The organism is Paraburkholderia sp. WC7.3g (genome assembly GCF_050436345.1).
Lineage (GTDB): Bacteria > Pseudomonadota > Gammaproteobacteria > Burkholderiales > Burkholderiaceae > Paraburkholderia > Paraburkholderia podalyriae.
On the sequence record NZ_JBNDMA010000001.1, the window covers coordinates 171,246 to 284,846 of the forward strand.

99 protein-coding genes, 1 tRNA gene and 5 pseudogenes (2 of these 105 running past the window's edge) are annotated in these 113,601 nt (G+C 64.4%); 53 read left to right on the forward strand and 52 right to left on the reverse strand.

The genetic code is table 11. The features are described from left to right. Positions 1 to 1,916, forward strand: partial view of an adenosylcobalamin-dependent ribonucleoside-diphosphate reductase gene (locus tag OKW43_RS00855; protein ID WP_429444602.1) — the 3' portion only. The gene continues 670 nt to the left of window position 1, outside the view; only the last 1,916 of its 2,586 coding nucleotides appear in the window; its start codon lies beyond the left edge, outside the window; it ends in the stop codon at positions 1,914 to 1,916. 8 nt (positions 1,917 to 1,924) lie between these two features. On the opposite strand, the gene OKW43_RS00860 is transcribed toward OKW43_RS00855, so the two are convergent. From OKW43_RS00860 to OKW43_RS00870, 3 genes are all read right to left on the reverse strand, one after another. Beyond that, entirely contained in the window at positions 1,925 to 2,227 is a 303-nt protein-coding gene (locus OKW43_RS00860; RefSeq protein WP_187637855.1) for a putative quinol monooxygenase, read from the reverse strand. A 104-nt stretch (positions 2,228 to 2,331) separates the two neighbouring features. Further along, a complete protein-coding gene (locus tag OKW43_RS00865; RefSeq protein WP_429444604.1) occupies positions 2,332 to 3,732 on the reverse strand; it encodes a heavy metal sensor histidine kinase in 1,401 nt (466 codons plus the stop codon). After that, positions 3,729 to 4,400, reverse strand: a complete 672-nt coding sequence (locus OKW43_RS00870; protein ID WP_429444606.1) for a heavy metal response regulator transcription factor — start codon at positions 4,398 to 4,400, stop codon at positions 3,729 to 3,731. The genes OKW43_RS00865 and OKW43_RS00870 overlap by 4 nt, the downstream gene beginning before the upstream one ends. Positions 4,401 to 4,634: 234 nt before the next feature. Here OKW43_RS00870 and OKW43_RS00875 point away from each other — a divergent pair, with 234 nt between their 5' ends. Genes OKW43_RS00875 through OKW43_RS00885 form a run of 3 tightly spaced genes read left to right on the forward strand, consistent with a single transcriptional unit; the run spans position 4,635 to position 6,773 of the window. Then, complete coding sequence (locus OKW43_RS00875) at positions 4,635 to 5,276, forward strand: DUF5666 domain-containing protein (RefSeq protein WP_246530305.1); 642 nt, start codon at positions 4,635 to 4,637, stop codon at positions 5,274 to 5,276. A 43-nt stretch (positions 5,277 to 5,319) separates the two neighbouring features. Continuing rightward, the gene (locus OKW43_RS00880) at positions 5,320 to 5,970 is read left to right on the forward strand and encodes a cytochrome b/b6 domain-containing protein (protein WP_187637858.1); all 651 of its coding nucleotides are present in this window, start codon (positions 5,320 to 5,322) and stop codon (positions 5,968 to 5,970) included. Beyond that, on the forward strand, positions 5,967 to 6,773 hold the full coding sequence (locus tag OKW43_RS00885) for a molybdopterin-dependent oxidoreductase (RefSeq protein WP_429444609.1): 807 nt from the start codon (positions 5,967 to 5,969) through the stop codon (positions 6,771 to 6,773). Before OKW43_RS00880 ends, OKW43_RS00885 begins: the two co-directional genes overlap by 4 nt. Here OKW43_RS00885 and OKW43_RS00890 read toward each other — a convergent pair. Beyond that, positions 6,770 to 7,738, reverse strand: coding sequence for an AraC family transcriptional regulator (locus OKW43_RS00890; RefSeq protein WP_429444611.1), 969 nt, complete (start codon positions 7,736 to 7,738; stop codon positions 6,770 to 6,772). The genes OKW43_RS00885 and OKW43_RS00890 overlap by 4 nt on opposite strands. A 335-nt stretch (positions 7,739 to 8,073) precedes the next feature. Here OKW43_RS00890 and OKW43_RS00895 point away from each other — a divergent pair, with 335 nt between their 5' ends. After that, on the forward strand, positions 8,074 to 9,126 hold the full coding sequence (locus OKW43_RS00895) for an NAD(P)-dependent alcohol dehydrogenase (protein WP_429444613.1): 1,053 nt from the start codon (positions 8,074 to 8,076) through the stop codon (positions 9,124 to 9,126). 472 nt (positions 9,127 to 9,598) lie between these two features. Here the strand turns inward: OKW43_RS00895 and OKW43_RS00900 are convergent, their stop codons facing one another. Then, the gene (locus tag OKW43_RS00900) at positions 9,599 to 9,892 is read right to left on the reverse strand and encodes a hypothetical protein (protein WP_429447407.1); all 294 of its coding nucleotides are present in this window, start codon (positions 9,890 to 9,892) and stop codon (positions 9,599 to 9,601) included. Between OKW43_RS00900 and OKW43_RS00905 the strand changes: the two genes are divergently transcribed. After that, complete coding sequence (locus OKW43_RS00905) at positions 9,807 to 10,763, forward strand: LysR family transcriptional regulator (protein ID WP_187636900.1); 957 nt, start codon at positions 9,807 to 9,809, stop codon at positions 10,761 to 10,763. The two genes, OKW43_RS00900 and OKW43_RS00905, sit on opposite strands and share 86 nt — an antisense overlap. Before the next feature lie 19 nt (positions 10,764 to 10,782). Here OKW43_RS00905 and OKW43_RS00910 read toward each other — a convergent pair whose 3' ends face one another. The 5 genes from OKW43_RS00910 to OKW43_RS00930 form a co-directional block, all read right to left on the reverse strand. After that, complete coding sequence (locus OKW43_RS00910; RefSeq protein ID WP_429444615.1) at positions 10,783 to 11,931, reverse strand: nucleoside hydrolase; 1,149 nt, start codon at positions 11,929 to 11,931, stop codon at positions 10,783 to 10,785. Between the two features lie 139 nt (positions 11,932 to 12,070). Beyond that, on the reverse strand, positions 12,071 to 13,552 hold the full coding sequence (gene zwf, locus OKW43_RS00915; protein ID WP_187636898.1) for a glucose-6-phosphate dehydrogenase: 1,482 nt from the start codon (positions 13,550 to 13,552) through the stop codon (positions 12,071 to 12,073). Between the two features lie 234 nt (positions 13,553 to 13,786). Beyond that, positions 13,787 to 14,719 (reverse strand): bifunctional Delta(1)-pyrroline-2-carboxylate/Delta(1)-piperideine-2-carboxylate reductase, encoded by a 933-nt coding sequence (gene lhpI / locus OKW43_RS00920; RefSeq protein WP_429444618.1) that lies wholly within the window; start codon positions 14,717 to 14,719, stop codon positions 13,787 to 13,789. Positions 14,720 to 14,830: 111 nt separating this feature from the next. Beyond that, a complete protein-coding gene (locus OKW43_RS00925) occupies positions 14,831 to 15,469 on the reverse strand; it encodes a C39 family peptidase (protein ID WP_429444620.1) in 639 nt (212 codons plus the stop codon). 32 nt (positions 15,470 to 15,501) lie between these two features. Further along, a complete protein-coding gene (locus OKW43_RS00930) occupies positions 15,502 to 16,842 on the reverse strand; it encodes an NAD(P)/FAD-dependent oxidoreductase (protein ID WP_429444622.1) in 1,341 nt (446 codons plus the stop codon). Positions 16,843 to 17,308: 466 nt separating this feature from the next. Between OKW43_RS00930 and OKW43_RS00935 the strand changes: the two genes are divergently transcribed. After that, a complete protein-coding gene (locus OKW43_RS00935) occupies positions 17,309 to 18,163 on the forward strand; it encodes a helix-turn-helix domain-containing protein (protein WP_187636894.1) in 855 nt (284 codons plus the stop codon). 54 nt (positions 18,164 to 18,217) lie between these two features. Here OKW43_RS00935 and OKW43_RS00940 read toward each other — a convergent pair whose 3' ends face one another. Next, positions 18,218 to 20,065: an ATP-binding response regulator gene (locus OKW43_RS00940; RefSeq protein ID WP_429444624.1), complete on the reverse strand. Its 1,848-nt coding sequence runs from the start codon at positions 20,063 to 20,065 to the stop codon at positions 18,218 to 18,220. Continuing rightward, a complete protein-coding gene (locus tag OKW43_RS00945) occupies positions 20,035 to 20,604 on the reverse strand; it encodes a molybdopterin-dependent oxidoreductase (RefSeq protein WP_429444626.1) in 570 nt (189 codons plus the stop codon). The genes OKW43_RS00940 and OKW43_RS00945 overlap by 31 nt, the downstream gene beginning before the upstream one ends. A gap of 272 nt (positions 20,605 to 20,876) precedes the next feature. Here OKW43_RS00945 and OKW43_RS00950 point away from each other — a divergent pair, with 272 nt between their 5' ends. After that, positions 20,877 to 21,824 carry a phosphoribosyltransferase gene (locus OKW43_RS00950; RefSeq protein ID WP_429444628.1) on the forward strand — a complete coding sequence of 316 codons (948 nt, stop codon included), beginning with the start codon at positions 20,877 to 20,879 and terminating at the stop codon, positions 21,822 to 21,824. Positions 21,825 to 21,874: 50 nt separating this feature from the next. Here OKW43_RS00950 and OKW43_RS00955 read toward each other — a convergent pair whose 3' ends face one another. After that, the gene (locus tag OKW43_RS00955; RefSeq protein ID WP_429444630.1) at positions 21,875 to 23,542 is read right to left on the reverse strand and encodes an ATP-binding domain-containing protein; all 1,668 of its coding nucleotides are present in this window, start codon (positions 23,540 to 23,542) and stop codon (positions 21,875 to 21,877) included. A gap of 230 nt (positions 23,543 to 23,772) precedes the next feature. On the opposite strand from OKW43_RS00955, the gene OKW43_RS00960 reads away from it, so the two are divergent. Further along, entirely contained in the window at positions 23,773 to 24,399 is a 627-nt protein-coding gene (locus OKW43_RS00960; RefSeq protein WP_429444632.1) for a glutathione S-transferase family protein, read from the forward strand. A 26-nt stretch (positions 24,400 to 24,425) separates the two neighbouring features. Here OKW43_RS00960 and OKW43_RS00965 read toward each other — a convergent pair whose 3' ends face one another. Beyond that, on the reverse strand, positions 24,426 to 25,121 hold the full coding sequence (locus tag OKW43_RS00965) for a potassium channel family protein (RefSeq protein ID WP_246530216.1): 696 nt from the start codon (positions 25,119 to 25,121) through the stop codon (positions 24,426 to 24,428). After that, a complete protein-coding gene (locus OKW43_RS00970) occupies positions 25,111 to 26,439 on the reverse strand; it encodes a TrkH family potassium uptake protein (RefSeq protein ID WP_429444635.1) in 1,329 nt (442 codons plus the stop codon). The genes OKW43_RS00965 and OKW43_RS00970 overlap by 11 nt, the downstream gene beginning before the upstream one ends. Positions 26,440 to 26,667: 228 nt before the next feature. Between OKW43_RS00970 and OKW43_RS00975 the strand changes: the two genes are divergently transcribed. Then, entirely contained in the window at positions 26,668 to 27,267 is a 600-nt protein-coding gene (locus OKW43_RS00975) for a Fur family transcriptional regulator (RefSeq protein ID WP_187636887.1), read from the forward strand. 150 nt (positions 27,268 to 27,417) lie between these two features. On the opposite strand, the gene OKW43_RS00980 is transcribed toward OKW43_RS00975, so the two are convergent. Next, positions 27,418 to 27,942: a response regulator gene (locus OKW43_RS00980; RefSeq protein ID WP_187636886.1), complete on the reverse strand. Its 525-nt coding sequence runs from the start codon at positions 27,940 to 27,942 to the stop codon at positions 27,418 to 27,420. Between the two features lie 545 nt (positions 27,943 to 28,487). On the opposite strand from OKW43_RS00980, the gene OKW43_RS00985 reads away from it, so the two are divergent. After that, positions 28,488 to 29,231 carry a ribonuclease activity regulator RraA gene (locus OKW43_RS00985; protein ID WP_429444638.1) on the forward strand — a complete coding sequence of 248 codons (744 nt, stop codon included), beginning with the start codon at positions 28,488 to 28,490 and terminating at the stop codon, positions 29,229 to 29,231. Between the two features lie 37 nt (positions 29,232 to 29,268). Here the strand turns inward: OKW43_RS00985 and OKW43_RS00990 are convergent, their stop codons facing one another. Further along, the gene (locus OKW43_RS00990; RefSeq protein ID WP_429444640.1) at positions 29,269 to 30,087 is read right to left on the reverse strand and encodes a TetR/AcrR family transcriptional regulator; all 819 of its coding nucleotides are present in this window, start codon (positions 30,085 to 30,087) and stop codon (positions 29,269 to 29,271) included. Positions 30,088 to 30,162: 75 nt separating this feature from the next. On the opposite strand from OKW43_RS00990, the gene OKW43_RS00995 reads away from it, so the two are divergent. From OKW43_RS00995 to OKW43_RS01005, 3 genes are all read left to right on the forward strand, one after another. Further along, the gene (locus OKW43_RS00995) at positions 30,163 to 31,698 is read left to right on the forward strand and encodes an MDR family MFS transporter (RefSeq protein ID WP_429444642.1); all 1,536 of its coding nucleotides are present in this window, start codon (positions 30,163 to 30,165) and stop codon (positions 31,696 to 31,698) included. A gap of 429 nt (positions 31,699 to 32,127) precedes the next feature. Next, positions 32,128 to 33,312 (forward strand): hypothetical protein, encoded by a 1,185-nt coding sequence (locus tag OKW43_RS01000; RefSeq protein WP_429444644.1) that lies wholly within the window; start codon positions 32,128 to 32,130, stop codon positions 33,310 to 33,312. 258 nt (positions 33,313 to 33,570) lie between these two features. Then, on the forward strand, positions 33,571 to 34,644 hold the full coding sequence (locus tag OKW43_RS01005) for a TAXI family TRAP transporter solute-binding subunit (protein WP_187636881.1): 1,074 nt from the start codon (positions 33,571 to 33,573) through the stop codon (positions 34,642 to 34,644). A gap of 44 nt (positions 34,645 to 34,688) precedes the next feature. Here OKW43_RS01005 and OKW43_RS01010 read toward each other — a convergent pair whose 3' ends face one another. Next, positions 34,689 to 36,128: a PLP-dependent aminotransferase family protein gene (locus OKW43_RS01010; protein ID WP_429444647.1), complete on the reverse strand. Its 1,440-nt coding sequence runs from the start codon at positions 36,126 to 36,128 to the stop codon at positions 34,689 to 34,691. Between the two features lie 111 nt (positions 36,129 to 36,239). On the opposite strand from OKW43_RS01010, the gene OKW43_RS01015 reads away from it, so the two are divergent. After that, entirely contained in the window at positions 36,240 to 37,127 is an 888-nt protein-coding gene (locus OKW43_RS01015) for a DMT family transporter (protein WP_187636879.1), read from the forward strand. Between the two features lie 118 nt (positions 37,128 to 37,245). Continuing rightward, positions 37,246 to 38,151 (forward strand): sap1 transcriptional regulator SapR, encoded by a 906-nt coding sequence (gene sapR / locus OKW43_RS01020; protein WP_429444649.1) that lies wholly within the window; start codon positions 37,246 to 37,248, stop codon positions 38,149 to 38,151. 44 nt (positions 38,152 to 38,195) lie between these two features. On the opposite strand, the gene OKW43_RS01025 is transcribed toward sapR, so the two are convergent. After that, entirely contained in the window at positions 38,196 to 40,409 is a 2,214-nt protein-coding gene (locus OKW43_RS01025; RefSeq protein WP_429444651.1) for a LamG-like jellyroll fold domain-containing protein, read from the reverse strand. 403 nt (positions 40,410 to 40,812) lie between these two features. On the opposite strand from OKW43_RS01025, the gene OKW43_RS01030 reads away from it, so the two are divergent. Continuing rightward, positions 40,813 to 41,394, forward strand: a complete 582-nt coding sequence (locus OKW43_RS01030; RefSeq protein ID WP_429444653.1) for an N-acetyltransferase family protein — start codon at positions 40,813 to 40,815, stop codon at positions 41,392 to 41,394. Between the two features lie 121 nt (positions 41,395 to 41,515). Here OKW43_RS01030 and OKW43_RS01035 read toward each other — a convergent pair whose 3' ends face one another. Then, a complete protein-coding gene (locus OKW43_RS01035) occupies positions 41,516 to 42,070 on the reverse strand; it encodes a putative glycolipid-binding domain-containing protein (RefSeq protein WP_187636875.1) in 555 nt (184 codons plus the stop codon). A gap of 113 nt (positions 42,071 to 42,183) precedes the next feature. Between OKW43_RS01035 and OKW43_RS01040 the strand changes: the two are divergent. Then, positions 42,184 to 42,273: pseudogene (locus OKW43_RS01040) on the forward strand (4-oxalocrotonate tautomerase); the annotation flags it as partial. Positions 42,274 to 42,505: 232 nt separating this feature from the next. Here OKW43_RS01040 and OKW43_RS01045 read toward each other — a convergent pair. The 7 genes from OKW43_RS01045 to garD form a co-directional block, all read right to left on the reverse strand. Further along, complete coding sequence (locus tag OKW43_RS01045) at positions 42,506 to 43,717, reverse strand: porin (protein ID WP_429444657.1); 1,212 nt, start codon at positions 43,715 to 43,717, stop codon at positions 42,506 to 42,508. A gap of 77 nt (positions 43,718 to 43,794) precedes the next feature. Further along, positions 43,795 to 45,147 (reverse strand): TRAP transporter large permease, encoded by a 1,353-nt coding sequence (locus OKW43_RS01050; protein WP_187636873.1) that lies wholly within the window; start codon positions 45,145 to 45,147, stop codon positions 43,795 to 43,797. Between the two features lie 7 nt (positions 45,148 to 45,154). Beyond that, on the reverse strand, positions 45,155 to 45,670 hold the full coding sequence (locus OKW43_RS01055; RefSeq protein WP_187636872.1) for a TRAP transporter small permease: 516 nt from the start codon (positions 45,668 to 45,670) through the stop codon (positions 45,155 to 45,157). Between the two features lie 178 nt (positions 45,671 to 45,848). Next, positions 45,849 to 46,841 (reverse strand): TRAP transporter substrate-binding protein, encoded by a 993-nt coding sequence (locus OKW43_RS01060; protein WP_187636871.1) that lies wholly within the window; start codon positions 46,839 to 46,841, stop codon positions 45,849 to 45,851. A 609-nt stretch (positions 46,842 to 47,450) separates the two neighbouring features. Continuing rightward, a complete protein-coding gene (locus OKW43_RS01065; protein ID WP_187636870.1) occupies positions 47,451 to 48,380 on the reverse strand; it encodes an SMP-30/gluconolactonase/LRE family protein in 930 nt (309 codons plus the stop codon). Next, a complete protein-coding gene (locus OKW43_RS01070; protein ID WP_187636869.1) occupies positions 48,380 to 49,231 on the reverse strand; it encodes an NAD-dependent epimerase/dehydratase family protein in 852 nt (283 codons plus the stop codon). Before OKW43_RS01070 ends, OKW43_RS01065 begins: the two co-directional genes overlap by 1 nt. 100 nt (positions 49,232 to 49,331) lie before the next feature. Continuing rightward, entirely contained in the window at positions 49,332 to 50,921 is a 1,590-nt protein-coding gene (gene garD / locus OKW43_RS01075) for a galactarate dehydratase (protein ID WP_187636868.1), read from the reverse strand. A 269-nt stretch (positions 50,922 to 51,190) separates the two neighbouring features. On the opposite strand from garD, the pseudogene kdgD reads away from it, so the two are divergent. From kdgD to OKW43_RS01090, 3 genes and pseudogenes are all read left to right on the forward strand, one after another. Next, positions 51,191 to 52,109: pseudogene (gene kdgD, locus OKW43_RS01080) on the forward strand (5-dehydro-4-deoxyglucarate dehydratase). A 189-nt stretch (positions 52,110 to 52,298) separates the two neighbouring features. Then, positions 52,299 to 53,657, forward strand: a complete 1,359-nt coding sequence (locus OKW43_RS01085; RefSeq protein ID WP_187636866.1) for an MFS transporter — start codon at positions 52,299 to 52,301, stop codon at positions 53,655 to 53,657. Positions 53,658 to 53,878: 221 nt separating this feature from the next. Then, a complete protein-coding gene (locus OKW43_RS01090) occupies positions 53,879 to 54,622 on the forward strand; it encodes a FadR/GntR family transcriptional regulator (RefSeq protein WP_187636865.1) in 744 nt (247 codons plus the stop codon). A gap of 141 nt (positions 54,623 to 54,763) precedes the next feature. Here the strand turns inward: OKW43_RS01090 and OKW43_RS01095 are convergent, their stop codons facing one another. Then, positions 54,764 to 56,347, reverse strand: coding sequence for an aldehyde dehydrogenase (NADP(+)) (locus OKW43_RS01095; RefSeq protein WP_429444663.1), 1,584 nt, complete (start codon positions 56,345 to 56,347; stop codon positions 54,764 to 54,766). Positions 56,348 to 56,582: 235 nt separating this feature from the next. Between OKW43_RS01095 and garL the strand changes: the two genes are divergently transcribed. From garL to OKW43_RS01115, 4 genes are all read left to right on the forward strand, one after another. Beyond that, positions 56,583 to 57,383 (forward strand): 2-dehydro-3-deoxyglucarate aldolase, encoded by an 801-nt coding sequence (gene garL / locus OKW43_RS01100; protein WP_187636863.1) that lies wholly within the window; start codon positions 56,583 to 56,585, stop codon positions 57,381 to 57,383. 31 nt (positions 57,384 to 57,414) lie between these two features. Continuing rightward, on the forward strand, positions 57,415 to 58,308 hold the full coding sequence (locus OKW43_RS01105) for a 2-hydroxy-3-oxopropionate reductase (RefSeq protein ID WP_429444665.1): 894 nt from the start codon (positions 57,415 to 57,417) through the stop codon (positions 58,306 to 58,308). Between the two features lie 414 nt (positions 58,309 to 58,722). Next, complete coding sequence (locus OKW43_RS01110) at positions 58,723 to 59,589, forward strand: RNase A-like domain-containing protein (protein WP_429444667.1); 867 nt, start codon at positions 58,723 to 58,725, stop codon at positions 59,587 to 59,589. Continuing rightward, entirely contained in the window at positions 59,589 to 59,879 is a 291-nt protein-coding gene (locus tag OKW43_RS01115) for a contact-dependent growth inhibition system immunity protein (RefSeq protein ID WP_429444669.1), read from the forward strand. The genes OKW43_RS01110 and OKW43_RS01115 overlap by 1 nt, the downstream gene beginning before the upstream one ends. Positions 59,880 to 60,016: 137 nt before the next feature. On the opposite strand, the gene OKW43_RS01120 is transcribed toward OKW43_RS01115, so the two are convergent. From OKW43_RS01120 to OKW43_RS01130, 3 genes are all read right to left on the reverse strand, one after another. Continuing rightward, positions 60,017 to 61,315 carry an MFS transporter gene (locus OKW43_RS01120; protein WP_187636860.1) on the reverse strand — a complete coding sequence of 433 codons (1,299 nt, stop codon included), beginning with the start codon at positions 61,313 to 61,315 and terminating at the stop codon, positions 60,017 to 60,019. Positions 61,316 to 61,360: 45 nt separating this feature from the next. Then, positions 61,361 to 62,155: an NAD-dependent epimerase/dehydratase family protein gene (locus OKW43_RS01125; protein ID WP_429444671.1), complete on the reverse strand. Its 795-nt coding sequence runs from the start codon at positions 62,153 to 62,155 to the stop codon at positions 61,361 to 61,363. Positions 62,156 to 62,419: 264 nt separating this feature from the next. Then, positions 62,420 to 63,241: an alpha/beta fold hydrolase gene (locus OKW43_RS01130; RefSeq protein WP_187636858.1), complete on the reverse strand. Its 822-nt coding sequence runs from the start codon at positions 63,239 to 63,241 to the stop codon at positions 62,420 to 62,422. A 634-nt stretch (positions 63,242 to 63,875) separates the two neighbouring features. On the opposite strand from OKW43_RS01130, the gene OKW43_RS01135 reads away from it, so the two are divergent. The 4 genes from OKW43_RS01135 to OKW43_RS01150 all read left to right on the forward strand — a co-directional run bounded on the left by OKW43_RS01135 (position 63,876) and on the right by OKW43_RS01150 (position 67,494). Next, entirely contained in the window at positions 63,876 to 65,300 is a 1,425-nt protein-coding gene (locus tag OKW43_RS01135) for a cytochrome ubiquinol oxidase subunit I (protein ID WP_187636857.1), read from the forward strand. A gap of 22 nt (positions 65,301 to 65,322) precedes the next feature. Next, the gene (gene cydB / locus OKW43_RS01140; RefSeq protein WP_187636856.1) at positions 65,323 to 66,327 is read left to right on the forward strand and encodes a cytochrome d ubiquinol oxidase subunit II; all 1,005 of its coding nucleotides are present in this window, start codon (positions 65,323 to 65,325) and stop codon (positions 66,325 to 66,327) included. After that, the gene (locus tag OKW43_RS01145; RefSeq protein WP_187636905.1) at positions 66,302 to 66,499 is read left to right on the forward strand and encodes a hypothetical protein; all 198 of its coding nucleotides are present in this window, start codon (positions 66,302 to 66,304) and stop codon (positions 66,497 to 66,499) included. Before cydB ends, OKW43_RS01145 begins: the two co-directional genes overlap by 26 nt. Before the next feature lie 251 nt (positions 66,500 to 66,750). Then, positions 66,751 to 67,494 carry a response regulator transcription factor gene (locus tag OKW43_RS01150; protein WP_187636855.1) on the forward strand — a complete coding sequence of 248 codons (744 nt, stop codon included), beginning with the start codon at positions 66,751 to 66,753 and terminating at the stop codon, positions 67,492 to 67,494. Here the strand turns inward: OKW43_RS01150 and OKW43_RS01155 are convergent. Further along, positions 67,460 to 69,338: pseudogene (locus OKW43_RS01155) on the reverse strand (ATP-binding response regulator). The gene OKW43_RS01150 and the pseudogene OKW43_RS01155 overlap by 35 nt on opposite strands. Positions 69,339 to 69,615: 277 nt before the next feature. Here OKW43_RS01155 and OKW43_RS01160 point away from each other — a divergent pair. Beyond that, positions 69,616 to 70,407 carry a hypothetical protein gene (locus OKW43_RS01160; RefSeq protein ID WP_429444675.1) on the forward strand — a complete coding sequence of 264 codons (792 nt, stop codon included), beginning with the start codon at positions 69,616 to 69,618 and terminating at the stop codon, positions 70,405 to 70,407. 251 nt (positions 70,408 to 70,658) lie between these two features. After that, entirely contained in the window at positions 70,659 to 74,075 is a 3,417-nt protein-coding gene (locus tag OKW43_RS01165) for an alpha/beta fold hydrolase (protein WP_429444677.1), read from the forward strand. A 4-nt stretch (positions 74,076 to 74,079) separates the two neighbouring features. Here the strand turns inward: OKW43_RS01165 and OKW43_RS01170 are convergent, their stop codons facing one another. Further along, positions 74,080 to 75,516: an FAD-binding oxidoreductase gene (locus OKW43_RS01170; protein WP_429444679.1), complete on the reverse strand. Its 1,437-nt coding sequence runs from the start codon at positions 75,514 to 75,516 to the stop codon at positions 74,080 to 74,082. Next, positions 75,513 to 76,502: an isopenicillin N synthase family dioxygenase gene (locus OKW43_RS01175; protein ID WP_429444681.1), complete on the reverse strand. Its 990-nt coding sequence runs from the start codon at positions 76,500 to 76,502 to the stop codon at positions 75,513 to 75,515. Before OKW43_RS01175 ends, OKW43_RS01170 begins: the two co-directional genes overlap by 4 nt. 240 nt (positions 76,503 to 76,742) lie before the next feature. Here OKW43_RS01175 and OKW43_RS01180 point away from each other — a divergent pair, with 240 nt between their 5' ends. The 5 genes from OKW43_RS01180 to hutC (OKW43_RS01200) all read left to right on the forward strand — a co-directional run bounded on the left by OKW43_RS01180 (position 76,743) and on the right by hutC (OKW43_RS01200) (position 80,713). Then, positions 76,743 to 77,570, forward strand: coding sequence for a transporter substrate-binding domain-containing protein (locus OKW43_RS01180; RefSeq protein WP_429444683.1), 828 nt, complete (start codon positions 76,743 to 76,745; stop codon positions 77,568 to 77,570). Between the two features lie 88 nt (positions 77,571 to 77,658). Continuing rightward, entirely contained in the window at positions 77,659 to 78,312 is a 654-nt protein-coding gene (locus tag OKW43_RS01185; protein WP_429447285.1) for an amino acid ABC transporter permease, read from the forward strand. 28 nt (positions 78,313 to 78,340) lie between these two features. After that, entirely contained in the window at positions 78,341 to 79,003 is a 663-nt protein-coding gene (locus OKW43_RS01190; protein ID WP_429444685.1) for an amino acid ABC transporter permease, read from the forward strand. 13 nt (positions 79,004 to 79,016) lie between these two features. Then, positions 79,017 to 79,904: an amino acid ABC transporter ATP-binding protein gene (locus tag OKW43_RS01195; RefSeq protein WP_429444687.1), complete on the forward strand. Its 888-nt coding sequence runs from the start codon at positions 79,017 to 79,019 to the stop codon at positions 79,902 to 79,904. Beyond that, a complete protein-coding gene (gene hutC, locus OKW43_RS01200) occupies positions 79,901 to 80,713 on the forward strand; it encodes a histidine utilization repressor (RefSeq protein ID WP_429444689.1) in 813 nt (270 codons plus the stop codon). The genes OKW43_RS01195 and hutC (OKW43_RS01200) overlap by 4 nt, the downstream gene beginning before the upstream one ends. Positions 80,714 to 80,733: 20 nt before the next feature. Here the strand turns inward: hutC (OKW43_RS01200) and hutC (OKW43_RS01205) are convergent, their stop codons facing one another. The 4 genes from hutC (OKW43_RS01205) to OKW43_RS01220 all read right to left on the reverse strand — a co-directional run bounded on the left by hutC (OKW43_RS01205) (position 80,734) and on the right by OKW43_RS01220 (position 83,937). Further along, positions 80,734 to 81,519: a histidine utilization repressor gene (gene hutC, locus OKW43_RS01205; protein WP_187636845.1), complete on the reverse strand. Its 786-nt coding sequence runs from the start codon at positions 81,517 to 81,519 to the stop codon at positions 80,734 to 80,736. Between the two features lie 112 nt (positions 81,520 to 81,631). Next, complete coding sequence (locus OKW43_RS01210; protein ID WP_187636844.1) at positions 81,632 to 82,312, reverse strand: methyltransferase family protein; 681 nt, start codon at positions 82,310 to 82,312, stop codon at positions 81,632 to 81,634. Between the two features lie 24 nt (positions 82,313 to 82,336). Beyond that, positions 82,337 to 83,173: an arylamine N-acetyltransferase family protein gene (locus OKW43_RS01215; RefSeq protein WP_429444692.1), complete on the reverse strand. Its 837-nt coding sequence runs from the start codon at positions 83,171 to 83,173 to the stop codon at positions 82,337 to 82,339. A gap of 89 nt (positions 83,174 to 83,262) precedes the next feature. After that, on the reverse strand, positions 83,263 to 83,937 hold the full coding sequence (locus tag OKW43_RS01220) for a hypothetical protein (RefSeq protein ID WP_429444694.1): 675 nt from the start codon (positions 83,935 to 83,937) through the stop codon (positions 83,263 to 83,265). 328 nt (positions 83,938 to 84,265) lie between these two features. Between OKW43_RS01220 and OKW43_RS01225 the strand changes: the two genes are divergently transcribed. The 6 genes from OKW43_RS01225 to OKW43_RS01250 all read left to right on the forward strand — a co-directional run bounded on the left by OKW43_RS01225 (position 84,266) and on the right by OKW43_RS01250 (position 92,251). Beyond that, positions 84,266 to 85,789 carry a carbohydrate porin gene (locus OKW43_RS01225; protein ID WP_429444696.1) on the forward strand — a complete coding sequence of 508 codons (1,524 nt, stop codon included), beginning with the start codon at positions 84,266 to 84,268 and terminating at the stop codon, positions 85,787 to 85,789. Positions 85,790 to 85,970: 181 nt separating this feature from the next. Then, the gene (locus OKW43_RS01230) at positions 85,971 to 87,065 is read left to right on the forward strand and encodes a hypothetical protein (RefSeq protein WP_429447287.1); all 1,095 of its coding nucleotides are present in this window, start codon (positions 85,971 to 85,973) and stop codon (positions 87,063 to 87,065) included. Positions 87,066 to 87,098: 33 nt separating this feature from the next. Then, the gene (gene efeB, locus OKW43_RS01235; protein ID WP_429444697.1) at positions 87,099 to 88,433 is read left to right on the forward strand and encodes an iron uptake transporter deferrochelatase/peroxidase subunit; all 1,335 of its coding nucleotides are present in this window, start codon (positions 87,099 to 87,101) and stop codon (positions 88,431 to 88,433) included. A gap of 71 nt (positions 88,434 to 88,504) precedes the next feature. After that, on the forward strand, positions 88,505 to 89,539 hold the full coding sequence (locus OKW43_RS01240; RefSeq protein ID WP_429444699.1) for an iron ABC transporter substrate-binding protein: 1,035 nt from the start codon (positions 88,505 to 88,507) through the stop codon (positions 89,537 to 89,539). Beyond that, positions 89,540 to 91,144: an ABC transporter permease gene (locus tag OKW43_RS01245; RefSeq protein ID WP_429444701.1), complete on the forward strand. Its 1,605-nt coding sequence runs from the start codon at positions 89,540 to 89,542 to the stop codon at positions 91,142 to 91,144. It abuts the gene before it with no gap. 51 nt (positions 91,145 to 91,195) lie between these two features. Continuing rightward, the gene (locus OKW43_RS01250; protein ID WP_187636836.1) at positions 91,196 to 92,251 is read left to right on the forward strand and encodes an ABC transporter ATP-binding protein; all 1,056 of its coding nucleotides are present in this window, start codon (positions 91,196 to 91,198) and stop codon (positions 92,249 to 92,251) included. A gap of 23 nt (positions 92,252 to 92,274) precedes the next feature. Here OKW43_RS01250 and OKW43_RS01255 read toward each other — a convergent pair whose 3' ends face one another. Continuing rightward, on the reverse strand, positions 92,275 to 93,132 hold the full coding sequence (locus OKW43_RS01255; protein ID WP_187636835.1) for a LysR family transcriptional regulator: 858 nt from the start codon (positions 93,130 to 93,132) through the stop codon (positions 92,275 to 92,277). A gap of 102 nt (positions 93,133 to 93,234) precedes the next feature. Between OKW43_RS01255 and OKW43_RS01260 the strand changes: the two are divergent. Next, positions 93,235 to 94,149 (forward strand): annotated as a pseudogene (locus OKW43_RS01260) (DMT family transporter); the annotation flags it as partial. 49 nt (positions 94,150 to 94,198) lie between these two features. Here the strand turns inward: OKW43_RS01260 and OKW43_RS01265 are convergent. Further along, entirely contained in the window at positions 94,199 to 95,497 is a 1,299-nt protein-coding gene (locus tag OKW43_RS01265; RefSeq protein WP_429444705.1) for an MFS transporter, read from the reverse strand. Between the two features lie 208 nt (positions 95,498 to 95,705). Between OKW43_RS01265 and OKW43_RS01270 the strand changes: the two genes are divergently transcribed. From OKW43_RS01270 to mdcH, 8 genes are read left to right on the forward strand one after another with little or no spacing between them, the layout of a single operon-like run. Further along, entirely contained in the window at positions 95,706 to 96,479 is a 774-nt protein-coding gene (locus OKW43_RS01270; RefSeq protein WP_429444707.1) for a GntR family transcriptional regulator, read from the forward strand. A 20-nt stretch (positions 96,480 to 96,499) separates the two neighbouring features. Continuing rightward, positions 96,500 to 98,170, forward strand: a complete 1,671-nt coding sequence (mdcA, locus tag OKW43_RS01275) for a malonate decarboxylase subunit alpha (RefSeq protein WP_187636901.1) — start codon at positions 96,500 to 96,502, stop codon at positions 98,168 to 98,170. Between the two features lie 2 nt (positions 98,171 to 98,172). Next, positions 98,173 to 99,138 carry a triphosphoribosyl-dephospho-CoA synthase gene (locus tag OKW43_RS01280; protein WP_429444710.1) on the forward strand — a complete coding sequence of 322 codons (966 nt, stop codon included), beginning with the start codon at positions 98,173 to 98,175 and terminating at the stop codon, positions 99,136 to 99,138. A 5-nt stretch (positions 99,139 to 99,143) separates the two neighbouring features. Beyond that, positions 99,144 to 99,467, forward strand: coding sequence for a malonate decarboxylase subunit delta (locus OKW43_RS01285; RefSeq protein WP_187636830.1), 324 nt, complete (start codon positions 99,144 to 99,146; stop codon positions 99,465 to 99,467). Then, a complete protein-coding gene (locus OKW43_RS01290) occupies positions 99,464 to 100,348 on the forward strand; it encodes a biotin-independent malonate decarboxylase subunit beta (RefSeq protein WP_187636829.1) in 885 nt (294 codons plus the stop codon). The genes OKW43_RS01285 and OKW43_RS01290 overlap by 4 nt, the downstream gene beginning before the upstream one ends. Beyond that, positions 100,345 to 101,160 carry a biotin-independent malonate decarboxylase subunit gamma gene (gene mdcE, locus OKW43_RS01295; RefSeq protein ID WP_429444712.1) on the forward strand — a complete coding sequence of 272 codons (816 nt, stop codon included), beginning with the start codon at positions 100,345 to 100,347 and terminating at the stop codon, positions 101,158 to 101,160. The genes OKW43_RS01290 and mdcE overlap by 4 nt, the downstream gene beginning before the upstream one ends. Continuing rightward, positions 101,160 to 101,858: a malonate decarboxylase holo-ACP synthase gene (locus OKW43_RS01300; protein ID WP_429444714.1), complete on the forward strand. Its 699-nt coding sequence runs from the start codon at positions 101,160 to 101,162 to the stop codon at positions 101,856 to 101,858. The genes mdcE and OKW43_RS01300 overlap by 1 nt, the downstream gene beginning before the upstream one ends. Further along, entirely contained in the window at positions 101,858 to 102,790 is a 933-nt protein-coding gene (mdcH, locus tag OKW43_RS01305) for a malonate decarboxylase subunit epsilon (protein WP_429444716.1), read from the forward strand. The genes OKW43_RS01300 and mdcH overlap by 1 nt, the downstream gene beginning before the upstream one ends. 202 nt (positions 102,791 to 102,992) lie before the next feature. On the opposite strand, the gene OKW43_RS01310 is transcribed toward mdcH, so the two are convergent. The 7 genes and pseudogenes from OKW43_RS01310 to OKW43_RS01340 all read right to left on the reverse strand — a co-directional run bounded on the left by OKW43_RS01310 (position 102,993) and on the right by OKW43_RS01340 (position 107,660). Further along, positions 102,993 to 103,580, reverse strand: a complete 588-nt coding sequence (locus tag OKW43_RS01310; protein WP_187636825.1) for a hypothetical protein — start codon at positions 103,578 to 103,580, stop codon at positions 102,993 to 102,995. A gap of 360 nt (positions 103,581 to 103,940) precedes the next feature. Beyond that, positions 103,941 to 105,040: pseudogene (locus OKW43_RS01315) on the reverse strand (extracellular catalytic domain type 1 short-chain-length polyhydroxyalkanoate depolymerase). Positions 105,041 to 105,085: 45 nt separating this feature from the next. Next, entirely contained in the window at positions 105,086 to 105,511 is a 426-nt protein-coding gene (locus tag OKW43_RS01320; protein WP_187639471.1) for a CopG family transcriptional regulator, read from the reverse strand. 487 nt (positions 105,512 to 105,998) lie between these two features. Then, positions 105,999 to 106,071 (reverse strand) — tRNA-Lys (locus OKW43_RS01325). A 52-nt stretch (positions 106,072 to 106,123) separates the two neighbouring features. Beyond that, positions 106,124 to 106,687, reverse strand: coding sequence for an Hsp20/alpha crystallin family protein (locus OKW43_RS01330; protein ID WP_187639470.1), 564 nt, complete (start codon positions 106,685 to 106,687; stop codon positions 106,124 to 106,126). A gap of 93 nt (positions 106,688 to 106,780) precedes the next feature. Next, positions 106,781 to 107,188, reverse strand: coding sequence for an Hsp20/alpha crystallin family protein (locus OKW43_RS01335; RefSeq protein ID WP_429444719.1), 408 nt, complete (start codon positions 107,186 to 107,188; stop codon positions 106,781 to 106,783). A gap of 28 nt (positions 107,189 to 107,216) precedes the next feature. Beyond that, a complete protein-coding gene (locus tag OKW43_RS01340; protein WP_187639468.1) occupies positions 107,217 to 107,660 on the reverse strand; it encodes an Hsp20/alpha crystallin family protein in 444 nt (147 codons plus the stop codon). 245 nt (positions 107,661 to 107,905) lie between these two features. Between OKW43_RS01340 and OKW43_RS01345 the strand changes: the two genes are divergently transcribed. After that, positions 107,906 to 108,289 (forward strand): hypothetical protein, encoded by a 384-nt coding sequence (locus tag OKW43_RS01345; protein ID WP_429444721.1) that lies wholly within the window; start codon positions 107,906 to 107,908, stop codon positions 108,287 to 108,289. Between the two features lie 19 nt (positions 108,290 to 108,308). Here OKW43_RS01345 and OKW43_RS01350 read toward each other — a convergent pair whose 3' ends face one another. The 3 genes from OKW43_RS01350 to OKW43_RS01360 form a co-directional block, all read right to left on the reverse strand. After that, entirely contained in the window at positions 108,309 to 109,448 is a 1,140-nt protein-coding gene (locus OKW43_RS01350; protein ID WP_429444723.1) for an ATP-binding protein, read from the reverse strand. Positions 109,449 to 109,637: 189 nt separating this feature from the next. Then, on the reverse strand, positions 109,638 to 110,693 hold the full coding sequence (locus OKW43_RS01355) for an aldo/keto reductase (protein WP_429444725.1): 1,056 nt from the start codon (positions 110,691 to 110,693) through the stop codon (positions 109,638 to 109,640). A gap of 73 nt (positions 110,694 to 110,766) precedes the next feature. After that, positions 110,767 to 111,357 (reverse strand): flavodoxin family protein, encoded by a 591-nt coding sequence (locus tag OKW43_RS01360; protein ID WP_429444727.1) that lies wholly within the window; start codon positions 111,355 to 111,357, stop codon positions 110,767 to 110,769. A 116-nt stretch (positions 111,358 to 111,473) separates the two neighbouring features. Here OKW43_RS01360 and OKW43_RS01365 point away from each other — a divergent pair, with 116 nt between their 5' ends. Beyond that, positions 111,474 to 112,379: a LysR family transcriptional regulator gene (locus OKW43_RS01365; RefSeq protein ID WP_429444729.1), complete on the forward strand. Its 906-nt coding sequence runs from the start codon at positions 111,474 to 111,476 to the stop codon at positions 112,377 to 112,379. Between the two features lie 43 nt (positions 112,380 to 112,422). Here the strand turns inward: OKW43_RS01365 and OKW43_RS01370 are convergent, their stop codons facing one another. Further along, entirely contained in the window at positions 112,423 to 113,181 is a 759-nt protein-coding gene (locus OKW43_RS01370; protein ID WP_429444731.1) for an SDR family oxidoreductase, read from the reverse strand. 84 nt (positions 113,182 to 113,265) lie between these two features. Next, positions 113,266 to 113,601 carry the end of an SDR family oxidoreductase gene (locus OKW43_RS01375; protein ID WP_429444733.1) on the reverse strand. Its footprint extends 414 nt past the window's final position, so 336 of the gene's 750 nt are visible here — the last part of the coding sequence; its start codon lies beyond the right edge, outside the window; the stop codon is at positions 113,266 to 113,268.

Genomic DNA, 113,601 nt, shown 5'->3' on the forward strand with positions numbered 1-113,601 from the left:
TCACCGACGAATTCATGCGCGCGGTCGAAAACGACGAGCCGTGGCAACTGGTCCATCGCGCCGAGCCGTCGCCGGCGCTGCGCGCGGCCGGCGACGTGCGGCAGCGCGAGGACGGCCTGTGGGTCTACAGCGAGCACCCGGCAAGCGCGATCTGGGACCGCATCATGCGCTCGACGTACGACGTCGCCGAGCCCGGCATCGTGTTCATCTCGCGGATGAACGAGGACAACAATCTGCGCGCCGTCGAAACGATCCGCGCGACCAACCCGTGCGGCGAGCAGCCGCTGCCCGCATACGGCTGCTGCAACCTGGGGCCGCTCAATCTGACGCGCTTCGTCGTCGATCCGTTCGCGCAACTGCAGGGCCGCCAGCCGTCGTTCGACTGGGACGAACTCGCGCGCCGCACCCGCACGCAGGTGCGTTTTCTCGACGACGTGCTCGACGTCACACTGTGGCCGCTGCCGCAGCAATACGACGAATCGCGCGCGAAGCGGCGCATCGGCGTCGGCTTCACCGGCCTGGGCGATACGCTCGTGATGCTCGGCCTGCGCTACGACTCGCAGGAAGGCCGCGATTTCGCGGTGCGCATCGCGCGGCTGATGCGCGACGAGGCGTATCGCGCGTCGGTCGAACTCGCGAAGGAGCGCGGCGCGTTTGAGCTATTCGACGCCGCGCGCTATCTGGAAGCCGGCACGTTCGCGTCGCGCCTGCCCGACGACATCCAGCAGGCAATCCGCCGCGACGGCATCCGCAACAGCCATCTGCTGTCGATCGCGCCGACCGGCACCGTGAGCCTCGCGTTCGCGGACAACGCGTCGAACGGCATCGAGCCGGCGTTCTCGTGGACCTATACCCGCATGAAGGTGATGGCCGACGGCGGCCGCGAATCGTTCGACGTCGAGGACTATGCGTACCGGCTTTATCGCGAGCTCGGCGGCGACGTGAGCCGGCTGCCGGACTATTTCGTCAGCGCGCTGCAGATGTCGGCGCGCGACCATCTCGACATGATGGCGGCCGTGCAGCCGTACGTCGATACGTCGATCTCGAAGACCGTCAACGTGCCCGCCGACTATCCGTTCGACGCGTTCGAAAGCCTCTACTTCGATGCATGGAAGAGCGGGCTGAAGGGCCTTGCCACCTATCGCCCGAACGACACGCTCGGCGCGGTGCTGAGCGTGGCGCCGGCGCAGGCCGACGACACGCTCGCCGAGATGGACCAGGACCCGCTGCGTATCGCGATCGATCATCGGCCCAAGGGCGAATTGCCGGCGATCATCGAGAAGGTCGAATATCTGACCCAGGCGGGCAAGAAGTCGCTGTACGTCGCGGTGTCGTTCATCGAGGTGACGGGGCGGCTCGGCGGCGACGACGTGACGATCGAGCGGCCGATCGAGTTCTTCATTCCAACCGGTCAGCGCGACGAGTCGCAGCAGTGGATCACCGCGACGATGCGTTCGCTGTCGCTTGCCGCGCGCGGCGGCTTTGTCGCGCGCAATCTGCAGGATATGCGCAAGGTGTCGTGGGATCGCGGCCAGGTGCGGCTTGGCGACGTGCAGCGTCTCGACGGTCATCGCGCGCCGCGCTGGCACGATTCCGAAGTGGCCGCGCTCGCGTTCGCGATCCAGCAGATCCTGTACCGACGCGGCTTTCTCGACGCCGAGGGCAATCAGGTGTCGTCGCGGATGCTCGCGCGTTTGCCGCGCGGGCAAATGAAAACCGACACCGCGCTGGCCGCCGATTTCGGCATCCGTCCGAATCCCGACGATAACGCCGACACGTTGCTGCAGCCGAACGGCACGCAAGGGCTGCATACGATGCTCGGACGCAAATGCGGTTCGTGTGGCGCGAATGCGGTGATTCGCAAGGACGGGTGCGATTTCTGTACCGCGTGTGGAGAGGTGGGGGCGTGCGGCTAGTGTGACGCTCAGCCCGGCAGTTTGGCTGCCAGCACGTCCACCTTGACGATGCCCGGTGGCGACGCGAACAGCTCGCCGGCCTTCTCCATCAACGCGGCCGCGACCTTGCCGTTCAGATGCGCGTCGCGGCCGGCTTCGTCGTCGAACGCGTCGAAAATGCCGTACGTCGACGGACCGAGCTTCAGACCGAACCACGCGGCGGTGCCCGGTTCCTGTTCGACGAGCGGCAGGCCGCCGAGCAGAAACGCCTCGACTTCCTTTTCCTTGCCGGGCTTGGCTTCCAGACGGACATACAAAGCGAGCTTGACCATCATGCGACTCCTGGTGAGTGCGGCAGCGAGCGGTCCTTTCAAAGCGCTTTGAAAAGTATAGGCGGCGTCGGCCGAAGCGGCGCCGGACTTAACGCGCGGGCAAGTCACGCCCCCGGAAAGCGCAGCTCGAAACGCACGACGCCTGGCAGCGGACACACCACGCGCGCGCTGCCGCCATGCAGATACATGATCGCCTTGACGATCGCAAGCCCGAGTCCGTTCGATTCGGTGAATGCGCTGCGCGCCGCATCGCCGCGATAGAAGCGGTCGAACAGCCGCTCCAGCTGCGCGGCGGGAATCGGTTCGCCGTCGTTTTCGACCGTCACCAGCGCGCCCGCTGCGTCCTGCGCGCCGCGCAGGCGCACGATCGTGTCGCCCGCGCCGTAACGCACCGCGTTGACGACCAGATTGTTGATCGCGCGGCGGCACAGCAGCGGATTGGCCGACGCCACGCCCGCCGCGTCGACTTCGAAACGCATCCCGCGTTCGTCGGCCAGGCCTTCGAAATAGTCGGCGATTCTGACGAGCTCGCCATGCAGATCGACCGGCTGCCGCTCGATCGACAACGCCGCATGATCCGCATGCGCGAGAAACAGGATGTTCTCCGCGATATGACTCAGGCGATTCAACTCCTCGAGATTCGATTCGAGCAGTTGCTGATATTCGTCGGGTTCGCGCGGCTGCGCGAGCGCCACCTGGGTCTGGCCGACCAGCGCGCCGACCGGCGTGCGAATCTCATGCGCGAGATCGGCGGAAAACTGCTGCAGGCGTTGATAGCCGTCGGCGAGACGATCGAGCATCGCGTTGAACGCGTGGGTGAGTTGACGCAGTTCCACCGGCGCCGCCTCGTCGTCGAGCCGTACCGCCAGATTCGTCGGGCTGATTTGCGCGGCGCGGGTGGCGATTTCGCGCACCGGTCGCAGCGCGCGGCGCAGCACGCAGTAAGCGAGCAGCGTCGCGGCCAGCATGCCGGTCAGCGTCGCCAGCACAATGCGGTTGCGGTACTCGGCCAGCATGCGCATTTCATGCGTCATCGGATGGCCGGCGATCACCTCGACTTCGGCGCCATCCTCGCGCGCTGTCGCGCTCGCGATTGCCCAATGTACCGGCACGCCGTCGGGCAGGCGCGTTTGACGGATGTCGGCGGCGCGCGGCGGATTGCCGGCCGGGTCGGTTGGCAGATCAGGCACCGCGAGCCTGGCCGGATTCACGTCGACGAACGGCGCTTCGCCCGGCCGGCGAAACAGCAGCACGTCCTCTTCCGCGCCGAGCATCGTCTCGAACAGCAGCGGGCGCTTTTTCAGTTCGCTAACCGAATAGAGGTCGTGCACGATGCGGATGAAATGCTCGACGCGGCCGCTCAGCACGACGTCGGCGCGGCGTTGCAGCGAGACTTCGGCGGAATGATAGAAATAGGCGCCAAGCGAGCCGATCACCGCGCAGGCGATCAGCGCAAACAGCAAGGTGGTGCGCGCAATCAGCGAGCGTTCAGTCCACAGCTTCATGGACCGTCACCGAACGTGTAGCCGATGCTGCGTACCGTGTGGATCAGCTTCTTGTCGAACGGGTGATCGACCTTCGCGCGCAGGCGCTTGATCGCCACGTCGACCACGTTGGTGTCGCTATCGAAGTTCATGTCCCACACTTCCGACGCAATCTGCGAACGCGACAGCGCTTCGCCCTCGCGGCGCACCAGCAGATGCAGCAGCATGAACTCCTTGTTGGTCAGCGCAATGTCGACGCTCTCGCGCGTGACGCGGCGGCGCAACACGTCGAGCTTGAGGTCGGCGACTTCGAACACGTCGCTCTCGCGGGTCACGCCACGCCGCAACAACGTGCGAATGCGCAGCACTAGCTCGGTAAACGAGAACGGCTTGACGAGATAGTCGTCGGCGCCGAGTTCGAGACCACGAATGCGGTCGCTGACCTGATCGCGCGCGGTCAGAAAAATCACCCGCAGATCGCGTCGTGCGCGCAACGCCCGGATGATCTCCCAACCGTCGATGCCGGGCAGCATCACGTCGAGCACCACGAGTTCGTAGTCGTGCTCGAGCGCCAGGTGCAGGCCGTCCGTGCCGGTGCGCGCGAGGTCGACCGCGTAGCCATTCTCGCGTAGGCCCTTCTTCAGATAATCGCCGGTCTTCGGATCGTCTTCGATTACGAGAATGCTCATGATGCTCGTTGCTCCTGCGTGCGATTCGACCCGAAAGGCGCCGCCGCGCGTGCAAAAAAACGCCTGATGAAAGCGCCTGAAAAAACACGCGGCGCTCCCGGCGGCCATTCTACGTGGCCACCATAGGCCGTTGATGACGTTTTTGTCATCCTGCCGTCACTCTGAAGAGCCGATGCGGAGCCTACTCTGAGCGCGCCGTTCACCACGCTGCATCCCTTTTCCTGGAGTTGCCTCATGAAGACCCGCATGAAGATAGCCCGCGCACGAACGCTGCGCGCCCTCGCCGTCCCCGCACTCGCCGCCGCGCTGTTCGCGACGATGTCCGTGGCTTCGGCCCAGAACGCGACGCCGACCGGCGTGCGCGGCACGGTGACGTCGCTGTCGGGCGATCTGCTCAAAGTCCACACGCGCGACGGCCAGGACGTCGACGTGAAGCTCGCCGCCGACACCCCGATTCGCGGCGTCACGCTCGCCAACGTCAATGACATCAAGCCGGACAGCTACGTCGGCACCGCCGCGATTGCGCAGCCCGACGGCACGCTGAAGGCGCTCGAAGTGCATGTGTTCCCGGCGAGCATGCGCGGTTCGGGTGAAGGCCATCGGCCGTGGGATCTCGGCGCGAACAGCACGATGACCAACGGCACGGTCGGCTCGCTGGTGGTCAGCAACGGCCGCACGATCACCGTCAAGTACAAGGATGGCGAGAAGAAGATCGTGATTCCGCAGGACGTGCCGATCGTCAGTCTGGAGCCGGGCAGCCGCGCGTTGCTCACGCCCGGCACGAAGGTCGTGCTGTTCGCGCACAAGGATGCGGACGGTTCGATGGCGGCGAATTTCATTTCGGCCGGCGAGCATGGGGTGACACCGCCGATGTGAAGCGACGCGTCGTTCCCACTTTTCCACCTTGCCTTTCAAGCCAATGCCACAATCGCAAGCATTTCTGATCGTTCATCCTGTCGTCGTTCGCGTCACGCATTGGATCAACGCGTTCGCGATGGTCTGCATGGTGATGAGCGGCTGGGCGATCTATAACGCGTCGCCGATCTTTCCGTTCCGGTTCCCCGCATGGGCGACTGTCGGCGGATGGCTCGGCGGCTCGATCGCATGGCACTTCGCGGCGATGTGGCTGCTGTGCGCGAACGGGCTGCTGTATCTCGCGTATGGCGCGGCGAGCGGTCATTTGCGTCGCAAGCTGCTGCCGGTGCATCCGCGCGACGTGGCGCGCGATGCGGCGCTTGCGTTGCGCTTCAGACTGCCGCACCGGCCCGGCGCGTACAACGCCGTGCAGCGCGCGCTGTATTTGTTGGTGCTGCTGCTCGGCGTGCTGCTCGTCGCATCGGGACTGTCGATCTGGAAGCCGGTGCAATTCTGCTGGCTGACCGCGCTGTTCGGCGGCTTCGATCTTGCGCGGCGCGTGCACTTCGTCGCGATGGCCGGCGTAGTCGGTTTTGTCGTCGTGCATCTGCTGCTGGTGCTGCTGGTGCCGGGCACATTGCCGCCGATGTTCACCGGACGCGCGCGGCGCAGCGCGCCTCGCATCGATCCAGCACCCGACAGGACTCGCGCATGAGTACCCCGCAACCAACCGATACCGCGCACGATACGCACGCCGATGCAGAAGACGCGGGCCGCTCACGCATCGTGCTTGCTGAGCACCGGCCGCGGATCGAGCAATTGCAACGCCGTTTATTTCTGCGCTCATCGCTGTCGATCGGCGCGCTCGCGATGCTGTCCGGCTGCAACCTGCAGGACAACGATGCCGTCGACAAGGTGCTCTGGGCAATGTCGCGCTGGAACGATCGGGTGCAGGCGTGGCTGTTCGATCGCAACAAACTCGCGCCGACCTATTCGGCGCGCGAGATCACCGATCCGTTTCCGTTCAACGCGTTCTATCCCGAGTTCGATGCGCCGGATGTCGACGGCTCGACTTATCGCCTCGAAGTATCGGGGCTCGTCGCGGACAAACGCAGTTGGAGTCTCCAGCAGTTGCGCGCGTTGCCGCAGGCCTCGCAGATCACGCGTCACGTGTGCATCGAAGGTTGGAGCGCGATCGGACAATGGAGCGGCGTGCCGTTTCGCACGTTTCTCGAACGGATCGGCGCCGATCTGAGCGCGCGTTATGTGGGCTTCAAATGCGCGGACCGCTACTACTCCAGCCTCGACATGGCGACCGCGCTGCATCCGCAAACGCAATTGACGCTCGATTTCCGCAACGCGCCACTGCCGGCCAGATACGGTTATCCGCTGAAGCTGCGCGTGCCGACCAAGCTCGGCTTCAAGAACCCGAAGCATATCGCCGCGATCTTCGTGACCAACACGAATCCGGGCGGCTACTGGGAAGATCAGGGCTACAACTGGTTCAGCGGGCTTTAGACCGCGGTGACGTAACGCGGCACCGGCTTCGGCACGCGCGGCGGCGGCGCATCGTGCGCGACGCGCATGCGCTTGACCTCGTCGACGGGACTCAGGCCGAACAGCCGCTTGAACTCGCGGCTGAACTGCGACGCGCTCTCGTAACCGACCCGCGCGGCAGCCGCGCCCGCATTCAAGCCATCCTGCACCATCAACAGACGCGCGTGATGCAGACGCGTGGTCTTCACGTACTGCATCGGCGAGGTCGCAGTGACCGCCTTGAATTGCGCATGAAACACCGCGAGGCTCATGCCGGCTTCGGCCGCGAGCGTATCGACATCGAGCGACGCGTGGTAGTCCGCATGAATGCGCCGCAGCGCCTTCGCGATGCGGCCGAAGTGATTCTGATGCGTGAGCGCCGCGCGAATCGCGCCGCCCTGCTCGCCGGTCAACACGCGATAACAGATTTCTCGCACGATGCCAGGCGCAAGGATCTGCGCGTCGAGCGGCGACGCGAGCGCTTCCATCAGACGCTGTACGGCGTTGCTCAGCGTGGAATCGAGCGGCGTCGAGTAGATGCCGACCGGTTCGTGCTGCCCGATGCCCTGGGTTTCGTTGAGCGCCATCAGCAACTCGGCGACCATCGTCAGATCGACGCGCACGGACATGCCGAGAAACGGCTCCTGTTCGCTCGCCTCGGTCTCGCATTCGAACGGCAACGGCACCGACAGCACCAGGTACTGCTGCGCGTCATACTGGAACACCTGATCGCCGAGATAGCCACGCTTGCGTCCCTGACAGACGATCACGATGCTCGGCTCGTACATGACCGGCATACGCGGCATTGGACGATTCGCACGCAGGAAGCTGACGCCTTCGAGGCTCGAGCGCGTCATGCCGGCATTCGGCGCGAGCAGATTGAACAGTTCCAGCACGCGGCGTTGCGCGGGGTCGTCAGTAACGGAATCGACAGCTTGAGTGGACATGACGATAAGGTGACAGCCAAGAGAATAATGCTTTGAATTTAGCATCAAACAGCCTATCGCGGTGTCCCATCGGAGTTTTAGGCAAGCCTTCAAGACGATCAGGTATTCCCCCAGCGGCGCCGGGCTCCTAACATGGGAATCCTGCCGGATCGCCTTTTCGCCGCGCGCAGCGTGCGCGGTCATCGGCCGCCATGAGCCGACAGATTGCCAACGGCGGCCACGGCGCTTGCGCCCCGATCCCGGTTCATGCTGCGGCCCGCCGCATTCGCATCCTCGTGTTGCGGATCGCCGGCGCGTCGCAGGTTGCGCCATCACCCTTTTTGCTGGAGCTACCCATGAGCATGACGTATGCCTATGCAGCGACCGACGCCACCGCGCCGCTCGCCCCGTTCGAAATCCAGCGTCGCGCACCGCGCGCCCATGACGTGCAGATGGAAGTGCTGTACTGCGGCGTATGCCATTCCGACCTGCATCAGGCGCGCAACGAATGGAAGAACACGATGTACCCGGTGGTGCCGGGCCACGAGATCGTGGGCCGCGTGAGCGCGGTTGGTCCGAGCGTGACGAAGTACAAGGTCGGCGAGCTCGTCGCGGTCGGCTGTCTGGTCGATTCGTGCCGCACCTGTGCGAACTGCGCGGAAGGTCTCGAGCAATATTGCGAGAACGGTTGGGTGGGCACGTATAACGGTGTCGATCGCGTCGACGGACAGGTCACATACGGCGGCTATTCGACGCAACTGGTCGTCGATGAAGCATTCACGCTGCGCGTGCCGGAAAATCTCGACCCTGCGGGCGTCGCGCCGTTGCTGTGCGCGGGCATCACCACGTATTCGCCGCTGCGCACGTGGGGCGTGGGCCCGGGCAAGAAGGTCGGCATTGTCGGCCTCGGCGGTCTCGGCCATATGGGCGTGAAGCTGGCGCGGGCGATGGGCGCGCATGTCGTGCTGTTTACGACGTCGCCGTCGAAGATCGAGGATGCGAAGCGGCTTGGCGCGCATGAGGTGGTCATGTCGAAGAATCCGCAGGAAATGGAAGCGCATGTGAATAGCTTCGATTTCATTCTGAATACGGTGGCTGCGCAGCATGATCTCAATCCGTTTTTGAATCTGCTCAAGCGGGATGCGACGATGACGTTGGTGGGTGCTCCAGAGCACGATCATCCGTCGCCGCAGGTGTTCAACCTGATCTTCAAGCGGCGCCGGCTGGCGGGGTCTCTTATTGGGGGTATTGCCGAGACGCAGGAGATGCTCGATTTCTGCGGTGGGCATGGCATTACTTCTGATATTGAAATGATTCCGATGCAGAAGATTAATGAGGCTTATGAGCGCATTCTCAAGAGCGATGTGAAGTATCGGTTTGTGGTTGATATGGATTCGTTGAGGAAGTAATAGTGGTTTTATTGCCGCGCAGCGGGTGGGTTTTTGCGCCTGCGGCGCGGGTTCTGTTTGTTGTTGTGTTTTTTTGCCTTCGCTTTTTTCGCTGTTCTTTGGGTGTTGGCCTTTTCTTGATTTCTTGTCGGTCTATTAGCGTTGCCCCTGTGCGGGGCGGCACCTACTTTCTTTGCTGCTGCAAAGAAAGTAGGCAAAGAAGACAGCTTTAAACCGCAAACTCTTAAGCGGGTCCCCTGGCTTGGAAGGGGTAGTGGTGCATCTGGAATCCGTGCTCCCGCACATTCCGCGGTAGTGACAACGCAGTCATTCTTCCGGCGGCGCTGCGCGCGCCGAAACCCCGTTCCCAAACCATCGGTTGGTTCTCCTGGCAGACCCGTCCGCGACGCACGCAGTGCGGAGTGGGAGCGGATGACGGCTTTGTCACCGAGGTGGAATGCGCGAGGGCACCGACTCCAGATGCACCACTACCTCACGCAGACCGAGGGACCCGCTTATGAGCTGGCGGTGTAAAGCTGTCTTCTTTGCCTACTTTCTTTGCAGCAGCAAAGAAAGTAGGTGCCGCCCCGCACAGGGGCAACGCTAATAGACCGACAACAAAGCAAGGAAAGGCCAACACAGCAAAGAACAAAGACAAAAGAGCACAGGCAAAAAAAAGAAAACCCATTTGGAGCAAACCAGTGATCGACAGAATAACTGCAATGCGCACATTCATCCGAATCGTGGACACCAACAGCTTCACCCGCGCAGCGGAGTCATTGAACATCCCACGCGCGACAGCGACGACAATCGTCCAGAACCTGGAAGCCCTGCTAGGCACAGCGCTATTAGTCCGCACGACCCGCCGTCTAAGCATCACGCCTGAAGGCGCCGCCTACTACGAACGCTGCGCGCAAATCCTCGCCGACATCGACGAAATGGAAGCCAGCATCCGCAATTCGACCGACAACCTGACCGGCCGCCTACGTATCGAAATGCCAGGCGCGGTCGCTAGCGCAATCGTGCTTCCGTCGCTAGACGACTTTCACACCCGCTATCCGAACCTCGACCTCGCGATCGGCGTCAGCAACCGCACCGTCGATATGGTTTCCGAAGCAATCGACTGCAGCATCCAGCTCGGTGAATTGCCCGATTCCAATCTCGTCGCGCGGCAACTCGGCACGCTCGATCAGGTGACCTGCGCGAGTCCGGCCTATCTGACCCGCCACGGCACGCCCGTCGATCTCGACGAGTTGCGCGCGCACGTCGCGGTCAACTGCGTGTCGCCGCATAGCGGCCGCGAATGCGACTTCGATTTCGAAGTGGATGGCGAAGCGCGCAAGGTCAAGCTCAACGGCTTCGTGCAGGTCAGCGACGAACAGGCGTACCTGACCTGCGGACTGCAAGGACTCGGCATGATCCAGCCCGCCCGCATCGCCGCGCAGCCCTACCTTGATTCGGGCTTGCTGCATGAAGTGCTACCGCAATGGAAACCCGTGCCGATGCCGGTCTCAGTCGCCTATGTGAAGAACCGCCGCGTGTCGCCGCGCGTGCGCGCGTTCGTCGATTGGCTCGCGGAGCTGTTCGAGAACGCCGGGCACGTCGAGCAGGATCTGTCGCGGGTGCGTCAGTTGCTGCGCGGCCTGCATCCCGCGTGAAGCGGGTGCGCTTGCGCGTTCACTGGTCCAACGGCCGCACCGGCACCGGCCGCGTCAACAGATCGACATAGAAATCAAAAAACGCCGGATTATCGAATCGCTTGACGACCGTCATCTTCTGCAATCCCGGCGGCGGTGAACTCGTGTAGCCCGTTGCCTTGCCATCGTTGGCGCCGAAGCTCGTGTCCACATCCACCCACGCCTCGACGGTCTGCGTCGCGAACGACGGATGCATCAGATACGCGAGCGTCAGCGTGTCCCAGATGTTCGTCGTGTAGTTCGGATTGGTCTCGAAGCCGTTCTTGCCGTCGGAACCGTAGCCGTTCAGCGTCTTGAACAGTTGCGTGACGATGGTCTGCTTCGCCGGATCGTGCGCGACGCGATCGTACAGCGCCTTGTCCATTTTCACGGTATCCGTCGCGTCGAGCGGGATCACCGTCTGTTTGATCGGCAGACGCAGGACCGCTTTCGCCGCTTCGGGATCGAACCACCAGTTGAACTCGGCGGTGCGGGTGGTATTGCCGGGTACGTCGATCGCGCCGCCCATGTAGATGATCCGCTTGATCTGCGGCACGATCTCTGGATGCTCGCGCGTGGCCAGCGCGATATTGGTCAGCGGGCCGATCGCAAGGATCGTCACTTCGCCCGGATAACGCTTGACCGATTCGACGATGAAGTCCACCGCGCTCTGGCTCTGCACCTTCGTGTGCGTCGCGAAGCCGTCCGGCGGCGCGACGAGGTCGCTAGCCGATTTTGGCTCGGGCTTGCTCCATGCGCCAATGTAACCGTCACCGCCGGGGAATTCCTCCAGTTCGCGCTGGATCGTCCCAAAGTCGTGCGACAGCGCGTAATTGGCGCCCGCATAGATGCCGATCTGTCGTTCGACGCCAAGCCGCTCGACCGATTTCAGCGCATCGGCAACACCCTGCTTTAGCCACTGATTGCCAGACACCACGGTAATGCCGAGCACTTTCAGCGAGCCCTGCGCCTGCAATTGCGCGGCCATCACGCCGAGCTGGCCGTCGTCGCCGAGCGTGTTGTAATCGCTGTCGATGATTACCTTCGGCGGATCGCTCCGGGCATCGAGACCGCTGCTGCCGCAAGCCGTGAGAGGGAATGTGGTTGCCACGCTTGCCGCCCAGATCAATGCCACGAGAATTCGCCTCATCGATGCCTCCTTCGGAATGCCTCCGGGTGACGCGGACTGACAATCAACGCGCAAGCGACAGCGACAGCGAAAACAAAAGCGGCTCGCGACGCCACTGCAACGTCACGAGCCGCCTCAATTACCGCGCTGTCGAATTCCGTTACTGCGATTCCTCCGCCCACACGGCGTTCTCCCGCGTCATCAGCGCGGTCGATGCCGCCGGTCCGAACGTGCCCGCCGAATACGAGCGCGGCCGCTCGCCCGACTTCGCCCAGCCCTCGAGAATCGGCTCGGCCCACGCCCATGCCGCTTCGAGTTCGTCGCGGCGCATGAAGTGCGTCAGACGTCCGCGGATCACGTCGATCAGCAGACGCTCATACGCTTCCGCGCGACGCTCGGTGAACGCCTGCTGCAGGTCCAGGTTCAGGCTCACCGGCAGCATGTGCATGCCGCTGCCCGGCTCTTTGGCGAGCACCTGCAGCTGGATCGACTCTTCGGGTTGCAACTGGATCACCAGACGGTTGCCGTAGGTGCGCCCACCGCTCGGGATGATCGAGAACGGCAGATCGGAGAATTCGATGACGATCTCCGACAGCTTCTTCTGCATCCGCTTGCCGGTGCGCAGGAAGAACGGCACGTTGGCCCAGCGCCAGTTGTTGATCCGCGCGCGCAACGCGACGAAGGTCTCGGCGCGGCTGCCCGCCGGCACGTTGTCTTCCTCGAGGTAGCCCTTGACCGCCTCGCCATCGACCGCGCCGGCGGTGTACTGGCCGCGCACCGTGTCGCGCGCGATGTCCTCGGGCGTCATCGGCCGCAGCGAGCGCAGCACCTTCAGCTTTTCGTCGCGCACCGCGTCGGGATCGAGCGACACCGGCGGCTCCATCGCGACGATGCACAACAGTTGCAGCAGGTGGTTCTGCACCATGTCGCGCAGCGCGCCGGTCTTGTCGTAGAATCCCGCGCGGCTGCCCACGCCGACCGTTTCGGCCACCGTGATCTGCACGCTCTTGATGTACGGCGCCTGCCACAGCGGCCCGAAAATCGGATTACCGAAGCGCAGCACCATCAGGTTCTGCACGGTTTCCTTGCCGAGGTAATGGTCGATCCGGTAGATCTGCGCTTCGTCGAAATGCTTGCCGACCGCATTGTTGATCTGCTGCGCGGACGCAAGGTCGTGGCCGAGCGGCTTTTCGAGCACGACGCGCGAATTGCCGTCGACGAGCCCGGCCGACGCCAGGTTATCGCAGATATGGGTGAACAGATCCGGCGACGTCGCCAGATAGAACACGCGGTTCACGCCGTCGCGCGACGCTTCCTTCAGGCGCAGGTAGTCCTCGGGCGCGTCGACGTCCATCCGCACGTATTCGAAAATCGCGAGAAATTTGTCCCACGCGGACGCGTCGAACGCCTTCTTTTCGATGAAGGGCTTCGCCTTCTGCTCCATGAATTCGCTGATGTATTCATCGCGCGACCAGGGCTTGCGGCCGATCGTCAGGATGCGGCTGTCCGGCGGCAGGTTGCAGTGCAGATGCGCCATGTACAGCGCGGGCAGCAGCTTGCGGAACGACAGGTCGCCGGTGCCGCCGAAGATGATCATGTCGAGCGGCAGGTCGGGTGTGGCGGAAGCTTGTTGGGTCGTCATGGCACGGTCGCAGCGTCTAGGGAGAAGGCGTCGATCAGAAATCGGCGGCTGGCGGACAGGCTACGGCTCACGTCCGCTATGGCGCTTATTCCGGCAAACATCTATGGTGCAACGTTTTGAGATAGTTTGCACGGCAACATCTGCCGCAGGGTAGCGCAAGTTGCCAACCTTGCACGCCAGACGGCTGTTTCTTCGGGATATTTTCGCGATTTTTTCTGCCTCGGCCGCTGGCCGTCAGCCCAGCGCCAGCGCGTCGCGCGCGACCCGGCACGCAGCCAGATCCCACGCCGCGCAGCCGACGCTCTTGAACACCACCGGCCCCACCGGCGCGGGCCGCGTCTGATCCAGCACCGCGGCGATCCCGCCCACCCGCGCCCAGTCGACGCCGGCCTGGATGAAATCGCCGGCCTCGTGCTGCGCGCCGGCCAGGTCGTCGACGAACAGCGCGCTGCCGGCAATCGTCGTGGCGCCGATCTCGACCATCTGCGGCGTGAAAGCGCCGACGCCGATCACGAGCCGCCCGGCACGCGCCGTCTCGTCATAGACCGGCTGTTTGCTGGTGGTCAAGGCGATCACGACGTCGACCGAAGCGGGAATCGCCGCGCCTGCTTGCGCGAGCGGCCGCAACTCGCGCACCTTGCCGCGCTGGGCCGCGCAGAACGCGTCGGCGCGCGCGGGCGCGCTGCCCTGGACCCATACGCGCGCGTCGGGAAACAGCTCGCCGATCGCCTCCAGATGATTGAGCGCCTGCGTGCCGGTGCCGATCAGCAGGAATTCGCGCGGCGTGCTCCCGGCGAACGTCGCGATGCCGAGCATCGACATCGCCGCGGTCCGGCGGCCCGTCACGGTCGGACCGTCGAGGACGAACAGCGTCTCGCCGGTATCGGCATCGAAGACCATGACCTGACCGTGGATCGTCGGCAGATGGCGCGCGCCGTTGCTCGCGCACACGTTGACGAGCTTGTGGATCGCGAGATCAGGCGCGGTGGCGGGCATCGACAGCATGATGCCGCCGGCGTTCAGCGGCACCACGAGCCGCTCGGGGCTCGCGATGCGCGCTTGCGCGTAGTCGATGCTTGCGCGCCTCAACGCGTCGACAAGCGCTGCGTAGGGCATCAGCCGAGCGGTGGCGGCGGCGTCGAAGATCTGCGTGGTCGGGCGGGTCATGGGCGGGACGGTCCAGTGCTGGATGGAGTGGACATGACGTCACCGTAACCGAGCGCAAAAAAATTCGCCAGTCGTGAGCCCGTTCTGCTGCCCGCCGTCTTTGCCGTGGTTTTAGTCGCCGTTCTTGCCGCGGCCGAGCGTCATCCCGCGCTGCGCATAGAAACGCGACATCGTCGCGAACGACAGGTACACGTCGGCCTGATGCGGCGCGACGCCCGACGGGTTGTGAAACCACACGCCGTCGCGATCGCGGCCGTGCAGCAGGATCAGATGACCGCCCCGCTGCCGGTTCGACCGCTCCGGATAGCGGATCTCGGGGCTCACCGACACGATCGCGAGCGTATCGGCGTCGAGCCGCGCCGCGATCTCCTCGAGCGACGCCTGCGGCAGCACGTCGATCTCCAGGCCGAACGCGGCGCCCGCCCAGTCGGCGAACGGCCGGTAGATCAGACCGTCGACGCCGCCATCGTCGCGCAGCCGGTACACGCCGTGGCGTAGCGCGTCGTCGAGCAACGCGGCGCGCGGCGCGTGATCGATGCCCCAGTAGTCGAGCGCCGATTCGAGGCAGGTCAGCCCGCACAGGCGTTGCGCCCAGAAGCGATAGCGCTCGGGGTCGGCGAAACCGCTGCGCTGCCAGTGCGGGTCTTCGCACGGGTCGCGCCGCTGTTCGACGATGTCGCGCACCCACTCGGGGCTGCCCCATTGCGAGTAGTACGGGACGTCGGCGTGGCGGAGGGCGGGTTCGGTCATCAGGGGTATCGGTCGGGTCGGGTTGCGGGGGGTTACAGCATGCTGCGCGGCCGCTTCATCGTGCCGTCGAAGAAACGCTGCAAACGGAACGCCGATAGATCCAGCGACGCCTCGCCGCCATCGTTGAGTTCAGCGAGCAGCTTGCCGACGATCGGCCCCATCGCGAAACCATGACCGCAGAAGCCGGTCGCGACGGTCAGGCCGGGGACCTGCGGCGGCGCATCGATCACTGGAATGCCGTCGGGCAGCACGTCGATGAGCCCCGCCCACGCCTCGACCACCTGCGCGTCGCGCAACGCCGGAAACAGCGCGCGCAGCTTCTTCAGCGCGCGCGGCGCATGGCGCGTGTTCGGCTGCGGATGCGGGTCGCGCGGATATAGCACGCGTTCGGCGTCGGGCACGCCGCCCGGCAAACGCTCGCGCAGATCCCGCAGACAGGCGCCGTTCAGATGGAAGCTGAACTTCTCGCGCTGTGTCCACAGTTCCGGCAAAAACCATTTGAGCGCGCGCAAATGACCGAGCGTCATGTCGACGTCGACCTGCATGTCGTCGGCGAGATTGATCGCGCCGTTCGCGCGCTGCCGGATGCCGAGGCCGTGGCCCCAGAACGTCGACGCCGTGACCGGCGGCAGCGGATTGGTGCGCATGCAGGTGCCGCGCACCGCCTGCTGCGGCAGTTCGAGACCCAGCGTCCTGAGCAGGCGCCAGCTACTGGCGCCGGCCACGCAGACGAAACGCGCTGTGCGAATCGTGCCGCGCTCAGTGACCACACCCGCGATCGCGCCGCCCCCGCGTTCGACGCCGAGCACGCCGCAGCCCTCGAAAAACCGTGCGCCGGCTTCGGCGGCGCGTGCCGCGAAGGCAGCGGCGACACGGCGCGGTTCAGCCTGACCATCGCTCGGCGTGTACAGGCCGCCGAGCGCGGGACCCTGCATGCCGGTCACGACGGCGTCGATCTGCCCGCGGTCGAGCGTGCGGGTGTCGAGGCCGTACTGACGCGCGACATCGATCCATTGCCGGAAGGAAGCCCAGTCTTCGTCATGGGTGGCGACATACAGGCAACCGCCCTGACGCCATTCGAGATCGAAGTTCAGCTCACGCTCGAGTTCTTTCCACAATGGAATGCTCGCCATCATCAGCGGTACCTCGGCGGCTTCGCGACCTTGCTGACGCACGAAGCCCCACGCGCGCGACGACTGCTGCCCGGCGATCCGCGACTTGTCGAGCACCGCCACCGACAGGCCGCGCCGCGCCAGGTAATAAGCGGCCGCGCAGCCCATGATGCCGGCACCGGCGATCACGACGTCGGCGTGGGTGGGGAACGGTTGGTCGGCGCAAGTGAAGGTCGAGTGCAGCGGGTAAGTCGTGGTCATTGGGTGGGCAGGTCGCAGAGGTGGGCGTCATCTTCGCAGCGGGCGCCATTGTCCGCAATGCGAAGGCGGCCCGGGCATGCTCGACCTCGCGCGGATTCTGCAACAATCGGTCGGCTCGACACGATGCCGGCGCGCTGAACGCGCCCCGCCCGGGGGCGTCGCGGCTAGCAGCCGGTTCCGTCGCCTTCGGCACGGCTCATGCGTGGATTCCCCAACCGTTTCGTCATCGATTCAACGGTAGAATACTTTTTGATGCCTAACGCATCAAAGTCACCGGCACGGCCGTTGCGTCGCTTGCATCAGCGACCTCGGCGGGCGGTCTGACAAAATCATAATTTGTGAATTTATTTACGGTACATTTGCCTTCCCGCGTGGCCTATTCATGCGCATTGCATGCGCAAGCTCGGCCTGCGCCTGTCAAAAGCGCTCCACCTGTACCTATTAACCCGGCGGATTTTCACGCAGCATGGCCAACGAAACACACTCACCCGACTCCATCGCGGTTGCCGAGCGCGTGCGCGAGTTGATGAGCCGGCATGGAATCGGCAAGCGTCAGCAAACCACGGAGCTATGCCGCATCCTCGATCTGAGTTTTTCTCAGGGGCACCGCAAATTGCGCGGCAATAGTCCGTGGACCCTGTCGCAGATCAAGAAAGTCGCCGAGGTATTCGACGAACCCGCGGCGCAGCTGTTCGGCGCGCAGTCGCTCGATCCGGGCGTCGTCGGCGCGGTCGCCCAGGAGGCCGTGTTCTGCATCGGCGCGACCGAAATCGCCTGCACCGCGTGGGTCGGCGCCGCGCTCGAGCCGGGCAGCCGTCCGGAGTTCGTCGCGTATTCGCGGCTCGGTCAATGGCGCGTCGCGCGTCATGATGGCGCGCTGTATCAAACCGCGTACGAGGTTCACAAAATCGAGATCTATCCGCGCCGCGCCGAAACCGACAAGCCGACCATCGCGGTCGTCGACGACGACCGCTCGAGCGCCGACAACCTGCGCGACTATCTGGAGCGCAGCGGCTTCACGGCGGTCGCGATCTATGGGCTCGCGGCGTTCGGCGAGCAGTTGCAAACGCAGGTGTTCGACGGCGTGATCATCGACTGGCTGTTCGGCGCGCAGACCTCGGCGGCCGCGATTCGCGCGGTGCGCGCGTCGGAGAACCCGGACGCGCCGATCTTCGTGCTGACCGGCGAGCTGCTGACCGGCAAGGCCAGCGAATCGGAGATCAGCGAGGTGATCCGCGACTACGACGTCGCGTGCTACGAGAAGCCCGCGCGCATGGCGATTCTCGTCGCCGATCTGTCGAAGCGGCTGAATCGGCCCTGAATCGGCCCTGAATCGCGGGCGCCGACGCGCGCCCTGTGCGCGGCACCACCGCCGTCACGACCGATGCCGCGCCGCCAGCGCCCGCTGCAGCGCGTGCTTCAGATCCTCGTAATGGACTGGCTTTGACAGCGCCTCGAACACCGACGGCGCGCCCGTCGCGCCAGTTTCGCCATCCCGCACGACCTCCGGCGCGTACGCGCTGACCACGATCACCGGCACGCCCGCCGACGGTCCGCCGCGCGTCGCGAAGTCCTCGAGAAACGTGTAACCGTCGCGCTCCGGCATGTGCAGATCGAGCAGCACCACTTCGCAGCGATGCGCGTCGAGCCACGCGAGCGCGTCGTTGGCATTGCCGAGTGCGACCGCGTCGTAGCCCATGTGCGCGACCATTTCGCTGAGCGACTCTCGGATCAGTCGGTTATCGTCGACGATCAGCACGCACGGCCGCGCGCCGCCCGGCTCGGCTTGCGCCGCGACGTCGGCCGGCTCGACCGTCGCGACCGGCACGACCGGAATGCTCACCGTAAATGTAGTGCCCTCGCCGAGCGCGCTCGCGACGTCGACCGTGCCGCCGAACAGCTTCACGAGCCCCTGCACGATCGTGAGGCCCATGCCCGCGCCCTCGAAGCGGCGCGTGCGCGACGCGTCGAGCTGCGTGAACTCCTCGAAGATCAGCGGGATCTGCGCAGACGGCACGCCCGGCCCGGTATCGCTGACGACGAAAACCAGCAGCGCCGGCTGCTGCCGCAGTTCGACGCGCACCGTGCCGGTCTCGGTGTAGCGGATCGCGTTGGTGACGAGGTTGTTGACGATCTGCCGGATCCGGTGCGGGTCCGACTCGACGAGCCCGCTCACGCCGCTCGCCTCGCTCTCGAGCTTGAGCCCGCGCGCCCTGGCGAACCTCGTGTGTTCATCGACAATCGACGCCAGCAGCTCGCGCGGCTCGAAATGCTGGTGCCGCAGTTCGAGCTTGCCGGCGCCGAGGCGCGCGTAATCGGTCAGATCCTTCATCTGCGCTTCGAGATGGCGCGCCGCGGTTTCGAGCCGCTGGATCACCTTGCGGTCGGCTTCCGAGTGATAGTTGAAGCCGAGCAGTTCGACCGACGACACGATCGCATGCAACGGCGTGCGCAGCTCATGGCTGATCATGCCGAGAAACGCGTCCTTCGCGAGGCTCGACTCGTGCGCCGCGCGGCTCGCCTGATGCTCGGCTTCCAGCGCCGCGCGCTGCTGACGCATCAGCCGCGTGCGGCGCCGGCCGTTGAGCGCGAGCAGCAGCGTCGCCGCCGCCGACAGCAACAGCAGCAACAGACCGCCCGCGAACAGCATGCGGCGCTTGTCGATGAAATCGCGGTTCATCGCCTCGCGGTCGGCGACATCGGCGAAACGGCGCGACAGCGCCAGATCGTTGACCTCGTCCCAGTGCTGGCGCAGTTGCGCGTCGATCCGCGCGGCACGGGCTCGGTCATGCGGCAGTACGTCGATCTCGGGCTGCAGTTCGTCGAGCACATTCTCGAGCGCGTTGATTTCGTCGAGCTGCCGGTGCAGCAGAGCGAGCTGCGCCGAGAGCCGCTGCGTCGAGCCGGCCATTACGCGCAGCTTCGATTGCAGCAGCTGGAAGCGCAGCAGCAGCCGCTGATAGTCGTCGTCGGCGCCGGACTGATACAGCAGCAGCTGGTTCTCGAAGCGCGCGTACGCAATCTGCAGTTGCGCGGCGTCCCAGTAGAAACCGTCGTAGGTGCCGGTCAACTGCTCGGTCGCGCGCGGATTCAACAGGTTCGCATACAGTAGATAGCCGATCGCGCCGACGGGTGCCGCGAGCGCCGTCAGCCAGATCAGCACGTACAACACGCGCCGCCACGGACGGCGCGCTATTTGACGATGAGGGCCTTGATCTGCCATACGAATTTCGAGTCGCCGAGCGCGCCAGTCAGTTCATCAGGAAAAGCGTCGCGCGGGTAGATCAGGAACAGCGGCCCGAAGTCGCTGAGTTTCAGGCGCTGGCCGTTCATGCTGTACGCGACGATGACGCCGTAGCGTTCGCAGTCCGCCATCGGCACGGTATATGTGTAGTCGTCGAACGTACGGAGCTCGATTTCGGTGCCGTGCGCGCCGACGACCTTCAGGATGTCGGCGAGCTTGGGGCCGGTGAACGTCGAGCGTGGCGTCCAGGTGGTCGAGGTCGTGATCGTATGCACAGGCAGCGCGAGCAGCTGGGCCTCGCTGAAGTGATAAGTGCGGTGCGCGGCGTCGTTGGTGTTGGCGATCTTGCCCTGCACGTCGAGCGACAGCGCCGGCGACTGCTGCGCGCCCGGCTGCGCATCCGCACAACCAATGGTCAGCCCGACGATCAGCCCCATCAGCCCCATCAGCGAGCGCATCCGCCAGGACACAGCCGTTGCGCCGGTCGCATTGCGCGGCGTTGCCATCACGTTGGCCATTTGCTTTTTTTATCCGTTTTCGTTGATTCGCCAGACTGCAGACGGCGACATGGTCAGCCGATCTCATCGCATGCGAGGTATTGCGCCGTGCCGTGCCGTGCCGTCAGACGCGCGCCACCCCGACACGCGACCTTTGACCCGCATGCATAATATCGCCAAATCCACTGTCTCAAAAGCGGGGGACTCGCGGTGTCGCGCCTGGGCGTCGGTCGCGACGCGCGCATCCCCGCGGACCATTGCCTTCCATCGCGCCATGCGGCGCCTCGATAGTCATGAACAAGCCGGTCCTGCCTCTGACGTACGAACAGCTCGATCACTGGATCGAATCGCTGCAGCCCACGTTGCTCGCCGAGCGTTTCACGATGGCGCTCGGGATTCTGCGCGGCGGCGCACCGCTCGCGTTGATGGTGTCGCACGCGGTCGGCGTGCCGGTCGCGTTCCTGCGCTACGACCGCCAGACGCGCGCGGTCGCATGGGATTCGACGCTGCCGATCCCGCCCGCGGGCTCGAAAGTGCTGTTGTGCGAGGACATCGCCGGGCGCGGTTTTACGCTTGTCGATTGCATCGCGTTTCTGCAGACACACGGGCTCGAAGTCAAAACGCTGACCGGCGCGGTCGATGATCTGAGCCGCGCGCAGCCTGACTACGCGATCGACGCGCGCGGCTACTTCGCCCTCTTTCCGTGGGAGCGCCAGGCGTACACCGAGCGCTACCGCGAGGACTGGGCACGCGTCGAAGCCGGCGCCGCGCCCGCGATGGCCAGCGACCACGAATACGCGACGTACGCAATCGACCTCGACGGCATCCTGCTGCCCGACGTACCGCTCGCGCGCTACGACGAGGACCTCGACGCCGCGCTCGCCGAGCGCGACGCGCTGCTGCCGTTCGAGGCGCTGCCCGGCATCGACCCGCGGCACGTGCGGACGATCATCACGGGCCGCCCGGAAATGGATCGCGCGCGCACCGCAGCGTGGCTCACGCGACACGGCTTCGCTCACCTGCAACTGGTGATGCGCGCGCCTGGCCTGCACGACGACAGCCCCGCCGGCGCGGCCGCGCACAAGGCGAGCGCGGCGCTGCGAGCGGGCGTCACGCACTTCGTCGAAAGCGATCCGGTGCAGGCGCTGCTGATCGCGCAACAGGCGCCGTTGCTACGCGTGATCTGGTGGGATGCGCTGACGCGCACGGGGATGCTGGTGAGCGCAAGGGCGTGGCGTTGAGCGCTACGTTCCGAGTGGGCGCTGCGCAATGCGGCGCCCGGCCGCCCCCGCTACTTCTCCTTCCGCTCGCGCAGTTGCAGATGCCGTGCGGCCCGCTGCGACGCGACGATGATCAGCTTCATCGTCGCGCGCGTCGCGCCGACGAACAGCTTGCGCGCGATGCGCTCGTCGAATCCGTCGAAGTCGATCTCGGTGAAGATCACGCACGGCGCGGCCTGCCCCTTGAAGCGGTAGATCGACTCGAACAGCACGTCGCCTTCGCGATATTCCGGGTTGCCGAACAGATCGTATTTGCCGGTAAAACTGCGCAGCCGATGCGGTCCGAGATGATCGAGCGCGCTCATTGCCGAACCCTCGCGGCCGCGGAACGACAGCACCGCGATGTCCTGCTTGCGAAAACCGAGCGATAGCGCGTGCGTGATTGCGCGCTTGGTTGCGTCGATACTGCTTTCGGCGCCCTGCGCTTCGTCGTAGACCGACACCGAAACCTCGGAGCCGTCGAACGGACTGCCCGCCGCGAGCGCCGCGGCGAGCGGCACCGACGCGCCCAGCACGTCGCGCAGATAGTCGAGGATGTCGCGAGGACTGCGGTAATTGGTGGTTTCCTTGAGTGTGGTCCAGCCCGGCAACGAGACCGGCTCGCGCATGTACAGATTCTGCAGCGGGTCTTCGAGCCACCACCACGCGCCGCCCGGCCGCAGCAGCCGCTCGAGCGCGGCAACCCACGGCTGCTGGAAATCCTGCCCTTCATCGACGATCAGCACATCGAACCGCCAGCGTGGTTCGATCGGCGTGTCGGCGAATACGGTCTCCAGTTGATCGAACACCTGCGCGGACTGGAAATCGGGCGCCCGGCCCGCGTCGCGCGCGATCCAGTCGCAAAGCTGGTGATAGTTCGCGACCTTGGCCTCCGGCGGCGCGACCCGCGCGATGTGATCGGCGAGCGGCCGGTTGAAGCACACGTACAACGGCCGCTCGCCGCGCGCGACCGCGTCCTTCATCACCTGCACCGCGAGTTGCGTCTTGCCGGAGCCCGCCGTGCCGATCACCCGCAAACGGAACGGCACGAATTCGAGCCGGCGCGCCCATGTCGCGAGTCCGCCCGCGAGGCGCGTGACGAGCGTGCCCGCCTGCCCCACGAGCGCGCTCGTGTCGAGCGTCAACGCGAGTTCGTCGGCGAGAAAGTGGTGAATTTTCGACGCGCACGGCAGGCGCGGTTCATTGGCCGGCAGCGCTTCGCGGATGATCGCCGCGAGCCGCTCGCGCCGCGTCGCGTCGACGATGCGAGCCGGATTCACGCCGGCGATCGCCGCATCCTTGACGATATGGTCGGGGCAGTACAGCAGTTCCTCGATGAAATACGTGCCCGCGCCGAACGCCGCGGTAAAACGCCGGTGCAGACTCTCGATCGTATGCGCGAGCGCGATCGCGACGTTGCGTTCCGTCTGCAGATACACCTTGACGAGCCCCTTCGGCGTTTCTCGCAGAAAGCCGGTCTTCTGCTCGATGATCATCAGGCGGCCGGCGGGACTCACGATCACGAAATCGGCCTCACCGAACACGGAGAAGTTCTGGTTCAGGCGCGTCCAATGCACGCCGTGATACACGGTGTAGTCGGCGGGCAGGGCCTTTTCGAGTAGCGCGAGTGTTTCACGTTCGCGCGCCGCCGCGCCGGTCGCTTCGAGGCTCTTCCAGTCGTCGGGAACAATGCGGGCCATGCGGTGCCTTAGTGGTTTGGATGCGCGAGTCCGCTCGCTTCGGCTCGGCGCGCAATTCGGGGTGTGGTTATTGTACGCAACGCGGTCGCGGCCTGGCGCGGTGGAGCGCCGACTCGCGCGGACGGTGCCTTTCGTACGTCGCGCAAAGCTACGCGCTTCGTGTATCGTTACTGGCTGAACGCCGCGCGCGAGGTGCGGCTTGCCAACCGTAACAAAAAAGGATTTACCGGATGATTACGATCTGGGGACGCACCAATTCGGTCAACGTCCAGAAAGTTTTGTGGTGCTGCGACGAACTCGTGCTGCCATTCGACCGCATCGACGCGGGGCTCCAATTCGGCCGCAACAACGAACCCGACTATCTCGCGATGAACCCGACCGGCAAGATCCCGACGCTGGTCGACGACGACTTCGTGCTGTGGGAATCCAACTCGATTCTGCGCTACCTGGCGATGCAATACGGCGAATCGAGCCTGCTGTATCCGGCCGAGCCGAAACTGCGTGCGAGCATCGACCGCTGGCTGGACTGGTCGCTATCGACGCTGCAAGCCGCGGAACGTCCCGTGTTCTGGACGCTCGTGCGCACGCCGCAGGCCGAGCGCGACACCGCGAAACTCGCTGCCGACGTAACAGCGGTCACCGTGCTGTGGCGCCTGCTCGACACGCATCTGCAAGGCCGCTTCTTTCTGGAAGCCGACAAGTTCACGCTCGCCGATATCGTGATCGGCGCGTACGCGAAGCGCTGGTTCGGCCTCGACGATTTGCAGCGGCCGCCGCTGCCGAATCTGGAGCGCTGGTATTCACGTCTCGCGACGCGCTCCGGGTTCAAGAAGTATGTGGATTTTCCGTTGACCTGAGCATGGCGCGAGTCGGCGGAAACGGTTCAGGTATTCGCGCGACCCGCAAACTCTTCAACCTTGCTCGCAGGGCCCGACACGATCAGCAGATCCCCCGGCACAACAACCGTGTCAGGCCCCGCGTGCTGGAACTCTTCGTCAGCGCGCCTGACGGCCACGACCATGACACCGAACGCCTCCAGAACGCCGCAATCTGCGAGCGGACGGTTGTGTGTCGGCGCCGGAGCATGAATCGTGGCGACGGCAAATCCTTCGCCGAATTCAATGTAGTCCACGATTCGACCTGTGATCAGGTGAGCGATCCGTTCACCCATTTCCGCTTCCGGATAAACCACGTGATGCGCGCCGATGCGCTGGGCAATCTGGCCGTGTTCCGTGGTCACCGCCTTCAGCCAGATGTCCTTGATCTGAAGTTCCGTTAGGGCCATCACGGTCATCAGGCTCGCCGAAAGGTCGCTTCCAATGCCCACGATCGCATGAGGGAAGTCGGCAACGCCCAATTGACGCAGGGTATTCACGTTGGTCGAATCGGCCCGGACGGCATGCGTCAGCCGGTCCGCCCATAGCTGCACCTGCTGCTCGTCCCGGTCGATTCCCATCACGTCATGGCCAAGCCGAAGCAGCGACTGGGCCACGGCACAGCCAAACCGCCCCAAACCGATGACGACCACACTGTCGCCTTTCGAAAAAGAGAGCGAGATCCTGAACAGGTCAGCCAACAATTGGATGCTCCTCGGGGTAGCTATATTGCGCACGCCGCTCAACCAGCATTAATGACGTCGCAAAGGTAATGGTTCCAACCCGGCCGACGTACATCAGCGCGATGATCACGAACTGGGCCGGCGCAGGCAGATCACCCGTGATACCCGTTGACAGACCGACCGTACCGAACGCCGAAATAACTTCGAAGATGACCTGATCGGTAGGGAAATCGGTGATGTGCAAAATGATGAGTGTGCCGGCCGTGATCATCACGGCACCCAGAGCCACCACGGTAATCGCTTGCCGCTGCGCCGACGCGCTGACACGGCGCCCAAACGCTTCGATATCGCCACGCCCGCGAATCTCTGCGATCACCAGCAAGGCCAGAATGGCGATGGTGCCGATCTTGACACCCCCTGCCGTTCCCGCGCTGCCCCCGCCAACGAACATCAGGAAGAAATGCAGGGCCCAGCTGTCATGACGCATTGCGCCAATGTCGAGCGAGTTGAAACCCGCCGTGCGCGCGGATACCGAGGCGAAAGCTGCCGAAAGGAGCTTCTCTCCGAACGGCATCGGACCCAGGGTTTTCGGATTGGTCCATTCGAACAGCAGCAACGCAAGAAATCCACCGAGCAGCAGCGCCCCCGTGACCACTAAAGTGAGCCTGGTGTGCAATGAAAGCCGACGGGCACCCCGAAGTTTTTCCCGCAGATCGTACAGAACCGGAAACCCGATTCCGCCGACGACAATCGCGATCATCACCGGTACCAGCATCGATGCGTCGGCGGCATAGCGCATCAGACTGTCCGAGTGAATTGAAAAGCCCGCGTTGTTGAACGCGGAGACCGCGTGGAACCATCCACTCCACGCGGCCTCGCCCCATTGGAAGCTGTACCCGAGATGAAGCCTGACCGTCAGCCAGAGTGCCGTGGTCAGTTCAGTGACGAGCGTCACGACGACCACCAGGCGCGCCACGCTGCCGATGTCCCCCAGACGGAGCGTGTGCGTTTCGACCTGGGTGATCAGCTTCGCTCGCAGCGGCAAGGACCGGTTGACCATGAGTCCCAGCAAGGTGGCTGCGGTCATCATGCCGAAACCGCCAATCTGAAACAGCCCCAGGATGACCCACTGTCCAAAGCTTGACCAGTAAGTGCCCGTATCGACAACGACGAGTCCAGTCACGCAGACTGCGGAGGTAGCGGTAAAAAAAGCGCTCAGCCACGGTGCTGCCACACCTTTGGCCTGCGACACGGGCAACCTCAAAAGGAGCGTCCCTGCGGCAATCGCAAAGAGAAAGGCTAAGGCTACTGCCCGGGATGGGTGCAGCAGTTGTCTCATGGATACCCCGTCAAACACATTCAGAGACTGACTGACAAAGAATAGGCATTTTTTGCCAGTAAGGCCCCCATTTTTGTTTGTTGTCAGTTGTAAGCCAACTCTGGGGAATGCCGTCGGCCCTGCGGAGCAAACCTGTTCGGGACGCTTTCCCGATGCCCGGGAATCCGATTCTCTCCACGCTTCGACCGGCGCGGCACTTGCATCCCCGCCTGCCTCTATAATCGACGCATGAAAACCGCCAAGTCCGCCGCGACCGGCCATCCGGTCACTCCCACACCTGCCGCCCCCACGGCCGATGCACACGATCATCATGCGCATCACGACGCGCATGAGCCGTCGCTCGCACACGGCTCGTCGCAGGAAGCGGCACTCGCGCTCGCCGAGGACTACTGCCGCGAACGCGGCGAAAAACTCACGCCGATCCGGCGCAAAGTGCTCGAACTGCTGCTGAACTCCGGACGCGCGACCAAGGCCTATTCGCTGCTCGACGAAATGCGCCAGATCCACCCCGGCTCGGCGCCTCCGACCGTCTATCGCGCGTTGGATTTTTTACTGTCGGCGGGGCTCGTGCATCGGATCGAATCGATCAATGCATTTACTGTCTGCCATGATCTGACGCAATGCCAGCACGGCATTCTCGTCGTCTGCCAGCAATGTGGCAGCGTCACCGAGTTGTATCAACCGAAGCTGCGCCAGGCCCTCGTCGCGCAGATCGAGGACGCGGGCTATCGGCTCGCGAGCGATGAAATCGAGTTGAAGGGATTGTGTGCGGCCTGTCAGGCGGCCCAGGCGGCCAGCGCGGCCGCGCCAGTAGCCGCGGCGAAATAGCGGCGCGCCACGTGTTGGCTGCGCAACGCCGTGAGACGCGCCGCGAAGCGTCGATGACCGCGCGCTGCTTTGAGAAACCACGTCCCCCGCCGCGCGCCGGCCTGCTCTATCGACAAATTCACTCCCACGAAAGCTGCTGCGAAGCGTCGATCATCCCGCCGCGCGGGCGTCGATCGCGTCGTGCAGCAGCGTCACGAGCGCTTCGGGTAACGCGGGTTTGGTCATGAAATGCTGGAAGCCTTCGCCGATGCTGCGCAGGCGGTATGCGTCGTCGGTATGGCCGGTGAGGGCCACCGCCACCGAGGGGGAATGACCGCCGCAAATCTCGTGATCACGCAGCCGCTGGATCAGATAGAAGCCATCCATGGCCGGCAAGTCGAGGTCGCAGACGACCGCGTCGGGAAGCAACCGCATCGCCGCCACGACGCCCTCTTCCGCATCCGCGACCGCGCAAACCTTCGCGCCTTCCGCCTCGAGTAACAAGGTCAACGATTCCCGGCTGTCCGGGTCGTCCTCCACCAGCACGATCGTGGCCTGATCGAGCCTCATTGCTGCGTTCATCGTATGTTGTTGCTCTGAAAAACCGGTTAGGCCGTCCGAGGTAGCCAAGGTTTCACTTCGTGTTTCATTTTGCTGATTGCCGCCGATTTGCGCGGCCAGGGTGTTGCTGTCCATGGTTCCGACTCGATTTCGCACGCCGAGTTGCAGACAGGTCCGCGATGGTAAGACATTGCTCCGCACCTTCCGAGTACAACGCGTGCGCACGGTAACGCGCGAAAATTGCACGCCGATGAAAAAACGGCGTTCGACGCACACCGCGATTTATCTGCTGACTGTCAGCAGTTTTCCGCGGCTCGCCGATCGCCGGCACCCGATGTTCCGGCGCGGTTCATACGAACCCCGTTCGCACGGCCTTCTCCGCCCGGTATCGATTCTGTCCTTCATATTGTTTGCGCGACGCGGCGCTGTGGTTTGTTTTGCGTCGTTCGCATCCGCTGATTCTGTAAGCATGTCGCGTGCCTCGTTGCAGCGGTTCGCTTGCCGCGAACAACGGCTGCGCGGTGCTTGCTACTGACCGGCGATGTATTGGCGCTGGCCCGCTAATGGTTGGCGCCGCGGCGCTATCATCGTGGGCGCGCATCTGCGGCATGCTTCGCTTCGTGACCACCCGCACGCGCCTATCGATGTCCCCGCATCCCGACCCGAGACCAGCCGACACCATGTCCGCCACATCACCCGCGCTTTGCGCCGCGACGCTCGACATCCTTCGTCACGTCAGCACCGCCACGCTAACCACGCAGCTATTCAAGCGCGGTCTGCGCAACACCTTCATGCAGGGCGTCGCGCCGCTCGGTCCGCAACGCGGTGCGAATCTGGTCGGGCCGGCGTTCACGCTGCGCAATATCCCGTCGCGCGAAGACATCGACGTGCTGGAGCTGTTCGCGGACCCCGAGTGCGCGCAGCGCAAATGCGTCGAGACCATACCGCCGGGCCATGTGCTCGTGCAGGATTGCCGCGGCGAGCGCGGCAGCGCGTCGTTCGGTTCGATTCTGTCGCTGCGTTTGCAGGTGCGTGGCGTTGCCGGCATGGTGTCAGACGGCCCGGTGCGCGACAGCGCGACGATCGCCGCGCTCGACATGCCGGTGTTCTGCTCGGGCGCGAGCGCGCCGCCCAATCTGATCCGCCATCACGCGGTCGATATCAACGTGCCGATCGGCTGCGGTGGAGTCGCGGTGTTTCCGGGCGACGTGATCGTCGGCGATGGGGATGGAGTCGTCGTGATTCCGCTGAAGATGGCCGACGACGTCGCGCAAGCCGCGGCCGAGCAGGAGCAACTCGAAGCGTTTCTAACCGAAAGGATTCGTGCCGGCGCCGTGCTGCCCGGCACCTATCCGCCGAACGACGAGACGAAGACCGCGTTCGACGAGTGGAAGAAAAAATCCAAAACCCAAGGGCCTTTTTAAAGGACCCGACGACCGGCGCGCCACACCGGCCGCCAGTTCAATCGCCGTTGCGGGGCCCAATGCCTTGCACCAGCAACGCCACCGCATGCCGTGCGATCTCCGCGCCGCCGATATTGCGGCGCAACGGATCGTTGCGCCACAGCTTCGAGGTGGCAAGCGGCAGAATCGTCATGCCGAGCAGCGTGACGAACACGAGCGCAGGCTCGATCGATGCATTCAGGCGCCCCTCCTTCTGCCAGCGCGCGATCGCCAGCAGCGACGCATTCTGATGCGCGAAACCGAAACGCTCATGCATGCGCTGGCGCAGCAGCCCGCCGTCGCTGATCACTTCGCGCACCCACAGCGACGCGAACCACGGGTTATCGCTCGCGATCTGCACGAGCCGCTCGGTGAGCTGCGTGATTGCCGCGACCGGATCGTCGGGATTCTCCTGAAACGGCAGGCCGAGGCTCGCGCGCAGCGGCGCGAAACACTCGTCGATCAACACGTCGAGCAATTGATCGCGCGTCTTGAAGTAGTAGTGCACCATCGCGGGCGTGAAACCGGCCTCGCGGGCGATCTCACCCAGCGACGTCTCGACGATGCCCTGCCTCGCGAACAGCGTGAGCGCAGCCCCGAGCAAACGCGCGCGCTGTTCGGGGCCGCGCGCCGCTCCCGTCGGCCGGCCAGGGCGACGACCGGCCGATACAGCCGGCGCGGCGCTTGCGACTTTCATGGTTTGAGCAACCGTTCGCGTTGCCTTGGGCTTGGGCTTGGGCTTCGACTCGCCGTGCTCTTTCGCGGCCTTCCGCGCGGGCGGTCCCGCATCGGTGACGGCGTTGTCCGTCGCGGCGTGGTCAGGGGAGATCCTTGTCATTGCATTGAATTTGACGTGGGAGGCGATGTCGCATATATTAATCTCTCCGTTAATTAATTTCAACGCGTTGCAGCCATGGAACAACCCGCCACGAACCCGTCCGCCGACTCCGCGCAGCCGGACCCGCGCTCGGCGTCGCCCAGCGCCGACCATCCGCCAATCCGGCTGCTGTTTCCGGCGCTGCTGCTGGTCATGCTGCTCGCCGCGCTCGACCAGACGATCGTCTCGACCGCGCTGCCCACTATCGTCGGTGAACTCGGCGGACTCAATAACCTGTCGTGGGTCGTGACCGCCTACCTGCTCTGCTCGACGATCGTCGTGCCGCTGTACGGCAAGTTCGGCGACCTGTTCGGCCGCAAGATCGTGTTGCAGACCGCAATCGTCATATTTCTCGTCGGCTCGGCGCTGTGTGGCATTGCGCAGAACATGAGTCAACTGATCATGCTGCGCGCGCTGCAAGGCCTCGGAGGCGGCGGCCTGCTCGTCGTGACGATGGCGGCGATCGCCGACGTGATTCCGCCCGCTGAACGTGGCCGCTACCAGGGCGTGTTCGGCGGCATCTTCGGTCTCGCCACCGTCATCGGTCCGCTGCTCGGCGGCTTTCTGGTCGAGCAATTGACGTGGCGCTGGATCTTCTACATCAACCTGCCGCTCGGCATCGTGTCGCTGATCGTAATCGGCGCGGTGTTCAAGCCGCACGTGCGCCACGTGAAACACACGATCGACTACATGGGCGCCGCGTTTCTCGCCGGCGCGCTGACCTGCGTCATCCTGTTCACGAGCCAGGGCGGCACCATCCTGCCGTGGTCGTCGCCGCAACTGTGGTTCACGCTCGGCATGGGCCTCGTATCGATCTGGGGCTTCATTCACGAAGAACGCAGTGCGGTTGAACCGATCATGCCGCTCGGCCTGTTCAAACAGCGTACCTTTCTGATCAGCAGCCTCGTGAGCTTCATCATCGGTGTGTCGCTGTTCGGTTCCGTGACGTTCATTCCGCTCTATCTGCAGGTCGTGAAGGGCTCCACGCCGTCGCAAGCCGGCATGCAGATGCTGCCGATGATGGGTGGCCTGTTCATCCTGTCGATGGTGACAGGTCGTGTGATCAGCAAGATCGGCAAGTACCGGCTGTTTCCGATCATGGGCACGTTCCTCGTGTCCGTGGCGATGCTGCTGCTCGCGCGCCTGCAGATCGACACGCCGATTCATGTGATGTATCTGTACATGGGCCTGCTCGGCTGCGGCCTCGGCATGGTGATGCAGGTGCTGGTCCTCGCGGTCCAGAACAGCGTCGAGTTCAAGCACATGGGGGTGGCCACATCGGGCGTCACGCTGTTTCGCTCGATCGGCGGCTCGATCGGCGTGGCCAGTTTCGGCGCGGTGTTCTCGAACGGCCTTGCCGGACGCCTCGAAAAGCTGATCCCGCCCGACACCGAACTTCCGCACGCGTTGGGTCCGGCCGCGATTCATCAGCTACCCGAAGCATTGCGCAACGACTATCTGCATGCGTTCGCGGGCGCGTTGCATACCGTGTATCTGTCGGCCGCATGCGTCGTGGTGCTCGCCTTCGTGCTCGCGTGGCTGCTGAAGGATCATCCATTGCGCAAGCACTGAGCGTGCTTCGACGCCCGATCCGGATGCTGATGCAAACGCTTACCGGCAAGCGCCAATAGCAGAATGATGACGAGGCCGGGCGCACGACGCGCCGGCCTCGTTGTTTTTTTGTCGCGCTCACTTCGCGCAGCGCAATGCTTCCGGTTGCCTTCATTTGTCGCGAAACAACAGCTACATACACTCGTTTCGAGCGCATGCCCAAGGTTTCTTCATACCTCCGAATGAGCGGTAGCGCACACAATCCAGGGGCCAACCGCGTTGACGTCCCCCGTGAAACACCACATATTGGAAACAGTGGAAACGCAGGCGCTGCCTACGTCTTCGCGACTTCCGGCGCATGTGGATCGTGGTTCCGCGGACAAGGCTCCAGCCTCAACACGATCCGGAGCATGCCATCACGGCATCGTTTTCCAAAGGTGGGTCCACGGCATGTCCACCCAGACCGCAACCGGCCAGACGTTTCCTACACCCTGCAAACGCTGCGGTGGCGCACTGTACCGACAAGTCGACGCCTGCCCTTACTGCGGCGCCGCGCATCCGTTCGATCAGGACGATCCGCACATCCGCACCGGTATTCCAGGCAGCCGCGCGAGCGCCACGCACAAGCCCCTGCCCCGCTTCGACGACGGACCCGGCACACGCGATGAAACCGCGATCGCCGCTGCCGCGATTGCGTCCGAACCGTTGTTGCCGAACCAGCCGGCCATGCAGACGGCGCTCGTGGCGACCGACACCACTATCCCGCCTTACGAAGACCCGATGTATGCGCCGCGCAGCACTGCGCAGACGATCTGGCGCGTGTTGTACGTGATCGGCGCGATTGTCGCGATCGGCCTGGCGTATGTCGCTTACACGCTATTCAGTGACGGTGGCGATTCGGAAGATAAAGGCGTGGAGCAGGTTACTCAGGGCACCAGAGCAACGACCGGCATGATCGCACCGCTTGCGTCCGCGCCGGTAGTCGCTCCAGCGCAGACCGCGCATGCGCAGGCCGCAGCCAGGCCGACGACACCACCCGTGACCGAAATGGCGGCCAAGCCCACGCCTGTCGTGCCCGCTGTTCCCGTCATTCCCGCGACACCGGCCGCGCCGCCGATGGCCGCGACACCGGTGCGACCCGCGGCGCAATTCCACGACGCCGGACAAGCCTTGCAGGTCGCGCGGACCGCGTTCCGCACGAACGATCTGTCCGCCGCGCAAGCCGCTCTTGCGGCCGCGCAAACGTTACAACCCGGCAACAGCGACGCGCAGGGTCTGGCCGATCAGATGCGACCGCTCGTCCAGCGTCGCGATACTGCGCTGCAAGCCGCGCAAGCCTGCGTCGCGCAGCAGACGTGGCCGTGCGCGCGTCAGCACGCGAACGAGGCGCTCGCGATCGACAGCGGCAACGACGCGGCGAAGGTGATCCTCGAACGCGTGATTCGCGAGACCGGCTGGGCGCCGCTGACTCCGCCGCATGCGGCGACGACGGACGCCGCGCCAGGCGCGCCGCTCGCGCAGGCGCTACCGTCACCATCGCTGTACGCCGGCGCGCAAGCGCAAGCGAACGGCGAGCCTGTCGCAGCCGCAACGGACGCCGACGTCGTGAGGACCGCGACGCCGCGGAGCAACTAGCGTTCACGCGCGACGCCGACCGTTCGAGTAGCGCCACGCAGACGCGAACGACTGGGCCGTCGCGCAAAGAATATTGATTCGCATACCGGATCAAATCGCCGCCGTCTGTGCCGAGTCGCACATTATCGTGCGTCCTCTGAGCGGAAACAGACGGAGCGACCCTCGCGGCAGCTTGAACATGACATCGCAGCCGGATCACTGGTGCTTCCACGCGCCACGCGTGAAGCGGGATCAAACTGACCGATAGGTAGAAAGATCATGCTGAAGAGTCTTTTCGCGGGCTGGCTGGGGCTGGTGTTACTGGTCGTCTGTGCGCTGGCCGGCGCCGAACCGGCGCACTACAAGATCGTCACCGGGCCGGAGCGCGGCACGTATATCCAGATCGGCAACGATCTGTCGAAATGGGTGGCCCAGCCGATCGGCATCGACCTCGAAGTCGTGGCGTCGAAAGGCTCGGCCGAAAACGTGCAGCGCATGCGTTTCGAGCCCGGTGTAAAGCTCGCGCTCGTGCAGTCCGACGTGTACCAGGCGTTCATCGACATGGCCAACTCCGGCAACCCCGATGCGGGCACGACGATCCGGCCGCTGCGGCTGATCATGCCGCTCTACGACGAGGAGATCAACGTCGTCGTGCGTGCGGATTCGCCGCTGAAAACGCTCGCCGACATCAAGGGCAAGACCATCAGCGTCGGCCTGCTAGGCAGTGGCACGGCGCAGTCGGCGACGACGCTCTATCGCCTGATGTTCGGTCAGCCGATTCCCGAGCAGAACGTCGTGCATCTGAGCAATGAGGACGCGCTCGCCGCGCTGATCGTGAAGAAGATCGATGTCGCGATCATCGTGGTCGGACAGCCGGCAAAGCTGTTCAACGACATGAAACCCGACCTGCTGTCACAGTTGCGTCTGTTGCCCGTCGATCCCAACGCGCCGGAGACGAACCGCGCGAAGCAGACCTACTTTCCGACTACGATCCACCAAAGCAGCTACCCAGGCTGGTTGAAGGAAGACGTGCCGGGTCTGACCGTCAAAGCGTTTCTGGTCACCTACGATTACGGCTTGCGCGACACAGTCAGCAATCTGAATCATTTCGCCGACTCGTTGTGCGCGAACTTCGACAATCTGCAGGAGCATGGCCATCCGAAATGGAAACAGGTGAAGCTGGAATTGCCGACGCTCGTGCACGGCTGGAAGTACTACGGTCCGGTCGAGAAGCATCTGCGCGCGTGTCTCGCGCACCGCAGCGCGGCAATGAGCGCAGCGGCCGCGCAACCCGCGCCGAAACCACACACGCCTTGCTCGGAAGAAGAGCGGATGCTGTTGCTATGCAAGTAACGCGGTAGCCAGGACCGCGAACGCAAGGTTCAATGCAGTTCGTCTCAGACACGCTCGCGCGCTGCGTCGGCCGATACGGCGCACGCTTCCATCGCCCGTTGCAATGCCTCATACACCTTCGGGCGATTGCATTGCGATACGTTGAAACGCAGAAAGGCCGCCGCCGCTTGCGACGCGCTGAACACGTTGCCCGGCGCGAACACGACGCCCGCCGTTAGCGCATGACGCGCGATGTCGGCGGCATCGAGCTCCCCGGGCAAGCGCGCCCATACGAACAGGCCCGCGCGCGGCCGTGTCCAGATAGCGAGGCCCGCATAGCCGAGACGCCTGACGGTCTCCCCCATCGCATCGGCGAGCTTCGCACGCATCGTCTCAAGATGACGCCGATACGTGCCGTCGACCAGCATCCGATGCACGACGCTCGCCGCGAGCTGACCATTGCCGAACGAGGTCGCGAGCTTCAGATCGATCAACGGTTCGATCCATTCGGCGCGCGTCGCGATATAGCCGCAGCGCACCGCAGCCGACAGCGTCTTCGAAAAGCTGCCGATCGACACGACGCGCGCGAGGCCGTCGAACGCGGCGAGGCGCGGCGCGGCTTCGTCTTCGAAGTCGGCGAAGATGTCGTCTTCGACGATCAGCAGATCGTGCTCGCCGGCGAGTTTCAGCAGCCGGTGGGCGACAGCCGGCGCGAGCGTCGCGCCGGTCGGATTGTGGATCGCCGAGTTCGTCACGTAGAGCCTCGGACGCTGCTCGATCAGCGCGCGCTCGAACGCCGCGAGATCCGGTCCTTGCGGCGTGTACGGCACGCTCGCGATGCGCACGCGATGCGCACGCAGCAACGCCTGAAAATTGAAATAGCACGGATCGTCGATCAGCACCGTGTCGCCGGGTTCGAGCAGGAAGCGGCACACGAGATCGAGCGCATGGGTGCCGCCGTCGGTCAGCACGATCTGCTCGGGCGGCGCATCGACGCCGTGCGCGCAGAGCCGCCACGCGAGTTGCTGACGCAGCGCGGGCAAGCCGGCCGGGCTCGCGTAATCGGCCAGCAGCGACTGCGGATCGCGCGCGACGGCGCGCAGCGCGCGGCGCACGCCATCTTCCGGCAGCCACGAAGCCGGCATCCAGCCGCAGCCGGGTTTCAGCGCTTTCGAGCCGGTCTCCAGCGACTGCCGCGTGAGCCACAGCGGATCGACCTCGCGATCGAGTCGCGGCCCGAGATCGGCGAGCGCGAGCGGCGGCGCATGGCCCGACACGAAGAAGCCGGAGCCGCGCCTCGCGACGATCACCCCTTCGGCGACCAGCCGGTCGTATGCTTCCACCACGGTCGACTTCGACACGCCGAGCGTATCGGTCATCGCGCGAATCGACGCCACGCGCGCGCCCGGCATCAGCGAGCGGCTCGCGATGCGCTCGCGCAGATTGTCCATCACGAGGCCCACGCGCGTGCCCGGCACCGTCTCGCTGCTCCCGTTTTCTGTCATCTGTACTGCTCCATGTTCGGTACAGTTTGTGCAAACTGTACTGATCTGTAGCTTACCGTTTACGGCCATGGCGCGCATCATGAGACTCTTTTCAGCGCACGGATGTATGCAATGGACAAGACAACCAACGGCTGGCTCAGCGGTTTCGCGGGCGTGCTGATTTTCAGCGGCTCGCTGCCGGCCACGCGGCTTGCCGTGCAGGGCCTCGATCCGGTGTTCCTGACGGTGGCGCGCGCGACGATCGCGGGCAGCCTCGGTCTGCTGCTGTTGCTGGTGTTCCGCGAGACGCGCCCCGAGCGACGGGATCTGCTGCCGCTGGTGGTGGTCGCGCTCGGCGTCGTGGTCGGCTTTCCGTTGCTGACCGCGCTCGCGCTGCGTCATGTGAGCGCCGCGCATGCGATTGTGTTCATCGGCCTGCTGCCGCTCGCCACCGCGATCTTCGGCGTGTTGCGCGGCGGCGAGCGGCCGCAACCGGCGTTCTGGCTGTTCTCGGCGCTCGGCAGCGCGGCGGTGGCAGCGTTCGCGCTGCGGCACGGCATCGACGCATCGCCGCTCGGCGACGCGCTGATGCTCGCCGCGATCGTCCTCTGTGGGCTGGGCTACGCGGAAGGTGCGCGGCTGTCGCGTCACCTCGGCGGCTGGCAGGTGATTTCGTGGGCGCTCGTGCTGTCGCTGCCGCTGATGGTGCCGCTCGCATGGTGGACGCGGCCCGCGTCGTTCGACGGCGTCGGCGCGGCCGCGCTGTGGGGGCTCGCGTATGTGTCGTTGTTCAGCATGCTGATCGGCTTCGTGTTCTGGTATCGCGGGCTCGCGCTCGGCGGGATCGCGGCGGTCGGCCAACTGCAGCTGCTGCAGCCGTTTTTCGGGCTGCTGCTCGCCGGCGTGCTGCTGCACGAGCAGGTACCGCCGTCGATGATTATCGTCACGGTGATCGTGGTCGCCTGCGTGGCGGGCGCACGGCATTTCTCGCGCGCGGCGCCGACGCGGCGGGCGGTCTGAGGCGGCTCGACCGTCGCACGGCAACCACCTTTTTTCAGGATCGAATCGCGCGAGCCGTGGATCGATATGTCATCATTTCGCAGATTGGCTCAACCAGCGCCCCGCACCGCGACTGACGATGACGACCGCCTTTGCCCAAACCGTCGAAGCCCGTTTTGCCGAACTCACGCCGACCTCGAAACGTGTCGCCAGCTACATGCTCGCGAATCTCGACCGGCTCGGCCTCGAAACCGCCGACCAGATCGCGCAGCAAGCCGGCACGAGCGGCATTTCGGTCGGCCGCTTTCTGCGTAGCGTCGGCTATCGCAATCTCGACGATCTGAAACGCGAACTACGCGGCACACAGCAGCGGCCCTGGCTGATCACGGACCGGCTCGACGCGTTCCGCCGCGGCGCGAGCGACGGCGCGCAGACCGGTGAACCCCCTCCGGGCGCCGCGGACGGCACCTCGCCGCGCGAGGCCGCGCTCGCCCAGTCGCTCGAACTCGAAATCAGCGCGATCCATCACGTGTACGAACTCGCACGCTCGCCGGCGTTTGCACGCGTCGCCGAGCGCATCGCGAATGCCGATGCGGTCTATATCCTCGGCATCCAATCGACGCGCGGCATCAGCAACGCGTTCTACAGCTACCTCGAATACATCCGTCCGCGCGTGTTCTATTCGGACGGCATGTCGGGCTCCTACGTCGATTCGCTGAACTCGGAATTCAGCGCGCCGTATCTGATCGTCACCGACACGCGCGCCTATTCGACGACCGCGCGACGCTTTTGCCAGGCCGCCTCGCGCCGCGGCCTGCCGTTCGCGCTCGTCACCGATATCTATTGTCCGTGGGCGCGCGATTTCGACGGCGACCTGCTGCAGGTGAAGACGGACGTCGGTCAGTTCTGGGATTCGCTCGCGCCGCTGACGTGCCTGTTCAATCTTCTGATCTCGGCGGTCGTCGAACGCCTTGGACCGGCTATCGACGAACGCGTGGCGCGCAACCGCGAGTTGCAGAGCGAGTTCGATCAGTTCGATCTTTGACCGGCGCGGTGGGGTGTCGTGCTCGCCACGCGCTCCTGCCAAGGCTACGTGCCCTGCGCCAGAGCCGTAATCTGATCGGCCGACATTGCACAGCGATAGATGCGAAACTCATCGATCGATCCATTGAAATACGGATCGGCGGCGTACTGCGAGCGTCCAATCCAGTTCTGGGCAGTCGGTCCGACGCGCCACGGCGCAAAAACAACATCGTTCGCGCCGCCGATCACAGTGCCGTTCAGATACAACGTAGCCACCGTGCCGGATAGCGTCACGGCAACGTGCGCCCATTGGCCTGTTGGCAGCGCGACGTTGGCGTTGATACCGCGCTCGCCGTGCCCGCCATTGGTGGTGATCGCAAAGCGCATGACGCCGGTGGAGTTCTTCGGCGTGAGGAACAGGTAGCGCCCCGTGCCCGCGCCGAAATCGAAGATGCGGGCCCATGCGTTGCCGCCGTTCCAGAAGACCCAGGCAGCGATGGTGAAGTCCGACAGATCGGCGACGACACTGTTGGGCAGACTGACGTAGCCGCTTGAGCCGTCGAGCGACACTGCGTTACCGACTCGGCCCGCCACATGAGTCGCGCCGCCGACGAGCGCGCCGGCATGACCGTTGCCCGTCGCGTCGGCGGCGCTCGCGCCGCTTGTTTCATCGAACTTCAGATACGTATGCGGTTGCACCACCGTCACGGCGACAGCCTCTGACGAGTCTGCGCTTTCGCCCGACGCCGTCTGCGCGCTTACGACGTAATACCATGTTCCCGCTGACGGACTGTCCGTGTACGTCAACGGATCGCCGATACCGCTGGCAATGATCGTATACGCTCCGCCTGAACTGGACGCACGCTTCACGCTATAGCTGATGCCGTTAGCAACGCCCCACCATGACAGCATCACCTGTCCCGCGCTCGCGAACGCCGTGAGACCGCTCGGCGCAGCGATGGGTGCGGCCGCATCGCGTGTACACGTAAGCGTGCCGTAGCCCAGTTGATCGTAGCCGCCGCTGGTCGTGCCGTAGTCGCCGCCGCCACCTTCGGGTTGGATCGCCAGCGCGAACCTGGTCGACCATGGTGCCGCAAGCCCTTTGCGATTCACGTAATGATTGTAGACGAGTGCCCAGCAGGGCCGGACCGTGCCCTGCGAGGCGGTCGAAAAGTCTGCTTGCGTCACGTCGACATTCGAATAGCTCGCATACGGCACCGTGAGGTACGTGCCGTCCGTCTGCACGAGATTCGCCTTCGCCACGTATTCCGCACCGGCGAGAAAGCGATTGTTGTCATAGCCGTACAGGTCGACACCCTGGTTCCACGCCATCTGGCAGAGTGCACCACCAAGCGCGATGCCAAGCGTGTTATGCCCCTGGTCGCGGCCCGTCTCCTGCCATTGACCCAGATAGCCGGGGTGCAGGTAATAAACCGCTTGTGCTATCGCCCCGTTACCGGCCCCATCGATGAAATAGTTGACCGCCTGATCGAACAACGTGTGGTCGTCGCACAGCACGCCGATCGCCATGATCGACGCCATGTTGCACAAGTCCCAGTTGGCCCAGTAGTGCGTCACGTCAGTGTTGTTGTGCCGGTTGAGAAAGTCGACGTTGATCGGATAGAAGACGTTGAGCATCATCGACTGAAACGCCGCAAAATCGCCTGCCGCCCAGCCCGCATAGCTGCGCATGATTTCGCCGGCGTTCGCGAACTCGTAGCCATAAATACCGGCTGCAAGATCGACGTTGCTATCGCCGCCAAGCCGCTGCAACGTCGAAGACCAGGCATTCATGATCTGCACAGCTTTGTCAGCGTAGGCCGTGTCGCCCGTCACTTTCCAGTACAGCGCGCATGCGTACGCCGCGGCGATGTCGTTGTACAGCACCGGATAGTTTTGCGCGCCGCTTCCCCCGCGATCGACTTCGACCTGAGGGCGCGGCGACCACGACAACCTTGTGTGGCCGTTAGCAATCAGCTTCTGCCAGCCCTCGTACCACGGCGACGCCTGTCCGGCGACCTTCTGCGCCATCCGTTCGAAGTCAGCCTGCGTATGCAACAGTCCGGGATGAACGAATGCGCCGCTTGTGGCGATGTCCGTCGCGCCATTAGCAACACGAGCGAGGGTCACGCTCGATGTCGAGGCCCGACTCGTCGTGCGGGTCATCGTCGTGGCTGCGGGGCTGATCTCGCCGTTGCAGCCCGACAGCGCGAGTGCACCCAGGCTATACAGAAAGGTTCGCCGCGAAATCCCTGTGCTTTGTTCGTTGCTGCTCTTCATATCGTTCCCGTGTTGTGAATGAACTTGCAGGCGAAAGTGCGATGCCAGCCGGGGACCGCATATCGTCGACGTCAGATACTTCTGGCAGGCATTCCTTCGCAAACGTTTGCTTTCGCGCCGCCATCGTTCTAGAAGTGCGAAGCGGCACTCCCCTGTTAACGGAAAGCGATGCCTATTCGCTTAGCGCGAATGGGGTAGGGAAATGCTGAATCTCGTGTAAGTTAAAGCTGATGAGGTAACGGAACGCGCTGATAGATAGCAGGTGACGGGTGTCACGCATCGCTCACCCATCCCCACGAAAATCCTCGAACGACCGATTTTTTGACCCGCTTCAAAACCGCCTCGACGACGGGCATAGTGGAGGCTCTCAGCCTGACTACGCCGGCCATCACAGGACCACTGCATGAGTTCAATCCGCTCACCGCTCGACGCCCCGCTCATCCGCGACGCCACCGAAGCCGACCTCCCGGCGATCCAGGCGATCTACGCGCATCACGTGCTGACCGGTGTCGCGTCGTTCGAAGAAACCCCGCCGTCCGTCGACGATCTGCGCGCCCGGCTCGCATCCGTGCGCAGCCACGGACTGCCGTATATGGTCGCGGAGATCGGCGGCGACGTCGCCGGCTATTGCTATGCCACGCCGTATCGCCCGCGCGCCGCGTATCGCAACACGATCGAAGACTCGATCTACGTCAACGACGCGTATCGCGGACGCGGCATCGGTCGCGTGCTGCTGCAAGCGCTGATCGAACGTTGCGAGAGCGGACCGTGGCGTCAGATGATCGCGGTGATCGCCGATGGCGGCAGCGGCGGCTCGCTGTCGTTGCACACGCAACTCGGCTTCGAGCTGACCGGCACGTTGAAGGCGGTCGGCTACAAGCACGGCCGCTGGCTCGACACGACGCTGATGCAACGCGCGCTCGGCCGCGGCGCATCGACCGGACCCGACGACGCTTCAGACCCGGCAGGCGGCACGCACAGCTAGGCCCGCGCTGGTGACTGGCCAGCGGCGAGCGCCATGCGTTTGGTCGACACGCATCGCGCGAATGACGGGGATAGCGGCGCCGGGACCGCTGCAACGAGCGGTCCGGCGCCGGATGCAAAACCTAACGTGCGCGCGGCAAACGCGTGAACAAGGTCGGATAGTCGATCACGAGGCCATCGCTATCCACACGCAGATTCGCCGTGAACTCGCGAAAAATGCCTTCATACCGATACTCGCCATTCAACTCGACGCACGTGTATGCCTGCTCGGCGCGCGTTACCTGCAAGTCCGGCGTCGAGATATACGCGACCTCGATCGGCTGACGCTCGCCCTCGGCCAGTTGCAGGCGGCGGATCGGCAGCGTGTTGGTGTACGGCGTCGCGGCGATGTCGATATCGATACAGCCTTCGATCGCGCTGAGCGCGAGGCCGTGCCCGTCGTGCCAGTGGCCGTCGCCATCGCCGTGCAATTCCAGCTCGCCACCGCCGACGATCTTCAGACGCGCGTAGCGCGTGCGCCAGTGCGCGTCGCAGCGCACCGCGTAGTGCAGTCCGTACGCCTTGCCATAGCGCTGCCCAACCACGACGCTTTCGACGGCGAAGCCGTCGTCGCGCGCATCGAACATCAGATGTTCGATGCCGTCGCCCTCTTCCGAGGCCCATCGCAATTCTCGCATCGACGTCTCCTGGCGAAACGGCGCAGCGGGCGCGCCGGGCTCTTATCGTAGCGCGAAAACCCGCGCGGCATGCCGCCCCAATCCAGGCGCTTGCGCTAGCCGACGCAGGTTTCGGTGTCGAGCCGAACTCGGTTGACATCATCGTCACCGACGTAAAGCGCGAAAATTGGGCAACGGGTGGGCGTCTGTGGTCGGAGGCCTGATCGGCCTGGAGAAAGCGATCTCGTGCTGACGTCGCGTGCTGCATGCTGAAGTCACAGGGATGCCGCGATGATCTGACAGCGCTGGCGAGACCGGCGCTTTCGATGCATCAAAACGGCGCACCGAAAAAAAAAGCTGCGCACTCGACATGCGCAGCTTTGCGAGACTGACGACGCAAAAAAACTGCGTCGATGTGGCGGCAAAACAACGCGCCGCCATGTATTCAGTAACTGTTTAGAACTTGTGGATGATACCCACGCCAACCGCCGTCTGGCTGCGCGACGAGGACGGCGCACCGTTCTGGCCGTCACCGATGCTTGCCACTGCGTTGATGATGGACTTGCCGTTGCCCGACAGCGTCTGGCCGCTAGCGCGCTGATACGCTTCGAGTGCGTACAGACCGGTGCGCTTGGACAGCGAGTAGTACTGCGACAGGTTGAACTGGCTGTAGCTAGCCGTGCTCTGAATGCCGTTCGACGACGTTGCACGGGTGTAGCTATATCCAGCGGCCACGTCCAGCACCGAGATCGGCTTCCAGTGCAGCACTGCGCCACCGGTATTCCAGATCTGCGTGTCGTGGAACAGCGAAGCCTGGCCCGCAGTGTATTTCACGTTCGAGTATGCGAACGAAACGTCCCACTGCGAGCTGAACGCGTAACCACCCGTCACCGCAATGCGCTGCTGCTTCGCTGCGGTCTGGAAGCCGTTGTTGATTGCCGAGACGGACGGCTGAGTGCCGTTGTTCGACGCCGTGGAATTCCAAGCGGGGGTGGCAACGGTTGCCGCGTTGTCAATGCGCTGGATACCTGCCGCGACACCGATCGGGCCGTTCAGGTACTGTGCCGCAACGCTCCAGGTTTGGCCGGCTGCGAAGCTGCCCGGGTTGCCGCCCAGTGCGTACGAACCGCTAACCGTCAGACCGGCAAAGCTCGGCGACGTATAAACCAGTTGGTTGTTCACCCGGAACGTCGTGTCCAGCGAGTCGATATCACCCGGATGCGCACCGTATGCACCGGTCAGCCACGTGGTCGGGCTATACGGCGAGAGCAGCGTGTAGTACGAGGTGTAGCCGCGGCCTGCCGTCAGCGTACCGAACTGCGCGTTCGTCAGACCGACCCATGCCTGGCGGTTGAAGGCCAGACCCGACACGCTTTGCGCGCCAGTTGCGCTGTTGAAGCCTTCTTCCAACTGGAAAATCGTCTTCGTGCCGCCACCCAGATCTTCCGAGCCCTTCAAACCGAAACGGCTGCCTGCCCAGATGCCGTTGATCATCTTGACTTGCGAGGCGCCAGGGACGGTCTGCGGTTTCGCCGCCGTGGTCAGCGACGCCGAGCTGTTCTGCCAACCCAGGCCCGTATCGACGATACCGTAAAGCGTCACGCTGCTTTGCGCATGTGCGCCCAGGGCGACCAACCCCAAGGCCGAGGCTAAGAGAGTCTTTTTCATTTTTACTCCTTTGTTAATAACTTTCTGACGCGGCCTATGCGAGCGCCGCTGAGTGTGGATAAGACGTTTTATTTGGATCAGAACACCGGATGGCCGTTGATGATGCTCGGTAACCAGGTCGAGAACCACGGGACATAGGTGACAATATTGATGGCCGAGAAGATAGCGAGGTAATACGGCCACGCCACCTTAGTGGTTTCACCTATGGACACATTGCCAATTGCGCAACCAATGAACTGCACCGAGCCAATCGGCGGATGCACCAGACCCAATGCGCAGTTCAGCAGAATCATGATGCCGAACTGGACCGGGCCCACGCCGTTGTGCATCGCCATCGGCAGGAACAGCGGGGTCGTGATCAGGATGTGCGCCGCCATGTCGACGAACGTACCGAGGAACACCTGAATCACGTTGATGTATAACAACATCAGCCACGGCAGCGAGGTCGCGCCGTCGAGCATGCGTTCGATCGCCTCCGGAATCTCCAGATACGCCATCTGGAAGCGCAACATGTTCGACACGCCGATCAGCAGCAGCACCACGCCGGTCGTTTTCGCGGCCTTGCCGAGCGCATGACCGAGCTTCTTCATCGTCAGCGAGCGATACACGACGATGGTCAGAATCAGCGAATAACCGACGGCGATCGCGGCCGCCTCGGTTGCGGTGGCGATACCGCGCGCCACGCAGAACAGAATGATCGCGATGACCATCAGACCCGGCACCGCGCCGATGAAGGTACGCAGCACGGCCATCCAGCCCGGAAAACGCTGCAGTTCGGTCGAACCGTCGGGACGGCGCGGATAGCCGAACTTGACGGCCTGCCAGTAAGCGGCGATCAGCACGAGGCCCATCACCCACAGCACCGGCAACAGACCCGAGAACAGCAGATCGCCGATCGACACGCCGCTCAGCTGCTTGCCGTTCAGCACGCCGCTCACGCCTTGCGCCGCGAACGCGTAGATGATCATGTTGGTCGACGTCGGCATCAGCGCGCCGGCCAGCGACGAGTGCGTGGTTACGTTGACCGCGTAGGCGGCGCTATAACCTTCGCGCTTCATCATCGGGATCACGACGCCGCCCATGGCCGACGTGTCCGCGGTCGGCGAACCCGACACGCCGCCGAACAGCGTACAGGCGACCACGTTGGCCATGCCGAGGCCGCCGCGGAAATGGCCGACCGTGGCCTGCGCGAAACGCAGGATGCGGTCGGCGATGCCGCCGTGGAGCATCAGCTCGCCGGAGAAGATGAAGAACGGGACCGCGAGGAACGAGAAACCGTTCATGCCCGAGATCATCGACTGCATCGCCGTCGCCGTCGGCAGGCCTTCGAACAGATACGTCAGAACGCAGGACAGGCCCAACGCAAATGAAACCGGAACCCCTAGAAAGAGGAAGACAAGAAAACTGGCGGTAAGAAGGGCAAGTTCCATGATGGTTCTATTTTTGTTCCGTGGCGGAGAGTTCGAGCGTATGCGCCTTCGGGGTGCTGGCGAACAGATCGAGCAGATGCTCGATCGAGAACAACGCGATGCACACACTCGCGAAGATCGGGATGCAGTAGCGCACGCCTTCCGGCACGCCGATGATCGGAATGCGGTCGCCCATCGTGGTTTCCGCCATCTCGAAGCAACCGACGAAAACCGCCACCGCGAAAGCGACCAGACACAGGTGCTGAATCCCTTTCGCGATCACCTGGCCCTTCTCGGGCAGTTTCTTGACGAGCGAGTCGAGTCCGATGTGACCGCCCTCGCGAACCTTCAGCGCGGCGCCGAACATCGCGATCAGGATCACCTGCAACAATGCGATGGGCTCAACGAAATCGGGCGCGTCGTTAAACACGTAGCGCAACACCACGCTATAAATCACGAGCAGGCAAAGCGCGGCGAGGCTAAACGACGCCACGACCAGCAGCACGCGAAAAAGAAAATCATTTGGGCGTTTCAGGAAACTCATGACCCTGTCCTTGCTTACGACCGACCTTGTGCTTGATGTTCCGCCGTCCCGGTGTGACGCGATCTGAACGCGCGCGCGACATCGCGCGGCGGAAGGTCTCGCGAGTTTCCTCGCGGGACCATTCACGCCGCTGTTGCGACAAGCGTTGCTATTGCTGATTGCGTCCGGGACGCGTGACTTACTTGATTGCTTCGATCTCGTCGACGATCTGCTTCATCTGCGGGGTCTTTTCGTACTTCGCCCACACAGGCTGCATCACCTTCACGAAAGCCGCGCGGTCGATCTGCGAAGCCGTGATGACCGTTGCGCCACCCTTCGTGACGGCCTTCTGTGCGTCGGCTTCGCGCGCGGTCCACAGCTTCTGGTAGTACGGCACCGAGTCGGCCGCGGCCTTCTTGATGATCTGCTGCTCTTGCGGCGACAGCGTGTCCCACACCTTCTTCGAGAACACCAGCACTTCCGGCGTCATCGAATGCTGGGTTTCCGAGTAGACCTGAGCGACTTCGAAGTGCTTGGTTTCTTCGTACGACGGCAGGTTGTTTTCGGCGCCGTCGACGAGGCCGGTCTTCAGGCCCGTATAGACTTCCGAGAACGGCATCGGGGTCGGCGTGCCGCCCATTGCCTTGATTTCGTCGACCATCAGGTCGGACGGCTGCACGCGGACCTTCAGGCCCTTCATGTCAGCCGGCGACTTGATCGCCTTCTTCGCGTACATCGAGCGTGCGCCGCTCTCGTAGAACGTCAGCGCGATCATGCCCTTCGCCGTGAACGCGTCGAGAATCTTCTGACCTTCCGGACCGTACATGACCTTGCGGAAATGGTCGACGTCGCGGAACAGGAACGGCAGCGACGGGATCATCGATTCCGGCACGATTTCGTTGAACGCAGCACCGTTGGCACGCGCCATGTCGAGTGCGCCGATACGAACCTGGTCGATCGTGTCGTTTTCCGAACCCAGCGCGCTGTTGCCGAACACCTTCACGGAGTCCTTGCCGCCGGTCGCCTTGCCGATCTCCTCGCCCATGTACTTCACCGCCATGTTGGTCGGGAAGGTGTCGCCGTGCACGTCGGCAACGCGGAACACGCGCGCTTCAGCCGACATCGTGCTGAACGCCAACGCCGCGGCTGCGACGATCATCGAAACACGGGAAGAGGCAAACTTCTTGTTCATCGTGACATTCCTTGAAAAATGGACCATCCCATCGATAGCGGATGTGACATGGTTTTGACGCGTCTCCGGCTTCGCGCTCACCCCTTCACAGGTGCGGGCGGTGGCCGTACTGGCTGTGCGACTTCCCCGGCACAGATAATCCAGCACTCCAGTGGACAACTCGACTACTTACTTCAATCACGCCGGCCGGCTTCGGATATGTACGCTGCATCGATCGCAGCCGCATTACGAACCTGAAACCCGCCGCATCGGGCTGCCGCACAAGCACAGAAAGCCATTTGTTTGGGCTCATATGTTGTACGACGACATATGAAGTCTATAAAAGGGGTTTTAACTTGTACAGACGGTATTTACCCGCATCAAGAAAAGCGCCGGTACGTATGACCGGCGTGGTCCGCCACCAAGGCGTCATGCCGGCTGGCATTGGATGGCGAGGGAATCGGCGAGGTCGCCGGGGGTGTTGTTTTTGTCGACGAAACGCGTGGGGTCGTGGCCTTCACACCACACGTTGTACGATGAGTGACAAATATAGGGCCACACGAACGGCATCAAGAAATGAAAACGCCGGGAGAAAAACTTCGTCCCGGCGCACGCTTTACGTAAGCAACATTACAATTTGCCCGCAAACTCGGGCTCAGGCAGCCCGCTCACGCCGGGCCGCAGCGCGAACACATGGCCGTCGTGCTCGCTCGCGCCGTTGGCCGGGCGAATCGACGTGACGAACAGCGTATCGAGATCCCGCCCGCCGAACGCGCACATCGCAGGCTTGATGGCCGGCACTGGAATCTGCCGGTCCAGCTTGCCCTGCGGCGTAAAACGCAGCAACAGACCGGCGTCGTTCGCGCAGATCCAGTAGCAGCCGTCGGCATCGACCGCCGCGCCGTCCGGGCGGCCCGAGTAGTGATGCAGATCGGCGAACACGCGGCGGTTGCGCGGCTCGGCGGTTTCGACGTCGTAGTCGAACGCCCAGATCAGCCGGCGCAGCGGATGCGAGTCGGACAGATACATCGTCGTGCCGTCCGGCGACCAGCCGAGGCCGTTCTGCGTGATCAGCGAAGCGACGACCGGCGCGGACAGCACGCCCTTCTCGTCGAAGCGGTATAGCGCGCCGCCCGGGATCGCCGCCGCCATGTCCATGACCATCGTGCCGGCCCAGAAGCGCCCTTGCCGATCGCATCGGCCGTCGTTGAAACGCATGCCGCCGTGCGGGAATTCAGGCGCCGCGAGCTTGCGCAGCGACGCTGTCAGCGGCTCGCCGCTCGCCGCTCGCGACGCGTCCGCGAGCGTGACCGCGAACAACCCGGTCTCGCAGCCGGCGAGCACGGTGCCGGCGCGATCGAATGCGATACAGGCGACCTGTTCCGGGAGCAGCCATTCGGTGCGCTGGCCGGTCGCGAGCGAGCCGCGCACGATTTTTTTCGCCGGAATGTCGACCCAGTACAGCGCCTGCCCGGCCGCGCGCCAGACCGGGCTTTCGCCCGTGGCAGCGGGCAACGGACCGGCCGCTTCGAGCCGCTCCACTTGCGGATTCGCGCTCATTATTTGGGCTCCCGCTTCGGCTCCATCGGCCCGGCGAGCACGAACGGGCCACCCTGGTACAACTGAGTCGGGTCGTCGAAGCGCGTGTCGGGGGCGCTCGGCGGGAACAGGTGCTCGAATTGCGCCGAGCTGTCTTGCGGACGGTAGCCGAGGAACGCCGCGTTCGTGTTGTCGACCCACGAGATGCGATTGTCCGATACGCCATAGACGATCGCGTGGCCGACGCGGTTCGTGAACAGCGAGCAGCGCACGAGTTCGATGAAGTCGCGGTAGCTCAGATACGTGACCAGCATGCGCGCGGTCTTCGGCTGCTCGAACGACGAGCCGATCCGCAGACATACGGTTTCGAGGCCGAAGCGGTCGAAGTAATAGCGCGACAGCGATTCGCCGAAGCACTTCGTCACGCCGTACAGGCCGTCCGGACGCAGCGGCGCTTCGGTATCGAGAACCGACGTCACCGGATGGAAACCCACCGCGTGATTCGAGCTCGCGTAGATGATGCGCTTCACGCCGTGCTTCTGAGCGGCCGAGTACAGGTTGTACAGGCCGCGGATGTTCGCTTCGAGCAGGTCTTCGAATGGCGCTTCGGCGGAAATTCCGCCGAGATGCACCGCCGCGTCCACGCCTTCGAGCAGCGCGTGCACGGCCGCTTCGTCGGCGAGATTGACGACGGCCGCTTCCTCGTGCGCGGCGACTTCGCCGAGCGGCGCGATATCGGACACGCGCACGATGTCGGCCCATTGCGCGAGCGCGGGACGCAGTTGCTTGCCGAGGTTGCCCGCGGCGCCGGTGAGCAGCAGACGGCGGAATGGTTTCTTTGCCGCGGAGCGGTCAACGTTCAAATCGGTCATGTCTCTTTGCTTTTGGAATGGCGATCGGGTCATCTGAACAGAAAGGCGAGCGCTGGTTGGACCGGCGCTCGCCTGAGGTTGGACGGGACAAGGTGCCTGATCAGGTCACCGGCGCCGGGTTGAACAGCGTCAACGCATTGTGCAGCCCGAGCTTCTCCGCGCAGGTTTGCTGGCGGCCGCTCGCGACTTCGAGCATCAGGCGGAACAGTTCCCAGCCCACCTCCTCGATGCTGGACTGGCCGGTCGCGATCGTGCCGGCGTTGATGTCCATCAGATCGTGCCAGCGGCGCGCGAGGTCCGAACGCGTCGCGACCTTGATGACCGGCACTTCGGCGAGGCTGTACGGCGTACCGCGGCCGGTCGTGAACACGTGCAGCGTGATGCCCGAGGCGACCTGCAGCGTGCCGCAGATGAAGTCGCTAGCCGGCGTCGCCGCATAGATGAGGCCTTTCTCGCTCACCTTCTCGCCCGGCGACAGCACGCCGGAGATCGCCGAGTTGCCCGACTTGATGATCGAGCCCATCGCCTTTTCGACGATGTTCGACAGGCCGCCCTTCTTGTTGCCGGGCGTCGTGTTCGCGCTGCGGTCGGCGCCGCCGCGCTTCAGGTAATCGTCGTACCACTGCATCTCGCGGATGATCGCCTGCGCGACATCCGCGTTGGCCGCGCGCGCGGTCAGCTGATCGACGCCGTCGCGCACTTCGGTGACTTCCGAGAACATCACGGTCGCGCCGGCTCGCACCAGCAGGTCGGTCGCGAAACCGACGGCCGGGTTCGCGGTCAGGCCCGAGAACGCGTCGCTGCCGCCGCACTGCACGCCGATTACCAGATCCGACGCCGGACAGGTCTCGCGACGGCGGTTGTTCAGGCGCTTCAGGTGGCCCTCGGCCATCTTCATGATCGACGTGATCATCGACTGGAAGCCGACGTGCGATTCGTCCTGCAGCACCACGACATCACCGTTCAGGTCCAGCGCGACATCGCCGATGTCGGCGACGTCGTCGACGACCGCGGCCGCCGCGATCGGAATCGTGCCCGGCGGCATCAGACGCTCGGGCTGCAGCTTCTCGCAGCCGAGGCTCACCATCATCACTTCGCCGCCGAAGTTCGGGTTCAGCGCGATGTTGCGCACGGTGCGGATCGGCACCATCGCGTCGGGCGCGTCGATCGCGACGCCGCAACCGTAGGTGTGGCCGAGGCTGACGACGTCGTCGACATTCGGATATTTCGGCAGCAGTTCGGACTTGATGCGCGTGACCGCGTGTTGCACGACGTCGGCCACGCACTGCACGGTGGTCGTGATCGCGAGGATGTTGCGCGTGCCTACCGAGCCGTCCGAGTTACGGTAACCCTCGAACGTGTAGCCTTCGAGCGGCGGCATCTCCGGCGCTTTGATGGTGGCGATCGGCAGGTCTTCGAGTCCCGGCGGGCTCGGCATGCGGATCACGTGCTCGTTGATCCAGCTGCCCTTCGGCAGCGACTTCAGCGCGTAGCCGATCACGACGTTATAGCGGATGACCTCGTCGCCCTCGGCGAGATCGGCCAGCGCGACCTTGTGGCCCTGCGGCACACGCTCGCGCAGCCTGAGGCCATCGGCAAATACCGCGCCTTCCCCCAGACCGCCGTCGTTGACGACGATCGCAACATTGTCATTGGGATGAACGCGGATGTAGAGCGGAGTTTGTTCCATTGATCGATCCTAAAGGCGTGATAAGCCTGCTTCGCCTGCAATCATACGTCATCCTACAACAACGAAGTTTGCCCGGATGTTCCGTATTTACCCTATAGCGGTCATTATGCCGTGAAAACATCGTTGAGTTACCGGATTCATTGTTGTACGATGACGTATAAGAAATCTGATTTTCAAAAGATTTTCTACTAGTACGACGTCCGTCGTACTGGTTGGATCCAACTAACGACTCACTCTAACGACTCAATCCGACGCCTGGATATTTGATCATGACGACACCGCAGGAACCTCAAGCAGATCGTTTCGGAAGGCCTCCTGTCCTTCCCCATCACCGACTTCGACGCTAACGGCGACTTCCGCGCCGACACTTACGCAGAGCGCCTCGAATGGCTCGCTCCGTACGGCGCTTCGGCGCTGTTCGTCGCCGGCGGCACGGGCGAATTCTTTTCGCTGACGCAAGACGATTACACGCAAGTCGTGCGCACCGCGGTCGAAGTTTGCAAGGGCAAGGTACCGATCCTCGCCGGCGCCGGCGGCCCGACCCGCGTGGCGGTCGCCTACGCGAAGGAAGCCCAGCGCCTCGGCGCGCACGGCATCCTGCTGATGCCGCACTACCTGACCGAAGCAAGCCAGGACGGTATCGCCGCGCACGCCGAAGAGGTCTGCAAGTCGGTGCCGAACATGGGCGTGATCATCTACAACCGCGCGAACTCCAAGCTCAACGCTGACATGCTCGAGCGTCTGGCCGACCGTTGCCCGAACCTGATCGGCTTCAAGGACGGCGTGGGCGAGATCGAAAACATGGTGACGATCCGCCGCCGCCTTGGCGAGCGCTTCTCGTACCTCGGCGGCCTGCCGACCGCGGAAGTCTATGCCGCCGCCTACAAGGCGCTGGGCGTGCCGGTGTACTCGTCGGCGGTGTTCAACTTCATCCCGAAGACCGCGATGGACTTCTACCGCGCGATCGCCGCTGACGACCACGCGACGGTCGGCAAGCTGATCGACGAATTCTTCCTGCCGTACCTGAAGATCCGCAACCGCCGCGCAGGCTACGCGGTCAGCATCGTCAAGGCTGGCGCGAAGCTGGTCGGCCACGACGCAGGTCCGGTGCGCGCACCGCTGACCGATCTGATGCCGGAAGAAATGGAACAGCTCGACGTGCTGATCAAAAAGCTCGGAGCGCAGTAAGGCACCGGCGCTGGGGCTTCGAGCGAACAAGCTCGCGAGCCTCATCGATGAGGGCCGCATAGACGGCCGCGTGGCGAACGCCCGGCACGACAACCTCGCCGGGCGTTCGTGTGTTTGCCCGACCGGCAGGTGGTCTGCGGCCGCCCGGCGTGCAGAGTACACCTCACCCGAAAATACAGGAGATGACCCATGGACTTGAGCCGCTCGGCCAGTTCCACCGACGCCGCTTCTAGCGCGGCACGCACCAAGGTCCGCTACGGGATCCTGCTGCTGATCTTTGTGATCACCACCCTCAACTACGCCGACCGCGCGACACTGTCCGTCACCGGTTCCGCAATGCGCACCGCGTTCAGCCTCGACGCGATCCGCATGGGCTATATCTTTTCCGCATTCAGCTGGGCTTACGTGCTGTCGCAACTGCCGGCCGGCTGGCTGCTCGACCGTTTCGGCGCGCGCCGCGTGTACGCGGCGAGCATCTTCTCGTGGTCGATATTCACGCTGCTGCAGAGCTCGGTCGGGCTGCTCGGCAGCGCCGGCGCGGCGATCACCGGCCTGTTCGTGCTGCGCTTCGTGATGGGCGCGGCCGAGTCGCCGGCGTTCCCGGCAAACGCGAAGGTCGTCGCGAGCTGGTTCCCGACCAATGAGCGCGGCACCGCGTCGGCGATCTTCAACGCCGCGCAATACTTCGCCGCGGTCGTGTTCACGCCGCTGATGGCGTGGCTCACGCACGCGTTCGGGTGGGAAATGGTCTACGTCGTGATGGGCGTGGCCGGGCTGCTGCTCGCTCTGACGTGGCTGAAGGTCATGAAGAATCCCGCCGACCACCCGCGCGTGTCGCGCGCCGAGCTCGAGTACATCGAGCAAGGCGGCGGCCTCGTCAGCGGTGCGCGCAAGACGGGCCCGGACGATGTTTCGAAGGCCGGCGGCTGGACGCTCGTGCGTCAGTTGCTCAGCAACCGCATGCTGCTCGGCGTCTATCTCGCGCAGTACTGCATCAACGTGCTGACCTACTTCTTCCTGACGTGGTTTCCGATCTACCTCGTGCAGGCGCGCGGCATGACGATCCTGCACGCGGGCCTCGTGGCCTCGCTGCCGGCGATCTGCGGCTTTCTCGGCGGGGTGCTCGGCGGCGTGCTGTCGGACGGAATGATCCGCCGCGGCTGTTCGCTGACCGTCGCGCGCAAGGTGCCGATCGTCGGCGGCATGCTGCTGTCGACCTGCATCATCGGCTGCAACTACGTGTCGACCGACTGGATCGTCGTCGCGCTGATGTCGCTCGCGTTCTTCGGCAAGGGCATCGGCGCGCTCGGCTGGGCCGTGGTCGCCGATACGTCGCCGAAGGAAGCGCTCGGCCTGTCCGGCGGGATCTTCAACATGTTCGGCAACATCGCCGGCATCGTGACGCCGATCGTGATCGGTTATCTCGTCGCGCGCACGGGCTCGTTCAATGGCGCGCTGGTATTCGTCGGCGCGAACGCGCTGATGACCGTGATCAGCTATCTGGTGATCGTCAAGGACATCCGGCGGGTCGAGTTGCGCCCGGCGTGAGCCGGTTATAGGCTCGGTTATCGTCGCGGTTATCGTACTTCCGGCCTACGGAGCCGGCGCCTCGCGCGATCTATTCGCGCCGAGGCGCCAAACTTCGGGCCTCCGCTGATATAGGTGACATTTGTGCCGGAAACGATCCGGCGCTTATATATTCAGTCGTCAGACGACGATATAATAAGAATGCAGGATTCCCAGCGGTCTTCAAACAAGGAGCGTTTTCGATGGCTACACCACTAGCATCCGCGGCACCGCCACGACGCGCTCGCAATCTTGCCGAGTTCGTCGTCGGCTACGTCACCGAGCAGATCGCGGCCAACGCGCTGAAGCCGGGCGACAAACTGCCGACCGAATCGCAGCTGATGAGCACACTCAGCGTGAGCCGCACGGTGATTCGCGAGGCGATCTCGCGCCTGCAGGCGGGCAAGGTCATCGAGACGCGGCACGGCATCGGCAGCTTCGTGCTCGAGCCGCAGCGCGAAAAACTCGGCATCGACATGGTGCCCGCCACCACGCTGCGCGACGTGCTGTCCATTCTGGAACTGCGCATCAGCCTCGAAACCGAATGCGCGGGTCTCGCCGCGCAACGCGCAAAACCGGACGACCTCGCGCGCATGCGGACCGCGCTCGACGCGATCGAGGCCACGCGTCACAACGGGCTCGACAGCGTCGACGCCGATCTGCAGTTCCATATTTCGGTCGCGCGTGCAACGGGCAACCGCTATTTCGTCGACATCCTGTCGCAGATGGGCAGCGCGCTGATTCCGCGCAACCGGCTCGACTCGGCTGGCATCGCGCGCGCCGATCCCGACGCGTATCTGTCGCTCGTGAACCTCGAGCATGAAAGCATCCTCGAGGCGATCAGCCGGCACGACGCCGAAGGCGCGCGCGCGGCGATGCGCATGCATCTGTCGAATAGCCGTGAGCGGCTGCGTCGCGCGAACGAAGTGAGCGAAGCGAACAGCTGATTCTCGCGAAGCTGGCGGGCAAAAAAATGGCCGGGAAAACTCCCGGCCATTTTTTTTATGTTGCGATTGCCGCCGCCCTTCCCTTCGATGCGCGCCCGGCCGATCGGCCCGGGCGCATCCGTTCAGGACGGCGTCACGCGATCAACCGCGCGTGAGTTCGCCGTCGCGACGACGCCACAATTCCAGCGGATTACCGTCGGCCAGCGTTTGCGGCAGCAGCTCGGCCGGGAAGTCCTGGTAGCACACCGGGCGCAGGAAGCGGTCGATCGACGTCGTGCCGACCGAGGTCGCGCGGCTGTCCGACGTTGCCGGGAACGGGCCGCCGTGGACCATCGCGTGGCACACTTCGACGCCGGTCGGGAAGCCATTGACCAGAATCCGGCCGGCCTTGCGCTCGAGAATCGGCACCAGCTTTTTCGCAGCCGCGACATCGGCGCTATCCATCAGCAGCGTCGCGGTCAGTTGGCCGGCGAAGTGCTCGGCGACCTTCAGCATTTCCTGCTCGTCCTTGCAGCGGATGATCGTCGACACCGGGCCGAACACTTCGTCTTCGAGCGCCGGGTTCGCGAGGAACGTCTGCGCGTCGGTCACGAACAGCGCCGCGCAAGCCTGGGTCGGGCCGGTCGCGGCGACGCCGCGTGCCACGACCTCGACGCCCCTGGTCGCGGCCAGCTTGCCTTCGCCGTCTTCATACGCGGCGTGGATGCCCGAGGTCAGCATGGTCTGCGCCGGCTTCGCGGCGAGCGCTTCCGATGCCGCCGCGACGAAGCCCTTCAGCGCGTCGCTGTCGATCGCGATGGCGAGGCCCGGGTTCGTGCAGAATTGGCCCGCGCCGAGCACGAGCGAGTCGACGAAACCGCGCGCGATGCTGTCGCCGCGTGCCGTCAGAGCGTTCGGCAGCAGGAACACCGGGTTGATGCTGCTCATTTCCGCGTAAACCGGGATCGGCTCCGGACGTGCCGCCGCGACACGCATCAGCGACGTGCCGCCCGCGCGCGAACCGGTGAAGCCGACCGCCTTGATGGCCGGGTGCGCCACCAGCGCCTCGCCGACCGAATTGCCCGCGCCGACGATCATCGAGAACACGCCTTCGGGCAAATCCATTTCCTGCGCGACGCGCTGGATCACACGACCGACCAGCTCCGACGTGCCCAGGTGCGCGCGGTGCGCCTTCACGACGACCGGGCAGCCCGCGGCCAGCGCCGCGGCCGTGTCGCCGCCCGCCACCGAGAACGCCAGCGGGAAGTTGCTCGCGCCGAACACGGCGACTGGGCCGAGCGCGATCTTTTGCATGCGCAGATCCGAGCGCGGCAGCGGCTTGCGCTCCGGCAGCGGCGAATCGAGCGTCGCGTTGAGCCACTGGCCCGCGCGCACGGTCTGCGCGAACAGCTTCAGCTGGCCGGTGGTGCGGCCGCGCTCGCCTTCCAGACGCGCCTTCGGCAGGCCCGATTCAGCCTGCGCGCGTTCGATCAGCTCGTCGCCGAGCGCGGTGATGCCGTCCGCGATACGATCCAGAAACTCGGCGCGCACTGAGAGCGGCAGTTGACGATAGGCGTCGAACGCCTGCTGCGCGAGCGCGCACGCCTGCTCGACGTTCTCGACGGTACCGCTGCCGAACACCGGCTCGGCAATCTCGGAACCCGTGGCAGGATTGAACGCGCGCAGCGGTTTTTCTTCGCCGCGCACGGCTTTGCGACCGATCAGCATTTCGCCGGTAATAGGCATTTTTTGGCTTTCCTTAATGAAGGCTAAAGATATAGGTCATCCTACAACATTGCGGGGGCTCCGTGCAACCGGGAACGCTTGTCGGACAGGGACATACGGGTATACGCGCCCGTTACAACCGAGGCGCGCGGTGCTAATCTGCGCTGGTCATACGACGACTTATAACCTCGCATTTCGCGCGGTTTTGGCATTGTCGCAGCTTTTCCCGATCCATCGCAGTTCGAGGAGACACCGCATGCTCGCCGTCACGCCATACGAATCCTTGCCCAACCGCTTCCGGCGCGCGGTGCGCGAGGGAAAAACCCAGATCGGCTGCTGGGCGTCGCTCGCCAGCCCGATCGCCACTGAACTGCTCGGCACGGTCGGCTTCGACTGGATGCTGCTGGACGCCGAACACGCGCCCAACGACGTGCTCACGCTGATCCCGCAGTTGATGGCGCTCAAGGATAGCGGCAGCGCTCCGGTCGTCCGACCACCGGCTAACGACAGCGTCGTGATCAAACGCTTTCTCGACAGCGGCTTCTCGAACTTCCTCGTGCCCTTCGTCGACAGCGCCGACGACGCCGCCCGCGCGGTGGCCTCGACGCGCTACCCGCCGCAGGGCATCCGCGGCGTGTCGGTCGGCCATCGCGGCAACCGCTATGGCACCGTGCCCGACTACTTCGCGATCGCCAACGACAACGTCTGCGTGATTTCGCAGATCGAAAGCCGCAAGGCGGTCGAGAATATCGACAGCATCCTCGCGGTGGACGGCATCGATGCGGTCTTCATCGGTCCGTCCGATCTCGCAGCCTCGTATGGCCACCTCGGCAACGCGAGCCATCCGGACGTGCAGCAGGCGATCGCGCATGTGTTCGAGCGCGCGCAGGCGGCCGGCAAGTCGAGTGGCATTCTCGCGCCGGTGCAGGCCGACGCGGAACGTTATCTGTCGATGGGCGCGCGCGTCGTCGCCGTCTGCGCGGATCTCGGGCTGCTCAAGGGCGCCGCGCAGGCGGCGCAGAAACACTTCATGCAGAAACAGGCGGGAGAGGCTTGACGCAGCCGCCACGACATCTTTGGAGCATTCCATGAAAAAAGCAGGCTTTATCGGACTCGGCATCATGGGCAAGCCCATGGCCGCCAACCTTCTGAAAAACGGCGTGCCGCTCGCCGCGTTCACGCGTAGCGGCGTGCCCGCCGAGCTCACGCAGGCTGGCGCGGTCGCATGCGAGAACCCCGCCGCGCTCGCCGCGCACGCGGATGTGATCTTCATCATGGTGCCGGACACGCCGGACGTCGAACGCGTGCTGTTCGGCGAGAACGGCCTCGCGAGCGCGCTGCGCGCCGGCCAGACCATCGTCGACATGAGCTCGATCTCGCCGATGGCGACTCGCGACTTCGCGGCGCGCGTGCGCGGAACCGGCGCCGACTATCTCGACGCGCCGGTGTCGGGCGGTGAAGTCGGCGCGAAGGCCGGCTCGCTGACCATCATGGTCGGCGGCGAACAGGCCACGTTCGACAGCGTGAAGCCCCTGTTCGACATGATGGGCAAGAACGTCACGCTGATCGGCGCGGTCGGCGCGGGCCAGGTGTGCAAGGTCGCCAACCAGGTAATCGTCGCAGCGACCATCGAGGCGGTCGGCGAAGCGCTGCTGCTCGCGTCGAAGGCCGGCGTCGATGCGGCGCGCGTGCGTGAGGCGCTGATGGGCGGCTTCGCATCGTCGCGCATTCTCGAAGTGCACGGCGAGCGCATGACCAGGCGCACGTTCGATCCGGGCTTCCGCATCGAACTGCACCAGAAGGACCTGAACCTCGCGCTGTCGACCGCGCAGGCGCTCGGCGTGTCGCTGCCGAACACCGCCACCTGCCAGGCGCTGTTCAACGCGTGCGTCGCGCACGGCGGCAAGGCATGGGACCACTCGGCGATGGTGCGCGCGCTCGAAGTGCTCGCGAATCACGAGATCGGTCAGAAGACCGCGTGATTTGACCTGGGTTCGAAATAGTTGCGATCGGGTTGTCCGTCGGTCTTCATGTGACTGATGGCCGACTCGATCGCAATTCGTCGCCTGATCAAGAGCGACGCTCTTTCCGCGGCATCGCTCTGAATTGCCGCCTGATCCAGCGCTTCCAACCAGCGTAGGACCATCAACGCGTGAGCATGGCTCGCGACCTTTAGTCTCCCCTCAGTAACGGCAGTTGCTTTCGCAATTCCATTGTGAGCTACTCGCCCAGCTTGCGCCTGTTCACAGCACACGACGTGGGTATGGCCGCGCTGCCATGGCATTCGCCTCCATGCCCTTGCGCCATCCAATCCGACCAACGTCCGTTCGAGCGAACCATCGGGGACGCAAGAATCATCCTTCGCCCATTCCCTCTCTCTGTACCCGGTTGTTAGCTTGATCGCCCCAACAACGACAGAGAAATCCAAAGTGTTCAATGACCCAAATCCGGACGGCGTGCGTGTCGTGCTCAGCGCGCCACAACTGGCGGCGGTGCTGACCCGCCAGTCGATCAGCTTCAGCGAAATGCTTTCCAACCGGCTATGGGGCGGGCTGCAACTCGTCGGCGGCCTTCTGGAAATGGTCGGAGCCGGAGCGCTGTGTGTGATGCCGGAACCGACCATGGCAAGCAAGGCCGGATGCGTTGTGTTCGGCGTACGCGGCTCGGACACAGCGGCCGCTGGCTTGCGTCAGATCTGGACGGCGCGAGATACGGCGACGCTGACCCAGCAGGGCACGACGAAACTCGCCGAAGCGATGAAGGCCAGTCCCGATATGGCGAACAATATCGGTCTGTGGCTCGATATGGTCGTGCCGTTTGGCTTCGCTAGTTCGGTCAAGGCTATACGGACTTCGCGGATCGTGATGGGCCGGATCAGTCTGGGCATGCACGAGGCGAAGGCGGGGAGCCGGATTGGCGGACATACGCTGCTGAAGCACGTCGGACGGACCGAAGCGCAGTTGCGGGAAAGGCTGCGCCTGGAACCGAAAAGAGACGTGGTATCGTCGTTTAGGGATTTAGCGGCGGCCGAATGGTCGATCTCTAGAGTGATGGAGTCCAACGCGTCTGAGATCAGGAATTGGGCTCAATCAAATCCGAGGCGATTTCTGACTTTATCTCAGGACGTCGGAAAAAAGGTAGGCTATGGAGTTATTCGGGAAACCGGAGAATTCAAGGACATGAGCACCGTTCATATCATCGTTAAATTTCAAGAATTCAACGGGATGCCATATTATATTTTTACGTCTTATCTACTGAAATGATGAACAAAGAGTCATATCCTCAGTTCTATGTCTTGTTTGGCGGATATCTCAACCAGGATAGTGATCTGTTAGGCGATAGCCTGGCGGAGGTTGTATCGTGCTTCAAGGGAGACAGTTCTACAGAAGAAATCGCAGAGACGCTGCGCGAAATAGATAAATATAAAAAAGAAGCAAGCGAGAATCTTGACCAAAAGTTTTACGAAGATTATGGATTTAATTTCTATCCGAAATTGTGGGGATACACGACCGCATCCTTTTTTGACGAATTAAAACGCCTGCTGGACGACTAATCTGCTTGCCGGCTGCAACGCTCGCGGCGCAACACCGCATCCCGCAAACGGCCGCAAAACCGACAAAAAACGGTGCCCACTCATGGGGCGCCGCTTCTTTCACCCGATCGGCCCACCGGAGCCGACCGCAGATCACATTACTTCGCCGTCACCGCATCCGGCAACGTCCACTTCGGCTCCGGCATCTTGTCCGAACTCCTGGCCATCAGGCAGACCACGGCCGCGGCAATCAGGTCGAATACCGCCAGCACGACGAACAGCGGGCTATAGCCGATCTGCGTAACGAGCACGCCGAACAGCGCGGTGAACGCAGCGGCGCCCAGATAGCCGGCCATGCCGCCCATGCCCGTCGCGGTCGCGACTTCGTGTTTACCGAACATGTCCGACGTGATCGCGTACAGCGCGCCCGACAGCGTCTGGTGCGCGAAGCCGCCGACGCACAGCAGCGCCACCGCCACGTACGGGCTCGCGACGAGACCCACGCACGCCGGCCCGATCATGAACAGCGCGCCGACCACGAACACCATCTTGCGCGACGTGAACAGCGACACCTTTGCATACTTGTGGAACAGCGGGCTCAGATAACCGCCGAGCACGCAGCCGATATCGGCGGCGAGGAACGGCATCCACGCGAACATCGCGACTTCCTTCAGGTTCATGTGACGCTCGGTCATCATGTACAGCGGAATCCACGCGTTGAAGGTTTGCCAGGCCGGCTCGGACAGAATCCGCGGAATACCGATCGCCCAGAAATCACGGCTCACCAGCATCGCGCGCCAGTTGCGTTTCGGCGTGCTGACGTCATCGTGATGCTTCGCTTCCTGGCCACTCAGAATGTAGTCACGCTCGGCGGCGCCCAGCAGCTTCTGGTTGCGCGGATGCTTGTAGGCGAGCATCCACAGCATGCTCCACACGATGCCCGCGACGCCGACGATCACGAACGCCAGTTCCCACCGGCCGTGAAACAGCGCCCACACGACGAGCGGCGGCGCAAGCAGCGCGCCGATCGACGAGCCGATATTGAACCAGCCGATCGCAACCGACCGCTCTTTCGCCGGGAACCACTCGCTGGTCGCCTTCACGCCAGCCGGAATACCGGCCGATTCGGCGAGACCCAGGATACCGCGGAACACCGCGAGGCTGCGCCAGCCCGTCGCCCACGCAGCCGCCGCGCAAGCCACCGACCACGCCAGCGCGAACACCGCGAAGCCGAGCTTGGTGCCGATCGTGTCGAGCACGAAACCGGCGACCGGCTGCATGAACGCATAGCAGAGCTGCCACGCCACGACCACGTGCGAATACTGCTCGGTCGTGATGTTGAGCTCCTTCATCATCGTCGGAGCCGCGACCGACAACGTGTTACGCGCCAGGTAATTGATGATCAGGCCGGCCGCGACCAGCGCGACCATCCACCAGCGAATACCCTTGATCTTCATTGCTGCTACTCCTCGTGATGCAATGCCCGTCAAACCGAACGGGACTTAAGCCTTGCGCGAATAGTCGATGCCGACGAAGCTGCCGCCCTGGTAGCGCTGGCACAGTTCATCGAGCGGATTCGGGCGCGACAGGACGTCTTGCGCGTAGTCCTCGGCGTTCTGCTTCGGCTCGTAGCCGAGGCACGCCGCGCCGCTGTTGTCCCACCAGCTGCGCGTGTTGGCCGACACGCCCCAGATGGTCAGGAAGCCGACGTCGTCCGCTTCGATGCAGCGCTCGAGGAAATGCATCAGGTCCTTGTGGCCGAACCAGGTGCTCAGGTGACGCTGCTCGGTCGGGCGCGCGAGGCAGCTGCCGATGCGCACGCACACGCTTTCGATGCCGTGCTTGTCCCAGTACATGCGCGCGAGCGCTTCGCCCCATACCTTCGACAGGCCATAGAAGCCGTCCGGGCGCAGTTCGCAGTCGAGGCTCAGATGCTCGGTGACCGGATACATGCCGATCGCGTGATTCGAGCTCGCGAACACGATGCGCTTCACGCCGTTGCGGCGCGCGCCTTCGTAGACTTCGACGAGGCCGCGCAGGTTGTTCTCGATGATCTCGGGCAGCGGACGCTCGACGCTCGTGCCGGCGAAATGGATCAGCACCTCCACGCCGTTCAGCAGACGGTCGACGACCGCCGGATCGCGCAAGTCGCCGTTCATGACGTCTTCGCCGTCGACGAGCGGCGTCAGCACTTTCGAGCCCGCGGCCGAGCGCAACGGCACGCCGCGCGCGACGAATTCAGCACGTACCACGGAGCCGAGCTGGCCGCCGGCGCCACTCAGGGCAATCTTCTTCATAGAGGTTCCTTTCACTGCGCCGCGCGCTAGTTGTACGATAACGTACTATCTGCGATGACCAAGCGGATTTCAACTCGGCATTTACCCTTAAATCGCAAAGGCCAGGTTCCGCATCCCATTTAAAAAACAAAGAGATGCGAACATCGTGTTCGTGTGACATCGTATAACTCGCCTACCCTCGCGGGCGCCGGGCGTTCGGCGCGAGCGGCGCGTCTGAACGCCGCCCGCACTTTCAACCGATCACATCATTGCGTTACCGATCGCTCAGGAGCCGATGAATTCAAGCAGGTCGGCATTGACCTTGTCGGCCTCCACCGTGCACATGCCGTGCTGGCCACCCGGATACACCTTTAGCGTCGCGTTCTCGACGATCTTCGCGGTCTGCCGGCCGGCTGCGTCGATCGGCACGATCTGGTCATCGTCACCGTGCAGCACAAGCGTCGGTACGTCGATCTTTTTCAGATCTTCGGTGTAGTCGACTTCGGAGAACTGCTTGATGCAGTCGTACAGCCCCTTGATCGAGCCGGCCATGCCCTGGCGCCAGAACGAATCGATGACGCCCTGCGACACCTTGGCGCCCTCGCGGTTGTAACCATAAAACGCCACGGCCAGGTCCTTGAAGAACTGCGAGCGATCGTCGACGACGCTCTTGCGAATGCCGTCGAACACGTCGATCGGCAAGCCGAGCGGATTGTCGGCGGTCTTCAGCATCAGCGGCGGCACCGCGCCGATCAGCACGGCCTTCGCGACGCGCCCCGTACCATGCCGGCCGATGTAATGCGCGACTTCGCCACCGCCCGTCGAATGGCCGACCAGTGTCGCGTCCTGCAGGTCGAGGTGTTCAATCAGCGCGGCGAGATCGTCGGCGTAGGTGTCCATCTCGTTGCCGTCCCACGGCTGCTCCGAGCGGCCATGACCGCGCCGGTCGTGCGCGATCACGCGAAAGCCCTTGCTGCCGAGAAACAGCATCTGTGCATCCCACGCATCGGCGGTCAGCGGCCAGCCATGCGAAAAAACCACCGGGCGACCCTTGCCCCAGTCCTTGTAGAAAATCGAGGTACCGTCTTTCGTCCTGATCGTGCTCATCTGCTGACTCCTTGTCGATGAAGTCTGCCGTCGCCGGCAGGTGGATGAAGCGAAGCTGCTCGCGAAGCATGCGCGCGACGCATGCGCGCGACGCATGACAGAACGCCATGCGGATACGGCAATGAGTAATGACCTATTGAGAAATTCCGCTGCGAAATAACATCAACACCAAATGAATGGCGAACGGATAATGCGCAACGAATACTGAAGAGAAATCGCTGAGACGGCGAGGCGGCAGCGTGCATCGTAGAAGTAAAAAAATGGCCCGGCTAGCACGCCAACCGACGAAGTCGGTTTGGATGGATCGATTGTCGGCTGGCGACGGATACGGCCCGCGAGCTTGCCGCGCAAGGCTGCGCGAAACGCATTGCTGCAGCGCGGTCGATTGACGCAGCGCACGCCACGACGCACATACGGCGATGCATCAGCCGCTAAAAGAAACCTGATAATCATCAATGGGTTGCCCCATTAACAAGCGCATTTCGCATAAAACAACGCGGTTCATTGACGCACCTCGCATCGCAGCAAATTTTGTTTCGATCCCCTACTCTTGCGCCATCTGCCCAGCGCAGTGCGCCCGACATCGGTCGACGCGCGTAAGTCCGCACATGCGGCTATCACGCACAACAGGATCATGAACTCCGCACTATCGGCATTCGATCTCGCTCGCATCCAATTCGCGTTCACCGTTTCTTTTCACATTGTTTTCCCCGCGCTCAGCATCGGTCTCGCCAGTTTCATCGCGGTTCTCGAATGGCGCTGGCTGAAGACCGGCAAGGCCTACTACAAAGATCTTTGTCTGTTCTGGTCGAAGATCTTCGCAGTGGCCTTCGGCATGGGCGTCGTCTCCGGCGTCGTGATGAGCTATCAGTTCGGCACCAACTGGTCGGGCTTTTCCCGTTTCGCTGGGCCCATCACCGGTCCGCTGCTGATGTACGAGGTGATGACCGCATTCTTTCTCGAAGCGGGTTTCCTCGGCATCATGCTGTTCGGCTGGCAGCGCGTGAGTCCGCGCGCGCACTTCGGCGCGACGCTGATGGTCGCGATCGGTACGCTGATCTCGACCTTCTGGATTCTCGCGTCCAACAGCTGGATGCAGACGCCGCAGGGCTTCGAAGTCGTCGACGGCCATGTCGTGCCGCTCGACTGGTTCAAGATCATCTTCAATCCGTCGTTCCCGTACCGGCTCGCGCATATGGCGCTCGCGGCGTTCATCGTCGCCGCGCTCGTGGTCGCGGCGGTCGGCGCATGGCATCTGCTGCGCGGCCGGCGCGATCCCGCCGTCAAGAAGATGTTCTCGATGGCGCTGTGGCTGCTGTTGATTCTGACGCCGATCCAGGCATTCGTGGGCGATCAGCACGGCCTCAATACGCGCAAGTATCAGCCGGCGAAAATCGCGGCGATCGAAGGCTTGTGGGATACCGAAAAAGGCGGCACCGCGCTGAACCTGTTCGGCATCCCCGACATGAAGGCGGAAACCACGCGCTACGCGGTGTCGGTGCCGCACCTCGGCAGCCTGATCCTCACGCATAGCTGGGACGGCGAAATCCGCGGCCTGAAGGAATTTCCGCCGCAGGACCGGCCGGATTCGACCGTCGTGTTCTGGAGCTTCCGCATTATGGCCGGCCTCGGCGTGCTGATGATCGCGATGTCGATCGCGGCCTGGGTGCTGCGCCGGCGCGGGCGCCTGTTCGAAGCGAAGTGGTTCCAGCGGCTGTGCGTCGCGATGGGGCCGAGCGGCTTCATCACGCTGCTGGCCGGCTGGGTCACCACCGAAGCGGGCCGTCAACCGTGGGTCGTGTACGGCGTGATGCGCACGTCGCAGGCGGTGTCGCCGCTGACCACGCAGCAGGTCGGTCTGTCGCTGATGACGTTCGTGGCCGTCTACTTCCTCGTGTTCGGCACCGGCATCTACTACATGCTGAAGCTGATGCGCTCCGGTCCCGCGCTGCCTGGCGGCATGTCGCACGACAGGCCGCCAGCCCTGCCGCAGCCGACGCCCGCGCAGACCGCGCGCCGCCCGCTGTCCGCCGCCGATCAGATGATCGACGCCGTCTAACCCACGCTTGAAGAGAAAGAACATGGACGTAACTGTCGTATGGGCCGCGATCATCGCGCTGGGCCTTTTCATGTACGTCGTGCTGGACGGCTTCGACCTCGGCATCGGCATCGTCTTTCCGTTCTTCCCCGACGAAAAGGAACGCGACCTGATGATGAACACGGTGGCGCCGGTGTGGGACGGCAACGAAACCTGGCTCGTACTCGGCGGCGCCGCGCTGTTCGCGGTGTTTCCGGTCGTCTACTCGACCGTGCTGTCGGCGCTCTATCTGCCGCTCGTGTTCATGCTCGTGTGCCTGATCTTTCGTGGCGTGTCGTTCGAGATCCGCGCGAAGTCGCGTCGCACGAGGCATCTGTGGGACCTCGCGTTCATCGGCGGCTCGGCGGGCGCGGCGTTCTTCCAGGGCATCGTGCTCGGCGCGTTTCTGCAGGGCATTCCGGTCGCCGATGGCGCCAATGCCGGCGACGGGTTCGGCTGGCTCACGCCGTTCAGTCTGCTGACGGGCCTCGGGCTCGTCGCGACCTACGCGCTGCTCGGCTGCTGCTGGCTGGTCGCGAAGACCGACGGCGATCTGCAGCGGCGGCTGCATCGCGTCGTCTGGCCGTTGACCGTGGTGCTGCTCGGCTTCATCGCGCTCGTGAGCCTATGGACGCCGCTGATGGATGCGGGCATCGCACAACGCTGGTTCCATGACGGGATCTTCTACCGTCTCCTACCGGTGCCGTTCCTCGTCGCGCTCTGCGCATTCTTCATGCATCGCGCGGTGCGCGCGCGCCATCACAACACGCCGTTCGCGCTCGCGCTGGCGCTAGTGCTGCTCGGCTATCTCGGTCTGCTCGTGAGCCTGTGGCCGTATGCGATTCCGTCGAGCATCACGCTATGGGAAGCCGCCGCGCCACGCACGAGCCAGACGTTCACGCTGGCCGGCGCGGCGGTGATCCTGCCGATCATCGTCGCGTACACGACGATGGGTTACTGGGTCTTTCGAGGCAAGGTGCGTCATGGCGACCAACATCACTATCATTGAAACGCAGCGTGCCCGCACATCGGCGCCCGCTGCCACTGCCGCGACGCCCAGCCGCAAACTGCCGGGCTGGCTGTGGTTCATCGCGCTATGGTGCCTCGGCGTTGCGGCGGCGATGTCGCTCGGTTTCGCCTTCAGGCTTCTGATGAATGCAACGTTGTTTGCGGTCAGATAGCGGCACGCGAACCCGTTTCGATCTGGCGAGCATAACCTGCTCGAGCGCGCAGAAGCGCTTCAAAAAAGGTACGCGCGGCTCGTCTACGTAGCAAGCCGGAACCTATGCGCGGGAGACCTGCCTTAACATCACGAAGCGCATCGAACGATGCCGGCAGCCGGCCACGCGCGTGGCGAAGTTAATCATGCTGCAACGGCGCATGCTGCAACGGCGGCAGCCCTCAACGGACAGGCTCGACTCGCGGAGACATCATGAAGTTTCTTGTAGCCGACGACCATGAACTGATCCGCCAAGGCGTCAAGGGCATGCTGCGCGGCTTCGATCCGGACGCCCAGTTCGACGAAGCCGACAGCTGGGAAACCCTCGCGAGCGCCGCGCGACCCGACGCGAATCACGATCTGGCGATCGTCGATCTGCACATGCCGGGCATGAGCGGCGCGATGTCGCTCGAAACGCTGCTGAAGGCGAACCCGGCGCTGCCGGTCGTGGTGCTGTCCGCGGAAGAATCGCCCGACGAGATGCGCGCGGTGCTCGCGGCCGGCGCGCTCGGCTTCGTGCCGAAGCGCCAGCCCGCCAGCGTGATGCTGAAGGCGATCGAGCTGGTGCTGTCCGGCGGTGCCTATGTGCCAATCGAGGCGCTCAGTCTGCTCGGTTCGCGCGAGACGCAGGCGGCCGGATGCGCGGGGGCCGATGCGAATGGACCGGCTGTCGTGCCGGTTCCGAGCGCCGCTCCGCAGAGCGAACCGCTCAGGCAGGCGCCGTCGCTGCAACCGCACCAGCAGCATCTGCTGGAGAACCTGTCACCCCGTCAGCAGGACATCATGCGGCTCGTGCATCGCGGCTGGACCAACAAGATGATCGCGCGCGAGCTCGGCGTCGCCGAAGGTACGGTGAAGGTGCATCTGTCGGTGATCTTCCGGGCGCTCGGCGTGCACAACCGGTCGACGGCGATCGCGGTGATCAATGGATGGCTGGAGGCGGGGAAGACGTTGTAGCGCCTGGCGCCGCGGGCGACGGCGCTGGGTCGGCCTCCGCCGCCCGTTGCCCCAACACCACCGCGCTCGCCAGCCGTCCCTGGTCCACCGCCTCCTGCCACAGCATGTCCAGCGTGCGCCGCAATCGTGCCGGCGTCACCGGCTTGTGCAGCACTGGAATTCCCTGCAGCGCGAGCGCCGCCAGTTCCGCCGACGCCATATCGCCAGTAATCAGCAGCGTCACCACATTGCCATGCCCCGCGTGCGCCAGCACGCCGCGCAATGCGCTGAGCGCCTGCGCGCCGGTGCGGTGATTCGCGAGCTGATAGTCGCACAGCACCGCGTCGGGCACGAAGCCATCCGCGAGCGCGGCGAGCGCCGCGGCTTCGTCACGCGCACCGCGCACGTTGCAGCCCCAGCGCTCGAGTAGACTCGCGAGGCCCTCGAGTATCGACGGATCGTCGTCGATGCACAGCACGCGCCGCCCTTGCGCGGTCGGGCCGCCCACGACCGAATCGTTCAGACTTGCGACGATGCCGCTCGCGTCGCCCGCCTGCACCGCAAAGCGGAACACCGAGCCGCGCCCCGGCGCCGAGCGCAGCTGCAACTCGCCGCCGAGCAGACCGACGAGCCGCCTGACGGTCGGCAGCCCGAGCCCGTGCCCTTGGCGCGCGTCGCGCTGCGGATTCTCGACCTGATAAAACTCCTCGAAGATGCGCTCGTGCTCTTGCGGCGCACATGCCGACGCCCGAATCGCGCACCTCGATATAGCCGCCCTTCTGTCGCCCCGCGCGCCGCAAGCCGAGCCAGATAGCGCCTTGCTCGGTGTAACGCACCGCGTTCGACAGCAGATTGCTCAGCACGCGTTCGAGCAGCACCGGATCGTCGTAGACGACCATCGAAGTCGGCGCGATGCGCAGCGCGAGCCCCTTCGCCGCGGCTTGGGGGCGATACTGGCTGCCCACCCGCTCGAACAGCTCGGAGAGCCGGAAGTGCAACCGGATCACCTGGGTCACGCCGCTTTCGAGCCGCGCAAGATCGAGCACCTGGTTGAACAGCTGATTGAGCGCCTCGACGTTATAGACGATGTGCCCGGCGGTCTTCGCGTGCTGCGCGGGCGTCGCCGCCGGGTCGTTCAGCGACGCCGCGAGCAGGCCGATCGCATGCAGCGGCTGACGCAGATCGTGGCTTGCCGCCGCGAAAAAGCGCGTTTTCGCGAGGCTCGCTTCTTCGGCGACGCACTTTTGCGCGGCAAGGGATTGCGCGAGGTATTGCTGATCGACACGCGCCTGCACGACCTGGCGAAACAGCTTGCGATAGCTCATCGCATAGACATTGATCGCGCAGAAGAAGAACGCCAGCACGATCGCCAGTATGGTGCGATCGAATGTGTGCGAGCCGAAATGCAGCACGATCGACGGCAGCAGCAGGAACGGAATCGACGTCGAAAAATTGAGGAGATCGAAGCCATTCGACATGAACACGCCCGCCGCGAGCGTCACCAGCATCACGGTATGCAATAGCGGCAGATCGGTCTGCGGACTCTGGAATGCGAACCACACCGCGAAGCCCGGCCCGCTGTAAAGAAGCACGCCGCGCAGCGCGTGCAGATAGATCCAGTCGCGCGGCGACACCAGTTGCGGATAGCGGCGATTGCAGATCCACAGCGCGAGGCCCGCGCAATTGGCGAGCGCATAAAAAACGAAGCATGCGATAAACAGCGGCGGCGACGGCACATGCGGCCAGTAGATCGCCACCAGCACCGCGATCGAAAACCAGTGCGAAAAGAACGCGATCGGGTCCTGCGCGTAGAGCACGCGCACGAGGTCTTCGTCAATGGCACGCCGGATCGGGTCGGCCCGCATGGGGCGTTCTCCTGTGTCGATCGGAACGGGAGCAAAGGCCAGGCACTGACGAGGCGGCGGTGCGAAAGCCCATCCTTCTGACGAATAGTCAGCAATCCGTCAGAAGGTTTACCCGGCAGTTTACCCATCAGCTAACACTTAATCCATATAGGCGAAGGCCTTGCGGCGAACCATACTGCATTCACGTTTCAACGCGGCATGTCATTCGTCTTCCCTCGCCTCGTGGCCTACGCGCCGCGGCCCGCCGCGCTCCCCGCCAACCGTGATGGAGGTTTCCATGGGCGCAGTCCCGAGCTACGAGTTCGCCCGCCAACTCGACGACGCGATCCTGCCCGAGCTGTGGCGCAGACGCACCCGGCTCTCCGCGGACGAAATGGTGTCGATGGTCGAACTGGTCAAGCGCGCGTTGCGGACCTACCACCCGCTCGAATTGCAGGCGCTCGGCGAGGACAAGGAAGAACTGGTCGCCCAGTTCATCTACGCGAAGGTGCTGCGCCTCGCGCCCGGCCACACCGAAACGAACGCGTGCGCAGACAGCGCGCCGTCCAACAGCTACGCGGTGTGCGCGTATTTCCGCCGCTATCTGATCGACTGCCTGCGCAGCGCGTGCCATCAGCGCAACGTGTCGATGGAAACCGAGGGCATCGCGCAGGAGATCGATCTGCACGCGCACGCGCTCGAAGACCCGGTGGCAAGCGTGCTGCTGCAATACGGCCTCGACGAACAGCACTTGCGGCGCGCGGCGCGCGAGTTCATCGAAGCGCTCGACGAACCGGAGCGGATCGTGTTGGCCGGCAGCCTCGGCTGGTGCTCGGAAGGCAAAGGCGGGCTCTCGGCGGTCGCGGCGCAGCATCGGGTGCCCTCTTATCACTATCGCGCGGTCAAACTCGGCGTCACCATGAAAAAGACGGCCGGCGCCGACGAATTTTCCAACACGAAGATCGGCCGCTGGCTCACCGATGTGCTCGGCATCGCGATCGACGTCGAGAATCGCGCGGCGATTCTGGTCACGCTGAATCTGCTCGCGGCGGAATCGAGCGATAGCGAATTCAATGAAGTGGCCGCGTAATAGTTCGGAGAACCAACAGGCCACATAAGAAGCGCGACAACAGCGCATGACCACCCGGCCGGGCACCACCGGCAACGGCCGGCCAGTCATGCCGCCCTGAGCGTCGCACGCTACGACTTCGGCGCGCCCTCCACGGCGCGCTTTTTTTCCCGCATATTCCGCCTACGATAAAAAAGCTGCCATCGCACGCCGTCTTTGTTGCGAAGTCGAGCTTCCGTTCCCCGCATCCGATTCCAGACGAGGTGGTCCTGATGAACCGCTTATCGAGCGCGCCGACGGCGCTGCAACGCCATTACGAAGTGGTCGTGATCGGGTCGGGCTACGGCGGAGCGATCGCCGCGAGCCGTATGGCGCGCGCCGGACGTCGCGTATGCGTGCTCGAGCGCGGACGCGAATTCATGGCCGGCGAGTATCCGCGCACGCCCGTGCAGGGCGCCGAGCAGATCCAGTACAACACGGCCGAGGCGCAGATCGGTTCGCCGCTCGCGCTGCTCGAAGTGCACGTGAACGAGGACGTCAACGCGGTGGTGGGCTGCGGACTCGGCGGCACCTCGCTGATCAATGCGAACGTCGCGCTCGAAGCCGATCCGCGCCTGTGGGACGACCCGCGCTGGCCGGCCGCGCTGCGCGGCGACCCGGCCGGGCGCGACGACGGCTATGCGCTCGCCTGGAAAATGCTGTCACCGTCGCCGGTGCCCGACGATTTCCCGCCGCTGCCGAAGCTGCAGGCGCTCGAAAAATCGGCGCGGGCGCTCGGCATGGCCGAGCGCTTCAGCCGTCCGCCGATCACGGTCACGTTCAAGGGCGGCCCGAACGCGGCGGGCGTCGAGCAGCAGCGCTGTGTCGGGTGCGGCGATTGCAACTCGGGTTGCAACTACGACGCGAAGAACTCGACGCACATGAACTATCTGCCCGACGCGGTCGCCCACGGCGCGCAGATTTTCACCGGCACGGCCGTGCATTCGGTGCTGCGCGATCCCGACACACAGCAATGGAAGGTCAACTTCCAGCTCGTGAAGCTCGGCCGCGAAAGCTACGACGCGCCCGATCTGTTCGTGCTGGCCGATATCGTCATCGTCGCGGCAGGCACGATCGGCTCGACGGCGCTGCTGCTGCGCTCGCGCAACGCGGGCTTGAGCACGTCAGAGATGCTCGGCCAGCATTTCACCGGCAACGGCGACGTGCTCGCCTTCGCGTACAACACCAGCGACACGATCAACGGCGTCGGCTGGGGCGAGCACCAGCAAGGGCAGATTGCGCCGGTCGGGCCGACCATCACCGGCCTGATCGACAATCGCGCCGGGCAGAACGACGTCAAGGATGGCTATGTGATCGAGGAAGGCTCGCTGGCCGGCCCGGTCGGCGAAGCGCTCGTCGGCATGCTCGGCGCGGTCGCGCCGCTCGAAGGCGTGGATGCGGCCGGGCCACCGTCGCTGCTCGAGCGCATGGCCTACGACGCGCGCGCGATCGAGAGCCTGCTCCGCGGCCCGTACCACGGCGCGCTCAATCACACCCAAAGCTACCTCGTGATGGCGCACGACGACGAAAGCGGCCGCATCACGGTCGGCGACCAAGGCCGCGCGCGCATCGAATGGAAAAACGCGGGGCGCCAACCGATCTTTCAGCGCATCGAGGACGTGCTGATCAAGGCGAGCGAGCCGCTCGGCGGCAAATATCTGCGCAACCCGATTTCGACGAAGATCGCCGGCCGGCGCACGGTGACCGTGCATCCGCTCGGCGGCTGCGGCATGGGCGAGGACGCCGGGCACGGCGTGGTCGATCATCTGGGCCGCGTATTCAGCGGCACGGCCGGCGCCGCGGTGCACGACGGCCTCTATGTGATGGACGGCGCGGTGATGCCGATGTCGCTCGGCGTCAATCCGCTGCTGACCATTTCCGCGCTCGCCGAACGCAATTGCAAGCTGCTTGCCAAAGCGCACGACTGGTCGATCGATTACACGTCGCAGGGCGCCGCCGCCGCGCCGCCCGCGCAGAAGATCGGCCTGCGCTTCACGGAGACGATGGTCGGCACCTATACGCCCAACGTGGCGGGACAAGCCGCAACGAGCCCGATCGAATTCACGCTGACGGTCGACTCCGACGATCTCGCCGATATGCTAGGCAACCCGGATCATCTCGCACGCACCGCCGGCACGCTGACCTGCCCCGCCCTCTCCGCGCAACCGCTGACGATCAGCGACGGCACGTTCAACCTGTTCGTCGTCGACCAGTCCGACGTCGACGAGCGCAACATGAACTACCGGATGACGCTCGACGCGGTCGAAGGCAACACCTGGTATCTGACCGGCAAGAAGATCATCACGCGCACGTCGCCGATCAACCTGTGGGAGCAGACCAACACGCTGTATGCGGAAATCCGCGCGTCGGCGCGGGACGATGCGCCCATCGTCGGCACCGCGACGCTGATCATCACGCCGGAAAACTTCCTGAAGCAGCAGCGCACGCTCGAAGTCACGCACGCGCCCGACCTGAAGACGCGCCTCGAATGGACGCTGAAGTTCGGCAAGTTTTTCGCGGGCGTGCTGTTCACCGAATACGGCGGCGTGGCCGCGCCGCTGCAGTTCTACGATCCGTACACGCCACCGCGCGCGAAACGCACGCTGCGCGCGCCGGCGCCGCAGGTCACGTACTTCGACACGCCCGACCGCACGAGACTCAAGCTCACGCGCTACTTCGATCCCGCCGCGGGCAAAGCCGCGAAGCCGATCCTGCTGATCCACGGCTCGGGCGTATCGAGCCGCATCTTCTCGACCGATCTGATACCGACCAACCTCGTCGAATATCTGTACGCGTCGGGCTACGACGTGTGGCTCGTCGATCTGCGCGTCAGCATCGAACTGCCGAGCGTGCTCGTGCCGACCAACGTCGACAAAGTCGCGCGCGAGGACATTCCCGCCGCCGTCGCGAAGATTCGCGAACTGACCGGCGCGCCGAACATTCAGGTACTCGGCCACTGCCTGGGCGGCCTCGCGCTCAGCATGTCCCTGCTGTATGGGCTCGACGGCGTGCGCTCGGCGGTGATTTCGCAGGTGTCCGCGCATCCGGTGCCGGGCACGTTGCAACGGATCAAGGCCGGCTTGCATATTCCCGACCTGATGCAGCATCTGCGCGTGCGCGATCTCACTGCCTATACGCAGGAAGATTCCTGGCCCGCAAACCTGTTCGACGAAGCGCTGCGTCTTTATCCGCTCGATCACGGCGAGGGCTGCGGCAATCCGATCTGTCATCGCGCGACGTTCCTGTACGGCCTGCTCTACGAGCACGACAAGCTGAACGAGACGCTGCATGCGAACCTGCAGGAACTGTTCGGCATTCACGACATGGCCGTGTTCCAGCATCTGGCCACGATGGTGCGCGCGGGCAAGCTCGTCGATGCGCGCGGCGACGATGTGTATCTGACCGGCGCGAACGGCATGAGAGGACTGGAGGGCCTGCGTCTGCCGATCGGCTTCATCCATGGCGAGAAGAACGAAACCTATTTGCCGGTCAGCACCGCGCGCACTTACGACCTGTTGCGCGAGCGCTTCCCCGACGAACCGTACGAGCGGCATCTGATTCCGGGCTATGGGCATATCGACTGCATCTTCGGCAAGAACGCGGCGGTCGATGTTTATCCGTTGATCGTCGGCTATCTGAACGCGCATTGACGGCTCAGAACAGCTTGCCCGGATTCAAAATGCCGTTCGGATCGAGCGCACGCTTGATCGCGACCATCGCCGCAAGCTCGGCCGGTGAGCGCGAAATCGGCAGGAACTCGCGCTTCAGCGAACCGATGCCATGTTCCGCCGACACCGACCCGCGCAACGGTCCGAGCATCTCGTAGACGAACGCATAAACCGCGTGATGATCGACGCCGGGAATCGAATGACCATCCACGGTCAAATGCAGATTCGAATCGCCGATATGCCCGAAAAAATACGATTGGTTGCCGGGCCAGCGCTGATCGAGCGCCGCGCGGCAACGGTCGACGAACGCGCCGATCTCGCCGATCGGCAGACTCACGTCGAAGTTGATCGGATCGAGCTTGAGCGGAAACTCCGCCGTGCATTCGCGGATCGCCCATAGCGCGCGCGCATCGGCGACCGACTGCGCGATCACCGCGTCGCGCAGCGTGCCCGCTTGCAGCGCATCGGTCAGCGCCTGGGCGAAGCGTTCGCCAGCGTCGTCCGCATCGAAGCCCGCGTGCTCGATCAATGCATAGAGCGGATGCGCGGCGTCGAACGGCGAGCGCGCGCCCGTCAGCTTCATGCCGAAGTCGTAGAAGTCCGGCCACATGATCTCGAACGCGCCGATGTCGTTGCCGAATCGCGTCGCGAGACGACGCAACAGGCTCACCGCGGCATCGTAATCGTCGAGCGCGACGAGTGCCGTGTGGCGTGCGGCGCGGCGCGGATGCAGCCGCAGCACCGCGCGCGTGATCACGCCGAGCGTGCCCTCCGAACCGATGAACCAGTGCTTCAAGTCGTAGCCGGTGTTGTTCTTGACCATCTTGCCGAGCGAACTGAGCACGTCGCCATTGGCGAGCACCACTTCGAGCCCGAGCACCTGGTCGCGCGCGGTACCCGACTGGATCACGCGATTGCCGCCCGCGTTGGTCGCGAGATTGCCGCCGATCTGGCACGAGCCGCGCGCGCCGAGATCGAGCGCGAGTTCGAAGCCGGCTGCTTCGGCAGCTTCCTGAGCGGTTTGCAACGTCGTGCCGGCACGAACGGTCAGCGTGGCCGACGCGGTGTCGAGTTCTTCGACGCCGGCCAGGCGGTCGAGCGACAACGCGATATCGGTGGCACGTGCGATCGCGCCGCCCGCGAGTCCGGTCATACCGCCTTGCGGCACCACCGGCTGACGCGCGCGGTCGCAGATCGCGAGCGCGCGCGACACTTCGTCGGTCGTGCGCGGCAACAGCAGCGCCGCCGGACGCGTCGGCTCGTGGCGCGTCCAGTCGGTCATCGCGTGTTCGCCGATCTGCTCGCCGACGCGCACCGCGTCGGCGCCGAGCGCGGCGCGCAAGGCCGCGAGTGTCGCGGCGAGCGGCGCGGTCGCGCTTGCGGTCGGTGTCGTCTTGTCGTCAGTGATGCTCTGCTCTGTCATGCAGGCGTTCCTTGCTGTGCCGTCGCGGCGAGTTTCTTGCGATAGCCCATCGAATCGTTGATGCGGCCGAGGATATAGTCGCCCGCGGCGACCGGCTGATATTTGCTTTGCGCGTCGCTCGCGCCGAGTTCGCGCGGATCGACGAGCGCGCCATAGGTCGGATCGTAGAACGTCGCGATCGAATAGCGCTCGCGCCCCGACGCATTGATCACGCGATGCAGCGTCGAGCGAAAGCGGTCGTTGGTCCAGCGCGCGAGCAGATCGCCGACGTTCACGACGAAGCTGCCATCGACGGGCGGCGCCTCGACCCACGTGTCGTTGGCGATTTCGCGCACCTGCAGGCCGCCGACCTGATCCTGCCACAGCAAGGTGATGCAGCCGTAGTCGGTATGCGGCGCGACGCCGAACTGATCTTCATCCGATTGCGGCGGCTGCGGCGGGTAATAGACCATCTGCGTGCGCTGCATGCGCTTGGTGTAGCGCGGCGCGAAGAAATCGGCTTCGATGCCGAGGCTCACCGCGACCGCGCGCAGCAGATCGGCGCCGCATGCGCCGACCGCCTCGTAATAGTCATACAGCACCGGCCGCAACTCGGGCATGAAGTCCGGCCAGTTGTTCGGCCCGCGCAGTGCTTGCCCCGCCAGCACGTCGGGATCGTCCTCCGGCAGTTCGAGGCCGATGCTGAAGAACTCCTTGTAATCGGGGCGCTTCGCCTGGTACATCGTCGCGTCGCCAAGCGCATTGAAACCGCGATGCCGATGATTGACCGCCGCGCGGCGCTTCGTGTCGACCGGAAACGCGAAGAACGTGCGCGCCGCCCGCGCGGCGGCATCGATGGTCGCCTGCGGTACGCCGTGATTGACGATGTAGAAAAAGCCGATCGTCGTACACGCCTGATGAATGTCCTTCGCGACACGTTGCAGCGCGTGCGCATCGCCCGCGCGCACGCCGGCGACATCAATGATCGGAATGCGAGTGACGGGCATCGCGCTGCTCCTTGATGGATCGTTATTGCAGTTGTATATACCGCCAAAAGCATCGCCGCAAGTTGCTTTGCGCGCCTCGATATCAGGGCTTTTCTCTACTCGCGCGAGCATTTATTTTTCGCTGGAAACGCGGTATATACTGCCCTGCAAGATCCGATATCGCGCTGGCGGCGCGGCGGGTCGAGAACGAAGACTTCAACACGCCGGCAACCCGACACCTATTCGCCCCCGGAGAACCCCATGCGTATCCTTGCAGGCTGGAAATGTCATTTGGTCATGCTGGCGCTGTGCGCGGCAAGCGTCACCGCGCACGCCGAAGACCAGCTCGCCAAAGTGAAGAAGGCCGGCGAACTGGTGGTCGGCACCGAAATGCAGTTCGCGCCTTTCGACTTCCTCGAAAACGGGCAACAGGCCGGCTTCAACAAAGACCTGTTCGCGGAGATCGGCAAGGACATCGGCGTGAAGGTGCGCTTCATCGATCTACCGTGGCCGAGTGTGCTGCCCGGTCTCGAAGCGGGCAAGTTCGATATGGTCGGCGGCCCGCTGACGGTCACGAAGGCGCGCATGGAACGCTATACGTACACGCTGCCCGTCGCCGATGCGACCGACGCGCTTCTCAAGCGCGCGAGCGATGCGTCGATCAAGCAGTCGTCGGATATCGCAGGCAAGACGGTCGGCGCGGGCAAAGGCAGCGCGCAGCTCGATCAGTTGAAGGGCTATGCGGCCACGCTGCCGAAGCAGCCTGAAGTCCGCGAGTACGTCGACAACAATCAGGCTTACGCGGACCTCGCGGCGGGCCGCATCGCCGCGGTGGCGAACTCGATGACCAACATCGCGTATGTCGCCAAGCAGCGTCCAGAGATGTTCGCGGTCGTGCAGCCGCCGTTCGGTGCGAAGGTGTACTTCGCGTACGCGTTGCGTAAGGACGCCGACAGCAAGCCGCTCGCCGACGCGTTCAACGCCGCGCTCGTGAAGATGCAGAAGGATGGCCGTCTCGCCGCGTTGCAGAAGAAGTGGTTCGGTGTCGCGATGGAAATGCCGGCCATGATGCCCACGCCGAATTACTGAGCGCCTTTTGCGTCGGCATCACGCGTTGCGCGATCGTTTCATCATCGCGCAGCGTGCGTCGCCCGCCGCGTTCCACCGGCTGCGATCCATGTTCAACACGACTGTCTTCGTTCAGGGCCTGCCGCTGCTGTTGCATGCGGCGCTCGCCACCGTCGGCATTTCGCTGACGGGGCTCGTGATCGGCTTCTTCGTCGGCATCGGCGTCTGCACCGCGCGGCTGTCGCAGCATCGCGCCGCGCGTCTGGCGGGCGGCGCGTACGTGTTCTTCTTTCGCGGCGTGCCGATGCTCGTGCAGTTGCTGCTCGTGTACTACCTGCTGCCGTTCGCCGGCATCAACGTGTCGCCGATCGTCGCCGCGATCAGCGCGGTGTCGTTGTGCTCGGCCTCGTACATCGCCGAAATTCTGCGCGGCGGTTTTCTGAGCATCCCGCCCGGACATCTCGAAGCCGCGCGCATGCTGGGGCTTTCCCCGCTGGATACGCTGCGCCGCATCCTGGTGCCGCAGGCATTCCGCTTGACGCTGCCGTCACTCGTCAACGAAATGGTGCTGCTGATCAAGGCTTCTTCGCTGATCTCGGTGGTCGGCGTCGCCGAGTTGACGCGCACCGCGCAGAACATCGCCGCGAGCACTTACCGGCCGCTCGAAGCGTATGTCGCGGCCGGCCTCATCTACTTCGTGATCTGCGGTTCGCTTGCGCTGGTCGCGCATGCGGCCGAACACCGGTTGCAGCAGCACGCCTGACCGATTCCACGCCTACCTTGACTGCGCCATGCAAACGTTCGACCCGACCGTCATCACGCACAACCTGCAGCCGATCGCCGCCGGCCTCGCGACGACGCTCGCCAGTTGGGCCGCGGGCGTCGCGATCGGTCTCGTGATCGGCTTTCTGATCGCGGTGCTGCAACTGTTCTGCGGACGCTGGCTGCGTGCCGCGCTGCGCGTCTATATCGAGCTGTTGCGCGGCACGCCGTTTCTGGTGCAACTGTTTCTGCTGTACTACGCCGGCCCGTCGATCGGCCTCACGCTCGAACCGATGACGGCCGGCATCGTCGGTCTCGGCCTCTACGGCAGTGCGTATTTCGCCGAGGCGTTCCGCTCCGGCTTCCAGTCGGTGCCGAAAGGTCATCTGGAAGCGGCGTCCTGTCTCGGGCTCACGCGCTGGCAGGCGATCGTGCGCATCCAGGCGCCGCAGATGCTAGTGCTGATCGTGCCCGCGCTGACCAATCTGATCATCGTGCTGAGCAAGGAAACCGCCGTGCTGTCGATCGTCACGGTGCCCGAACTGACCTTCGTGCTGACCGGCATCGGCTCGGCCACCTTCGCTTTCGTCGAAACCCTGCTGGTGCTGTGCGTGTGCTACCTCGCGCTGGTCGAGCTGACCTCGCGCGCGGGCATGTGGGCCGAAGCCCGCCTCGCACGCTTCATGGCATGATTCCGGGACACCTATGAACGCCATCGCCGACATGCCTTCCTCCGCGCAATCTGCCGCGTCGTCCGCCAGCGCAACGGCGAACGCGCCGAATGCCGCGCCGCTGATCGAAGTGCGCGATCTGCGCAAACGCTTCGGTGATGTCGAGGTGCTGCGCGGCATCGATCTCGACATCGCGCGTTCCGAAGTGGTCTGCATCATCGGGCCGTCGGGCTCAGGCAAGAGCACGCTGCTGCGCTGCCTCGCCGCGCTCGAAACCTACGATCACGGCGACGTGCGCATCGAAGGCGAACTGCTCGGCTATACCGAACGCAACGGCAAACGCGTGCGTGCGTCGCAGGGCGACATCAACCGCGTGCGCCGCAACGTCGGCATGGTGTTCCAGCAGTTCAACCTGTGGCCGCACATGAGCGCGCTCGGCAACGTGATGGAGGCGCTGCTGCGCGTGCGGCGCCTGTCGCACGACGAAGCGCGCCGCCGCGCGAACGTGATGCTGGAGACCGTCGGCCTCGCGCACAAGGGCGACGCATATCCGGCGAAACTGTCAGGCGGTCAGCAGCAGCGCGTCGCGATCGCGCGCGCGCTCGCGATGGAGCCGCACATCATGCTGTTCGACGAACCAACTTCGGCGCTCGATCCGGAGCTCGTCGGCGAAGTACTGCAGGTGATGAAGCAGCTCGCGCGCGACGGCATGACGATGGCCGTGGTCACGCACGAAATGGGCTTTGCCGCGCAGGTCGCCGACAAGGTCGTGTTCATCGATCAAGGTCGCATTGCCGTGCAGGGCAAACCGCGTGACGTGTTTCACGATGCCGCGCAGCCGCGCCTGCGGCAGTTTCTGCAAAACTATTTCGACCGCAATGCGTTCTGGACCCGCGGCCCCGACGACACCAGGCCGCTATGAGCGCCACCGTTCGCAACAAGCCTCACCGCAAATCCTCCGCTAACGCGGCCAGCGCCACGGCCAGAATCGCGCGCGGCAGCGACGAGGCGCCGGCCGCGCGCTACGAACAGGTCAAGCAGCATATCCGCCAGATCATCGAATCGGGCGAACGCCAGGCGGGCGACCGTCTGCCTTCTGAACTCGACCTCGTCGCGACGCTCGGCGTCTCGCGCATGACGGTCAACCGCGCGCTGCGCGAGCTCGCAGACGCGGGGCTCGTCACGCGCGTATCGGGCGTCGGTACTTTCGTCGCGCCGAACAAGCCGCAGTCCACGCTATTGATGATCGCCCATATCGGCGACGAGATCCGCTCGCGCGGCCACGCGTATCGTTGCGATATGGTGCTGTTGCAGCGCGAGACCGCGTCAGTCACGGTGTCGAACGCATTGGGGCTGGCGCCGGGTGCTTCGGTGTTTCATGTGATCTGCGTGCATCGCGAGAACGGCCTGCCGGTGCAGCTCGAAGATCGCTATGTGAATCCGGCCGTCGCGCCGGATTTTCTGCAGCACGATTTTTCGGCGCTCAAGCCGTCCGAGTATCTGCTGACGGTCGTGCCGATGCACGATCTCGAACACGTGGTCGACGCGGCGCTGCCGACGCCCGCCGAAGCCGAGCTGCTCGAAATTCACGCCGAGGAACCGTGCCTGACGCTGACGCGCCGCACGTGGACGGGCAGCGTCGCCGTGACGTTCGCGCGCTTCGTGCATCCGGGTTCACGCTACCGGCTCGGTTGCCGCTTTTCGCCGAGTACGTCGCAGCGCCAGGGGTAACGCGCGCTTCAGGCACCGTACTACACGGTCCCCGCCAGATGAAAACGCGACGCCGGATGCCATAGCCGCACCGACGTCGCGACGTTCTCGCCGACCCACGTACGCCGCCACAGCAGCAGACACGGCTCGCCGATATCCATCATCAGATGACGGCGCACATAGGCGTCCGGCTTCTGCGCATAGATGCGAAACTCGGCGCGCTGCACGGGCGCGAGCCGCACCATGTAGTGATTCGGGGTTTCGACCGAGAAGTCCTGGCGCAGATAATCAGGGAACACCTGCGGATTGACGAAGCGGTCCTCGTACTGGATCGGCTCGCCCTCCTCGCTGTGCACGATGCACGAATGAAACGCGGGGCCGCTCGCGAGACCGAGCGCTTGGAGCGCATCGGCATCGTCGCTCGGTTCGAGCGTCAGCACGCGCGCCGAATGACGATGACCGCGCGCGGCGATTTCATCGGCGATATTGCGGATCTCCAGCACCGTCGATTCATACCGCCGCGGCGCGACGAAGGTGCCCGAGCCTTGCACGCGCGTCAGCACACGCTCGGCCGTCAACTCGCGCAGCGCGCGCGACACCGTCATGCGCGCGACGCCGAACTCCTTGACCAGTTCCGTTTCGGAAGGAATCAGTCCGCCCGGCTTCCATGCGCCTTCACTGATGCGCTGAACCACGTAGCGTTTGATCTGCTCGTAGGCGGGCATTGCCTTGACCGGCGTGTCGCGGTCGTTATCGCGGATGGCGGACTCCTGGTTCCGCTCGGCCTGTGCGGCGGATGTTTTGTGCGCCTGCGTCGTTGTTTTCACTCCAAACCTCATCGGTGGTTCGCCGGTGGTACATGAGGTACACCGTGGCCGGTTCTCCGTCGGCCGGGCCCAATCTTACCCGGTTCGACAGCGGCGAGACCACTGGGACGCGCTACCAGATGAACGGCACGAAACGGTAACGCACACGAGCCATGTATTCGGTGTAGCCGTCGAGTTGCCCGGCGAGCAGCCGCTCCTCGCGCACCGCGCGCCAGCCCATGCCGTACGCCATTACGGGCAGCGCCGCGAGCCCCCACCACGAGCCGAGCTGCAGCGGGGTGCCGACGAAGAACACCAGCGCGGCCGCGTACATCGGATGACGGACGTACGCGTAAGGGCCAGTGTCGGCGACCTTGTGCCCGCGGCTCGCCTGAATCTTGACGACCGGCGCCGCATAGCTGTTCGCGCGAAACACGAAACGGCACATGAAGATGCACACGAACACGCACAGCGCGCCGAAGCCCATGAGCCACACCGGCAGCGGCGCGGACCAGCGAAAGCGCATCGCGTCGAAGCCCATCAGGATCAGCCAGCCGCACCACGCGGCCCCGACCGCGGCCATGAACACACGATCCCAGCGGCTCTGCTGCGCCTGCACGAGCGGCGCGAGCCGCTCCGCGAGCAGCGCGGGATCATGACGCGCGAGCCACAAGCCGAGCCACAGGCTCAATACCGCCAGTTCGAGCAGATACCACCACGCGGCCGGCCACGCGAGCGTGCCGGCCGCGCCGAACAGCAGCACGCCCATGAACGCCAGCCACGCCAGCGATTGCAGGATCAAACGCGTGAGCATTTGCGGCTGCCTCGTGCGGTCTGGTTACGCGCTGTCGTCGCGCGTGCGCACGCGCTCGAACACGTCGGCGATATCGATGTCCTCCAGATTCAAACCGAAGCGCTCACGCAGACAGTCGGCGAGTTCGGCGGCGCTCGCGAGGCGCCGTTCGTTGACGATCCGCCCTTGTGCGTCGCGCTCGTTGTACTGATCGTTCAATAGCGCGAGGCGCAGTTCGGGCAACACGCGGCACGCCAGCAGGTTCTGCACGAACTTCGAATCCGGCGACGTCGACGTGTACCAGTTCGAGATTTCATAATCGACCCACTCGACTGCGCGCAGATCGACGTGATAAACGCGGGTCCAGCTCTCGTCCGGCGCCAGCACCTCCAGATAGACGGTGTCGTGCCCGGCGTCGGCGAGACGGAACGTGCCGAGCGGAATCGGCTGCGCGAGGCCGGGGGTCAGCCGCAGCGGCGCGGTCAGCGTCACGGCGCCGAAGCCGACGTCGGCGATCCATTCGTCGCCGTCGATATCGACGCGCAACACCATATGCGTACGCGGCGCAATCGTGCCGGGCGCGCGGCCCCACACGACGCGCGCAAGCATCGGCGTGACCTTGAAGCCGAGTTGCATCAGCACGTTCGCGAACAGAATGTTCTGCTCGAAGCAGTAGCCACCGCGCTTGTCGGTCACGAGCTTGCGTTCGACGGCTTCGGGATCGAGCCTGACCGGTCGGCGCATCAACGGGTTCAGGTTCTCGAACGGGATCGCGGCGGGATGGAGCCGGTGAATCGCCCGCAGCACGTCGAGCGTGGCGGCGCGCGGGCCCTGATAGCCGATCCGGGCGAAGTAGTTTTCCAGATTGACGGAGTGGGACATCGGCGGAATTCCGGTTGGGTTGCGGGTTCGACGCGATCATAGCGGCTTTGGGCTCCGCAGCGACCGCGCGTGGCGAAGCGCAAATGCGCCTATAGCCCTTTCAACGCCGATGTCGCGATCGACGGCACGGTAATGCCGTGGCTCGACGCGAACTGCACGGCCGAGCTCAGCGTCGACATCAGCGACTGCAACTGCCCAGGCGCCGATTGCGCGATATACGAAGCGCTTTGCGCGGTCTGCGGATTGAGGCCCGATTGCAGCAGCGACGACGGACTCATCTGACCGAGGCTGCCGAGCCCCGACTGCAAGCTCGAATACTGGCTCACGCCCTTGCCGAGCGACGATAGCCCCTCGGTGAACGCTTCCTTGTTGACCGGCGTCGCAGACGCGCCGCCACTTGCATGACTGGCGAACGCTTCGGTCAGCTTCTGCGACAGCGACTGCTGCGTGCTACCGGCCTGCGTCAACTGACTGACCGACGGCGCGCCGCCGCTCAAGAGTCCCGCCGCCTGCTGCGCCTGGCCGGCCGCACTCGTCATGCCCATCGCCGACGCGAGACTCGATTGACCGCTCAGCACCTGCTGGTTCGCGCCCACGTAGCTCTGCAACAGCTGTGACATGCCGCCCGACGACACGCCGCCACCCGCCGGGTTATCACCGCCGCCGATGCCGAACTGCTTCAGATTCAACTGCGCGTGCGCCGCGCCGCCCAACAACAGACCGCCGCTCACCAGCAACGAAACCAGAAGACTGCGCTTGCTCATTTCTACCTCCTTACTTTGACTTTCGGGGTGACTCGTGCGCTTCGACATCTCGCGCTTTCGCACGTTCGGCCTGACCACATCAAAACGTTTCGATTACGTTTTAATTAATACCTGCTTACGCCCGCATAAAGTTTAAGAGCAGTCCGTAAATCCGGGAATTACATGCCAGCGATATTGTTGCGAATCGTTCTCATTTGTGTTGACTCCCGTAACGCGCCTGCGTACGATCACGCCATCAGCCGCTTTGGCAGCCTCGGACAACACGCGATGTCGCGCCAGGCAGTCGCAAATTGATCGCAACGGTCGAAACAACACTAAAAGGATTTCGATGAAGTTCGCCCAACTCAATGGACCGCGCGCCAAAGCGCGTCCTTTTTGCGACTCTTCCGCAGCTACAGGCGCAACTCATCGTACGCGTTTGCCTTCGATGCGGCACGTTGCACTGTGCACGGCTTTCGCGTGGGCCTCGTTGAGCGCCCACTCGGCGCTGGCCGAAGCCAATCCCGACGCGAATCCGGAAGCCGCTGAAGCCGACCTGAACATTCAGGCGACGCAGACCAACCAGTGGACGGGCCTCTGGAACCGCCAGCAATTGCTCGGCGACATGGGCGGCCTGCGTCCGTGGCTCGGCAAGTACGGCATGACCTTCACGCTGACCGAAACCAGCGAAGTGCTGGCCAATCTGCGCGGCGGTCTCGAACGCGGCGCCGATTACGACGGGCTGACCACCGCCACCTTGCAGATGGATACGCAAAAGGCGTTCGGCCTGCCGGGCGGCCTCTTCAACGTCAGCGCGCTGCAGATTCACGGCGCGAACCTGAGCGCGAACAAGCTCGGCACGCTGAACACGGCGAGCGGCATCGAGGCCGCCGACGCGACCCGCCTGTGGGAACTCTGGTATCAGCAGTCGTTCCTGAACAAGCGCGTCGACGTGAAGATCGGTCAGCAGAGTCTCGACCAGGAATTCATCACGAGCACGTATGCGGCCCTGTTCCTCAACACGATGTTCGGCTGGCCCGCACTGCCCTCGTACGACATGCCGTCGGGCGGTCCCGCCTATCCGCTCGCGGGTCTCGGCGTGCGCGTGCGCGGCCAGATCACGCCTTCGTTGACCGCGCTTGCCGGTGTGTATTCGGGCGACCCGCTCGGCAACGACCCGAACAACATGAGCGGCACGAACTTCAACCTGCATAACGGCGCGTTGTGGATCGGCGAGTTGCAGTATTCGATCAACCAGCCGGCCGAAGGCGAAATGGTCGGCAAGGGCGGCGGCGGTTTGCCGGGCACCTACAAACTAGGCGTCTGGTACAACACCAACAAGTTCGCCGATCAGCGTTACGACAACATGGGGCTGTCGCTCGCGAATCCGGGCTCGACCGCCATTCCCGCCAATCACCGCGGCAACTACAGCTTCTACGCGGTCGCCGACCAGATGGTGTGGCGCCCCGACCCCGACGCACCGCGCAGCCTCGGCGTGTTCGCGCGCGTGATGGGCGCGCCGGGTGATCGCAACCTCGTGAGCGTCGCGGCCAACCTCGGCGTGGTGCTGAAGGCGCCGTTCAAAGGCCGCGACAACGACAGCGCCGGCCTCGCGCTGACCTACATCAAGATCGGCAGTCACGTAAACGGACTCGATCAAGACTTCCTGGCATTCAACGGCAGCCCGTACGGCGTGCGCACCAGCGAAACCGCGCTCGAAGCGACCTACCAGTACCAGGTCAATCCGTGGTGGCAGCTGCAGGCCGACGCCCAATACACGTTCAATGCCGGCGCGGGCCAGAACCCGACCGACCCGACGCAGCCGCTGCGCAATACCTTCGTCGTCGGCGTACGGACCATCATCAACTTCTGAGGCTGCCCGCCGCGCGCTCTTAACCCAGCTAGCACACGCAACTCCACGTAACCGGACCAGCACTGTTCATGCTTTCGATCGTCACCGCCACTACCGCTTTGTGCGCCCGCACGGAGGCCCAATCGTGAACCAACTCACGCGCAAGTTTTCATCGCGCGCCGCGCGAGCCCTGCTCGCCGCGATGGCCGGCGCCGCCGCTCTCACGATGGCCGCCAGCGTGCAGGCTGAGCCGCAAGGTTTCCTTGAAACGATCAAGCGTCACACGACGCTGATCAACACCGTGCCGGATAACGGCGACCAGAATCCGTACGCGCTCGTGGTCGCGCCGGTCAGCGCGGGCACCGTGAAGAAAGGCGACGTGCTGGTCGGCAACTTCAACAACTCGACGAACCTGCAGGGCACCGGCAGCACGATCATCGACTATCACCCGGACACCAGACAGATGACGGTGTTCGCGACCGTGCCGCGCGATCTGAAGGAATGCCCGGGCGGCATCGGCTTGTCGACCGCGATGACGATGCTGAAGTCGGGCTGGGTGATCGTCGGCAGCACGCCGAGCAACGACGGCACGACCGGCACCAAGGGCGCTGGCTGCCTGATCGTGATCGACCCGGAAGGCAAGATCGCGTCGACGATCTCGACGCCGAACATCAACGATCCGTGGGGCAACATGGCGATCGTCGACAACGGCACGAGCGCGACGCTGTTCGTCAGCAACGCGGGCTTCGGCGTCGGCGGCGCGCAAGGCAATCCGCCCGTGTTCAAGCAGGCCACCGTGCTGCGCCTCGACCTCGACGTGCCGGAAGGCAAGCCGCCCGTCGTGAAGCAGGAAACCGTGATCGGCAGCGGCTTCGGCGCGCAGGCCGACAAGGGCGTGTTCCTCGTCGGGCCGACCGGCCTTGCGCTGTCGGCCGATCAGAAGCTGCTGTACGTGTCCGACGCGATCGGCAACCGCATCACCGAGATCGACGATCCGCTGACGCGCGACAGCAGCGCGGGCGTCGGCCGCCAGTTGACCGCCGACGGCCTGCTGCATCGTCCGCTCGCGATGGTCACCGCGCCCAACGGCCACCTGCTCGTGACCAACGCGTTGAACGGCCAGGTCGTCGAAATCGATCCGGCGACCGGCAAGCAGTTGTACGCACGCTGGATCGACACCGACAAGGCGCAGTCGCCCCCCGGCAACGGCGACCTGTTCGGTATCGCGATGACGCCGCAAGGCGACGGCTTCTACTACGTCGAGGACGACGTGAATACGCTGGTGCTCGCGAAGTGAGCAGCACCCAGGCTTCAGGAACATGAAGTGACCATGACAAACGATCAACCCCCGCGGCCGTCCCGACGCGGCTTCCTGAAAGCGGGCGGCGCCGCGGTCGCCGCCGGCGCGGGTCTCGGCGCAACTCTCGGCGCCGGGCTCGCGAGCTCGCAGGCAGCGCTCGCGAAAGCGCCCGCGCATAGCGCGCAGAACACCGATCCGCAGCTCGCGGTCGAGCCGTTCTACGGCCCGCATCAAGGCGGCATCGTCACGCCGCAGCAGAGTCACACCTACGTCGCCGCGCTCGATCTGACCACCGACAAGCGCGACGAAGTAATCACACTGTTGCGCACGTGGACCGAAGCGGCCGCGCGCCTGACGCGAGGCGGCACGGCCTTCGCGCTGTCGACCGGCGACGGCGGCGACGGCGGCGACAACCAGGCCGCCCCCGATTCCGGTGACGTGCTCGGCCTCGGCCCGAACGGTCTGACGATCACGTTCGGCTTCGGCCCCGGCCTGTTCGAGAAGGACGGTAAGGACCGCTACGGGCTCGCGTCGCGCCGCCCCGCCGCGCTCGTCGATCTGCCGCGCTTCAACGGCGATCAGCTGATCAAGGAGAAGACCGGCGGCGACCTGTTCATCCAGGCGTGCGCGAACGACGCGCAGGTCGCGTTTCACGCGGTGCGCCAACTGTCGCGCCGCGCCTACGGCGTCGCGGCGATGCGCTGGGGCCAGGCCGGTTTTCTGTCCGGTCCGCGCGGTCAGACGCCGCGCAACCTGATGGGCTTCAAGGACGGCACCAACAATCCGTCGACCGCGAAGCCTGAGCTGATGAACCAGTTCGTGTGGGCCCGCGCAACCGACGACGCGCCGTGGATGGAAGGCGGCACCTACACGGTCGTGCGCCGCATCCGCATCACGCTCGAGCACTGGGACAACACCGAGCTCGGCTTCCAGGAACAGGTATTCGGACGCCACAAGTACAGCGGCGCGCCGATCGGCGGGAACCACGAATTCGACGCCGTGGACCTGAAGGCCGAGGACAAGGACGGCAATCCGTTGATTCCGGAGAACTCGCACGTGCGTCTGTCGAATCAGGCGAGCAACAACGGCGCGCAGATTCTGCGCCGCTCGTATTCGTACAACGAAGGCACGAACTTCTATATCGAGCGCTGGCCGCCGTGGCGCCAGGAAACCGAGTACGACGCGGGGCTGATTTTCATCGCGCATCAGAGCGACCCGCGCACAGGCTTCATCCCGATCAACGACCGGCTCGCGAAGTTCGACATGATGAACCAGTTCACGACCCACGTCGGCAGCGCGATCTTCGTCGTGCCGCCGGGGGCGAAGCCGGGTTCGTATGTCGGCGCCGGGCTGTTCGACACGTGATGCAGCAAATGAAGAACGCCGGGCGCGCAGCGCCTGGCTCGCTCAACACAATCAAAATGGACTCCTGCAACATGGCTTATTCCTGGTTTGCCACCCGTCTGCGCGCGCTCGGCAGCGTCGCCGCGCTGTCGCTCACCGCGCTCGCGACGATGCCGTCGTCGGCGGCCCATGCGGCGTCGATCACGCTGTACAACGCGCAGCACGAGCAGGTCGTCAATCTGCTCGCGAAGGACTTCGAAAGGCAGTCGGGCATCACGGTCAAAGTCCGCAACGGCGAAGGCCCGGCGCTCGCCGCGCAGATCGTCGCGGAAGGCGCGGCCTCGCCTGCCGACGTGTACTTCACGGAGAACTCGCCGGAGCTGATGCTGCTCGAGGAAAGGGGTCTGCTCGCGAAGGTCGGTGAAACGACGCTCGGCGCTGTACCGGCGCGCTTCAATTCGCCGAGCGGCGCGTGGGTCGCGGTGACCGCGCGCGAGAGCGTGCTCGCGTACAACACGACGAAGCTGCAGGCGTCGCAGTTGCCCGCTTCGCTGTTCGACCTCGCGAAGCCGGAATGGAAAGGCAAGCTCGGCATCGCGCCGAGCGACGCCGATTTTCTGCCGCTCGTGAGCGCCGTGCTCGCGCTGAAGGGCGAACAGCAAACGCTCGTATGGCTGAAGGGCCTGAAGGCCAACTCGCAGATCTTCGACGATGACGAAGGCGTGGTCGCCGCGGTCAATCGCGGCGCCGTCGCGACCGGTCTGATCAACAACTACTACTGGTCGCGTCTGCACGCGGAAATCGGCGACGCGAAAACCCGCAGCGCGATCTATCACTTCGGCCACGGCGACGCCGGCGCGCTCGTCAACGTATCGGGCGCGGCCGTGCTGAAGTCCGCGCACAACGCGGACGGCGCGCAGAAGTTTCTCGCCTATCTGGTTGGTGAACGCGCACAGCAGTTGATGGCGAACAGCCACGTGATGTTCGAGTATCCGTTGCACGCGGGCGTCGCACCGGACCCGATCCTCAAACCGTTCGCCGAACTGACTCCGCCCACGCTGACGATCCAGCAGCTCGGCGACGATAGCCAGGCCGGCAAGCTGCTGCGTCAGGCAGGCCTACTGTAAATGAGCGAAGCACTGTCAGCCGGTCCGCCGGCTGTCCCTCCTGCCCCGGCTCGCGCACGCACGCGCGCGCCGCGCGGCCTGTTTGCGGCGGCGGCACTTAGCGCTTTGCTGGTGCTGCTGCCGATTGCGTTGACGTTCTGGCGCGCGGTGAACTTCGGTATCGGCGACGCGCTGGATCTGATCTGGCGGCCGCTCGTCGGCGAGCTGCTCGTCAACACGGTGTTGATTACCGTCACGACCACGCTGGTCTGCGCGGTGCTGGGCACGGCCGCCGCGTGGTTCGTCGAACGCACGCATCTGCCGGGACGCCGCGCGTGGGCCGTATTGTGCGCCGCGCCGCTCGCGATGCCCGCCTTCATTTCGAGCTATGCGTGGGTGTCGTTGAGCGAGGACTTGCAGGACTTCAACGGCGCGCTGCTCGTCTTGACCTGTGCGTATTTTCCGCTGGTCTATCTGCCCGTCGCCGCCGCGTTGCGCGGCATGGACCCGGCACTCGAGGAAAGCGCGCGCGCGCTCGGCTGCAACCGCTGGACCGGCTTCGTGCGCGTCGTGCTGCCGCAACTGCGGCCGGCATTGCTCGGCGGCATGCTGCTCGTCGCGCTCGGCGTGCTATCGGAGTTCGGCGCGTTCACGCTGCTGCGCTTTCGCACGTTCACCACGCAGATCTACGCGGAATTCCGCATCGGTTTCGACGGCGGCGGCGCATCGCTGCTTGCGTGTCTGCTGATCGTGATCTGCCTCGTCGTGCTCGCGTTCGAGTTTCGCGTGCGCGGCGCGGCGCGCTACGAGCGCGTCGATCGCGGCACGCGCCGCGCGGTACTGCGCTACCAGCTCGGCGCTTGGCGCTGGCTCGTCGTCGCGGGTTTTGCGCTGCTGACGCTCGCGACGCTCGGCGTGCCGCTCGGCATGATCGGCTTCTGGCTCACGCAGCCGGGCGCGGCCGCGGTGACGCCCGCCGATGTCTCGCCCGAACTGCTGTGGAACGCGACGGTGTCGTCGCTCGGTTTCGGCCTCGCCGCCGCCGCGCTGACCACGGTGCTCGTGGTGCCGCTCGCGTTTCTGCTGGTGCGTTATCCGACGCGTTTCGCGACGCTGTTCGAGCGCACCGTGTTTCTCGCGCAGGGCGTGCCGGGGCTCGTGATCGCGCTCGCGATCGTATCGCTCGCGGTGCACGCGCTGCAGCCGCTCTATCAAAGCGCGACGCTGCTGGTCGTCGCCTACGCGATCCTGTTCATGCCGGTCGCGCTCGTCAGCGTGCGCGCCGCGTTCATGCAGGCGCAGCCGCGCCTCGAGGAAACCGCGCGCGCGCTCGGCCTGAACGGGACGCAGACGCTCATGCGCGTGGTCCTGCCGCTCGCGGGCCCCGGGCTCGGCGCGGCCGCGGCGATGGTGTTCATCTCGGTCGTCACCGAGCTGAATGCGACGCTGCTGCTGTCGCCGCTCGACACGCAAACGCTCGCGACCCAGGTGTGGGCCGACACGTCGACGATGGCGTTCGCCGCCGCCGCGCCATATGCGGCACTGCTGACCGGCATCTCGCTGTTCGCGTCGGGGCTGCTGTTCGTGCTGCTCGGGCGCTCGGCGCTGCTGGGCGAGCGCGGCTAACACGCGCCGGCTTTTTTCATCGCTGGTTTATTCGACCTTCTTCGGATTTTCATGAGCGAACTTCGTATCCGCGGACTGCGGAAATCGTTCGACGGTCACCCGGTGCTGCATGGCATCGACCTTTCTGTCGAGCGCGGCACGCTGCTCGCGCTGCTGGGGCCCTCGGGCAGCGGCAAGACGACGCTGCTGCGCCTGTTGTGCGGCTTCGAGCGCGCGGACGGCGGCAGTGTCGAGATCGACGGCCGGCGGGTCGTCGGCGACGATCTGCACGTGCCGTCCGAACAACGCCGCATCGGCTATGTGCCGCAGGAAGGCGCGCTGTTTCCGCATCTGTCGGTCGCGGACAACATCGTGTTCGGCCTGCCGCGCGCGCAGCGCCGCGCTCGGCATCGCGTGGCCGAGCTGCTGGAGCTGGTCGGCCTGCCCGCGCATTTCGGCGAGCGCGCGCCGCAGCAGTTGTCGGGCGGTCAACAACAGCGTGTCGCGCTCGCCCGCGCGCTCGCGCCTGCGCCGACGCTGGTCATGCTCGACGAGCCGTTCTCGTCGCTCGACGCCGCGTTGCGCGTCGAGACACGCCAGGCGGTCGCGAGTGCGCTTGCCGCAGCCGGCGCGACGGCCGTGCTGGTCACGCACGATCAGTCCGAGGCGTTGTCGCTCGGGCATGAAGTCGCGGTGCTATGGGACGGCCGGCTGATCCAGACCGCGACACCCGAAGCGCTGTACCGCCGGCCGGTGACGCGCGAGCTTGCGTCGTTCGTCGGCGAGGCGGTGTTGTTGCCGGGCGTCGCGCAACAGGATCGCGCGAGCTGCGAGCTCGGCGAACTCGCGCTGGCCGCACCGGTCGGCAATGGCGCGGTCGACGTGATGCTGCGTCCCGAGCAGATTCGTGTGCTGCGCGCCGATGAAACCGCGCGCACAGGTGTCGCGCACGACGCGCTCGTCACTGATGTGATCTTCCAGGGGCAGGACGCGAGCGTCGCGCTGCAATTGCAGTCCGCGACGCGGACGATGGTGCGCGCGCGCGTGCCCGGTTATCTGTGCCCGCGGCCCGGCGAGCGCGTGCGGCTCGCGGTCGAAGGAGAAGTCACCGCCTATTCGCGTGCATAAAAGGCTGAGGCAGCCATTCGCAGCTACCGCAACGACAGATCCTGCATCATCTGCTGCGCCAGATAATCGCAGGTGGGCCGATCCGATTTCGCGCTGCGCGCGACCACGATTTCGAGCGGCGCGATTTTCGGCAGACCTTGCGCGTCACCGAGGATTGCGAGTCGCGGTGGCACGCTGCAACGTGTCAGCGCAATCACCGACAATCCCGCATCCACGGTCGCGACCAGCCCCATCAGGCTCGCGCTGCTGAACGCCGCGCGATAACGGATGCGCGCGCCATCCAACGCGGCCAGCGTGTGCTGGCGCGCAACGCAGCCCGGCTCGTACAACCCCACCGGCAACGGCGACGCCTTCAGCACCGGCGTGTCGACCGACGCCCCCACCCACACCATCGGTTCGCTGCGCACGAATTCGCCACGCAACCTGCGGTCGCGCGTGACGAATGCGAGGTCGATCTTGTTGTCGGCGAGCATCGGCGCGAGCGCCGTGCTCTGCGCGCAGACGATCTCGATCTCGACGCGCGGATACAGGGTCGCGAAACGCCGCAACACCGGCGACAGCAGCGACGACACGTAGTCGTCCGGCGCGCCGAGCACCACGCGCCCGGTCACCTCGGGCCGCACGATCGCCGACCACGCCTCCTCCTGCAACGCGAGCGCCCGCCGCGCGTATTCGAGCAGCGTATTGCCGGGCCGCGTCAGCGCCAGGTTGCGCGTGTTGCGCGCGAACAGCGTCGTGCCGAGCATCGTTTCGAGGCGCTTGATCTGCATGCTGACCGCCGCCTGCGAGCGATGCACGCTCGCCGCCGCCTTCGTAAAGCTGCCCGCCTCCGCGACCGCGACGAAGCTGCGCAGCAGATCGACGTCGAATTCAGGATTCACGACTTATCAACGTGGCTTATGGAATTGCTCAATTTAATTCGTTTGTGATCGGTCCGCAAGCGGCGCAATACTCGCAGGCATCATCTTACGGAGTCGTTTCGCATGTCCCTCACCTCACGTCAGCAAGGCGCGATCACGCTGGCGAGCGGCGGATTGCTGATGGGCACGATCGGCGTTTTCGTCGAAGAGGCACGGCTCGATGCACTGACGCTCGTGTTCTTCCGCTGCCTGTTCGGCTTTGTGTCGCTCGCCGCGTATTGCGCGTGGAAGGGCGTGTTCACGCGCGCGCAGTTCACGCCCCGCACGGTCGTGCTTGCGCTGATCTCCGGCGTTCTGATGGTCACGCAATGGGTCGGCTTTTTCGATGCGATTCATCGCACCAGCATCGCGGTCGCGACCGTCGTGTTTCATGTCCAGCCGTTCTGGGTCGTGCTGATCGGCGCGGCGCTGTTCAACGAGCGGCTCGGCGCGGACCGGCTCGGCTGGATCGCGACGGCGTTCGTCGGGCTCGTGCTCGCGTCGGGCGTGATCGCGGCCGGCAATCTGCAAGGCCACAGCAGCTATCTGATCGGCTTGAGCGAAGCGCTGCTCGGCTCGCTGATGTATGCGAGCGTCACGCTGATCGCGAAGAGCCTCGGCGAATTGCGCCCGCATCTGCTGACGCTCACGCAATGCGCGGTCGGCGTGATCTGCCTGCCGCTGATCGCGCCGCTGGTCGCGCCTTTGACGCTCACGCATATTGGTCCGATGCAGTGGTTCTGGCTGATCGGCATGGGCGTGCTGCACACGGGACTGTCGTATGTGCTGATTTACGGCGCGCTGCCCAAGCTCAGCACGCCCGTGATCGCGGTGCTGCTGTTCGTTTATCCGCTGACCGCCATCGTCGTGGATGCGCTCGTGTATGGCCGTGCGCTGTCGCTGTCGCAACTCGCGGGCATGGCGCTGATCGTCACCGCGAGCCTCGGCGTCAACCTCGGCTGGCCGTTGCTCACGCTGCTGAATCCGGGCGGGCGCGCAGTCACGCGAAGTAAAGCGCGCCGCCCTCACCGGCTTTTAATGCGCTCTGTCACTGCGGCAAAGTCTCGCCGCGCGTCTCCGGCGCGAACGGAATCACGAACAGGCCGAGGACGAACACGAGCGCGGTCAACGCGAGCGGCACGCCCAGCGTCTGCATATGCAGCACCGCCGCGCCGAGCAGAAAGTTGACGCCCGCGCCGACGAATCGCCCAAACGACGTGCAGAACGCAAACGCGGTCGCGCGTACGCGGGTTTCGAACTGCTCGGGCAGCCACAGGCTGAACAACGCGAAGTTGCCGCCGAAAAAGCCGAGCACGAACAGCCACGCGATGAACGGCGCGAGCCCGTTCGGCAGATAGAACGCCCAGCCGAAGCTCGCCGCGATCGACACCGCCATCCCCGCGAAGTACACCGCGAGCGTCATCTTGCGGCCGATGCGCTCGGCCAGTGGAGGCAGCGCGAGACAACCGAGGATCGTGCCGATCGACAGCAGGCCGGTTGCGAGCGACGCGGTGCGAATCGAATCGCCCTTCGACATGCCGGCGCGCGTGGCGAGCTGGATCACCGCGGACGGTTCATAGACAGCGCCCGCCCACAGTCCGATGATCGCGATCGTCAGCAGAATGCACGCGACCCACGTGCGACGCCGGTAGGCCGGTCCGAGGATCTCGCGCAGCGGCTTCGCGCGCACCGTCTTTGCGTCGGCCTTCTGCCACTTCTCCGGCTCCTTCACGCGCAGCAGAATCAGAATCGCGACGACGACCGGCACAGCGCCTGTCAGGAACATCGCGCGCCAGCCGAAATGCACGCCGACCGTGTAATTGAGCGCAGCCGCGAGAAAGAAGCCCGCGTAGTAGCCGGTCTGCAGATAACCTGCGCCCATCTTGCGACGATCCTCGGGCCACGCCTCGGCGACGTAAGTACCCGCCAGTGCCCATTCGCCACCGATCCCGACGCCCGCGATGAAGCGATAAATACCGAGCTGCCACACATTGGTCGAGGTCGCGGCGAGCCCGGTGAAAATCGCGAACGTAAAGATCGTGGCCGCCAGCACCTTGGTGCGGCCGAAGCGATCGGCGAGCGGTCCCCAGATGAACGACAGCCCCCAACCGACCAGAAACAGCGCGAACAGGATCGAGCCCGCGAGGCCGACGTTCGACGGTGTCGCCGCGACGCCCGACCGCGGCAACAGCTCGGTCAGCGCGGGCGTGAGCACCAGCGCGTAGATAAACGAGTCCATGCCGTCGAGCGTCCAGCCGGCCCACGCGCCCCAGAACCCTGCGATCTGCGAACGATTGAGCGGCGTGCGCTGACGCGCGACCGCTCGTCGGTCGGTTACTGTATTCATCATGCTCCTCCGGCCTACGATAGTTGAACGTAACGAAGAAAAGGACGGGCGCGCTTGGGGTGGCTTGCCGAAGTTGATTGATCGGCGATGTCCTCATACAACTCAATCAGAGAACGGCGGGGGCACATTGCCGGGGGGAATCTGGTTCAAGTCTTCCGGGTTTGCCCGCGCTGAAATGCGCCTCTTTTTATATATAATATTTGATACTATGACCGATGCAACCGAAGGTTTTCCCCTGGACGCCGCGATATCCGGTTCGTTTCTTCCGGCCGCCGCGCCGCGCGAAAGTACCTCGCACATGATTGCGGAGGCGCTGCGCGCGGCGATCGTCGACGGCACGCTCGCGCCTGGCGCCCCGCTGCGCCAGGACGCGATTGCCCGGCATTTCTCGGTCAGTGCGATTCCCGTGCGTGAGGCGCTGCGCCAGCTCGAAAGCGAGGGCTGGGCACGCGCGGCGGTCAATAAAGGCGCGACCGTCGCGCCGCTGTCCGCCAACGAAGCGCGCGAGATCTACGAGATCCGCTCGGCGCTCGAAAGTCTCGCGCTCGGCCTTGCGATTCCGCATCACACCGCCGCGACGCTGCGCGAAGCCAGGGACTTGTGCCGCGCCGCCGAGCGCGAAGAGGATCCGTCGCTATACGTCACGCGCAATGCCGCGTTTCATATGTGTCTCTATGCGCCCGCCGGCCGGCCGCAGCTCGAGGACATGATCGGGTTGCTGCACCGGCGCGGCGAACGCTATCTGCGCCTGAAGTTCGGCTTGCCGTCGTACAAGGGCGAGTCCGACAACGAGCACGCGGCGCTGCTCGAAGCGGTCGAGCGCCGCGATATCGCGGCAGCGCAGTCGCTGGTCGTCGCGCATCTGCTCGGCACCGGCGAGCTGCTGCACCGTTTTCTGACCGAGCGCGCGCGCGAAGAAGCCGCGCTTGCGCATCAACCGAAGCCGCGCGGCCGACGCCCGCGCGTCACCACCGGGAGCTGACCCAGCCGATGACCGAGCCGATGAACCATCCCGCCGAAGCCGCCGCCTCGCTGTCCACCGCCCGCTCGTGGACGACCCGTCGCGACGAAAAGAAGCGCCGCCTCGCGGCCATCGCGCCGTGGCTCGAAAACGGCGTGCTACCCGCACACCGCATCGTCGATGCCCTCCAAACCTTGATTCAGCCCGGCGAGCGCGTCGCGCTCGAAGGCGACAACCAGAAACAGGCCGACTTCCTGTCGCGCTCGCTCGCCAACGTTGATCCTCACAAGCTGCACGACGTGCATCTACTGATTTCGAGCATTAGCCGTCCTGAGCATCTGACGCTGTTCGAGCGCGGCATCGCGCACAAGGTCGATTTCTCGTTCGCGGGGCCGCAGAGTCTGCGCGTCGCGCAACTGCTCGAAGACGGCCAACTCGAAATCGGCGCGATCTATACGTATGTCGAACTGTATGCGCGGATGTTCGTCGACCTGACGCCGCACGTTGCCCTGCTGTGCGCGGATAAGGCCGACCGGCACGGCAATCTGTACACCGGCCCGAATACCGAGGACACGCCGACGATCGCCGAGGCCGCCGCGTTCCGTCACGGCATCGTGATCGTGCAGGTCAACGAGATCGTCGACGAACTGCCGCGCGTCGACATTCCGGGTTCGTGGGTCGACGTGGTCGTGCAGGCGGACCGGCCGTTCGCGGTCGAGCCGCTGTTCACGCGCGATCCGCGCCATATCGGCGACTTGCAGGTGCTGACCGCGATGATGGTGATTCGCGGCATCTACGCGCCGTATGGCGTCACGTCACTGAATCACGGCATTGGCTTCGATACCGCGGCGATCGAACTGCTGCTGCCCACCTACGGCGAATCGCTCGGCCTCAAAGGCAAAATTTGCCGCAACTGGACTCTCAATCCGCATCCGACGATGATCCCCGCGATCGAATCGGGCTGGGTCGACAGCATCCATTGTTTCGGCAGCGAGGTCGGCATGGAGGCGTATATCGAGGCGCGCCCCGATGTGTTCTTCACCGGCAACGACGGCAGCCTGCGCTCGAACCGCGTGCTGTGTCAGTTGGCCGGGCAATACGGCGTCGATCTGTTCATCGGCTCGACGCTGCAGATCGACGCGGACGCGAATTCGTCGACGGTCACGCGCGGACGCCTCGCGGGTTTTGGCGGCGCGCCGAACATGGGCCACGATCCGCGCGGCCGGCGTCATTCGAGCGAGGCGTGGCTGAAGCTGTTGAAGGGCGACGGTGCGGTGTCGCGCGGTCAGAAGCTCGTCGTGCAACTCGCGGAAACGTACAAGAAAGGCGGCGAGCCGACCTTCGTCGATGAACTCGACGCGGTCGCCGTCGGCGCACAAAGCGGCATGCCGATCGCGCCGGTGATGATCTACGGCGACGACGTGAGCCATGTGGTCACCGAAGAGGGCATCGCGCATCTGCACAAGGCCGAGGGCATCGACGAGCGGCGCGCGGCGGTCGCGGCGGTGGCCGGTGTCACGCCGATCGGCCTGCGCGCGAAGCCCGGGAAAACCTCGGAATTGCGCCGGCGCGGCATCGTCGCGTACCCGGAAGATCTCGGCATCCGGCGCGGCGACGCGAAGCGTTCGCTGCTCGCGGCGCGCAGCATCGACGATCTGGTCACGTGGTCGGGCGGACTGTACGCGCCGCCCGCGCGCTTCCGGAGCTGGTGACGATGGCGTCCGCTGCTGCTCTTCCTGAACGGTTGGACGCGCCGCATGCTTCGGTCCTGCGCGATGCATGTGGCAGGTCGCCGGCCGCGCCGTTTTCCGACGCGCAACTCGCGCGCGAAGCGACCACCGCGCTGATCGACGAGGCAGAGCTCACGCCGAAGCCCGCGCTCGTCGACCGGCGCGGCAGCGGCGCGCATCGCGACCTCGATCTCGCGATCATGCGGCGCTCCGCGCACGCGCTCGAACCGACGTTCGCGGCACTCGCGCGCACGGCGCGCCGCCGCGGCGAACCCTCGGCGCTGCTGCGCGCCGAGCTCGCGCAGATCGGCCGCGCGGGCGAACAGGACATGATGCGCGCGACGGGCGGTAGCAATGCGCATCGCGGCGCGATCTGGATCATCGGCTTGCTCGTTGCAGGCGTGGCGCTCGAAACATCGTCGAGTTCGTCCATGCGTGCGCACAGATCTGGCGATCCCAACCACCTCGATGCTTCGCGCGTCTGCGCGCTGGCCGCGCAGATCGCCTGCTTCCCGGACCGCTTCGCCGCTGCGTCCGATAGCCACGGCGAGCGGGCGCGTCAACGCTATCAGGTCGGCGGCGCGCGGCGCGAAGCGCAGGACGGCTTTCCGCACGCGCTCGACGTCGGTCTGCCCGCGTTGCATGGCGCACGCGCACGCGGCCTCGACGAAAACACCGCGCGCATCGATGCGCTGCTCGCGATCATGAGCACGCTCGACGATACCTGCCTGCTGCATCGCGCGGGACTCGCCGGCTTGCAGGCGGGGCAGCGCGGCGCGCGGCGCGTGCTCGACGCCGGCGGCAGTTCGACACCCGCGGGCCGCGTCGCGCTCGACGCGCTCGAACGCGAACTGCTGTCGCTGAACGCATCGCCTGGCGGCGCGGCCGATCTGCTTGCCGCCACCCTCTTTCTCGACATGCTGGCGCATCGCGACGCCAGCCGGAGCTGAGCCTGATGGAACATCTGACCTTCGACTATCCGGCGCAACGCGCCGTCACGACCCGCGCGCACGTCGGCGTGGTCGGCTCGGGCGACCTGGAAGTGTTGCTCTCGCCCGCCGCTGCCGATGCAAGCGGCCCAGCGCTCGCCGCGCATGTGGTCGTGCGCACCAGCGTCGACGGCTATAGCCACATCTGGAAGAGCGTGCTCGACCGTTTCTTCACGCGCTATGACGGCGCCGCGCACATCGAGATCAACGACTTCGGCGCGACGCCGGGCGTGGTCGCGTTGCGGCTCGCCGAAGCGGTCGAAGCGGCCGAGGAAGGAGACAGCGTATGAGCACGAGCGCCAGCGTTCACAGCGCGCCGCTGCTGCGCGAGAGCCTCATCGAACTGCCCGCGCGCGAGCGCGCCCGCCGGCTGCTCGATGCGGGCAGCTTCCGCGAACTGCTCGGACCGTTCGATCGCATCGAGTCGCCGTGGCTGCCCTTGCAGGGCATCGTCTGCCAGGCCGACGACGGCTGCGTGATCGCGCGCGGCACGATCGACGGCGAACCGGCCGTGGTCGCTGCGATCGAATCGGCATTCCAGGGCGGCAGCATCGGCGAAGTGTCGGGCAGCAAGATCGCCGCGGCGCTCGAGATGGCGCTGCGCGACTGCGAGCGCGGCAAGCTGGTGCGCCCCGTCGTGCTGTTCGAAACGGGCGGCGTGCGGCTGCAGGAAGCGAATCTGGGGCTCGCCGTCATCGCCGAGATTCAGGCGGCGATCGTCGCGCTGCGACGGCACGTGCCGGTGGTCGGCGTGATCGCGGGCATGGTCGGCTGCTTTGGCGGCATGTCGCTCGCGGCCGCGTTGTGCTCGTATCTGATCGTGACGAAGCAGGGGCGGCTCGGCATGAACGGACCCGAAGTGATCGAGCAGGAAGCTGGCATCGAAGAGCTCGATGCGAGCGATCGTCGCCGGGTGTGGCAATTGATCGGCGGCGAACAGCGCGTCGCGAGCGCGCTCGCCGACATGCTCGTCGACGACGATGCCGACGCGGTGCGTGCCGCCGTGCATGCCGCGTTCGCGCAGGGCGTGCCGGCCATGCATCGCAGCGAGCAGGTCGACACGTTCCTGCAGCGGCTCGCGCGCATCGATCCGGCGAACGTCACGCCGCAAACGCTACGCGATGTGTACAACCCGCAGCGCCGCGATGCATCGAACCAGGAGCAGACATGAACGACACGGCACTCACGCGCGGCGCGCGCTGGTTCAACGCACTGGCAGGCGAACCGTCGAGCGCGGCGCCCGTCTGGAGCGGCGATGCGCCGCTCGGCGGCGACACCGCGCGCTTCATTACGGTCGTGCCCGATGCCGCGAACCGCTTTCCACGCGCGACCACCAACGTGGTCGGGCTCGAACAAGGCTGGCAACTCGCGCGTGCGGTGCGCGAAGCGATCGATGCGGATAACAGCGCTAGCATGCGCCGCCCGATCGTCGCGATCGTCGACGTGAAGAGCCAGGCGTATGGCTATCGCGAGGAAATGCTCGGCATTCACCTCGCGTGCGCGGCCGCCGTCGACGCATACGCGAGCGCACGCGAGGCCGGCCATCCGGTGATCGCGCTAATCGTCGGTCCGGCGATGTCGGGGGCGTTCCTCGCGCACGGCTATCAGGCGAATCGCATCGTCGCGCTCGACGCGCCCGGCACGATGGTCCACGCGATGGGCAAGGAAGCGGCCGCGCGCGTCACGCGCCGTACGGTCGAAGCGCTCGACGAACTCGGCGAGATGATCGTGCCGATGTCGTATTCGATGACGTCATTTGCGAAGCTGGGGCTGCTCGACCAGCTGATCGAAGGCATCGACGCGGATGCGCCCGACGCGGCGCAGATCGAGCGCGTGCGCGCGGTGCTGGTCGAGCAGATTCGCAGCGCGCGCGACGGGGATCGTACGCTCGCGCATCGGCTGGAATCGGCGGCGGCGCGGCAGAATCGCGCGGCGTCGATCGAGGTGCGACGGCGTCTTGCCGAACAGTGGGATGCCGTGTGATGCGCGCGTGTGCGGTTGCGCCCTTCCCCACTGCGCACGCCACGTCGTGCGACGCGCGGTGGCGGCCGCATGATCTGCTGCGCTTGCGGCGGCTGGATTCGCTCGATGCCGAACCGGCGTGGGTTCGCGACGCGTTCGAACGCGCGCCGTATGCGGTCGTCCGGCGCGCGTTCGCTGCTGATGGTTTCGTCGCGATCGGCGTACGCGGTGCGCAGCGAGCGCAACGCTACGGCACATGGGTGCATGCGGACGATATCGTCAGTGCCGTGGCGCCGGAATCCCTCGCGCAGACGCAAGCCGATGCCGGACGTGACGCTTTGCCCTCTTTCGTTGCACTGCTTTCGTTGCAACGTGATCCGGGCGGTCCGCTTGGTGGATTCGTTTGGGGACCGATTGGCAGCACCGGCTTTGAACTGGCGACGCACGTGCCGACTGTCAACGCAACGAGCGACCTCGATCTGTTGATCCGCGTGCCGCAACCGCTGGCGCTGCATGTCGCGAGCGCTTTGCTGGAGCAGCTGCAAACGCTCGCGGCGCGTATCGGCATTCGCATCGATGTGCAGCTCGAAACGCCCGCGGGTGGCGTGGCGCTCGCGGAATGGGCCGCGGGCAAGGCGCGCGTGCTTGCCCGCGATGCGAGCGGCCCCCGCTTGATCGCCGATCCGTGGGCTGCTGTTGTTCACGATGGCACCGCCTGATGCTCGCGCTTCTGTTCCCCGGCCAGGGTGCGCAGAGCGAAGGCTTTCTGCATCGACTGCCGCAGCATCGCGCGGTGCAGCACACGCTCGCTGAAGCCTCCGACACGCTCGGCATCAACGTGCTGACGCTCGACTCATCCGACGCTTTCGATTCGACGGTCGCGGTGCAACTGGGCTTGACCATCGCGGGCGTCGCGATCCTGCGCGCGCTGGCCGATGAAGGATTGGTGGCGCAAATCAGCGCGGGGCTGTCGATCGGCGCGTATGCGGCAGCGGTCAGTTGCGGCGCGGTGGCGTTTCGTGACGCGTTGAAGATGGTGCGGCGACGCGCCGAGCTGATGGAAACCGCTTATCCGGCGGGCTACGGTCTCGCGGCCGTCTCCGGCTTGAGCGAGCAGCAGGCGCAAACGCTGGTTGCACAGCAGGCCGCAGAGCAACGGCAACGCGTGTATATCGGCAACGTCAATGCACCGCGCCAGATCGTGATGGCCGGCGCGGACGATGCGCTCGACGCGTTCATCGAACGCGCGCTCGCGGCCGGCGCGCGCAAGGCCACGCGGCTCGCGGTCAGCGTGCCCTCGCATTGCGAATTGCTCGCGCATGCGAGCGACGAACTGCTGGCGTACTCGCGCGCGTTGCATTTTGAAAGACCGCGCGGTGTTTATATCGGCAATCGCGGTGGACGCCCGTTATATACGGCCGATGCGATTCGCGAAGATCTTGCGACCAATATGCGTTACACCGTGCGCTGGTTCGATGCGCTCACCGTGATCCAGGAAATGGGCGCGCGGGTGTTGGTCGAGGCGCCGCCGGGGCAGGTGTCGGCAGATATCGTGAGGGAGAATTTTTCGGAGGTCAGTGCGCTGGCTGCCAGTACGTTGCCGTTTGACAGGTTGGTGGGGACGGTGCGCAGGCGGTTGGAGCGTGGCTGACGGGGTGTGCTTTGCGATGTACTAATGCGGCTGGGCCAGGGGCGTCTGGGAGCTTCGGCCAGACGCCGCTCGCAAGCCGGCGTCGGCGAATGGTCGCTCTCACCGATGTGGAATGAGTCTTCCCGACCCGTTTCCGCCGGTCAAAATCGTCGAGAGCGGACATTGGGGACGGCGCTATGTAGAAGCGTTCGCGCGAGACCGACTACCGCAGTTCGAGTCGTTGTAGGCGGGCTTCGTTCGTCCGCAGAATATACGACCGCGTCTTGCCTTCGCACGAGCCGGTGGTCGACGTCAAAAATGTAGGCAACGTCAATGCCAATGAACCGTCCCGCCGAATGGCGGAAGCGCGAACACTACGAACGTCCACAGCGCATTCGTCGCCAATTTCAGTAAGCGCTGACAGTGCATAGTACGGCAACAAGGATTTTGGGCCGGGGCCGTCTGGCGGCCCGAAGACCGCCATGAATTGGTGAACGTTGTTCCCGCCACCGAACCCTTCGATGATGAAGGCTGCAATCGCGATCTTGCCGAAATTCGATACGTCAATGAACTGCACCTGCCTGTCGTGTGGCGCCTCCTCCGCATACTCGTCCTTCAGCACGGCGATGAGGCGATTGACTTGCGAGTTGATCTGACGCGTGTCACCTTTGTGGACGCCTGAGTCGGCCGCGTGTCCCGCGAGCGCCTGTAACATGAAAAAAATGGCAGTTACAGTTACGACGACAAGACGGGCGTATTTTGAAACCACTGACGCCGCAGGCAATCTCGGTTTTCTAGTTTTTGCAAACATGTAGTCCCCTCCTCAGGTCGCATGCATTGTCGACGATACAGCCCGTCGCGTCGAATGTCCCTTTCTGGCCGATGACTGCCTCATGCAATGGGCACACATCGCTCGAACTTCGCAAGGCCGCGATCGGCGACACGCGACCGTTGTTGACGATGGACGAACACGCGTGGATGTCTCCAATTGAATGGCAACCTGCCGTACGTTGATTGCGGCGCAAATCCGGCTTCGCCGACCTGCCGCCGAGGATTCGCCCCGGAAGTGATTCATCGGGCAGCCTTTATGCAATTGAGCAAGCGGACTTGCTCTACATGCACAGCGGACGCCACTCCGTCGCAATCATAGTAACCACAAGAGAGGCCTGCACTATTGTCGTTGCGGATGATCAAGAAAGAAGCGCAGCATTTCGGCACTCGCATCCGGACCGGTAGCGTCCGTATAACTGCCTCGTGCATTGCCGCCTGCCCAAGCGTGCCCTGCGCCATGAATGGTCCACAACTCGGCGTCGATACCGTCGTCGGAAACCAGCCGCGAGACGGTACAGGCGCGTCGGCCCGCGTCGACCCGACGCCGTTCGCTGCCGGCGTCCGGCCGTGCGTCGAACCTCTGCACGAGCCGCGTGGCATTCGCTACGTGCACGGTGGCATCCGCGTCACCATGAAAGACGATCATGGGCCGTCTCGGTGACAAGTCTGTATCGCCTTGCACGCGCCGTGCGTTTCGGGGGTGCTTGCCGCCTTTCATCGCCGCGAGCGCGGAGGGTAAATTGTGCGCGCACCGTGCCGGAAGACCCGAATGCACGCCGACCGCGGCATACAGCTCGGGATACTCGGCGATCATGATCGCCGCCATTGCGCCCCCCGCGGACATCCCCGCGACGTACACGCGCGCAGGATCGACGTTGTGGGCCGAGATGATTTCGCGCGTGATGCCTGCGATCAGCGACGGCTCGCCGCGCTCGCGATGCTGATCGTCAGGTTTGAACCAGTTCCAGCACTTCGACGGATTCCCCTGCCGCGGTTGCACCGGATAAGCTACGAGACATCGATGTCGCTCGGCAAGCGCGTTCATCTGCGTGCCTGCTGCGAAATCGTCGGCGTCCTGCGTGCAGCCGTGCAGCATCACAATCAGTGGCAGCGGCTCGCCGGCGCCCCCCGCCGGCACATACAGCCGATATTGACGGCGACCGGCGGCATTGGCATACGCAAGCGTGATGAAATGTCCTCGTTCCTCCACGTCAAGGCAGTCTTCTCGCGCCTTGTGCGCGGTCGCTTCCTTGGTCTTTGCAAACGGGAAGACAACGGGCTCTGGCGTCTTGTCCCGCGACACAGTTTCGTTCACTGCACCGACGCTTTCCCCTCGCAGTGCGCGCGTTGTATCGCTTCTGTCGCTTCGGCAACGCCGCGGGTACGCAGCAAAGTCATCGCTTCGTGCATTGAGTTCAGAAAGCCTTCGTTGAGTTTCATCACATTTGTCCGATTACCGGCGTTGAGGGGGTGGGCCTCGCGCGGCTAGTGGATTCTGCCAGCAAGCGCCGTCTTGACTGCGGGCGAAGCGTGAAAGGCTCCCAGCACCACGACGCTTTCGATAGTCGCGAGCGCGAGTTCCGGGGAGACATCGGCGGCAATGCTGGCCAATCCCAGGACCTGAATGTTGAGACGCTCGCGCGCGGCTCGAATCGCCTCGAGATCCTGCCTGGAGAAATGCTGCAGCCCGAGCACAAGCGAACGACGCGCAACCGTTTCCTGGACGACCCGCGCATGTAGCGCGAGCTGGTTGCGAATCGCCGTTCGGATCAGGTCGGTCCGGTTCGCATAGAAGCCTTCTTCAACCAGGAGATCGATCTGCCCGAGATCGACGGGTCCGAGATTGATCGTGATTTTTTCCGAGTCGCCGCCTTTCGAGCGGAGGGTGTCCAATACCGCGGGTTTCTTCATCGCACCATCCTTTCACCATCTATGTGGATGGTTATAGGATGGTTTTAGATGCGCCGCAACATAAAATTTGGGGGCGAGACGCCTTCTGGGCTCGCCGCTAGATAGAGCGCGGATATCGCTCAGTGGTTGTCGCGTGACTTTCCCAAGCGCTATCGCCGGTCGATGCGCACATGGATAGCTACGAGGTACTGGAGGACGCGGCAGCGGTTGAATACTGCGATGAGCCTCCTCGGCGCTTCGCGGAGCAACTCGACTGCCGGTCTCATCGTTGTAAAGGCCGGTTACAGCGCTGGGTTTGTGACACGCGCCTTCCTTGATCTGGTGGCTCAATACTATTCGTTTAACAATAGCCGAGGCCCTACTCGCTGAGCAGAACCTTCCGCACGTCGGACTCGGGGGCAATGCGCTCACCCTGCCCCGCTTGACCGGGCACTGGGCATCCAGTGATGTCGCGCCTGCAAGGTCCGACTCGATCGTGCCGCCAGGGTAGGCCGTACTGGATTCGAACCAGTGACCAACGGATTAAAAGTCCGCTGCTCTACCAGCTGAGCTAACGGCCCGACTCGACTCGCCCGATGCCCGCCGCGACCCGGGCACTTCCCGCCTGTTTGGCTAGCCGATGTCGATCGTGCGACTCGTGGATCGCGCCGGCTCCGATTTTGGCACGGTCAACGTGAGCACACCGTTATCAAATTTTGCCAATGCGTGGTCGGGGTCGGCGTTTTCCGGCATCGGGATCGTGCGCATGAAGCTTCCATAGGCGCGCTCGAGCCGGTAGCAGCCGTCTTCCTCGCTGCGGACGTCCTGCTTCTTTTCGCCGCGCAACACGATCGCGCCGTCCTCGACGCTCACAGTCAGGTCTGCGCGCTCCATCCCGGGCAGTTCGGCGGTCACGCGAAGCATCTGCCCTTCGTCGACGACGTCGATGCGCGGCTGGAAGCGCGATGAACTGAAGTCGCCAAACCATCGTTCGAGCGCGCCGCGACCTGCAAACGGGTCATGGAAGAATTCTTCCACCGCTCGCCACGGTTCGCGTGTGAACAATCGCGGAATGTCAGGCCACGAGGCACGCCACTGTTCGCTCGCCTGGGGGCTTTCCGGGGTGTCCGCATCGGACTTGCGGGCCGCCCCGCGTAGGAACTTGAACGGGTTCCACTTTTTGGGGTCGGTGTTCATCGTATCCTCCCTTTAAGGTCTGGCTGAAGAACCGGATGGCGGCCAGACGACCGCCACCGGTTTTCTCCCCGCCGTTGCTCTCCACTGCCGACTTCACTCCGTGCGCACCTCGATCCGGCGCGGACGGGCTTCGTCGCGGCGCGGTATCGTCAGCTTCAGCACACCGTTCTTCAGGTTTGCATCGATTTTCGTTGCGTCGAGGTCAACTCCAAGGGAGAACGAACGCGCGAAGTGAGGCTGGCGGATCTCCGCATGCTGCAGCCGCAGCCCCGCCGGCGTGGGCACCACCGCCTCGGCCTCGATGGACAGGTTGCCATCGTGCACCTTCAGATCGAGCCGGTCCTTTGTAACGCCGGGCAGATCCGCCCACAGCGTGACGCCCTGGCTATCCTCGAAGATGTCCACGGGCGGCGTTAGCGTGATCCGGTGTTGTGACGGGTCGTCTTCGCGGCGGGCCAGCGCCGCTTCGTCTTTCCTGGCAAGTTCCGTGGTGTCTTTCATGATGTCCTCCTCAGTTCTGCGACGGGTTTCATTGGACGGTGATGGCGCGCGGCTTTGACGTCTCCCGCTTGCCGATGCTCACGGTCAGGCAGCCATTGGTGTACTGCGCCGTGACCTTGCCGGGGTCCGCTTGCTGCGGCAGTTCGATGACGCGCCGGAAAGCGCCGACGAACCGCTCCTGCGCATAAGTACGCAGATCGTCGCCGGCCGCTTCCGGCCGTACGGTCTCGCGCTCGCCGCTGATGGTCAGCAGCCCCTTGTCGATCGACACATCGAGCTTCGCCGGATCGACGCCTGGGGCGAACGCGACGATCTCGATAGAGTCGTCGGTCGAGCCGATGTTGATCTGCGGGAAGGCGCCGAAGCGCCCGGAACGGATGCTGGACGGGAAACCGCCGAAGAGGCCCGCCATCTGCCGTTGCAGACGGTCGAACTCGCTGAAAAGGTCGGTCCCGAAATAGAGATCACTCATGATCGTTTCCTCCTTCGATGCAGCAGGGAAACGAACCGGCCTACGCGCTCCAGTCCGTCTGCCGTGCTGCGGCAAACAAATCGAAACACGCAGCGCGCCGGAATGCCGGCGCGACTGCCTGAGCGGAATTCAGAATAGAATCCCAAACAAAAATTTCAAGGGGATTTTTGCGACTTTCTGTTCTTGAAGCCAGGTCATCACATCTCTATCTTTATGTAGTAGGTGATGGACCATGCGAGGACAAGATGGAATTCGAATACGATTGGCTGACCCTTGGCCGGCACCGAATCAGGTTGCGCTCAACAAAGGGTTTCCCGACCGAGACGATGCGCACGGCGGTCGAAGTCATCCGGCTGGCGATCGACAGCAACATGAGCGCGCGTGCGCGGCTGGTCGAAGTGGTATTCCTGCAGGAAAACGCTTACGAAATCGCGATCGGCACCACGTTCGCCGACGACCGGCTTTGCGCGCCGCAGTTGGAGGCGGCGATCGCGACCGTGCTGGGCCTGCAGCCCGCGCAGGTCGATATTTCAGTGACCGTGGTCACCCAGGAAGAGGTCGATCTGCACTTTGGTGTCTACGAGAGGATGCTGGCCGAAAAGCTCGGCGTGGTGCCGCCAATCCAGTGATGCGTCGCGGCAGGCAACGTCAATCCCCGTTTGCCGTCCCATCCGCACGCGGGAGCGACACTGAAAACGAGGTCTCCGTCTCGTCGGATCGCGCATCGATCGCGCCGTGATGGGCCTTGGCAATTTCGCTGGCAATATACAGACCCAGCCCCAGGCTAGTCGCGCTGTCATGTTCGCCTTGTTGGTCGGCCCCCCGCGTCAACGGATCGAAGATGCGCGCCAGGGATTCACGCTCGATGGCGGGTCCGCTGTTTCTGACATCGATATGAACCTGCGTTGCATCTCCGGTCACCTCCACGCGCACCGGCGTGTCCTGTGCTCCATACTTGATGGCATTGAGTACCAGATTCTGAAGCAATTGCTGCAGGCGCCGGCCATCCCACACTCCCTGTAGATTGCCCCTCACGTGAAGCTCGATCTGCCGGTCAGGGTGAACCGCACGCAGTTCATCGATTTCGTCGGCAAACACGCGCGCCAGGTCGATACTCGTGGGCATCACGTTGATGCCGAGGCCCAGCCGCGTCCGGTTGAAATCGCACAGGTCATCCAGCAGCGCCTGGATCCGGGCTCCGCTACGTATCAGGCGGGCGGCTGCTTCCGATACCCGGTTCCCCGCATTCAGAGCGGCTAGATATGATGCCGTCATCTGAATCGCCTGAAGCGGGCTGCGCATGTCGTGTCCCATCATGCCAAGCAGCAGGTTTCGATTCTGCTCGACCTGTGCGCTGAAAAAGCGGACCGATTCGGCAAGTGCCTGGTCGATCGCTTCATTGAAGCGAACGATGTCGTTTAGATCAGGTGCTTTGGGCTCGCAATCGTCCATCCACAGGCGAAGTACGCTTGCACGCAGTGCGCGGTATTCGGCGGCGAGCTGGTTGATATCGAAGCCGGCTCGCGCCCTCAACAGGGCATGCGTTTGTGCGGCTGTTTCGGTCGCATCGATCAGCGCTGGGGCTTGTCCCAGCGATTTTTCGCACTGGGCTTCCCTGGTTTGCGAAGTTCGCAGGTCCTTGGCTACGGCGTGCAGGATTTGTTGCGCGTCGTTACGCAATCCCGATGATTCCATGTTTGCCGCCGCCGGCAGCAGGGTGGCGGCGAACGCCTCCCACTGCGCCAGAATTGGCTCCATGTTTCGGGAGATAAAGTCGGCAAGTCGCATGTATGCGTCTCCATTCCGTAAACGGGACGTTTGGAGGCGGTCAGCATACTACGTGAATATTGGTGGCGGACCCAGGTGAACACCCCGCTAACAGCTCGATCTCTCTTTTGTTGTGGGCGTATGCAATTCAACGAGGGCCAGGTATTTGCGAGCGCCCGCGTCGAAGGGATTGATGTGCAGTAGCCGGTTCTATTCCGACGCGACGCGCCTGAAAGGCTGGAGGACCCTGCTCGCCTCCTGACGATCGATCATCCAGCCGGGATAGTAGGGAGGCAAAGCACTCACGACTTCAAGACGCGCAAGCTCATCCTCGGTGAGGACGACATCGATCGCGCCGAGATTATCTTCGAGCTGTTCGACCCGCTTGGCGCCGATAATGACGCTCGTGACATACGGCTTGGCGAGCAACCAGGCGAGCGCGATCCGGGCGACCGAGACACCGCGCGCGTCGGCCATGGCGCGCATCTCTGCAACGCACGGCCAGGCCCGATCAGGGTCGACCGGCGGAAAATCGAAATGGCTGCGCCTCGAACCTTGTTCGGTTGGCGCCCCGGGGCCAAACTTTCCGGAAAGCAAACCGCCGGCGAGGGGCGACCAGACGAGGAGCCCCATCCGCTCCTCGATGACGAGTGGCACCAGTTCGCGCTCTACGTCACGTCCGGCGATCGAATAGTAGGCCTGGAGCGTCTCGAAGCGCGTGGCGTGTAGCGCTTCGCTCAGCCCGAGCGCCTTACCGATCTTGCCTGCGCGCCAATTCGAGACGCCGACATAACGAACTAGCCCCTGCCGCGTAAGATCGTCGAGGGCCCGCAGCGTCTCTTCGATCGGCGTGACAGGATCGCTGGCGTGTATCTGGTAAAGGTCTATATGGTCGACCTGGAGCCGTTCCAGGCTCCTCTGCACGGAATCCATGATGTGACCGCGCGACGCGCCCTGATCGTTGGGTTTCGGGCCCATCACGCCGGCTGTCTTGGTAGCTAGCACGATCTCGCTGCGTGGGACTCCGATGTCTCTGAGCGCCTGTCCGACGAGGCGTTCAGACTGGCCGAAGGAATAAATGTCGGCGGTGTCGATGAAGTTGATTCCCTCAGCAAGCGCGCGGGCAATCAGTTGGTTCGCCTCGTCCTGACCGAGTGCGCCGATCGCCGTCCACATGCCGGCGTCAGCATTGCCGCCCATCGTCATCGTGCCGAGGCAAAGCTCGGAGACATAGAGGCCGGTGCGGCCAAGTTGCTTGTATTTCATGACAGTTTCCTTCGAGATTGGCTGGACAACATGCGGCGGCGTCCGGTCTGTCGGTTTTCGCGCACCACAGATTTCAGCTGCTTTGAAATCTTCCGGACCGAAACTGCCCGGCGATCATCGCGACGCGTGCGCCATAGCGGCGGGCCGTTTCGAGATCCCCTGGCGACATCTCTTCAGGCGACGCGTCGGCAGGTGTCTGCGCCATTGGCGCGATGTAGGAGCCCATGCGATTCAGGTCGTCGCGCATTGAGGCTTTCACGTTTGCCGGCTTGATATCCATGCTGATCCAGATGCCGCCGTGCTGCCCAGCCAGCAGGAAGAAGTATTCGAGCGTATTGAGCTTGTCGCCGTTGATACTCGCGCTATTGGTAAAGCCGCCAAAGATCTTGTTTTGCCACCCGCCTTCGAACCAGGCCTTCGAGGTTGCGTCCGCGAACTTCTTGAACTGCCAGCTAGGGCCGCCCATGTAAGTCGGCGAGCCGAACAGGATCGCATCCGCGCCGTCAAGCGTTTCCCAGGCATCCTCGGCAAGGTTTCCGTCGCTGTCGATTGCGGCGAGTACGGCGCCGGCGCCTTCGGCGATAGCTGTTGCCATACGCTCGGTATGCCCGTAGCCAGAGTGGTAGACGACGACCGTTTTAACCGGAGAGGTGCGTTGATTCATGGTTGTTCCCTTTCGTTCGAGTTGTCCTGTGGACGACATGGGAAGCTAGTCTACTGAGTCACAATTGAGCTATAAATGACGGCAAATAGAACGTTCTGTTACTCCATGGGTGAACAATGCAAAACCTTGACGCACTTCTGATCTTTGCCCGCGTCGCCGAAATGACGAGCTTCACGCGTGCGGCCGAAAGCCTGGGTATCCAGAAAGGACGTGTCTCTATGGTGATCCGTGGGCTCGAGCGAGATGTGGGGGCCACCCTCCTGCATCGGACCACGCGAAGTGTGCAACTCACTGAAGATGGGCGCGCCTTTTATTCACGCGCACGAGACCTGCTGGCCGAAGTACAGGAATTGCAATCCATGTTCTCGGGTCATGGCACACCACTACGGGGAAGGTTGCGCGTCGACATGCCCACCGAATTGGCACGAAGCGTCGTGGTTCCCGCACTACCGCAACTGATGGCGGCGCATCCAGAGTTGGAACTGGAACTTTCCAGTACCGATCGGCGTGTCGATCTCGTCCAGGAAGGGTTCGATTGCGTGATCCGTCTGGGTCCGATCGTCGACGAGACGCTGATTGCCCGACCGCTGGGCAAGCTGCGCATGACAAATGCCGCGAGCCCGAGCTATCTGGCACGGTACGGCATACCGCATACGCTCGACGATCTGAGCAGCCAGGGACACCGGATGGTCCACTACACGCTGACACTCGGCGCGAGGCATGCCGGATGGGAATACCCAGACGGGGATGGCTATGCGGCGCTTGCGTTGCCAGGCGCGATGCAGGTCAACAGTGTTCAGACCTATCATGCAGCCGGGCTTGCGGGGATTGGGTTGATCCAGGCGGGATATTCAGCGCTCGCGCATCACATCGAAAGCGGCGCGCTAGTGGAGGTTCTGCCCGACTTACGTCCTGAGCCCCTCGCCGCCTCGCTCGTCGTGGCCCATCGGCGTAACCTGTCGCCACGCGTCCGGGCCTTTATGGATTGGATCGAGGGGGTATTGGAGCCCTATTTTGACTAAGGCGGGTGTAGCGGCTCAAAGGGGCAACGGACAACAGCCTCCCTCACCACGGGATCGTTTCATTCTCCCAGCGCGTGAACGTGCCTGTTGGGCTGTCCGGGCCCAGCAGCGCGACGCGCACCGCTTCGCGAGCGCCTTCCTCGACGGACTCGGTGCCCAAATAGCCGTTGAGGTTCGTTTTGGTAAAGCCCGGGGAGACCGCGTTGACCTTGATCCCGTCCGGTTCCAGCTCGACCGCCATGGCGACCGTCAAGGCGTTGAGAGCCGTTTTGGACGCCGGATAGACGGGGCCGAAGATCGCACGGTAGGCGAAGGCCGGGTCCGAGTTCGTCGTTAGCGACCCAACGCCGCTCGACACGTTGACGATGCGGGCGCCCGGCGTCGCGCGCAGAAGAGGCAGCATCGCCTGATAAACGGCGAGCACGCCGAACACGTTGGTGTCCCACACCGCGCGCATCTCATCGAGGGACACGTTGCTCGGGCGAGTCGTCTTCGCGTACTCCTCGACGGACTGATCGGATCGCTTTTTCGTGTTCGAAATGGCGGCGTTCTGGATCAGCACGTCGAGGCGGCCGAAGGCGTTGCTTACGCGCTCCGCCGCGGCTGTGACCGAAGCCTGATCCGTCACGTCGAGCTGGAGCGCGTGGCCGTCCGGCCCCACCTCCTTGGCCGCAGCCTGGCCGCGTTCGAGATTGCGCGACCCGACCAGCACAGTGAAGCCGTGTGCCGCGAGATCCTTGGCGATCTGAAGGCCGATGCCTTGATTGGCCCCGGTGACCAGGGCGACGGGTTTGTCCTGCATGGCAATCTCCTTGTGGTGTTGCGCTTCAGCGCGCAAAAGCCGGTTCCGTTTTTCAGTTCAGCTCAGCGCGATGCCGCTGGCTGGTTAGTGAGTCTCGGCCGCCCAGGCTTGGGCATCGGCGCCGGCCGGGAGGCGCATCGGCGCCGACGGATCGGTCGCTGCGCGCCACACCGCTTCGGCGACGTCCTGCGCCCGGGTGGTCGGGGCAGACGCATCCAGCATCCGCGCGAAAACGTCCTTGACAAGGTCCGCATAGGCTTCGTGGTCGAGGCCATGCATGTGGGCGCGCGCGTTGTCTCCGAAGCGGGTATCAGGCGCACGTCCCGGCAGCACCAGCCGCACCCGTACGCCGAACTGCTCGAGTTCCAGCGCCATCGATTCGGTGAATGCGTTCACCGCCGCCTTGCTCGCACGGTATGC

What these genes read in the sequence shown, in the direction of transcription:
- OKW43_RS01160 (WP_429444675.1), top strand. Translation starts at nt 69,616, where the DNA reads ATGGGCGCAGTCCCGAGCTACGAGTTCGCCCGCCAACTCGACGACGCG.
- mdcE (WP_429444712.1), top strand. Translation starts at nt 100,345, where the DNA reads ATGAACGACACGGCACTCACGCGCGGCGCGCGCTGGTTCAACGCACTG.
- OKW43_RS00880 (WP_187637858.1), top strand. Translation starts at nt 5,320, where the DNA reads ATGCCACAATCGCAAGCATTTCTGATCGTTCATCCTGTCGTCGTTCGC.
- OKW43_RS01265 (WP_429444705.1), bottom strand. Translation starts at nt 95,497, where the DNA reads ATGAATACAGTAACCGACCGACGAGCGGTCGCGCGTCAGCGCACGCCG.
- OKW43_RS01010 (WP_429444647.1), bottom strand. Translation starts at nt 36,128, where the DNA reads ATGACAGAAAACGGGAGCAGCGAGACGGTGCCGGGCACGCGCGTGGGC.
- OKW43_RS01225 (WP_429444696.1), top strand. Translation starts at nt 84,266, where the DNA reads ATGAAGTTCGCCCAACTCAATGGACCGCGCGCCAAAGCGCGTCCTTTT.
- OKW43_RS01220 (WP_429444694.1), bottom strand. Translation starts at nt 83,937, where the DNA reads ATGAGCAAGCGCAGTCTTCTGGTTTCGTTGCTGGTGAGCGGCGGTCTG.
- garL (WP_187636863.1), top strand. Translation starts at nt 56,583, where the DNA reads ATGCTCGCCGTCACGCCATACGAATCCTTGCCCAACCGCTTCCGGCGC.
- OKW43_RS00900 (WP_429447407.1), bottom strand. Translation starts at nt 9,892, where the DNA reads ATGTTCAATGACTCCGCTGCGCGGGTGAAGCTGTTGGTGTCCACGATT.
- zwf (WP_187636898.1), bottom strand. Translation starts at nt 13,552, where the DNA reads ATGACGACCCAACAAGCTTCCGCCACACCCGACCTGCCGCTCGACATG.
- OKW43_RS01290 (WP_187636829.1), top strand. Translation starts at nt 99,464, where the DNA reads ATGAGCACGAGCGCCAGCGTTCACAGCGCGCCGCTGCTGCGCGAGAGC.
- OKW43_RS01280 (WP_429444710.1), top strand. Translation starts at nt 98,173, where the DNA reads ATGGCGTCCGCTGCTGCTCTTCCTGAACGGTTGGACGCGCCGCATGCT.
- lhpI (WP_429444618.1), bottom strand. Translation starts at nt 14,719, where the DNA reads ATGACCCGCCCGACCACGCAGATCTTCGACGCCGCCGCCACCGCTCGG.
- OKW43_RS01190 (WP_429444685.1), top strand. Translation starts at nt 78,341, where the DNA reads ATGCAAACGTTCGACCCGACCGTCATCACGCACAACCTGCAGCCGATC.
- OKW43_RS00995 (WP_429444642.1), top strand. Translation starts at nt 30,163, where the DNA reads ATGGAACAACCCGCCACGAACCCGTCCGCCGACTCCGCGCAGCCGGAC.
- OKW43_RS01125 (WP_429444671.1), bottom strand. Translation starts at nt 62,155, where the DNA reads ATGAAGAAGATTGCCCTGAGTGGCGCCGGCGGCCAGCTCGGCTCCGTG.
- OKW43_RS01365 (WP_429444729.1), top strand. Translation starts at nt 111,474, where the DNA reads ATGCAAAACCTTGACGCACTTCTGATCTTTGCCCGCGTCGCCGAAATG.
- OKW43_RS01065 (WP_187636870.1), bottom strand. Translation starts at nt 48,380, where the DNA reads ATGAGCGCGAATCCGCAAGTGGAGCGGCTCGAAGCGGCCGGTCCGTTG.
- OKW43_RS00955 (WP_429444630.1), bottom strand. Translation starts at nt 23,542, where the DNA reads ATGGCCCGCATTGTTCCCGACGACTGGAAGAGCCTCGAAGCGACCGGC.
- OKW43_RS01165 (WP_429444677.1), top strand. Translation starts at nt 70,659, where the DNA reads ATGAACCGCTTATCGAGCGCGCCGACGGCGCTGCAACGCCATTACGAA.
- OKW43_RS00950 (WP_429444628.1), top strand. Translation starts at nt 20,877, where the DNA reads ATGAACAAGCCGGTCCTGCCTCTGACGTACGAACAGCTCGATCACTGG.
- OKW43_RS00930 (WP_429444622.1), bottom strand. Translation starts at nt 16,842, where the DNA reads ATGACCACGACTTACCCGCTGCACTCGACCTTCACTTGCGCCGACCAA.
- OKW43_RS01060 (WP_187636871.1), bottom strand. Translation starts at nt 46,841, where the DNA reads ATGAACAAGAAGTTTGCCTCTTCCCGTGTTTCGATGATCGTCGCAGCC.
- OKW43_RS00875 (WP_246530305.1), top strand. Translation starts at nt 4,635, where the DNA reads ATGAAGACCCGCATGAAGATAGCCCGCGCACGAACGCTGCGCGCCCTC.
- OKW43_RS01045 (WP_429444657.1), bottom strand. Translation starts at nt 43,717, where the DNA reads ATGAAAAAGACTCTCTTAGCCTCGGCCTTGGGGTTGGTCGCCCTGGGC.
- OKW43_RS01170 (WP_429444679.1), bottom strand. Translation starts at nt 75,516, where the DNA reads ATGACAGAGCAGAGCATCACTGACGACAAGACGACACCGACCGCAAGC.
- OKW43_RS01300 (WP_429444714.1), top strand. Translation starts at nt 101,160, where the DNA reads ATGCGCGCGTGTGCGGTTGCGCCCTTCCCCACTGCGCACGCCACGTCG.
- OKW43_RS00885 (WP_429444609.1), top strand. Translation starts at nt 5,967, where the DNA reads ATGAGTACCCCGCAACCAACCGATACCGCGCACGATACGCACGCCGAT.
- OKW43_RS01015 (WP_187636879.1), top strand. Translation starts at nt 36,240, where the DNA reads ATGGACAAGACAACCAACGGCTGGCTCAGCGGTTTCGCGGGCGTGCTG.
- OKW43_RS01360 (WP_429444727.1), bottom strand. Translation starts at nt 111,357, where the DNA reads ATGAATCAACGCACCTCTCCGGTTAAAACGGTCGTCGTCTACCACTCT.
- OKW43_RS00975 (WP_187636887.1), top strand. Translation starts at nt 26,668, where the DNA reads ATGAAAACCGCCAAGTCCGCCGCGACCGGCCATCCGGTCACTCCCACA.
- cydB (WP_187636856.1), top strand. Translation starts at nt 65,323, where the DNA reads ATGGACGTAACTGTCGTATGGGCCGCGATCATCGCGCTGGGCCTTTTC.
- OKW43_RS01105 (WP_429444665.1), top strand. Translation starts at nt 57,415, where the DNA reads ATGAAAAAAGCAGGCTTTATCGGACTCGGCATCATGGGCAAGCCCATG.
- OKW43_RS00940 (WP_429444624.1), bottom strand. Translation starts at nt 20,065, where the DNA reads ATGGCAGATCAAGGCCCTCATCGTCAAATAGCGCGCCGTCCGTGGCGG.
- OKW43_RS01000 (WP_429444644.1), top strand. Translation starts at nt 32,128, where the DNA reads ATGTCCACCCAGACCGCAACCGGCCAGACGTTTCCTACACCCTGCAAA.
- OKW43_RS01070 (WP_187636869.1), bottom strand. Translation starts at nt 49,231, where the DNA reads ATGACCGATTTGAACGTTGACCGCTCCGCGGCAAAGAAACCATTCCGC.
- OKW43_RS01175 (WP_429444681.1), bottom strand. Translation starts at nt 76,502, where the DNA reads ATGCCCGTCACTCGCATTCCGATCATTGATGTCGCCGGCGTGCGCGCG.
- OKW43_RS00980 (WP_187636886.1), bottom strand. Translation starts at nt 27,942, where the DNA reads ATGGACAGCAACACCCTGGCCGCGCAAATCGGCGGCAATCAGCAAAAT.
- mdcA (WP_187636901.1), top strand. Translation starts at nt 96,500, where the DNA reads ATGAACCATCCCGCCGAAGCCGCCGCCTCGCTGTCCACCGCCCGCTCG.
- OKW43_RS01330 (WP_187639470.1), bottom strand. Translation starts at nt 106,687, where the DNA reads ATGAACACCGACCCCAAAAAGTGGAACCCGTTCAAGTTCCTACGCGGG.
- garD (WP_187636868.1), bottom strand. Translation starts at nt 50,921, where the DNA reads ATGGAACAAACTCCGCTCTACATCCGCGTTCATCCCAATGACAATGTT.
- OKW43_RS01270 (WP_429444707.1), top strand. Translation starts at nt 95,706, where the DNA reads ATGACCGATGCAACCGAAGGTTTTCCCCTGGACGCCGCGATATCCGGT.
- OKW43_RS01285 (WP_187636830.1), top strand. Translation starts at nt 99,144, where the DNA reads ATGGAACATCTGACCTTCGACTATCCGGCGCAACGCGCCGTCACGACC.
- OKW43_RS00990 (WP_429444640.1), bottom strand. Translation starts at nt 30,087, where the DNA reads ATGACAAGGATCTCCCCTGACCACGCCGCGACGGACAACGCCGTCACC.
- OKW43_RS01250 (WP_187636836.1), top strand. Translation starts at nt 91,196, where the DNA reads ATGAGCGAACTTCGTATCCGCGGACTGCGGAAATCGTTCGACGGTCAC.
- OKW43_RS01230 (WP_429447287.1), top strand. Translation starts at nt 85,971, where the DNA reads ATGGCCGGCGCCGCCGCTCTCACGATGGCCGCCAGCGTGCAGGCTGAG.
- sapR (WP_429444649.1), top strand. Translation starts at nt 37,246, where the DNA reads ATGACGACCGCCTTTGCCCAAACCGTCGAAGCCCGTTTTGCCGAACTC.
- OKW43_RS01340 (WP_187639468.1), bottom strand. Translation starts at nt 107,660, where the DNA reads ATGAGTGATCTCTATTTCGGGACCGACCTTTTCAGCGAGTTCGACCGT.
- OKW43_RS01090 (WP_187636865.1), top strand. Translation starts at nt 53,879, where the DNA reads ATGGCTACACCACTAGCATCCGCGGCACCGCCACGACGCGCTCGCAAT.
- OKW43_RS01030 (WP_429444653.1), top strand. Translation starts at nt 40,813, where the DNA reads ATGAGTTCAATCCGCTCACCGCTCGACGCCCCGCTCATCCGCGACGCC.
- OKW43_RS01095 (WP_429444663.1), bottom strand. Translation starts at nt 56,347, where the DNA reads ATGCCTATTACCGGCGAAATGCTGATCGGTCGCAAAGCCGTGCGCGGC.
- OKW43_RS00935 (WP_187636894.1), top strand. Translation starts at nt 17,309, where the DNA reads ATGGCCAACGAAACACACTCACCCGACTCCATCGCGGTTGCCGAGCGC.
- OKW43_RS01120 (WP_187636860.1), bottom strand. Translation starts at nt 61,315, where the DNA reads ATGAAGATCAAGGGTATTCGCTGGTGGATGGTCGCGCTGGTCGCGGCC.
- OKW43_RS00865 (WP_429444604.1), bottom strand. Translation starts at nt 3,732, where the DNA reads ATGAAGCTGTGGACTGAACGCTCGCTGATTGCGCGCACCACCTTGCTG.
- OKW43_RS00910 (WP_429444615.1), bottom strand. Translation starts at nt 11,931, where the DNA reads ATGAGGCGAATTCTCGTGGCATTGATCTGGGCGGCAAGCGTGGCAACC.
- OKW43_RS01335 (WP_429444719.1), bottom strand. Translation starts at nt 107,188, where the DNA reads ATGAAAGACACCACGGAACTTGCCAGGAAAGACGAAGCGGCGCTGGCC.
- OKW43_RS01035 (WP_187636875.1), bottom strand. Translation starts at nt 42,070, where the DNA reads ATGCGAGAATTGCGATGGGCCTCGGAAGAGGGCGACGGCATCGAACAT.
- OKW43_RS01370 (WP_429444731.1), bottom strand. Translation starts at nt 113,181, where the DNA reads ATGCAGGACAAACCCGTCGCCCTGGTCACCGGGGCCAATCAAGGCATC.
- OKW43_RS00945 (WP_429444626.1), bottom strand. Translation starts at nt 20,604, where the DNA reads ATGGCCAACGTGATGGCAACGCCGCGCAATGCGACCGGCGCAACGGCT.
- OKW43_RS01345 (WP_429444721.1), top strand. Translation starts at nt 107,906, where the DNA reads ATGGAATTCGAATACGATTGGCTGACCCTTGGCCGGCACCGAATCAGG.
- OKW43_RS01005 (WP_187636881.1), top strand. Translation starts at nt 33,571, where the DNA reads ATGCTGAAGAGTCTTTTCGCGGGCTGGCTGGGGCTGGTGTTACTGGTC.
- OKW43_RS01135 (WP_187636857.1), top strand. Translation starts at nt 63,876, where the DNA reads ATGAACTCCGCACTATCGGCATTCGATCTCGCTCGCATCCAATTCGCG.
- OKW43_RS01050 (WP_187636873.1), bottom strand. Translation starts at nt 45,147, where the DNA reads ATGGAACTTGCCCTTCTTACCGCCAGTTTTCTTGTCTTCCTCTTTCTA.
- OKW43_RS01185 (WP_429447285.1), top strand. Translation starts at nt 77,659, where the DNA reads ATGTTCAACACGACTGTCTTCGTTCAGGGCCTGCCGCTGCTGTTGCAT.
- OKW43_RS01195 (WP_429444687.1), top strand. Translation starts at nt 79,017, where the DNA reads ATGAACGCCATCGCCGACATGCCTTCCTCCGCGCAATCTGCCGCGTCG.
- OKW43_RS01150 (WP_187636855.1), top strand. Translation starts at nt 66,751, where the DNA reads ATGAAGTTTCTTGTAGCCGACGACCATGAACTGATCCGCCAAGGCGTC.
- OKW43_RS00890 (WP_429444611.1), bottom strand. Translation starts at nt 7,738, where the DNA reads ATGTCCACTCAAGCTGTCGATTCCGTTACTGACGACCCCGCGCAACGC.
- OKW43_RS00960 (WP_429444632.1), top strand. Translation starts at nt 23,773, where the DNA reads ATGATTACGATCTGGGGACGCACCAATTCGGTCAACGTCCAGAAAGTT.
- OKW43_RS01350 (WP_429444723.1), bottom strand. Translation starts at nt 109,448, where the DNA reads ATGCGACTTGCCGACTTTATCTCCCGAAACATGGAGCCAATTCTGGCG.
- efeB (WP_429444697.1), top strand. Translation starts at nt 87,099, where the DNA reads ATGACAAACGATCAACCCCCGCGGCCGTCCCGACGCGGCTTCCTGAAA.
- OKW43_RS01240 (WP_429444699.1), top strand. Translation starts at nt 88,505, where the DNA reads ATGGCTTATTCCTGGTTTGCCACCCGTCTGCGCGCGCTCGGCAGCGTC.
- OKW43_RS00870 (WP_429444606.1), bottom strand. Translation starts at nt 4,400, where the DNA reads ATGAGCATTCTCGTAATCGAAGACGATCCGAAGACCGGCGATTATCTG.
- OKW43_RS00985 (WP_429444638.1), top strand. Translation starts at nt 28,488, where the DNA reads ATGTCCGCCACATCACCCGCGCTTTGCGCCGCGACGCTCGACATCCTT.
- hutC (WP_429444689.1), top strand. Translation starts at nt 79,901, where the DNA reads ATGAGCGCCACCGTTCGCAACAAGCCTCACCGCAAATCCTCCGCTAAC.
- OKW43_RS01085 (WP_187636866.1), top strand. Translation starts at nt 52,299, where the DNA reads ATGGACTTGAGCCGCTCGGCCAGTTCCACCGACGCCGCTTCTAGCGCG.
- OKW43_RS01320 (WP_187639471.1), bottom strand. Translation starts at nt 105,511, where the DNA reads ATGAAGAAACCCGCGGTATTGGACACCCTCCGCTCGAAAGGCGGCGAC.
- OKW43_RS01245 (WP_429444701.1), top strand. Translation starts at nt 89,540, where the DNA reads ATGAGCGAAGCACTGTCAGCCGGTCCGCCGGCTGTCCCTCCTGCCCCG.
- OKW43_RS01180 (WP_429444683.1), top strand. Translation starts at nt 76,743, where the DNA reads ATGCGTATCCTTGCAGGCTGGAAATGTCATTTGGTCATGCTGGCGCTG.
- OKW43_RS01115 (WP_429444669.1), top strand. Translation starts at nt 59,589, where the DNA reads ATGAACAAAGAGTCATATCCTCAGTTCTATGTCTTGTTTGGCGGATAT.
- OKW43_RS01310 (WP_187636825.1), bottom strand. Translation starts at nt 103,580, where the DNA reads ATGTTTGCAAAAACTAGAAAACCGAGATTGCCTGCGGCGTCAGTGGTT.
- OKW43_RS01025 (WP_429444651.1), bottom strand. Translation starts at nt 40,409, where the DNA reads ATGAAGAGCAGCAACGAACAAAGCACAGGGATTTCGCGGCGAACCTTT.
- OKW43_RS01355 (WP_429444725.1), bottom strand. Translation starts at nt 110,693, where the DNA reads ATGAAATACAAGCAACTTGGCCGCACCGGCCTCTATGTCTCCGAGCTT.
- OKW43_RS00970 (WP_429444635.1), bottom strand. Translation starts at nt 26,439, where the DNA reads ATGAGACAACTGCTGCACCCATCCCGGGCAGTAGCCTTAGCCTTTCTC.
- OKW43_RS01215 (WP_429444692.1), bottom strand. Translation starts at nt 83,173, where the DNA reads ATGTCCCACTCCGTCAATCTGGAAAACTACTTCGCCCGGATCGGCTAT.
- OKW43_RS00895 (WP_429444613.1), top strand. Translation starts at nt 8,074, where the DNA reads ATGAGCATGACGTATGCCTATGCAGCGACCGACGCCACCGCGCCGCTC.
- OKW43_RS00925 (WP_429444620.1), bottom strand. Translation starts at nt 15,469, where the DNA reads ATGACCGAACCCGCCCTCCGCCACGCCGACGTCCCGTACTACTCGCAA.
- OKW43_RS01055 (WP_187636872.1), bottom strand. Translation starts at nt 45,670, where the DNA reads ATGAGTTTCCTGAAACGCCCAAATGATTTTCTTTTTCGCGTGCTGCTG.
- mdcH (WP_429444716.1), top strand. Translation starts at nt 101,858, where the DNA reads ATGCTCGCGCTTCTGTTCCCCGGCCAGGGTGCGCAGAGCGAAGGCTTT.
- OKW43_RS00860 (WP_187637855.1), bottom strand. Translation starts at nt 2,227, where the DNA reads ATGGTCAAGCTCGCTTTGTATGTCCGTCTGGAAGCCAAGCCCGGCAAG.
- OKW43_RS01130 (WP_187636858.1), bottom strand. Translation starts at nt 63,241, where the DNA reads ATGAGCACGATCAGGACGAAAGACGGTACCTCGATTTTCTACAAGGAC.
- OKW43_RS01210 (WP_187636844.1), bottom strand. Translation starts at nt 82,312, where the DNA reads ATGCTCACGCGTTTGATCCTGCAATCGCTGGCGTGGCTGGCGTTCATG.
- OKW43_RS01145 (WP_187636905.1), top strand. Translation starts at nt 66,302, where the DNA reads ATGGCGACCAACATCACTATCATTGAAACGCAGCGTGCCCGCACATCG.